Genomic DNA, 113,006 nt, shown 5'->3' on the forward strand with positions numbered 1-113,006 from the left:
GATCGGGGCGGGTGGGGGAGTGCGGGGGGGTTCGTGGCTGGGCGCGCTCGCGCGGGGGGGGCGCCTGTGTTACAACCCCCCGCCCCCGGGCCCCCGGAGGGGGAGGGGGGATCGGGGCGGGTGGGGGAGTGCGGGTGGGTTCGTGGCTGGTCGCGCTCGCGCGGCGGAGCCGCATGTGTCACAGCCCCGCGCCCCTGGTGGGGGGCTGGGGTGGGTGGTCGTGTGCGGGTCGTTGATGGAGGTTGGTTGCGCTTGCGCGGTGGAGGTGCCAAGGCCTGCGCGGCCGCGGCGCTCCCGCGAGAGCGCGGGGCCTCGCCGCGCCTACGGAGTCCGGACCGGCTTGGGGTTCGGGGGTTCCGTCGACGGGTGCGTGCGTAGGGCTGTCGTGCAGGTGTAGCGGTTCAGGGAGGTGGTGCCGGGGCCGCCCAGGAGGACCGTGCCGTCGTCCGCGGCCGTGGCCTCCGAGCCGGCGAACGTGCAGATGATCTGGGCCAGTTCGGCCGGGGACAGGCGCTGCGGACGGACGCTCAGGCGGAACGTGTTCTCCGGGTCGCGGCGGTCCGGGCCGCTGACCCGCAGTGCCTGCTGCACGTCCGTCGAGTAGCCCGCCTCCGTCTCCGCCGCCGACGGCTTCGCCCCGAGTTCGTCGAGGAGGCCCTGTGCCACCAGGACCCGCCGCTCCGCCTCCGCCGTGCCGTCGGGTATCCGCACCGAACGGTCCACCGCCACCAGCTGTGCCGAGCACAGGAGGAACACCTGCACGGGTATGCCGGGGCCGGCCGAGGCCGTGCTCTCCGCCGCCGGCAGCGAGCACGGCAGCCGCGAGGGCGCCGGGCCGAAGTCCGTCGGCACCTGGGTGGAGCGGATGCCGCAGCCGGCCAGCACCGCCGCGAACAGGGGGAGCAGGAGCGCCCCCGCGGCCCTCCGCTGCCGTCGGCGCCGCCGCTGCCGGGACGCGCCCGGTCCGTGCCGTCTCATCGGTCCTCTCCCTCGGTACCCGCGGGTCCCTCGGCGTCGTCCTCGCGCCCGCCGTCGTCGAGGATCGAGGAGGCGTCGCGCGGCAGGCGCAGCGTGAACACCGCACCGCCCTCGGGGGAGTTGGCCGCGGTGATCTCGCCGCGGTGGATGTGCGCGTTCTCCATGGCGATGGACAGCCCGAGCCCGCTGCCCTCGGAGCGCGGGCGGGAGGCGCTCGCCTTGTAGAAGCGGTCGAAGACGTGCGGCAGGACCTCCTCGGGGATGCCGGGCCCGTGGTCCCGCACCCGGATCAGCAGGTCGGCGCCTTCCACGCGGACCGCGACCCGCACCGGCGAACCGCCGTGCTTGAGCGCGTTGCCGATCAGGTTGGCGAGGATGACGTCCAGGCGGCGCGGGTCGAGGTTGGCCATGATGCCGCGCTCGGCGTCCAGTTCGACGGCGTCGAGCCAGGCGCGGGCGTCGATGCACGCGGTGATCTGGTCGGCGATGTCCACGTGGTCCAGGACCAGGCGGGCGGTGCCGGCGTCGAAGCGGGTGACCTCCATCAGGTTCTCGACCAGGTCGTTCAGCCGCCGGGTCTCGCTGACGACGAGCCGTACGGCCGGCTCGATCATCGGGTCGACGCTGCCGGTCTCGGCGTCGAGTTCCTCCTCCAGCACCTCCGTCACCGCCGTGATCGCGGTCAGCGGGGTGCGCAGTTCGTGCGACATGTCGGCGACGAACCGGCGGGAGGCCTCCTCGCGGGAGCTCATGTCCGCGACCTTCTTCTCCAGCGCCTCCGCCGTCCGGTTGAACGTCCGTGACAGCTCGGCCAGTTCGTCGGTGCCGGAGACCCGCAGCCGGGTGTCGAGCTTGCCCTCGCCGAGCCGGCGCGCGGCGATGCCGAGCCGGTGCACCGGCTTGAGCACGGTCGTCGCGGCCGCCTGCGCCAGCAGCGCGGCGCCGACCAGCGCCAGCGCGGTGGCGATGCCGAGCGACCAGGCCAGCGAGTTGAGGTCCTTGGCCTCCGGCTCCAGGGACTTGAGCAGGTATCCGGCCGGCCCGCCGTCGGCCACCCGGGCGCCGCCGACGAGATACGGCCGGCCGTCCTGGTCGATCCGCTGCCAGTACAGGTGGTAGGAGGCCTTCTTGCCCGAGGCGTCGGGCTGCTGACGGTTGACCGCCTTGCGCAGCGAGGCCGGCACGTCCTCCAGGGTGAAGGAGCCGAGGTCCGAGTTGCCGGTGACGGTACGGCCGCCGGAGTCCTCGGCGACGAGCAGCACGCTGAAGCGCTGGCTGCTGGCGGCCATCTGCCCGGCGGTGTGCTGCAACTGCTCCTGTGTGGGATGCGTGGGCAGGGCGCTCGCCCTGTTCTGCATCTCCTGCTGGAAGTCGCGCAGTACGGCGTCCTGGGCGCGGGTGAGCACGGCCTCGCGGTTGAGCCAGTACGCGATCCCGGACGCCGAGACGGCGGCGGTCAGCGCGACCAGGCCGAACACCACGACCAGACGCAGCCGGAGGCTGGTCAGCCGGATCCGCGACCACACGCTCCGCCGGCGCCCCGCTGACCACCCGCGGAGACCCCCCTGGGCCTCGTCGGTGCCTGGAGCACCCGAGGCCCCCTGGGCACCCGGAGCCCCTTCGACGCCCTCGGCCCCCTTGATGTCCTGGTCCCCTTGCCGCGCTGCGGACTTCCCTGTCACCTGAGCCACTTCTGTCACTGAGGCGCGTCCAGCCGGTAACCCACGCCACGCACCGTACGGATGAGCGTCGGGGACGACGGCACGTCCTCGACCTTGGCGCGCAGCCGCTGCACACACGCGTCCACGAGCCGGGAGTCGCCCAGGTAGTCGTGCTCCCACACGAGCCGCAGCAACTGCTGCCGGGACAGCGCCTGTCCGGGCCGCCGGCTCAGCTCGAGCAGCAACCGCAGTTCCGTGGGCGTCAGTTGCAGATCCTCGCCGTTCTTGGTGACCGTCATCGCCGAGCGGTCGATCACCAGCGAACCGAACGTCGCCGAGTCGCTGGACTCGCGTTCGCCGCGGCGCAGCACCGCGCGGATCCGGGCGTCGAGCACCCGGCCCTGCACGGGTTTGACGACGTAGTCGTCGGCGCCGGACTCCAGTCCGACCACCACGTCGATGTCGTCGTTGCGCGCGGTGAGCAGAATGATCGGCAACTGGTCGGTGCGCCGCACACGGCGGCACACCTCGAAGCCGTCGATGCCGGGCAGCATCACATCCAGCACGATCAGGTCAGGCCGCTGCTCGCGCAGCAGTTTCAGACCGTCCTCACCGGTGGCAGCAGTGGCCACCCGGTGACCCTGGCGCGTCAAAGAGAGCTCCAGGGCCGTACGGATGGCGTCGTCGTCCTCGATCAGCAACAGGGAAGGCACGATGGCCATTCTGACCCATGGCGCCGACAGGTCGCGACTGTTGGGGTGCTCCCACACATCTCCCCCCTATGGGGAACCGTCCGCCGGGCCGGCCGCGTGGCCGCCCGACTCTGCTCCGTGACGGATGTTCCGCCGCGCCGGTGACCCCTGTGACAGCTCTGTGACAGTCGGCGGACACGGCGATGAAGTGCCCCGGGCAAGCTTTTCGACATCGAACGAGCACGACGCAGGACCGGTTACTCCACGACGGGGGGCGCGAGATGAACACGCTGCACGGCACGATGACAAGCGCGGTTGTCACGCGGCTCCACGACATCAACCGGACCACGGTCCGCGGCCGTGGACGTCAGCACGCCGCCGCCTGGATGGCGGTGGTCGACGGCCGAACGGGGGACGGCGCCACCACGGGGGCGGAGGGAACCGCGTACGGGGAGGCCCAGGGGGAGCGCCGGTCCGCGGCGGAGGCGGAGTTCACCGCCTACGTCGAGGAGCGCCGCGCCTCCCTGTACGCGACCGCCTACCACCTCACCGGTGACCGCTTCGAGGCCGAGGACCTGCTCCAGAGCGCGCTGTTCTCGACGTTCCGGGCCTGGGACCGGATCACCGACAAGGCGGCGGTCGGAGGCTACCTCCGCCGCACCATGACCAATCTGCACATCAGCGCGTGGCGCCGCCGCAAGCTGAACGAGTACCCGACCGAGGAGCTGCCGGAGACCGCCGGCGACACGGACGCGATGCGCGGCACCGAGCTGCGCGCCGTCCTGTGGCAGGCGCTCGCCCGGCTGCCGGAACTCCAGCGCACCATGCTGGTCCTGCGCTACTACGAGGGGCGCACGGACCCGGAGATCGCGGACATCCTCGGCATCAGCGTCGGCACGGTGAAGTCCAGCATCTGGCGGTCGCTCCGCCGGCTGCGCGAGGACGAGGTCCTCAGCTTCGGCCGTGACGAGGAGGAGTCCTTCGGCGAGCTCGTCGCCTGACAGCGAGCACCGGCCGGAGGTCCACGGGGGATCACGGGGGCCACGGGGGAAAGTACGGGGGATCACGGGGGATCACGGGGGACGGTACCGGGGGGCTCCACGGGGGAAACGGGGAGCGGTGCCGGGGATCCCGGGGGAGGGGACAACGGGGAACGGGGGGAACGGGGACCACGGGGGAAACACAGGAGCGGGGCCGGGGCCGGGGGGTCTCCCGGCCCCGCTCCTGCATGTACGGCCCGCTCCCGCGTGTAAGGCCCCGCTCCCGCGCGTGCGGCCCTCGCGGCGGTGGCCCCTACGCCACCGTGGACCCCGCCACCCGCCCCACCGCCGCGGCGGCCATCCGGCTCAGCGCCTCGTCGCGGTCGCAGGGGTGGGCGCCGAGCCCCGTCTGGCGGGCGACGATCGAGCGCTCGGCGCGCATCAGCCGCCAGCCGCGCCGCAGCAGGAACGGCACCGACTTGCGGCCCTCGCGCAGATCGCGCAGGAACCGCCTGCGGAACGTCTTCACCGGCCCCCGGGTCAGGCACAGCGCCTCCGCGAGCAGCCCCAGCTCCCGGCAGCGGTCCACGATCTCGGCGGCGAAGACGCCCTCCGCGACGAACAGCGGGGTCCGCCCGATGTCCAGCTCGTCGGTGCCGGTACGGGCGCTGAGCGAGAGGTCGTACACCGGCACCGCCGTACGGCCGCTCGCGCACAGCTCGGCGACGGCGGCGACGGCGGCGTCCCGGTCCCAGGAGCCGGGGGCGTCCCAGTCGATGTCCGAACTTCCCGGTACCAGCGGCAGCGTGGGGTCGTCACCGTCCTTGTAGAAGTCGTCCAGACGGAGGACGGGAAGCCCGGAGCGGGCGGCGACGAGGGACTTGCCCGAGCCGGAGGGGCCGCAGAGCAGCACGACGCGGGCGGGTGACGGGGGATGCGGGCTCACGGGACACCAGTTTGACGCATCACCCGCCCCGTGCCGACCCCGCGGGTCGGCGTTGGAGCGCACATCACACCTCAACTACCCTGCGTGTCGAATGCATTACGAGCGGCAAGCGCACCAGCGACCGAAGGCGGCACCACCCATGGCACGACCGGCACGACACACTCCCCGCCCCTCCCGCACCCCGGCCACCACCCGGCGCGTCCTCGTCGCCCTCGCGACCGCGGGCGTCGCCGTGGGCGCGGGCGCGACGGCCGCGTCGGCGGAGACGCTCCCCGTCGTGGACGGGACGTACCACACCGGCTCCCTCGGCAAGGTGGACCCGCAGGCGGGCCTCCAGGCGCTCACCGGCACGGTCGGCTACGTCACCGGCCCGGTCGCCGGGCTCAAGCCGAACCCCCTCGCGGGCACGGGCGTCGACCCGCTGGACAACGGCGTCGGCACCCAGCTCGCCGACTTCCGCCCGTTGACCTCGCAGATGCTCACGGGCCCGGTCGCCCAGGCCCCGTCGGTCGGCTCGATCCCGGTCGTCGGCCAGGCGGTGGGCGCACTGCGCTGACGCGGGGCGTGCCCGTCGGGCCGCGCGCGCTCTCCGTGCGGAGGCGGCGGCCCACTGGCCATCGGCCGGCCCGGGAGCGGGCCCGCCGCACTCGTCCGCCGTACCGGCCTCCGCGCACCAATTCGTCGTACTTGTTCGTCTCGTGGACTCCGCAGGCCCGCCCGAGGGCCGTTTAATGTGGGGTGATCCACGTTCCGCACAAGAGGTGCAAGGGGGCCGCGTGCACAACGACGACGGAGTCAACGGGGTCGGCGGCGGCGCCGGCGGACGTCCCGAGGATCCGCACTCCGCCCCCCGCACCGTGATCGAAGGCCGCTACGAGCTGGTGGAGCCCATCGGCAGCGGGGGCATGGGCGAGGTCTGGAAGGCCTACGACAGGCGGCTGCGCCGGTTCGTCGCCGTCAAGGGGCTCCTCGACCGCAGAGCCATGCCCCCGGACGCGCAGGCGGCCGCGATACACCGGGCCCGCCGGGAGGCGGAGGCCCTCGCCAAGATCGAGCACCAGAACGTGGTGACGGTCCACGACCAGATCGAGACCGCCGACCAGGTCTGGATCGTCATGAAGCTCCTCGAAGGGCGTTCGCTGGCCGACCTGTTGAGCCGTGACGGGGAGCTCGGCGTGCCCAGGGCCGCGGCCATCGGGCTCCAGATGGCACAGGGGCTGCGGGCGGTGCACGAGGCGTCGGTCCTGCACCGCGACGTCAAGCCGGGCAACGTGCTGGTGCGGGACGGTGGCCAGGTGGTCCTGGTGGACTTCGGCATCGCCACCTTCCAGGGTGCGGACCGGGTCACCCGGTACGGCGGGATCATCGGCACACCCCCCTACCTGGCGCCCGAACTCTTCGCCCCCGACACCCCCGGACCCACGCCCGCCTCCGACCTGTGGGCGTTGGGCGTCACCCTGTACGAGATGGTCGAGGGACGTCTGCCCTTCGCCGGGAGCGAGGTCTGGGAGGTGCAGGCCAACATCCAGCAGCACCCCGACCCCGTGCTCCGGTACGCGGGCCCCCTCGGCCCCGTCATCCGGGGGCTGTTGGTCACGGACCCGCGCCGGCGCCCGGACGCGGCCGTGGCGGAGGAGATGCTCCGGGAGGTCCTCGCGGACCCGGGCACGCCGACCCCGGCCCGGGCCGCCACCCCCGCCCGGGCCGCCACCCCGGCCGTCACCCAGGCACCCCCGCCCACGGCCCCGCCCACGCCGCCCGCCGCACTGTCCACGCCGGCGGCGGCCGTGCCGGAACCCGCCGTCTCCTCCTCCGGGACCGTCCCTCCCGAGCCGTCGCCGGCGGCGCCGCGCGGGGGCCGCGGCCGGTTCCGGGCCTGGAAGGTGGCGGCGGCCGCGGCGTGTGTCGTCCTGCTGGCCGGGGGAGGCTGGCTGATCTCGCAGGGCGGCTTTGGGGGACAGCGGGACGACGCCGCCGGGCAACAGGGAGCGGGGTCCGCCGGGGGCGGCACGGAGAAGGCGTGGCAGCGGTGGAAGAACGCCACGAAGAGGCTGACGATCGGCGCCAAGGAGGACCAGCCCGGACTGAGCCTCCACGACAAGAAGACGGACGCCTGGAGCGGGTTCGACATCGACATCGCCTATTCCCTCGCCCGTGAACTGGGCTACGACAAGGAACAGGTGGACTTCTACGGGGTCACCACGGCCAACCGGGCGAGCAAGCTGAAGAACGGGGAGGTGGACCTGGTCATCGCCTCGTACAGCATGACGCCCGAGCGCGAGAAGCGGGACGGCATCCGATTCGTCGGCCCCTACTACAAGGCGGGCACCAGCCTCCTCGTACGCAAGCGATCCGCGAAGTACGACCTCGACGAGGCGGTCGACGTGAAGAGGAATCACGTCGACGTGTGCACGGCGCGGGACTCCACGTACGCGGACCGGCTGGAGAAGGAGGGCTACACCACGGGGAAGTGGCAGCCCGACACCTACAAGGAGTGCGTGAAAAGGCTGTTGGACAAGAGTTCGAGCGTGTACGCGGTCGCGTCGGACGACGTCCTTCTCGCCGGGTACGCCAAGAACGATCCCGCGGAGCTGAAACTGCTGCCCAGCGGCGTGGGCACGGAGCCCTACGGGGTGGCGATGCGCAAGGACGACCCCGTACTGCGGACCAAGGTGTGCTCGGCGCTCGAGAAGGTCCTGGCCGGCGACGAGTGGCCGGCGACGTACATGAAGGACCTGTCCCCGCTGACGGGACGGAAGACGGCACCGAGCAGACCGGAGCTGAGACCGTGCTCGGATGAGTGAGTGACGAAGAGTTCCCCCGCAGTACCTGTCCCGTTGACCGTGCCTGGCTAGCTTTTCCCTGCCCCGCCCGGCCGCAGGAGAGGTACGTCCATGAGCACCCCGGCCCACCGCTCCTCGGCACGGCGTTCCACGGCATCCCCGGCGCCGGTCCGGCAGCGTCAGGAAGGGCGCGGGGCCGCCGGTCCGTACCGGAACCCGGTGGGGCACACCCTCCTCCAGGTGCAGTCCAGCGCCGGCAACCGGGCCACGTCCGCGGTGGTGCAGCGGGCCAGGAGCGCGGACAAGGGGAAGGCGCCGGACAACGGAGACGCGTCCGCCGGGGGGAAGAAGAAAAGGGACTATCGCGACCGGATCGCCGGGTTCCTGGACAGGTTCAAGAAGAAACTCGACTCCATCGACACCTTCGTCAAGGGCGTCCAGACCCCGGGCAACGCGAAGTTCACCCAGGAGGCCGCCGCCACGGCCGACGAGGGCCTCAAGCACTCCGCCGCCGTCTCGGGGGCCTCCGCCGCGTCGGAGAACCTCCTCACGGAGGCCGTCGGCACCGTGGCCAGCGGCATGGACGCGTACAAGAACATGAAGGACGCCAGGACGCACGAGTCCGGGGCCAAGTACCACACGGCACACAAGAAGGCCCGGACCAAGGGGACCGACGCGGTCGTCGGCGCCGCCGGTTCGGCGAGCTACAGCGCCGCCATCGCCAAGGAGGCGACCAAGGTCCAGAAGGCGGCGGACGCCGCGATGGCGTCCGAGGTGAGCGGTGTCGCCAGCGCTTCCATCGGCGCGATCAAGGGCGTACGGGCGGCCTTCCGGATCGGGGGAGCGGCTCGCAAGTACAAGAGGGTGAAGGAGCTCAAGGACCCCCGCCTCGTCCAGCCGGCCGCGCTGACCCGGCTGAACGAGGCGTACGAGCAGGCCGGATGGGCCGCGGCGGAGGCGTACGTCGCGCTGGACGCCTACTGGGACGAGGGCCAGGGGCAGCTGGAGTTCGTCGCCGAGGCCGTCGACGCCGCCTGGGAGGCGATGCGTGTCGTCCGCGACACCGCCGAGACCATCCAGCGCACGGAGAAGCAGTGGGAGGGGGAGGCGGAAAAACCGGGTGGGGCCTCGCCGCGGGCGGCGCCTCCCTCGTCTTCGGCGTCACCCTGTACAAGGCGCTCCGCGCCGCCACCAAGCGCTACGAGGAGAAACGCCACCCCGAGCGCTGGGCGCCTGAGGGCGAGACCCCGGAGGCCGCATCCCGCGGCGACTCGCTGAAGCACGCCCTGACATTCTGGAAGAAGGTCTCGAAGGGCGAACGCCAGGCCATGGCGCGCGAGATCTACGCCCTGGCGGCGGGCCCCGGCGTCCCCGGCAGCGGCGACACGACGCCCGAGATGAGGGAGTCCGCGAGGGCCCTCCTCATCGCCCTCAAAGCGGGCCCCGGCGACCACAAGCTGGAGCCCGAGGACTGGGCGCGCACCCTCGACGACCCGGCGAAGACCGCGGGCTGGATCAGCGAGATAGCGGAACAGCTGGCCTCGGGTTGATGCCCGGGGGAACTACAGAGAAGCGTCCTTGACGCCGTCGACGAACGGCTGCCAGGCGGCGGCGTTCAACAACAGGACGGGGCCGGTCGTGTCCTTGCTGTCACGGACGGGGACGGTGTCGGGGAAGTCGTCACAGACCTCCACGCAGGCATCCCCCTGCTGGTTTCCGCTATAGGAGGACTTGCGCCAGCGGGCGGTGTTCAGGTCAGGGGTGACTCGCATGGCTGGTACGTCTCCATCGTCGCTTCGATCAATGCCGCTGACTCCCTCGGTGGGAGGGCACTAGCCTTCATCAAATCGTACTCTCGCACCCGCTGCCTGACGGTCTCCTGGTCGTCGAAGGTCTCGCCGTTCCGAGGGCCTTCCTGGTACACGGTGGTGGAGTTGTCCGGCAGGGTGAGCAAAATGAGTGTGCCGTTCATCAGGGTGCATGCTCCTGCCGTGAACGGGACGACCTGGAGCGTGGTGTGGCGCGCTTCCACCAACGGCAGCAGCGTCGCGAGTTGCTCCCGCATGACCTCCGAGCCACCAATGGCCTGTCGCAGGGTTGCCTCGCCGAGAATCCACCAGATGTCAGGCGGGTTGTCACCCCGCATGACTTCCTGACGGCCCAGGCGAGCCGCCACCAAGGCTTCGATCGCGCTCGGGCTCATCCCCGGGTCGCCCTTGACGAACAGCGCGCGCATATATGCCGACGTCTGAAGCAGCCCCGGAATGACACTCGCCCCGAACTCCTGAATCCGCACCGCGCTCGCCTCCAACTCCAGACAATGATCGAACCGCCTCGGCGTGTACTCCCGCTTCACCGCCCCCCACAGCCCCTGGAACAACTCCCCCGTCCCGAAAGCCACATCGAGCTTCTCCGAGAGGGGTGGCAGGGGGAGCCGTTCCCCCGTCTCCACTCCGTGCAGGTGGGTCTTGCTGTAGTTGACGATGTCCGACATCCGGTCCAACGACAGGCCGAGCAGGCGCCGTTGACGACGCAGCTCGACGCCGTACAGGTCGCGGGCGGAGTGGGCGGGTTCGAGGTCCCGGGAGGGCTGGGTCATGGTCGGTGCTCCCTTGCCGTGTGCCGTGTGCCGTGTGCCGTGTGCCGTGTCGGTGTGCCGTTCCGTGGTGCCGAGCGGAACGGGCGCTCCACCGACGGTAGTCGCGCTCGGTGACAGTCTGAGCGCGAATGGTGAGAAGCGGCAGGTGGCGGCTGTTCCGCAACCCGGTTCGGAACACCGTCACCCTGGTCGGCCGAAGGCGCCCGCCATGACGCTGGGGGCGTGAACAGTGACAAGCGGCAGGAGGCCCCCCTTGCCTCCCCGGAGATGGCCCGGCTCCCCGTCGGCCGGCTCGCGCACGACACGCGGCGGGAGAAGCGCGGGATCGTCATGGACCACCAGGACGGCTTCGTGTGGCTGCGCCCCGAAGGCGGCGGGACGGAATGGACGGCGTTGCCCCGCGACGTGCAGCCGCTGCTGAACGTCCGTGACCGGGCGGAGGCCCTGATGTGGGCACGGGTGGCACGCGCCAACGCCCGTAGCCGGGGGGAGGTTCTCTAGGTGGAAGACGCCGAACAGGCATGCGAGGAACTGCGCGACGCGCTCAGGGCGGCGGGGGTGACGCTGCCGTCCCTCGGACTCGACGCCGTTTCGTGCGCCGGGTCCGCCCCGCTCGCATTGATCGACCTGGGCCGCTGCAACGCGACCACGGCCCGCGCGCTCGCCGTTGCCCTCCAGACCGGTCGGAGAGCGGCGAGTGGGGCATAGGCGGCCTCTGCGGGTAGCCGGTGGCGCTCGCCTGCTCGACGGTACCTGCGCCCGGAACTGGCCGGTAGACACGGCGTGATGTCAGGCGCCAGCACGGATCTGACAGGGCGTCGGCACGCCGGCCCGCGTCTGCCGGCGGACGGCCGCCTGCCAGGGGTTGGCAGGGTCGGAGCCGAAGGTCTCGACTCGGCCAGGTGCCCGGGATCGGTCTCGCGGTCGCCCTGTACGAGGATCTCGCCGGTCGCGACGATCTCGTACAGGGCGGGGCCGTTGCCAACGGTGCGAGAGGGTCAGTACGACGACCCCGACGCGCCCAGCGCTCCCGTCGGGTGCCAGACCGTCTTGGTCTCCAGGAACGCCGTCATGCGGTCCGTGCCGGGCGTCGCGGACCAGTCGTCCACAGGCTGTGGACGCAGGACGCGCTTGAGGTTGTCGGCCGCGGCGATCTCCAGTTCCTTGGCCAGGGACTCGTCCGCGCCCGCGAGGTCGATCGCGTTGACGTCCTGGTGGGCGGCGAGCGGTGCCGCGATCTCCGCCGTGCGGCCGGAGAGGATGTTGACGACGCCGCCGGGCAGGTCGGACGTGGCCAGGACCTCGCCCAGGGAGAGGGCGGGGAGCGGGGCCTTCTCCGACGCCACCACGACCGCCGTGTTGCCCGTCGCGATCGCCGGGGCCAGTACCGAGACCAGGCCCAGGAAGGACGACTCCTGCGGGGCGAGGACCGCCACCACGCCCGTCGGCTCCGGGGAGGACAGGTTGAAGAACGGGCCCGCGACCGGGTTGCCGCCGCCGACCACCTGGGCGATCTTGTCGGTCCAGCCCGCGTACCAGACCCAGCGGTCGATGGCCGCGTCCACCCGCTCGGCCGCCTTCGACTTCGACAGGCCCTCCGCCTCGGCGACCTCACGGACGTACTGGTCGCGGCGGCCCTCCAGCATCTCCGCGATCCGGTACAGGATCTGGCCCCTGTTGTACGCCGTCGCGCCGGACCAGCCGCCGAACGCCTTGCGCGCGGCGACCACCGCGTCCCGGGCGTCCTTGCGGGAGGCCAGGGGGGTGTTCGCCAGCCACTTGCCCTTCGCGTCGCTCACCTCGTACACCCGGCCGCTCTCGGAACGCGGGAACTTGCCCCCGACGTACAGCTTGTAGGTCTTCAGCACGCTGAGTCGGTCAGACATCGAGGTACGCCTCCAGGCCGTGGCGGCCGCCCTCGCGGCCGAAGCCCGACTCCTTGTAGCCGCCGAACGGCGACGTCGGGTCGAACTTGTTGAACGTGTTGGACCAGACGACACCCGCACGCAGCTTGTTCGCGACCGCCAGGATGCGCGAGCCCTTCTCCGTCCAGATGCCCGCCGACAGGCCGTACGGCGTGTTGTTGGCCTTGGCGACGGCCTCGTCCGGCGTGCGGAAGGTGAGGACGGAGAGCACCGGGCCGAAGATCTCGTCGCGGGCGATGGTGTGCGCCTGGGTGACGCTCGTGAAGAGCGTCGGGGCGAACCAGTAGCCGGAGGAGGGCAGTTCGCAGGCCGGGGACCAGCGCTCGGCGCCCTCCGCCTCGCCCTGGTCGGCGAGCGCGGTGATGCGGGCCAGCTGCTCGGCGGAGTTGATGGCGCCGATGTCCGTGTTCTTGTCCAGCGGGTCGCCCAGGCGCAGCGTGGAGAGCCTGCGCTTGAGGGAGTCGAGCAGCTCGTCGTGGATCGACTCCTGGACCAGCAACCGGCTGCCCGCGCAGCACACCTGGCCCTGGTTGAAGAAGATCCCGGTGACGATCCCCTCCACCGCCTGGTCCACGGGTGCGTCGTCGAAGACGATGTTGGCGCCCTTGCCGCCCAGCTCCAGCGTGAGCTTCTTGGCGGTGCCCGCGACCGTGCGGGCGATCTCCTTGCCGACGGCCGTGGACCCGGTGAACGCCACCTTGTTCACGTCCGGGTGGGCGACCAGCGCCGCTCCGGCGCGGCCGTCACCGGTGAGGATGTTGACGACGCCCTTGGGGAGCCCGGCCTGACGGCAGATGTCCGCGAAGAACAGGGCGGAGAGGGGCGTCGTCTCGGCGGGTTTCAGCACCACCGTGTTGCCCGTCGCCAGCGCCGGGGCGATCTTCCACGCCAGCATCAGGAGGGGGAAGTTCCAGGGGATGACCTGGCCCGCCACGCCGAGGGGCCTCGGATCGGCACCGAACCCGGCGTGGCCGAGCTTGTCCGCCCAGCCCGCGTAGTAGAAGAAGTGCGCGGCGACGAGGGGGAGGTCGGCGTCGCGGGTCTCGCGGATCGGCTTGCCGTTGTCCAGGGTCTCCAGGACGGCCAGCTCGCGGCTGCGCTCCTGGATGATCCGGGCGATGCGGAAAAGGTACTTGGCGCGCTCGGAGCCGGGCAGCGCCGACCACTTCTCGAACGCCTTGCGGGCGGCGCCGACCGCGCGGTCGACGTCCCGTTCGGTGGCCTCCGCGACCTCGGAGAGGACCTCCTCGGTGGCGGGGGAGAGGGTCTTGAAGACCTTGCCGTCGGCCGCCTCGGTGAACTCCCCGTCGATGAACAGGCCGTAGGACGGGGCGATGTCGACGACCGCGCGGGACTCGGGCGCCGGGGCGTACTCGAAAACAGGAGCCTGCTTTTCCATGGTCATGGGGTGTCAGTCCACCGTCACGTAGTCGGGGCCGGAGTAGCGGCCGGTGGCCAGCTTCTGGCGCTGCATCAGCAGGTCGTTGAGCAGCGAGGAGGCGCCGAAGCGGAACCAGTGGTTGTCCAGCCAGTCCTCGCCCGCGGTCTCGTTGACCAGGACCAGGAACTTGATCGCGTCCTTGCTGGTGCGGATGCCGCCGGCCGGCTTCACGCCGACCTGGACACCCGTCTGCGCGCGGAAGTCGCGCACGGCCTCCAGCATCAGGAGGGTGTTCGCGGGGGTCGCGTTGACGGCGACCTTGCCCGTCGAGGTCTTGATGAAGTCCGCACCGGCCAGCATCCCGAGCCAGCTCGCGCGGCGGATGTTGTCGTACGTCGACAGCTCGCCGGTCTCGAAGATGACCTTCAGCCGGGCGGCCGTCCCGCAGACCTCCTTCACGGCGGTGATCTCCTCGAACACCTTCGCGTAGTTCCCGGCGAGGAACGCGCCCCGGTCGATGACCATGTCGATCTCGTCCGCCCCGGCGGCGACGGCCTCGCGGACGTCCGCCAGCTTGACGGCGAGGGGGGCGCGGCCGGCCGGGAAGGCGGTGGCGACGGAGGCGACCTTGACCCCGGAACCGGCGACGGCCGCCTTCGCGGTGGCCACCATGTCGGGGTAGACGCAGACCGCGGCCGTGGCGGGCGTGGTGCGGTCGGTCGGGTCGGGGCGGACCGCCTTCGCGCCGAGCGACCGGACCTTGCCGGGGGTGTCCGCGCCTTCCAGCGTCGTCAGGTCGACCATCGAGATGGCGAGGTCGATGGCGTACGCCTTCGCCGTCGTCTTGATGGACCGGGTGCCGAGCGACGCGGCGCGTGCCTCCAGGCCGACCGTGTCGACGCCGGGCAGCCCGTGCAGGAAGCGGCGCAGCGTCCCGTCGGACGCGGTGACGTCGCTGAGAGCGTGTGGTGCAGTGGTGGGCATGGTCACCGTCCGAGCATATCTACGCGCGTAGCGGGTTGTACAGCCCCGGGGGCGGCGCCTACGGCCGCCCGGAGGTGGTGGTGCAGGCTGTACCCGGGATTGTCATGCAGCCCTCATCGTGCCCAACACCCCCTGGTTCCTAGGTTGGTGGGCACTTCGGACCGAGCCGGGTCCTTCGACCCCGAGGAGCTGCCAGACCATGGCGACCGAGACCACCCCCCGCACCCCCCGCACCTCCCGCATCGCTGTCACCGCCCTCGCGGCCGCCCTGGCCGCCGGCGCCGGGCTCGTCACGCCCGCCGTGGCGGCGGCGCACACCCCCGCCCCGTCCCTCCAGCGCGGGGCGGACGCGGTGCACGACACCGGCACCGTCGGCGTCGTCGTCCGCTCGACCGGCCCGCGCGGCTCCCGCACCGCCACCGCCGGGGTCGCCGACGAGGAGACCGGCCGTCCCGCCCGGCCCGGCGACACCTTCCGCATCGCCAGCTCCACCAAGACCTTCGTCTCCACGGTCGTCCTGCAACTGGTCGGCGAGGGGCGCCTCTCGCTCGACGACACCGTCGAGGACCTGCTGCCGGGCGTGGTCGCGGGCAATGGCAACGACGGCAGCCGGATCACCGTCCGGCAGCTGCTCAACCACACCAGCGGCCTGTTCGACTTCACGGCGGACTTCCCCGTCCTCACCGACATCGACGCCTTCCAGAAGGGGCGCCTGCGCAGCTGGACGGACGACCAGCTCGTCACCATCGCGATGAAGCACGCCCCGAACTTCGCTCCGGGGAAGGGCTGGAGCTACTCCAACACCAACTACACCCTCGCCGGCATGATCATCGAGAAGGTGACCGGCCACAGCTGGCAGCACGAGGTGACCCGCCGCATCGTCCGGCCGCTGGGGCTGCACCGCACCTCGGCCCCGTACACCGACCCCTACATGAAGGGCCCGCACCTCAAGGGGTACTCCGCCTTCGCCGCGGAGGGCCGGACGCCGATCGACGTCAGCGTGATGAACCCGAGCGCCGCCGGTTCGGCCGGCGGCATGATCAGCGACACGGCCGACCTGACGACGTTCTACTCGGCGCTGATGAAGGGCCGCCTGCTGAAGCCGGCCCAGCTCGCCGAGATGGAGACGACCGTACGGGCCAGGGAACTGGACCCCGCCTGGCCCGGGGCGCGGTACGGCCTCGGCCTGATGAAGGTGCCGCTGAGCTGCGGCGGCAGCTACTACAGCCACGGCGGTGACCTCTTCGGCTACACGACCCGCAACGGGTTCAGCGCGGACGGCCGCCATGTGGTCGTCGTGGCGGCGACGGGGGACGGCGACGACGACACGACGCCGGCCGCGAACGCCGTGATCGACGAGCAGCTGTGCGCGGCGGAAGGGCGCGGGTAGCCGCGGGGCGGCACGCCCGGCGGACCACGGCCCCCGGCCGCTCCTCCCTCCGCGTACGGGTCCGACGGGGCCGTCGGGCAGAATCGACGGCATGACGTCCCCCGAGACCCAGCCGCCCGCCCCCGAGCCGTCTTCCCGCCCCGACCGGGTCCACCGCTCCTCGGCCGGCATCGCCGGCGGGGTGGTGCTGCTCGCCCTGGTGGCGTGGCTCGGCATCGACGCGCTGGTCGTCGGCAAGGGCCGTACGCCGTGGCTGGCGCTGGCGGCGATGATCGTGATCGTGCCGCTGGTGAGCGCGTTCACGCTGCGTCCGGCCGTCTTCGTGAACGACGACCGGCTGCGCGTGCGCAACCCGTTCCGGGTGATCGTGCTGCCGTGGGGCTCGGTGGCCTCGCTGCGCTCCGGCTACTCCAACGAGGTGGTCGCGACCAGCGGGACGAAGTACCAGCTGTGGGCGGTGCCGGTGTCGCTGCGCGGGCGGAAGCGGGCGGCGCGGCACGAGGCGCGGCAGACGGCGGAGGGGATCGGCGGGGCCGGCGTCGGCCGGGGCGGCCCCGGCCGGCGGGGCGGGATGCTCGGCGGCCTGGGAGGCGGCTTCGGCGGCCGGGGGGCCGGGGCCGGGGCCGGCACCGAGGGGCCCGTGCGGGCGCAGACGGACCAGATCATGGACGACCTGAAGGAGTTCGCCGAGCGGCGGGGCGGGGCCGAGGCGGCGCAGGGGGAGCCGAGTGTGCGGTGGGCGTACGAGGTGCTCGGTCCGGTGGCCGCGGGCCTGATCGTCTTCGCCGTCCTCCTGGCGACGGGCTGACCCCCGGGCGTCCTTCCGCGACACATAGGCTGTGCCCATGACCTCAGCGCAGGAGGAAGGCCCCCGCGCGCTGTTCGCAGGGGCTTCCCACAGGTGGGTGCGGCTGCTGCCGTGGGGTGTGGCGTTCGTGCTGTGCGTCGCGCTGCTGCCCACGACCATCGTGGTCCTCACCGCCGACTACGGTCTGAATGGGGGTGTCGCCGCCGCGCTGGCCGTCGCGCAGGCCGCGCCGCTGCTGCTCGCCGTCGTACGGCCGCTCCTCGCCTGGTACGTGGTGTTCGCCGCGGACGTGGCCGGGGCGCTCGCGCTGCTCGCCGTCGACTTCCCGGAGCGGCTGCTGTGGCCGTTCCCGCCCACGGGGATCGTCGGGTACGTCGGTCTCTGCCTCGCCCTGGGCCTGCGCGAGCGGCGCCGGACGCTGGTCCTCGTGTGGCTGGCCACGGCGGGCGCGAACGTGGGCCTGGGGTTCGCCGCACCCCACGGCTACGGCGCCAGGGAGCTGCTGCTCACCATCCTCGGGGGCGTCGCGCTCCTGCTGGGCGGGGTGCTCCGTGAGCGGTCCGAGGTGCAGCGCAGGCTGGCCGAGCAGGAGACGATCAGCGAGGCCGAGCGCGGCCGGCGGACGCTGCTGGAGGAACGCGCCCGGATCGCCCGCGAGCTGCACGACGTGGTGGCACACCACATGTCCGTCATCACGGTGCAGGCGAACACCGCGGAGTACCGCCTCGAGAGGCTGCCGCAGGACGTGCGCGAGGAGTTCACGTCCATCGCGGGAACCGCGCGCGAGTCGCTCGGCGAGATGCGCAGGCTCCTCGGTGTGCTGCGCAACGAGGAGTCGCAGGGCGAGCTCGTGCCCCAGCCCGGACTGGCGCAGGTCGGGCAGCTGGTGGAGGCGACGGCGAGGGCCCGCGGACCGGTGGAGTTCAGCCCCTGCGACGTCGAGGTCGACGTGCCCGAGGCCGTGGGCCTGTCCGCCTACCGGATCGTCCAGGAGTCCCTCGCGAACGTCGTGCGGCATGCGCCGGGCGCGCGCACGCGGGTGTCGCTGTCGGTGGCGGAGTCCGATCCGGGGGAGGGCGCGTGGCTCACCGTCCTCGTCGTCAACGGCCCGCCGCCGACACCGCCCGCCGCGCCGCTGGAGACGAGTGGCACCGGGCACGGTCTCGTCGGCATGCGCGAACGGGTGCGGCTCGTCGGCGGCACCCTCGACGTGGGGCCGCTGCCGGACGGCGGCTTCCGCGTCGCGGCACGACTTCCGCTCACCGAAAAGGACCCCACGTGACGACCCGCGTGATCATCGTCGACGACCAGGCCATGGTGCGGGCCGGGTTCGCCGCCCTGCTCGCCGCCCAGAGCGACATCGACGTGGTGGGCGAGGCCCCCGACGGCGCGCAGGGCGTCGAGCTGAGCCGGCGTACGCACCCCGACGTCGTCCTGATGGACGTGCGGATGCCCGAGATGGACGGCCTGGAGGCCACCCGCCGGCTGCTCACGCCGTCGCCGGGGGTGACCCACCGGCCGCGCGTCCTGATGCTCACCACCTTCGACGTCGACGACTACGTGTACGAGGCGCTGCGGGCCGGCGCGAGCGGCTTCCTGCTGAAGGACGCGCCGCCGGCCGACCTCATCGCGGCGGTCCGCGTCGTGGCCTCGGGCGACGCGCTGCTCGCCCCCTCCGTGACGCGCCGCCTCATCGCGGACTTCGCCCAGCAGCGCCCCGCCGCCCGGGGCAGGCCCGCGCAGCGGCTCAAGGGGCTGACCGAACGCGAGACCGAGGTCCTCACCCTGGTGGCCCGCGGCCAGTCGAACGGGGAGATCGCGCAGACCCTGGTGCTGGCCGAACAGACGGTGAAGACGCACGTCAGCCGCGTCCTCACCAAGCTCGACCTGCGCGACCGGGCCCAGGCGGTGGTCTTCGCCTACGAGTCGGGGCTGGTGGCCCCGGGCGGGTAGGAGAGCCCCCGCCCCTCCTCCACCCCCTACCGCGGTAGGGGGTCCGCATTGGCTCCCCGGTATGACGCCCGGGGCACAGCCGTCCCCGCACTCTTCACCCGTCACGGGAATCGCGGACGAGGGAGAGACGGGACATGAGGCTACGCAAGGGCAAGCGGCAGAAGGCGGACAGCGGGCCGGAGGTGGACAGCCGGCCGGCGGCGGACAACCCGCGCGAGGCCGGCAGCCGGACCGAAGCGCCGGCCGCCACGCCCGGCCTCGCCGTCGAACTGCGCGACGTCCGGCGGCAGTACGGGCGCGGGGCGGGCGCCGTGCACGCCCTCGCCGGCATCGACCTGGGACTGCCGCGCGGCACGTTCACCGCGGTCATGGGCCCCTCCGGATCGGGGAAGTCCACCTTCCTCCAGTGCGCCGCCGGGCTCGACCGGCCGACGTCGGGGTCCGTGCGCCTCGGCGGCACGGAGATCACCGGCATGAAGGAGAACGAGCTCACCGAACTGCGCCGCAGCCGCCTCGGCTTCGTCTTCCAGGCGTTCAACCTGCTGCCGTCGCTGACCGTGGAGCAGAACGTGCTGCTCCCCATGCGCCTGGCCGGACAGCGCCAGGACCGGCACCTGGCCGAGGAGGTGCTCGCCCGGGTCGGGCTCGCCGACAAGGCGCGGCGCCGGCCCGGAGAGCTCTCCGGCGGTCAGCAGCAGCGTGTGGCCGTCGCCCGCGCCCTGGTCACCGGACCCGACGTGATCTTCGCGGACGAACCCACCGGCGCCCTCGACACCGGCACCGCCGCCGAGGTCCTCGGCCTGCTGCGCAACGCCGTGGACTCCCTCGGCGCCACGGTCGTCATGGTCACCCACGACCCGATGGCGGCCTCCTGGGCCGACCGCGTGCTGTTCCTCGCCGACGGCGCCTTCGCCGACCGCATCGAACGCGGTTCGGCGGAGCAGATCGCGGCACGGATGGCTGTGCTCACCTCCCGTGCCTCGCGCACGGGCGCGCCGGTGGAGGTGACCGTATGAAGCGCCCCAACGGACTCGCCCGTGAGGCCGTCCGCTTCAAGCCCGCGTCCTTCGCGGGGACCTTCCTCGCGCTGCTGATGTCCGCACTGATCGTCTCGACCTGCGGAATCCTGCTCGAGACCAGCCTGCGCGCCTCGGTGCCGCCGGAGCGCTACGCGAACGCGCCGGTCGTCGCGGCCGCGGACCAGAACGAGTACGTCGTCACCGGCAGCGGCGAGGACGAGGAGAGGGAGGCGACACCGCTGCCGGACACGGCACGGATGGACGCCGCCCTGGCGGCGAAGGCCGCCAAGGCACCGGGCGTGGCCGCGGCCGTCGCCGACTTCACCTTCCCGGTGCGCACGGCGCACGACGGCGCGGGCTCCGGCGCGCGCGACCTGCGCGTACCGGGCGGGGTGCTCACCGCGCACGGATGGGGCTCGCACGCCTTCACCGGCACCGCGCTGAGCAGCGGTTCCGCGCCCGGCGCGGGCGAGGTCGTGCTCGACGCGGGCACCGCCCGCGCCGCGCACGCCGCCGTCGGCGACACCGTGGTCCTGGAGACCGCCGCCGGCCGGCAGGACTTCCGCGTCGCCGGCGTCGCCCAGGCCGGACCCGGGGACACCGCCCGCGACCCCGGCCCCCTGGCCTGGTTCGCCGACGACCGGGCCGGCACGCTCGCCGGGCACCCCGGCACCGTCGACGCCGTGGCCGTACTGGCCGAGCACGGCACGGACACCGACGCCCTCGCCGACGCCGTGCGGCATGCCCTGGCCGGCTCCGGTGTCCAGATCAACACCGGCGACGACCGCGGTGGCGTCGAGGACCCCGGCCTCGGGTACGCCAAGGTGACGCTCTTCGGGATCGGCGGCTCCTTCGGCGGCATCGCCGCGATCGTCGCGGTCTTCACCGCCGCCGGGACCGTCGCGCTCTCGGTCGGGCAGCGGGCCCGCGAGTTCGCCCTGCTGCGCGCCATCGGGGCCACCCCGCGGCAGATCCGCCGCGCCGTCGCCTCCGAGGCACTGCTCGTCGCGCCGCTCGCCGGGATCGTCGGCTGCCTGCCCGGCATCGGGCTCGCCCACTGGTGGTTCGGGCAGTTGCAGGACCGCGGCGCGGTCCCGCACAGCGTGGAGCTGCACGTCTCCGGGTTCCCGCTGCTCGCCGCCGTCGTCATGGGGCTGCTCACCGCGCTCGGCGCCGGCTGGGCGGCCGGGCGGCGGCCCGCGAGGATCAAGCCGGGGCAGGCCCTGTCCGAGGCGTCGGTGGAGCGGCTGCGGCCCGGCGTGGTCCGTACCGCCCTCGGCGTCGTCGCCCTCGTCGGTGGCGCGGTCCTCACCGGTGTGTCCGCCAGCTCCGCCGGGGACGACGCGGCCGGCGCCGCCCTCGGTGTCGTCATGTGCTTCATGCTCGCCGTCGGGTTGCTCGGCCCGCTGGTGGCGCGGCTGTGCGCGGGCCTGTTCGGCCTCCCGCTGCGCTCCGCCGGCCCGGCCGCCGGGCTCGCGGCCGCCAACTCCCGCGCCAACGCCCGCCGTCTCGCCTCCGCGATCACCCCGATCGCGCTCGCCGTGGCGTTCTCCTCGACCCTCGTGTTCATGAACACGAGCCAGAACCACGCCGCCGACAAGCAGCTGCGCGCGGGCATCACCGCGGACCACGTGGTGACGGACCCGGCCGGCCTCCCGGTCGACACGGTCGCCCGCGCCGACCGCGCACCGGGCGTCCGCACGGCCGTCGGACTGCTGAACACGCAGGTGCTGGTGCCGACCGGCTCCGGCGAGTTCAAGTCGCTCCTGGGCGCCGCGACCCAGGGCGTCACCGGCTCCGGCGCCGAACTCGCGGAGGTCGAGGACCTGGACGTGCGCGACGGCAGCCTCGACCGGCTCGGCGAGGGCCGCATCGCCATCGACCGGACCCTCGCGGACTCGGCGGACGCCGGCGTCGGCGACCGGCTCCCGCTCTACCTCCCCGACGGCACCGAGGTCAGCCCCGAGATCGTCGCCGTCTACGGCCGCGGTCTCGGCCTGGCCACGGTGACCATGGACCGGGCGTCCCTGGACGGGCACGTCACCTCGGCCTTCGACAGCACGCTGCTGGTACGGGGCGGCTCGGAGAAGTCGCTCGCCGCCCTGGGCGAGGTCACCGACGTCTCCGGCTTCGCCACCGAGCAGAGCCTGGACGCGAAGACGGGGGCCTGGCTGAACAACACCATGGCCGCGGTCCTCGGCGGCTTCGCGGCCGTCGCCGCCGTCAACACCCTGGTGATGACGGTCCTGGACCGCCGCCGCGAACTGGGCACCCTGCGCCTCGTCGGCTCCACCCGGCGCCAGGTGATGACGATGCTCCGCTGGGAGGGCCTGCTGGTGGCGGTGGTGGGCCTGGTCCTCGGCTCCGCGATCGCCACGGCCACGCTCGTTCCGATGATGAGCGGCGTCACCGGCGACGCCCCGTACGTGCCCCCGCTGCTGTTCGGCTCCTTCGCGGTCGCCGCCGGCGGCCTGGCCCTCCTCGCGGTCACCCTCCCGGCCCGTGCGGTACTCCGCCGCTGGTCATGACCGGACGGCGCGCCCCGGTCAGGGGCGCGCCGGGGCCGTACCGGATCCGCGGCTCGGCCGTGCGGGCACGAGCGACCGCGTCGTGCCCGCACGCGAGGAACGGACCGCCCCCTCGGGGCGCTCAGAGGCCCGCCGCCTCCGACACGTCCCTCTTCAGCGCCGCCAGCAGCGCCCCCGCCCGCTCCCGCGCCGGCCGCAGGCCGTCCCGGGAGGCGACCGGGACGACGACCTCCAGGTAGCACTTCAGCTTGGGTTCCGTCCCGCTCGGGCGGACGATGACCCGGGCGCCGTCCAGGGTGTAGCGCAGACCGTCCGTCGGGGGGAGCCGGTCGGTGCCGCGGGTCAGATCCTCCGCGGCGGTCACCGCGAGGCCCGCGAGCCGGGCCGGCGGGTGCTCGCGCAGACGGCGCATCGCGTCGGCGATGACGGACAGGTCGTCCACCCGTACCGACAACTGGTCCGTCGCGTGCAGGCCGTGCTCGACGGCGAGATCGTCGAGGAGGTCGAGCAGGGTGCGTCCCTCGGACTTCAGGCCGGACGCGAGTTCGGTCAGCAGCAGTGCCGCCGTGATGCCGTCCTTGTCGCGGACCCCGTCCGGGTCGACGCAGTAGCCGAGTGCCTCCTCGTAGCCGTACCGCAGGCCCTCGACGCGGGCGATCCACTTGAAGCCGGTGAGGGTCTCCTCGTAGCCCAGTCCCGCCGACTCGGCGATCCGGCCGAGGAGGGAGGAGGAGACGATCGACTCCGCGAACGTGCCGGCCGCCCCGCGCCGGACCAGATGCGCGGCGAGCAGCGCACCGACCTCGTCGCCGCGCAGCATCCGCCACGCGCCGCCGTCCCGCACGGCGGCGGCGCACCGGTCGGCGTCCGGGTCGTTGGCGATGATCAGGTCGGGGCCGGCCTCCCGTGCCGTCGCGAACGCCAGGTCCATCGCGCCCGGCTCCTCCGGGTTGGGGAAGGCGACGGTCGGGAAGTCCGGGTCCGGCTCCGCCTGTTCCGCGACGAGCACCGGCTCGGGGAAGCCGGCCCGCGCGAACGCGGCGAGCAGCGTGTCCTTGCCGACGCCGTGCATCGCCGTGTAGACGGTACGGGCGGTGCGCGGCGAGCCGGGGGCGAGGACGGCGTCCGTACGGGCGAGATAGGCGTCGAGGACGGAGTCGTCGAGGATCTCCCAGCCGGAGTCCGGGCGGGGGACGTCCGCCAGGGCGGCGATCGCGTCGATCTCGGCGGCGATCTCCGCGTCCGCGGGCGGCACGATCTGCGAACCGTCCCCCAGGTACACCTTGTAGCCGTTGTCCCGGGGCGGGTTGTGGCTCGCGGTGACCTCCACGCCGGCCACCGCGCCGAGGTGGCGGATGGCGAAGGCGAGGACGGGGGTGGGCAGCGGGCGGGGGAGCACCGCCGCGCGCAGGCCCGCGCCGGTCATCACTGCGGCGGTGTCGCGGGCGAAGTCGGCGGACTTGTGGCGGGCGTCGTAGCCGATGACGACAAGGCCGGCGTCCTGCCCGGCGCCGTGCGGAGTGCCGTTCTTCTTCAGGTACGCGGCGAGACCGGCGGCGGCGCGGATGACGACGGAGCGGTTCATGCGCTGGGGACCGGCGCCGAGTTCGCCCCGCAGGCCGGCGGTGCCGAACTGGAGGGTGCCGGAGAAGCGGGCGGTGAGTTCGGGGAGGTCGGGGGTTTCGAGGAGGGCGGCGAGTTCCTCGCGGGTGTCCGGGTCGGGGTCCTCCGCGAGCCAGGCCTTGGCCTTGGCGAGGAGATCGTCGTGCACGGGTCAGCCTCTCTCGTTGTGGTGGGGGGTGCCTGGGGGGTTTCGCCCCCGCCACCCCTACCCTTCCCGTCCCCCAGGGGCTCCGCCCCTTCGAACCCGACGCCTCGGAGTTCGGGTGGCCGGTGTCGTGGGGCGGGTGCGGGTGGGTGGGGACTTCTCGCGCGGTTCCCCGCGCCCCTGGCGGGACGCGGCCCCTGCGGGGCGCCTCAGATGCGGTCCAGGACCTTGGTCAGCAGTGCGCCCATGCGGGTCGCGCTGTCGCGGCCGGCCTGGAGGACCTCCTCGTGGTTGAGGGGTTCGCCGGTCATGCCGGCCGCCAGGTTGGTGACCAGGGAGATGCCCAGGACCTCCGCGCCCGCCTCACGCGCGGCGATCGCTTCGAGGACCGTCGACATGCCGACCAGGTCCGCGCCGAGCGTCCGCGCCATCCGGATCTCCGCCGGAGTCTCGTAGTGCGGCCCGGGGAACTGGGCGTAGACGCCCTCCTCCAGGCCGGGCTCGATCTCCTGGCACAGCGCCCGCAGTCGCGGCGAGTACAGGTCGGTGAGGTCGACGAAGTTCGCGCCCACGATCGGCGAGGTCGCGGTCAGGTTGATGTGGTCGCTGATCAGCACCGGCTGCCCGGGACGCATCGTCTCGCGCAGACCCCCGCAGCCGTTGGTCAGGACGACCGTCTTGGCGCCGGCGGCGACGGCCGTCCGCACGCCGTGGGCGACCGAGGCGACCCCGTGACCCTCGTAGTAGTGGGTGCGGCCGAGGAAGACCAGGGCGCGCTTGCCGCCGACGCGGTACGAGCGCAGTCGCCCGCCGTGGCCCTCGACGGCCGGCGGCGCGAAGCCGGGCAGGTCGGTGACCAGCAGATCGGCGTCGGGCTCGCCGAGGGCGTCGACGGCGGGGGCCCAGCCGGAGCCCATCACGAGGGCGACGTCGTGGGTCTCGGCGCCCGTCAGCTCGCGCAGTCGCGCGCCGGCGGTGTCGGCGGCGGCGTAGGGGTCGCCCTGGCGGTCGTCCGGAAGAAGAGAAGCGTTCACGCGCAAGAGAGTAGCCGCTTACCGCCTACGCGCGTAGATGACGGAGGTCGCGGGAGCGCGATCGTTGCCGTGTCGTTTCCGACGGGTTTCCGGCGGCTGCTGTCCCGTCAGGCCGACGGCCAGTTGAGCAGGGCCGTGTCGGCGACCTGCCGGAGATCGTCGCGGGTGGCACCGCTCGCCGCCTGGACGGCGATGCCGTTCGCGACGGTCATGACGTAGCGGGCGAGGACGACGGGGTCGGCGTCCGGGGGCAGGTCGCCCTCGTCGACCGCCCGCCGGAACCGGTCGCGCAGCCGCTCGGTGCCCTCGTTGCGCCAGTCGGCGAGGGCGTCCCGGGCCGGCCGCCCCCCGCTGCCGGCGGCCAGGGACGCCTGGACGCCGAGGCATCCGGCGGGGCAGCCGGGCTGGGTGGTGGCGCGGACGGCGCCGTCGAGGAACGCGGCGGCCACCTGCCGGGCGGTCGGTTCCGCCAGGGCCCGCACCCCGTACGAGGCGGGGCCCTCGCCGTAGCGCTCCAGGGCCTTGAGGAACAGGGCCTCCTTGTTGCCGAAGGCCGCGTACATGCTGGTGCGGGTGATGCCCATGGCGCGGGTCAGCTCGGTGAGGCCGGCGCCCTCGTAGCCCTGTTCCCAGAAGACCCGCATGGCGCGTTCGAGCGCCTCGTCGGCGTCGAAGCCCCGCGGCCGGCCGATCGGTGCCTTCTGCCGCGCCTCCGGCTGCTCCCTCTTCTCCATGGACGCAATCCTACCTCTTCTGTACCGATCGGTTCAGAGGTGCTACGGTCTCCCTCGGGATCGATCGGTATCGATCGGTACCGAAATTCTTCCTGGCTGGGAGGCCACTGACATGGGACAGCTTGAGGGCAGGACGGCCGTGGTCACGGGCGGCGGCACGGGGATCGGCCTCGCCAGCGCCGTACGGCTGGCGGCCGAGGGGGCGCACGTGTTCGTCACCGGGCGGCGCAAGACGGAACTGGACGCGGCCGTGGAGACCATCGGCCCCGACCGGGCCACCGCCGTGCCGGGGGACATCGCGAACCCGGCCGACCTGGACCGGCTCTACGACGCCGTCCGCGCGCGGGGCCGGGGACTGGACGTCGTGTTCGCCAACGCGGCGACCGCCCAGCTGGTGCCGCTGGGGGAGATCACCGAGGAGGACTACGACCACGTCTTCGGGGTGAACGTGCGTGGCACGCTGTTCACCGTCCAGAAGGCGGTGCCGCTGCTGAACGACGGCGCCTCGGTGATCCTGAACGCGTCCACCGCCGCGGACAACGGGCAGGAGACGTTCAGTCTGTACGCGGCGTCCAAGGCGGCGGTGCGGTCGTTCGCGCGGACGTGGGGGAACACGTTGAAGGACCGGGGGATCCGGGTCAACGCGATCTCGCCCGGGCCGATCGACACACCGGGGATCACGGCGCTGTTCGGCGAGGAGCGGGCGGCCGAGGTGCGGGCCCACCTCGCGACGACCGCGGCGGCCGGGCGCATGGGGCGGCCGGAGGAGGTCGCGTCGGTGGTGGCGTTCCTCGCGTCCGACGAGAGCAGCTTCATGCTCGGCGCGAACGTGTACGTGGACGGCGGCGAGAACCAGATCTGACCGCGGGGGCTTTCCTCGCCCCCGCCGCCCCTACCCTTCCCGTCCCCGGGGGCTCCGCCCCCGGACCCCCCAAAAGATTGCGCCCACGCGGCGGAGCCGCAGATCGACACAGCCCCGCGCCCCTTTCAGGGGCGCGGGGAACTGCGCGACACGCCACGAACCCACCCGCACCCGCCGAACAACAGCAGACCCCGAGCTATCAGGCGCCCCTCAGCACGGGCGCTTGCGCAGCTCCATCACGTAGTCGTGCGGCGCGCCCGCCGACTCCGCCGCGTCGGCGAGCTCACCGAGGTAGCGGGCGGACGGCAGTCCGCCTTCGTACGCGTCGAGGACGTACGCCCACGCGGACTCCTCCCCCTCCAGCGTGTGCACCCGCACCTTCAGGCGGCGGTATATGTCCATGCCGACGCCCTCCCACCCGTCCAGCGCCTCCTCGTCCATCGGGGCGATGTCGTACAGCGCGACGAACACCTGGGAGCCGGGCGCCTCCACGATCGTCGCGAGCGCGCCCTCCCAGCTCATCTGCTCGCCGCCGAACGTCAGCCGCCAGTCGTTCAGCCAGCCCGTGGCGCGCAGCGGCGAGTGCGGGGCGCGGCGGGTCATCAGCCGCGCGTCGAGGTTGCCGGCGTACGCGGCGTAGAGCGACATGAGCGCAGCGTACGGCAGTCCCGCGCGCCCCACCCGGGCGGCGCCCGGGGCGCCGTACCCGCGCGGACCCCGACCGGACGCGCCTGCCGTCGGCCCCGGCGGGAAGCATCTTGAAGCGTGCGGGACAATGGGGTACGTGACTCGGATCGTGATCATTGGCGGCGGACCCGGCGGATACGAAGCGGCGCTGGTGGCCGCGCAGCTCGGCGCGGAGGTGACCGTCGTCGACTGCGACGGCCTGGGCGGCGCGTCGGTGCTGACCGACTGCGTGCCCTCGAAGACCCTCATCGCGACCGCCGAGGTGATGACCACCTTCGACTCCTCCTACGAGGAGCTCGGCATCATCGTCGCCGACGACACCCCGCCGCTTGAGCAGGCCGCCCGGGTGGTCGGCGTCGACCTGGGCAAGGTCAACCGACGGGTCAAGCGGCTCGCGCTCGCCCAGTCGCACGACATCACCGCCTCCGTGACCCGGGCCGGCGCCCGGGTGGTGCGCGGGCGCGGCCGGCTGGAGGGCATGCAGGCCGTCGACGGCTCGCGCACGGTCGTCGTACGGGCCGCCGACGGCAGCGAGGAGCGGCTCACCGCCGACGCCGTGCTCATCGCCACCGGCGGTCACCCGCGCGAGCTGCCCGACGCGCAGCCCGACGGCGAGCGCATCCTGAACTGGACCCAGGTCTACGACCTCGACGAGCTGCCCGAGGAACTCATCGTGGTCGGCTCCGGCGTCACGGGCGCCGAGTTCGCCGGCGCCTACCAGGCGCTCGGCTCCAAGGTCACCCTCGTCTCCTCGCGCGACCGGGTGCTGCCCGGCGAGGACCCGGACGCCGCCGCCGTGCTGGAGGACGTCTTCCGGCGTCGTGGCATGAACGTCATGGCCCGCTCCCGCGCCGAGTCCGTCAAGCGGGTCGGCGACCGCGTCGAGGTCACGCTCGCCGACGGCCGGGTCATCACCGGCTCGCACTGTCTGATGGCGGTCGGCGCCATCCCGAACAGCGCGGGCATGGGCCTGGAGGAGGCGGGCGTCCAGCTGCGCGACTCCGGGCACATCCGTACCGACCGCGTCTCGCGCACGACGGCACCGGGTGTGTACGCGGCCGGCGACGTCACCGGCGTCTTCGCGCTCGCCTCGGTGGCGGCGATGCAGGGCCGCATCGCGATGTACCACTTCCTCGGCGACGCCGTGGCCCCGCTGAACCTCAAGACCGTCTCGGCCAACGTCTTCACCGACCCCGAGATCGCCACGGTCGGCTACTCGCAGGCCGACGTCGACGCGGGCAAGATCGACGCCCGCGTCGTCAAGCTGCCGCTGCTGCGCAACCCGCGCGCCAAGATGCAGGGCATCCGGGACGGCTTCGTCAAGATCTTCTGCCGCCCGGGCACCGAGATCGTGGTCGGCGGTGTGGTCGTCGCACCGCGCGCCTCGGAACTGATCCACCCCATCTCGATCGCGGTCGACAACAACCTGACGGTCGAACAGATCGCGAACGCGTTCACGGTGTACCCGTCCCTGTCGGGTTCGATCGCCGAGGTCGCCCGCCAGCTCCACACCCGCAAGGCGACGGGCGGGGCGTGAGGGCGGACCGTCGGGAACCGGGTCGTCGCGGGGCCCGGCGGCCGAAAGCGGAGGCCGTGGTGACGGGCTGTCGTCGGCCGTCCGACGGGGTGTGTGACGGCCGGGAGCCCGTATACCACTTGTGACCCCCCTGTGCGAACAACTTCTGTTATTCGGCGCAAACTGCTGAAAGCAGGCGGTCGTTGGGGTTACTGTCAGTTTCGTGTTCGCTGCAGAACGTCGCCAATTGATCCTCGAAATGGTGCGCGCGAACGGGGCCGTGTCGCTCCGTGAGCTCGCCCGCGTCGTCCAGACCTCCGAAGTGACCGTACGGCGGGACGTGCGCGCACTGGAGGCAGAAGGACTCCTCGACCGCCGGCACGGCGGTGCGGTACTGCCGGGCGGGTTCACGCGGGAGTCCGGCTTTCCGCAGAAATCCCATCTCGCGACCGCCGAGAAGACGGCCATCGCCGATCTCGCCGCGAGCCTCGTCGAAGAGGGCGAGGCGATCGTGGTCGGTGCGGGCACCACCACGCAGGAACTGGCCCGCCGGCTGGCCCGGGTGCCGGGGCTGACGGTCGTCACCAACTCCCTGCTGGTGGCGCAGGCCCTCGCCCACGCCAACCGGGTGGAGGTCGTGATGACCGGCGGCACCCTGCGCGGCTCCAACTACGCGCTGGTCGGGTCGGGGGCGGAGCAGTCCCTCCAGGGGCTGCGGGTCTCCCGGGCCTTCGTCTCCGGTGCCGGTCTCACCGCCGAGCGGGGGCTCTCGACGTCCAACATGCTCTCCGCGTCGGTCGACCGGGCGCTGGTGCAGGCGGCGGCGGAGGTGGTCGTTCTCGCGGACCACACGAAGCTGGGCACGGACACGATGTTCCAGACCGTGCCGACGGATCTCATCACCCGGCTCGTCACCGACGAGCCGCCCGCGCACGACGACCGTGCGGGCGGGGAGTTGCAGGCGCTGGCCGACCAGGGTGTGCAGATCGCGGTGGCCGGGGCGGGGGGAGGGGAGACGGGGCCGGGGCCGGCCGGGGGCCGGCAGGCGCGCCGTGACGTCGGCCTGCCGGGGCCGAGACGGCAGGGCCCGGGGGCGCCGCAGCTCCGCAGCGCCCCGGTCCTCGGCGACCCCCCGGGCGGCGACCGCCCGGCCCGAGTAGCCGACCTCCGCCGCCGCTGACCAGCCTGCGGCTCGCTTTGGGGGGGGTGGGGTGCGGGGGGTGAGTTCTCGGCTGCGGGTGCGCTGTGGTTGTTCGCGCAGTTCCCCGCGCCCCTTGTAGGCGGGGGCGGGCCGTGGGTTTTCGGCTGCGGGTGCGTTGTGGTTGGTTGCGCAGTTCCCCGCGCCCCTGAGAGACGGGGGGCGTGCCTGGGGTCTCGTGTGCGGGTGCGCTGTGGTTGTTCGCGCAGTTCCCCGCGCCCCTTGTAGGTGGGGGTGAGCCGTGGGTTTTCGGCTGCGGGTGCGTTGTGGTTGGTTGCGCCCGCGTGGCGGAGTCGCAGGTTGATGCAGCGCTGGGCGAATCACCTGGGGGTGCAGGGGGCGGAGCCCCCGCTGGGGTGGTGGGGCTGAGCCCCGCGTTTCATCCCACCCCACCCCACCCCTCAGGGGTCGAAGGGGCGGAGCCCCTGGGGGGTGGGACGGGTAGGGGCGGCGGGGGCGAGGGAAAACGCCCCGCCACCCCCGGAGGGAACCGTCAGTCCTTGATCTCGCAGATCGGGGCGCCGGAGGTCACCGAGGCGCCCACCTCCGCGCCGAGCCCCTTCACCGTGCCCGCCTTGTGGGCATTGATCGGCTGCTCCATCTTCATGGCCTCCAGGACGACGATCAGATCGCCCTCCTTGACCTCCTGGCCCTCTTCCACCGCGATCTTGACGATCGTCCCCTGCATGGGAGAGGCCAGCGTGTCGCCGGAGGCGACGGGACCCGACTTCTTCGCGGCCCGCCGCTTCGGCTTCGCGCCCGCCGCCAGCCCCGTCCGCGCCAGCGACATCCCCAGCGACGCCGGCAACGACACCTCCAGCCGCTTGCCGCCGACCTCGACGACCACCGTCTCGCGGCCCGACTCCTCGTCACCCTCCGCATCGGCGACCGCGGAGAACGGCTTGATCTCGTTGACGAACTCCGTCTCGATCCACCGGGTGTGCACGGTGAACGGCTCGGCGGACCCGGTCAGCTCCGGCCCGAAGGCGGGGTCGCGGACCACCGCGCGGTGGAAGGGGATGGCGGTGGCCATGCCCTCCACCTGGAACTCGTCCAGCGCCCGCGCCGCCCGCTGTAGCGCCTCCGCCCGCGTACGCCCCGTCACGATCAGCTTCGCCAGCAGCGAGTCCCACGCCGGACCGATGACCGATCCGGCCTCGACACCCGCGTCCAGCCGGACACCCGGCCCCGACGGCGGGTCGAACCGCGTCACGGTCCCCGGCGCGGGCAGGAAGCCCCGGCCCGGGTCCTCGCCGTTGATGCGGAACTCGAAGGAGTGCCCGCGCAGCGGCGGGTCGTCGTAGCCGAGCTTCTCGCCGTCGGCGATGCGGAACATCTCGCGCACGAGGTCGATCCCGGAGACCTCCTCGGTCACCGGGTGCTCGACCTGGAGCCGCGTGTTGACCTCCAGGAAGGAGATCGTGCCGTCCGCCCCGACGAGGAACTCCACGGTGCCGGCGCCGACGTACCCGGCCTCCTTCAGGATGGCCTTGGACGCCGAGTACAGCTGGTCCATCTGCTCCTTGGACAGGTACGGCGCCGGGGCCTCCTCCACCAGCTTCTGGTGCCGGCGCTGCAACGAGCAGTCACGCGTGGAGACGACGACCACGTTGCCGTGGGAGTCGGCCAGGCACTGCGTCTCCACGTGCCGCGGCTTGTCCAGGTAGCGCTCGACGAAGCACTCGCCGCGCCCGAACGCGGCCACGGCCTCGCGCACCGCCGAGTCGTACAGCTCGGGCACCTCGTCCAGCGTGCGGGCCACCTTCAGACCGCGCCCGCCGCCGCCGAACGCGGCCTTGATCGCGATGGGCAGGCCGTGCTCCTCGGCGAAGGCCACGACCTCCTCCGCGCCGGAGACCGGGTCGGGGGTGCCGGCCACCAGCGGGGCGCCGGCGCGCTGCGCGATGTGCCGGGCGGCGACCTTGTCGCCGAGGTCGCGGATGGCGTGCGGGGGCGGACCGATCCAGATCAGGCCCGCGTCCAGGACCGCCTGGGCGAACTCCGCGTTCTCGGAGAGGAAGCCGTACCCGGGGTGGACGGCGTCCGCGCCGGAGTCCGCGGCGGCCTGGAGCACCTTGGCGATGTCCAGGTAGCTGGTGGCCGGGGTGTCCCCGCCCAGGGCGAACGCCTCGTCGGCGACGCGCACGTGCACCGCGTCCCGGTCCGGTTCCGCGTAGACCGCCACGCTCGCGATGCCGGCGTCGCGGCAGGCCCGGGCGACACGGACAGCGATTTCGCCACGGTTGGCGATCAACACCTTGCGCACGATGGCTCCCTCTCCTTGAAACAAGCCGAGTTTAGGGACTGCCGACACGACGTTTCGACCCGTGCCCATTGGTGAGCTTGCCCACACGGAGCGTGAGTCGGGGCTCACTCGACCGGCGAAACCCCTTGTCGCACCGGAGTGCGCGGGGGCCCTCCCGGAAACCCTAGCCCTCCGGTGTGGTCGAGGTCTCTGTGCGGCCGTGCTGCGGCCGGTCGTGTTTCTTTGTGGAGTCCCTACTAATGGCCCAATGATTCTTTGCCCCTGCCGCACCCCTTGTCCCAGCGTTTACCCGTGAGTAGCGTGCCCGATGTCCGGCAGGTACTGGCGGTAACGCGTGGGAAGGCGGGGGTGGGGCGGAGTGCTGCGCAGACCGGTGGCGCTGGTGACGGCGGTCGTGCTCTTCTGCGAGGCGGTGGGCATCGCGCTGCTCAACTGGACCCTGGGCACGCTCGTGGACCACCAGCACATGTCCCTCGCCGGCCTCGACCCGGACAAGATGTCCGCCTCGTCGAAGATCGGCGGCCTGGTCTTCGGCCTCTACTTCGTGCTCTGCGGCATCGCCGCGCTGGCGGTCTGCGTGCGCAACCGCCCGTCCGCCGGGCTCGGCCGGATACTGCTGATCAGCGCGGCGGTGGTGCACGCGGTGCTGGGCGCGTTCGCGGTGGGACTGATCGGGTGGCGGGCGTTCGCCTCCATGATGGTCGTGTTCGCGCTGATCGTGCTCACGCTGATGACGTACGACCGGGCGCAGGAGGAGCCGCGTCCCGCGGCGACGGACGCCCCGGGACCCCCGGAGCCCCCGGCGGGACCGCCCGCCGACCCCGGGCCCGTCAGCGCTCCTGGGCCGGGGGCGCCCACAACTCCGTGATGCTCACGCCCAGTTCCGCCAGCAGCCGGCGGAGCAGCGGCAGGCTGAGCCCGATGACGTTGCCGTGGTCGCCCTCGATGCCGTCGATGAACGGCGCCGAGCGGCCGTCCAGCGTGAACGCGCCCGCCACGTGCAGCGGTTCCCCGGAGGCGACGTAGGCGGCGATCTCGTCGTCCGTCGGCTCCCCGAAACGGACCACGGTGGCCGCGGTCGCCGAGACGTGCCGTCCGGTCGCGGTGTCCCACACGCAGTGGCCCGTCTGAAGCGTGCCGGCCCGGCCGCGCATCGCCTTCCAGCGGGCCGTGGCCTCCTCGGCGTCGGCGGGCTTGCCGAGCGCCCGCCCGTCCAGGTCCAGCACCGAGTCGCAGCCGACCACCAGCGCGCCGTGCACGTCCGGGCGGGCCGCCACGACGGACGCCTTCGCCTCGGCGAGGGCGAGCGCCAGCTCGGCGGGGGTGGGGGCGGTGAAGGGGTCCTCGTCCACCCCGCTGACGACGACCTCCGGGGCGAGCCCCGCCTGGCGCAGCAGGCCGAGGCGGGCGGGGGACTGGGAGGCGAGCACGAGGCGGCGGGGCGGCGACTGATCGGTCATGCGGGCCAGGGTATTGCGCCCCGCCCGCCGCGTGCGCGGCCGGCCGTGCCTACAGGATGCCCAGCACCAGCATGGCCAGCACCATGGCCAGGGCCAGGACGACGCCGAGGCGGCGCAGCATGGCCTGCGCGCCGCGCAGTTCCTCGGGCGGCTCGTTCTCGGGGTCGGACCACAGCATGTCTTCGAGGGTGCGACCGGCCGGTCGGTCGGCGCCTGAGTACGGGTACTCAACTTCCCGGGCGGCAGCGCCGGCCGCCCGGGAAGCGGGGCGTCAGCCCGGCCAGTACGTACGGCTCCAGGCCGTCGGGCCCGGCTGCGGCAGGCGCTGCGCCGCGAGGCGGGACGGGTCGGACCAGGAGGCGCGCGGGGCGGGCGCGGCGGGCGGCTCGGCGCCGGCCGCGGCGGCGCGGGCGCGGACCACCGCGAGGGCGGCGGCGAGCTCCTCGGGGGTGGGGTTGCCCCGTACGACTTTGATCGTCACAACGGCTCCTTCCGGGCTCTGGCTTCCGACTTTCAGAGGGGGATGTTGCCGTGCTTCTTCGGGGGGAGGGATTCGCGTTTGGTGCGCAGCTGGCGCAGGCCGCGGACGAGGTGGGCGCGGGTGTCGGAGGGCATGATCACGGCATCGACGTAACCGCGCTCGGCGGCGACGTAGGGGTTGAGGAGGGTGTCCTCGTACTCCTGGATGAGCCGGGCGCGGGTCGCCTCGGCGTCGTCGGCGCCGGCGATCGTGCGGCGGTGCAGGATGTTGACGGCGCCCTGGGCGCCCATGACGGCGATCTGGGCGGTGGGCCAGGCCAGGTTGAGGTCGGCGCCCAGGTGCTTGGAGCCCATGACGTCGTAGGCGCCGCCGAAGGCCTTGCGGGTGATGATGGTGATGAGGGGGACGGTGGCCTCGGCGTAGGCGAAGATCAGCTTGGCGCCGCGGCGGATGATGCCGTCGTGTTCCTGGTCGACGCCGGGCAGGAAGCCGGGGACGTCGACGAAGGTGAGGACGGGGATGTTGAAGGCGTCGCAGGTGCGCACGAAGCGGGCGGCCTTCTCGGACGCCCTGATGTCCAGGCAGCCGGCGAACTGCATGGGCTGGTTGGCGACGATGCCGACGGGGCGGCCCTCGATACGGCCGTAGCCGGTGACGATGTTCGGCGCGTACAGCGGCTGCGTCTCGAAGAACTCCGCGTCGTCCAGGACGTGTTCGATCACCGTGTGGATGTCGTACGGCTGGTTCGCGGAGTCCGGGACGAGGGTGTCCAGCTCGCGGTCCTCGTCGGTGACGGCGAGGTCGGCCTCCTCGGGGAAGGCCGGGGGCTCGGAGAGGTTGTTCGAGGGCAGGTAGGACAGCAGCTGCTTGATGTACTCGATGGCGTCCTTCTCGTCGCCCGCCATGTGGTGGGCCACGCCGGAGGCCGTGTTGTGGGTGCGGGCGCCGCCGAGTTCCTCGAAGCCGACGTCCTCGCCGGTGACGGTCTTGATGACGTCGGGGCCGGTGATGAACATGTGCGAGGTCTGGTCGACCATGACCGTGAAGTCGGTGATCGCGGGGGAGTAGACCGCGCCGCCCGCGCACGGGCCGACGACCAGGCTGATCTGCGGGATGACACCGCTCGCGTGGGTGTTGCGGCGGAAGATCTCCCCGTACGCGCCGAGGGAGGCGACGCCCTCCTGGATGCGGGCGCCACCGGAGTCGTTGATGCCGATGACCGGGCAGCCGGTCTTCAGCGCGAAGTCCATCACCTTGGCGATCTTCTGCCCGTAGACCTCGCCCAGCGCGCCGCCGAAGACGGTGAAGTCCTGGGAGAAGACGGCGACGGGGCGGCCGTCGACGGTGCCGTAGCCGGTGACGACGCCGTCGCCGTAGGGGCGGTTGTCCGCCAGGCCGAAGTCGGTCGAGCGGTGCCGGGCGAACTCGTCCAGTTCGACGAACGAGTCTGCGTCCAGGAGGAGTTCGATCCGCTCGCGGGCCGTCAGCTTGCCCTTGGCGTGCTGCTTGTCGACGGCGCGTGCCGAACCGGCGTGCGTGGCTTCCTCGATACGGCGCTGCAAATCCGCGAGCTTGCCCGCGGTGGTGTGGATGTCGATCTCTTCGCGCGCCTGGCGCTCTTCCGGCTCGGACATCGGGGATGCGGCTCCCTGCCTGCTCAAGTGGGGACGTGAGGGTGCGATGTGCGGTTCTCGGGTGATCGTGGGCGATTGGGGGTGATCACGGATGATCGGGGGCGACCGGGGGACGACGCTGGTCGGTGACGCTCGTGCGAGGGGTGGGCTACTCATCCGTAGCGTAGTGGTGTGCCTACGGGTCGGCAGTGCGGCGTTGGCCACACCCGACGCGCTCTAGGGTGACTCGTATGACGCCGCGAGACGCTTCCGAGCCGCCCCCCAGCCGCTGGTCCGACCTGGAGCGGCCGCCGCTCGACGCCGGTGGGCTGCGCCGGGCGCTGGTGCGGCCGGGGAGCCTGTGGTCGGAGGTGGAGGTGGTGCAGCGCACCGGGTCCACCAACAGCGATCTGGTCGCCCGTGCGGCGAAGGGCACGGCGGCCGAGGGCGCGGTGCTGGTCGCGGAGGAGCAGAGCGCGGCGCGCGGCCGGCTCGACCGGCGGTGGACGGCTCCCGCCCGGTCCGGCCTCTTCTTCTCCGTCCTGCTCGACCCCGCCGAGGTACCCGTCGCCCGCTGGGGCTGGCTGCCGCTGCTCACCGGCGTCGCGGTGGCCACCGGGCTGTCCCGCGCGGCGGGCGTCGACACCGCCCTGAAGTGGCCCAACGACCTGCTCGTCACGGTGGACGGCGCCGAGCGCAAGACCGGCGGCATCCTCGCCGAGCGGGCCGGGGAGCGGGGCGTGGTCGTCGGCATCGGCATCAACGTCACCCTGCGCGCGGACGAGCTCCCCGTGCCCACCGCCGGGTCGCTGGCCCTCGCGGGCGCGGCCGGCACGGACCGCGACCCGCTGCTGCGGGCGGTGCTGCGCTCCCTGGAGCAGTGGTACGGCCGCTGGCGGGAGGCCGGCGGGGACGCCGCGGCGAGCGGACTCCAGGAGACGTACGCCGCCGGATGCGCCACCCTGGGCCGTACCGTGCGGGCCGACCTGCCGGGCGACCGGTCGGTCACCGGGGAGGCGGTGGCGGTCGACGGGGACGGACGGCTGGTGATCGCCACGGAGGAAGGGGTACAGGAGCCGGTGGGCGCGGGCGACGTGATCCATCTGCGGCCCGCGCGGGGGTGAGAGCGGGCAGCTCCGCCGGGGAGTGAGCTACCGCACACCTGCCGTAGAGTTGAGCGCGGTCGATACCTGACCGCGACAGATCGGAAGGGCAGCAGGCGTGACCGTCGACGATTCGGGCTCGGGCACGGGCGCACATCCCGCCCCCGACGGTGAACCGGCGCGGGACGACGAGACCGGCGCGGGTGAACCCGGCTCCGGGGAGCCGGGTTCCGACGAGGTGGGGGCGGGACGGGCGACCGGTGGCGACGTGGCCGATGGTGACGGCGACGTGGCCGACGGTGAGGACGACGACGGGGAGGACCCGCTCGCACTCCGCCTCGAAGGCCTGATCCTCGGCGCCGAGCGCCGCTACACCCCCTTCCAGGCGGCCCGCAGCGCGGGCGTCTCCATGGAACTGGCCTCCCGCTTCTGGCGGGCCATGGGCTTCGCCGACATCGGCCAGGCCAAGGCGCTCACCGAGGCCGACGTCCTGGCCCTGCGACGGCTCGCCGGTCTCGTCGAGGCGGGACTGCTCAGCGAGGCCATGGCGGTGCAGGTCGCCCGGTCCACCGGCCAGACCACCGCCCGGCTGGCCGAATGGCAGATCGACTCCTTCCTGGAGGACCTCACCGAGCCGCCCGAGCCCGGCATGACCCGCACCGAGGTGACGTACCCGCTGGTGGAACTGCTCCTGCCGGAGCTGGAGGAGTTCCTGGTCTATGTCTGGCGGCGCCAGCTCGCCGCCGCCACCGGACGGGTCATCCAGGCCACGGACGACGAGGAGATGGTCGACCGCCGCCTCGCCGTCGGCTTCGCCGACCTCGTCGGCTTCACACGGCTGACCCGGCGGATGGAGGAGGAGGAGCTCGGCGAGCTGGTCGAGGCGTTCGAGACGACCGCGGCGGACCTGGTCGCGGCCAACGGCGGCCGGCTCATCAAGACCCTCGGCGACGAGGTCCTCTACGCGGCCGACGACGCCGGTGTCGCCGCCGAGACGGCCCTGCGGCTGATCGAGACCATGGCGAACGACGAGACGATGCCGGAGCTGCGCGTCGGCATAGCGTTCGGCACGGTGACCACCCGGATGGGCGACGTCTTCGGTACGACGGTGAACCTCGCGAGCCGGCTGACGTCGATAGCCCCCAAGGACGCGGTCCTCGTCGACCAGGCGTTCGCCGAGGAACTCATCCGCTCCGGCGAGGCCCCCGCCTCGGAGGCGGAAGCGGCCGAAGCCGCCGCGACGGCGGAGAAGGAGGGCGAGGACGCCCCCGCCTACCGCTTCGCCCTCCAGCCCATGTGGCAACGCCCGGTCAGGGGCCTGGGCGTGGTCGAACCCTGGCTGCTGACGCGACGGACGCCCGAGGAGTAGGGGCGAGCGCCCCATAGGAGCGCGGGGCTGTGTCGATCTACGGCTCCGCCGCGCGGGCGCGAGCAACCGCAGCCCCGCTAGGGGCGCGAGGCTGTGTTGTCTGCGCGGGCCGCCGCGGGTGCGCGACCACCCACCGTGCCCCATAAGGGGCGCGGGGAACTGCGCGAGAAGTCCCCACCCGCCCGCACCCGCCCCCCAACCCCACCCACTCGAGCTCCCAAGCGCCCGGGGTCCAAGGGGCGAAGCCCCTTGAAGGGACGGGAAGGGTAGGGGCGGCGGGGGCGAAAACACCCCACGAGAACCCCACCCCACTTCCGCCACCCCCCACTCCCCTGCGATGATCGACCCGACCACAAGTTAACCCACGTTAACCGGGAGGGCGCCATGGACGACGACACGACGGAACACACGGAGGAGCGCCGCTACGGCGACCACGTCGTCGTAAAACGCCACACCCACGTCGCCGAACTCGTCCTCGACCGCCCCAAGGCGATGAACGCCGTCTCGACGGCCATGGCCCACTCCCTCACCGCCGCCTGCGCCGCCCTCGCCACGGACAGAACCGTACGAGCCGTCGTCCTCACCTCCACCCACCCCCGCGCCTTCTGCGTAGGCGCCGACCTCAAGGAACGCAACTCCCTCACCGACGCCGACCTCCTCGCCCAACGCCCCCTCGCCCGCGCCGCGTACACCGGCGTACTGGATCTCCCCATGCCGACGATCGCCGCGGTCCACGGCTACGCCCTCGGCGGCGGCTTCGAACTCGCGCTCGCCTGCGACGTGATCGTCGCGGACAGCACCGCGGTGGTGGGCCTGCCCGAGGTCTCGGTCGGCGTCATCCCGGGCGGCGGCGGCACGCAACTGCTGCCCCGCCGCGTCGGAGCGGCCCGCGCGGCGGAGCTGATCTTCTCGGCCCGCCGGGTCGAGGCACCCGAGGCGCGACGGCTCGGCCTGGTGGACGAACTGGTCGAGGCGGGCGAGGACCGCGAGGCGGCGCTCGCGATGGGCGCCCGGTTCGCCGCGAACTCACCGGTCGGCCTGCGGGCGGCGAAGCGCGCGCTGCGGGTCGGCTGGGGGCTGGAGTTCCGGGCGGGCCTGGAGGTGGAGGACGCGGCCTGGCGCACGGTCGCGTTCTCACCGGACCGCGCGGAGGGAGTGGCGGCGTTCAACGAACGCCGACCGCCACGCTGGGAGGACTGAGCGCCCCACACGCCGGGACGACCGGGCGCCCCGCGCGCACCCGTGCGCGCCCCGCACGCACCTGTGCCCCCTCACCCCCGTTCGCCGTCCCCAACCTCCCGTATCGCCCCAATCCTCCCTAACCTGGAGTGATGGGTGAGGACAGACGGTTGCGGGCCGTGGTCGCGCTGGCGCAGGGCATGGCCGCCGCGCCCACTCCCCGCGACGCCTGGCGCGCCGCCGCCCTCGGGGCCTGCGACGCGCTCGTCGGCAGCTTCGCCGCGCTCTCCGTCTGGGAGCGCGACCGCGGCTGCCTGCGCGTCCTGGCGAACGTCGGCGCCCGCGCCGAGGACGAGGAGGAGTTCCCCGAGGACGAGACGTACCCCGTGCACGAGTTCCCGGAGATCACCGAGTTCCTGCACGAGCGCTGGGCCGGCGGCGTCGGCCCGAGCGCCTGGGTGGAGACGGCCGGCGGCCCGGAGGGCGCGTCGGCCACCCGCGCCGGCTACTGCCACCAGCGCGTCGCCGCGCTCCGCCGCCGGGGCCGCGGCGCCTGCGTCGTCGCCCCGGTCGTACTGCACGGCCGCGCCTGGGGCGAGCTGTACGTGGCGCGACCGGTGGGCGCGCCCGTCTTCGACCGGGCGGACGCCGACTTCGCGACCGTGCTCGCCTCCGTCGTCGCGGCCGGGATCGCGCAGACCGAGCGGCTGGAGGAGGCCCGCCGGCTGGCCTTCACCGACGCGCTCACCGGTCTGGCCAACCGCCGCGCCGTCGACATGCGGCTGGACGAGGCGCTGGACCTGCACCGGACCGAGGGTGCCGTCGTCAGCCTCGTCGTCTGCGATCTGAACGGGCTGAAGCGGGTCAACGACACCCGCGGCCACGCGGTCGGCGACCGCCTGCTGGAACGTTTCGGTTCCGTGCTCTCGCTGTGCGGCGCGATGCTCCCGGGCACGCTCGCCGCGCGGCTCGGCGGCGACGAGTTCTGCCTGCTCGCGGTCGGACCGCCCGGCGACGCGGTGGTCCGCGCGGCCGACGAACTCTGCCGGCGCGCGGCCGAGCTGGAACTGGGGGACGGGGTGGCGTGCGGCGTCGCCTCCACGGACGACCCCATCGGACCGGTGCGCTCGGGCCGCCGCCTCTTCCGCCTCGCCGACGCCGCACAGTACCGGGCGAAGGCCCTCCGGGCGGGCAAGCCGGTGGTGGCGGGACGCGAGGGCGCGGACGACCCGGTCGTCCGCCTGGCGGACGCCCGCCCGGAAGGCGCGGAACGCCGCACCTTCCGAGGCCGCGTGCCGTGACCCTCCGGGTGGGGCGCGGGAGAGCTCGGGGGCCCCTGTGATTCGTCGGCTGCGGGTGCGTCGTGGCGTGTCGCGCAGTTCCCCGCGCCCCTTGAGTGCCGTCGGCCGACAACCCACCCCCACCCGTGACACCACGGAATTCACTGCGTACGCTCCTGAATATGGATATGCAAACCGTGGTGGTGGGCACCACCACAGTCACCGCGTCCGACGTCCTCGCCGTCGCCCGCGACGGCGCCCGCATCGAGCTCGACGACGACGCCCGCACGGCCCTCGCCGCCGCCCGCCGCACCGTCGACGCACTCGCCGCCAAGCCCGACCCCGTCTACGGGGTCAGCACCGGCTTCGGCGCCCTCGCCACCCGGCACATCGGCGCGGACCTGCGCGGCCGGCTCCAGCGCAACATCGTCCGCTCGCACGCCGCCGGCATGGGCCCCCGCGTCGAGCGCGAGGTCGTCCGCGCGCTGATGTTCCTGCGGCTGAAGACCGTGTGCTCCGGACACACCGGCGTGCGCCCCGAGGTCGCGCAGACCATGGCGGACATCCTGAACGCCGGCATCACCCCGGTCGTCCACGAGTACGGCTCCCTCGGCTGCTCCGGTGACCTCGCGCCGCTCTCGCACTGCGCGCTCACCCTCATGGGGGAGGGCGAGGCCGAGGGCCCCGACGGCGTCGTACGCCCCTCGGCCGAGCTCCTCGCCGCGCACGGCATCGCCCCCGTCGAACTGCGCGAGAAGGAGGGGCTCGCCCTCCTCAACGGCACCGACGGCATGCTCGGCATGCTGCTCATGGCCCTCGCCGACCTCGACACCCTCTACAAGACCGCCGACATCACCGCCGCCCTCAGCCTGGAGGCCCTGCTCGGCACCGAGAAGGTGCTCGCCCCCGAGCTGCACGCCATCCGCCCGCACCCCGGGCAGGCCGCCAGTGCCGCCAACATGCTCGCCGTGCTGCAGGGCTCCGAACTCACCGGGCACCACCAGGACGACGCGCCCCGTGTGCAGGACGCGTACTCCGTGCGCTGCGCGCCCCAGGTCGCGGGCGCCGGCCGGGACACCCTCGCGCACGCCCGCCTGGTCGCCGAGCGCGAACTGGCCGCCGCCGTCGACAACCCGGTGGTCCTGCCCGACGGCAGGGTGGAGTCCAACGGGAACTTCCACGGCGCCCCGGTGGCGTACGTCCTCGACTTCCTCGCCATCGCCGCCGCCGACCTCGCCTCCATCGCCGAGCGCCGCACCGACCGGCTGCTCGACAAGAACCGCAGCCACGGGCTCCCGCCGTTCCTCGCGGACGACCCCGGCGTCGACTCCGGGCTGATGATCGCCCAGTACACGCAGGCCGCCCTGGTCAGCGAGTTGAAACGGCTCGCGGTGCCGGCCTCCGTCGACTCGATCCCGTCCTCCGCGATGCAGGAGGACCACGTCTCGATGGGCTGGTCGGCGGCGCGCAAGCTGCGTACGGCGGTCGGCAACCTCGCCCGCGTCCTGGCGGTCGAGCTCTACGCGGCCACGCGCGCGATCGAGCTGCGCGAGGGGCTGACCCCCGCCCCGGCGAGCCGCGCGGCGATCGACGCGGCCCGCGCGGCCGGCATCGGCGGCCCGGGTCCCGACCGCCACCTCGCCCCCGACCTGGCGGCGGCGGACGCCTTCGTCCGCGAGGGCGGCCTGGTCGCGGCCGTCGAGACCGTCACCGGACCGCTGGCCTAGGGCCTGTCGCTCCCTTCCTGTCGTCCGCCCGGAGGATGCGCACGGAAGCGTGATAAGGGGCGCGGGAGCGTACGGGGGCGAGCGGGAGCGTGCGGGGCGTCAGTACGCCGCCGTGCGCTCCCGTCGTACCGAGTACGCCACGAAGCCCGCGCCCAGGCCGAGCAGGAGCGTGCCGCCGACGACGTACGGGGTGGTGTCGATGCTGCCCGTGTCGGCGAGCCGGGTGCCGGCCGGGCCCTCCAGGGTCTGCGTGGCCGTCCCCGTCCCCGCGCCCGTCCCCCTGGTCGTCTCCGAGGCGGTGTCCGCGGCCTGCGCGGCCGTGTGCTCCGTGGTCGTCGTCGTGTCCGTGGAGGTTCTCGCGACCGCCGAGGAGTCCGTCATCGTCGACGTCGACTCCTGGGACGCGTCCTGCGAGGCGTTCGCGCTCGGGACGAACCAGAGGGCCGCGAGCATGGTTCCCGCGGCGGTGGCGGTCAGCAACGATCGGCGTGCGGTGGACGACGATCGGCGTGCGGCGGACACGAAATATCGATCCCCTTGTGGCGCTTGCGAATTGGCCGTGTGGGCAGATGTTAGTGACAGGCGTGGGCCGTGGGAAAGTCACGGCCCCCCGGCGACCGGCACAAGGCGGTTTCACGCCACCCCGGTGCGCCGGTCCGGCGGCCGGGCGGGGATGATTGATCCCCGGGATCGGGAACCGGAACCGGGCTCCACGCGTCTGAGTGATTGCTCCCTGGCGTCCCTCGGCACGCGGTGACCTCCGTGCGCCGGCCGCCCGGCGTGGTGTGCCTAACACGTCCGGGGCCTGTGGATGGGGACGGACCGGTCGTAGCGTTGAAGGTTCTGACGGGGATCTCGGGGTTTTTTGGGGATTCGGCAACGATGGAGAAGCGTGTGATGACGGACGGTAAGCGGCGCAAGGGTCTCGTGGCCGCGTCCGCACTGCTCGGTGGTGTGCTGGTGCTCACCGGGTGCAGCGGTGGCGACTCCGACGCCGGGGGAGGCGACGGCGACTCCACCTCGCAGGCGAAGGCCGACAAGGCGGCCGCGCAGAAGGCGTCCGAGGCGGATATCGCGATCACTCCGAAGGACGGTTCCGACAACGCGTCCATCAACAACGCCGCCAAGGTGACGGTCGCCAAGGGCACGCTGACCGACGTGACCATGACCACGGCCTCCGGCACCGCTGTCTCCGGCCGGATATCGGCCGACAAGACGAGCTGGGCGCCCACCGGCCAGCTGGAGCGGGCCACCACCTACAAGGTCGCCGTGACCGCCAAGGACTCCAAGGGCCGCGCCGCCCACGAGAACGCCTCGTTCACCACCGTCTCGCAGGCGCACTCCTTCATCGGCAACTTCACGCCGGACAACGGCACCACGGTCGGCGTCGGCATGCCCGTGTCGATCAACTTCGACAAGGCCATCACCAACAAGTCGGCCGTCCAGAAGGGCATCACCGTCTCCTCCAGCACCGGGCAGGAGGTCGTCGGCCACTGGTTCAACGCCAACCGCATCGACTTCCGCCCCGAGAAGTACTGGACGGAGAACTCCACGGTCACCCTCAAGCTCGCGCTCGACGGCGTCGAGGGGGCGAGCGGCGTCTACGGCGTCCAGCAGAAGACGGTGACCTTCAAGGTCGGCCGCAACCAGGTCTCCTACGTCGACGCGCAGACCAAGCAGATGAAGGTCACGCAGGACGGCAAGACCATCAAGACCATCCCGATCTCCGCCGGTTCGCCCGAGAACAAGACGTACGAGGGCCAGATGGTGATCTCCGAGAAGTTCAAGGAGACCCGGATGAACGGCGCCACGGTCGGCTTCACGGACGACGACGGCAAGGGCGAGTACGACATCAAGGACGTGCCGCACGCCATGCGGCTGAGCAGCTCCGGCACGTTCATCCACGGCAACTACTGGGGCGCCAAGTCCATCTTCGGTTCCGTGAACACCAGCCACGGCTGCGTCGGCCTGTCCGACACCAAGGGCGCCAACGACTCCAGCACGCCGGCCGCCTGGTTCTACAACAACTCCCTCATCGGTGACGTGGTCGTCGTCCAGAACACCGGCGACAAGACCGTCGCCCCGGACAACGGCCTCAACGGCTGGAACATGAGCTGGGCCGACTGGAAGGCCGGCTCGGCCGTCTGACCCGTCCCCGGCGAACCCCACGGCGCCGCCGCCCCCCGTACCGCACGGGGAGCGGCGGCGCCGTCGTCGTACGGTACGGCGACGGCGCCGTCGTCGTCGTGGTGCGGCGGGCCGCGCGGCGTTCATCCGGCCGCGAGGGAGCGATCGGACTCCGTTCACCCCCGCTCCACGTCACCTGCGGATACGCGCCAGACACGGGGCATTTTCAGCCCATGATCGTCCGAGGCGATCACCGGCGGCCGAGCTCTCCCTAGCATCGCCTGCGCAGTCGCTCTTCCTGTCCCACCAGTTCATCCGTGACGCGCGTACAGGAGTGTTCTCGATGCTCAAGAAGTTCTTCGTGTCCGCGGCGCTCGCAGCCACCGTCGCCGCGGGAGGCATCGGCCTCAGCGCCGGTACGGCCTCCGCCGCCACCTTCGTCCCCGGCGGCGTCTACCCGTCGATCGGCGCCTGCGGCGACGCGGGCAACGCCGGCTTCCCGCAGGGGCGTTGGGTCGGCTGGCGCTGCGAGTCGCTGGGCGACGGCCAGTACCTGCTCTGGGTCCAGCCGACGTACTGACAGATGTCACCGGCGGTGGAATGCGAACGCCGCATTCCACCACCGAGCCCTTTCCCGGTGCGGAACCGTGCGCCGGGCGGGCGCCGGGCGGGCGCCGGGCGGGTGCCGCCACCGCGCCCCGGCGGGTCCTGCCACCGTGCCCCGTAGGCCCCGCCACCGTGCCCCGGACGGCGCCCGCACAGCTCAACTTCCCTTCGCGCACAGGCTTCTCATCGTTCTCTTATGCCCGGCTTATGGCTTCATCACGGGGCGTCCCTACCTTGCGGCCATGTTCTTCACCTACCTGAGGCGCGAGTTGCGCCGCCGCAGAAAGGCGGCCCTGGTCGTCGCCTCCGGGCTCGCACTGGGCATAGCCCTGGTCATCATCGTCAGCTCCGTCTCCTCCGGGATGGGCAAGGCCCAGGACAAGGTCCTGCAATCGCTGTACGGCCTGGGCACCGACATGACCGTCACCAAGGCCGCGGCCGCGCAGAGTTCGGACGGCGCGCAGCGGCCCCGCTTCAACTTCGACGCCAAGGGCAGCGACTCCGACGAGGAGCAGAGCAATGACCGCGTGGTGGTGCAGGGCTTCCAGACCCTGGCGAGCTCCACGGTGGGCAAGGTGGACGCCCAGAGCGGCGTCTCCGACGCGGTCGGGGGCCTGAGCCTCCAGGTCATCAAGGTCAGCGGCCAGTTCCGGCAGGGCCAGTTCAAGCAGGACCAGAGCGGCGGCAACCAGCAGGGCGGCGGCTTGGCGGGCGGCGGCAACGGCGGGAACAGCGGCCGGCCGCAGGGCCGCGTCGAGGGCGGCGGCGCCGACTTCGACGTCGACAACTACTCGGTCTACGGCACGGACGTCGCCGAGCCGGCGCTCGGCCCGCTCACCTCCTCCAAGATCACCAAGGGGCGTACGTTCAAGACGTCGGAGACGAACGCCAAGGTCGTCGTCGCCGACACGTCGTACGCCAAGAAGAAGAAGCTCACCCTCGGTGACACCGTCACCATCAAGAGCGTCAAGTTCAAGGTCATCGGCATCGCCACCCCCGACAGCGGGGATGCGGGCGCCAACCTCTACATCCCGCTGAAGCAGGCCCAGGCGCTCAGCGACTCGAAGAACAAGGTCACCACGATCTACGTCAAGGCGACCGACTCGCAGAAGATCGACTCGGTCAAGTCGGCGATCCAGAAGAACATCTCGGGGACCACGGTCACCACCTCCGCCGACCTCGCCGACACCGTCTCCGGCTCCCTGTCCACCGCCTCCGACCTGGCCACCAGCGTCGGCAAGTGGCTGTCCATCGCGGTGCTCGTGGCCGCGTTCCTCGTCGCCGGACTGCTCACCTCCTCCGCCGTCTCCCGGCGCGTGCGCGAGTTCGGCACGCTCAAGGCGCTGGGCTGGAGGTCCGGCCGTGTCACCCGCCAGGTGGTCGGCGAGGCCATGGTCAACGGACTGGTCGGCGGCGCCCTCGGCATCGCGCTCGGCCTCCTCGGCGCGTACGTCGTCACCGCGATCAGCCCCACCCTCCAGGCACAGCTCGGCGGCGGCTCGGGCGGGGGCGGCGGCTTCGGCGGCGGTCCCGGCGGGGGTGGCGGCGGTGGCTTCGGCGGTCCGGGGCGGCAGCAGGCCGCGAAGTCCCTGGAGGTCGGGCTCACCGCACCGGTCAGCCTCACCACCATCGCGGTCGCGGTCGGCCTCGCCGTGGCCGGCGGGCTGATCGCCGGCGCGTTCGGCGGCTGGCGGGCGTCCCGCCTGCGCCCGGCGGACGCGCTGCGCCGCGTCGAGTAGTGCCACCCCGTAAGGACCCGGACCCCAGGAGCTGACCACCATGTACGTACTCAGCGGCGTCACCAAGCGCTACACACGCGGCAAGGACATCGTCAACGCCCTCGACGGCGTCGACCTCACCATCGGCGACGGCGACCGGCTCGTCATCCAGGGCCCCACCGGCGGCGGCAAGTCGACGCTGTTGCAGATGCTCGGCGGCCTCGACAAGCCGACGTCCGGCAGCATCGAACTCGACGGCACGGACCTCGCCCGGCTCTCCGAGGCCAAGCTCACGAAGGTGCGCAGCGAGAACATCGGCTTCGTCTTCCAGAGCTTCAACCTCATCCCCACGCTCACGGCCCAGGAGAACGTCGAGACGGCGCTCGTCCCGCTCGGCGTGAAGGTGAAGGAACGCCGCGAGCGGGCCGCCGAGGCGCTCGCCTCGGTCGGCCTCGGCGAACGCCTCGGCCACCTGCCCGGCGAGATGTCCGGCGGCCAGCAGCAGCGCGTGGCCATCGCCCGCGCGCTGGTCAAGAAGCCGAAGGTACTGCTCGCCGACGAGCCGACGGGCAACCTCGACGAGTCCACCCGCGACGAGATCATGGAGGTCCTGGAAACCCTCTGGAAGGAACACGGCCTGACGTTCGTGATGGTCACCCACGACTCGACGCTGGCGAAGAAGGCGCCGCGCCTCGTGACGATCCGCAAGGGCAAGATCACGGTGAAGGAGAACGCGAAGGCGTGACCGTGACGGGGAGGCCGGGCACGCCCCGGGCACCGCACCGGGCCTGCCGGGCCTCCCCCTCCACCTCGCACCACACGGTCTTGTGATCCGCCCCCGGCTCCACGCCCCACCTCAGGGCGAGCGAGTCGAGCACGGCGAGCCCCCGCCCGGACTCGTCCGCGAGGGAGGCCCGCAGCAGGACGGGCAGCGCCCGCGGGTCGGGATCGGTGACCTCGACGCGGACGGAGCCGTACGGCGTCCCGACAACCCGGACGGTCACGGGCGTGCCCTCCCCGACGTGGTCGACGACGTTCGTCAGCAACTCGGTGACACACAGCTGGACGTCGAAGCCGTGGTGCCGGAGCAGCCGGCGCACCCCGGGCACGGCCTCCGACGTGGCGAGCAGCCGCAGTTCGAGACTCACCGCTCCACCGCCTTCCGCAGTACGGCGGTCAGCGCGCGGGCCGTGGCGGTGTTGCAGTTCCCGAGCGCGACGAGCCCGGCGGGCGGCGCGTACGTGCCCGCGTAGACCAGGAGGTCGACGCCGAGCGAGGGAAGCGTGAGCCCGTGCAGGGCGAGGGCGGCGCGGAGTTCCTCCGCGCAGCGGGGCACGTCGTAGGGGGCGGCGGGCCGGGGGCTTGGAGGAACGGGACGGTCGGCGGGGGAACGGCCGGGCATGAGCGGACACCTCTCTGTGATGAATCGCTCACACTGTGACGCCGGGCGCTCTACCGTAAAAGGGGTATCGGGTACGCGGCCCGACCTGTGGAACAGATGGTGGTGAACCATGCCCCGAAGCAAGGACATCGACGGCTCGATGGGCGTCCCGACGTTCTACGGCAAGGAGTTGAGGTGGAAACGCGAGTCCGCAGGGCTGTCTTTGGAAGAGACGGTGGCGGGCAGCTTCTACGGCAAGTCCTACCTCAGCGACATCGAACGCGGCGAACGCCGCATGCCGCTGGATCTGGCCCGCCACGTCGACCAACTCCTCGCGACGGACGGCTTCTTCGAGCGCCGGTGCGAGGATGTGCGGAGGGCGCGGCGGGGGCCGCACGCGGCCTACTTCGAGAAGGTACTGGAGGCGGAGCGGCACGCGGAATCCATCGAGGAGTGGTGCCCCGGCGCCTTCCCCGGGTTGCTCCAGACCGCGCCGTACGCGCGGGTACTGGTGCGGTCGGCTCACCCGACGGCCTCCGACGAGAAGGTCGAGGAAAAGGTGCAGGCGCGTCTCGCCCGCGCCGGCCTCTTCGAGGACGACCACTCCACGCCGGAGTACTGGGTGATCCTGCACGAGTCGCTGCTCACCGACGCGACCCTGCCGCCGGAGGAGATGGCCGAGCAACTGGACCGGATCGTGAAGCTGACCGAGCGGTACCGGATCGTTCCGCAGATCGTCCCGCGGAGGTGCGGCGCGTATCCCCTGATGGCCGCCTCGGCCAAGGTCATGACGTTCCCTGACGCACCGCCGTTGGTCTACACGGAGGCGTCCTACAGCGGTGACACGATCGATGATCCGGCCCTCGTGAAGCAGTACCGCAAGGCATACGATCGGCTCAGGGCCGTCGCACTGTCACCGGAGACGTCCCTGGTCATGATCAAGGCGACCGCAGAGGGATACCGAGATGGCAAACAACTGGATCGATTTGAGTGAGGCGCTCTGGTTCAAGAGCAGCCACAGCAACGGTGACGGCGGGGATTGCGTCGAGATCGCGAGAGCCTTCCCCGGCGCCGCCCTCTGGCGCAAGTCCAGCTACAGCAACGGCGACGGAGGCAACTGCGTCGAGGTCGCCGACAACATCCCCGGCCTCGTCCCCGTACGCGACTCCAAGGTTCCCGACGGCGGCCCCGTCCTCCTCCTCACCGCCCACGCCTGGGCCCCGTTCGTCGCGTCGCTGAAGACGGCGTAACCGGCCGTCCGAGCCGCACAGCGAACAGGTGCGCGCAGGTGCCGACCCCGTGCTACGACTCGACGCCCCCGTGCAGGCCCCACTCGTCGAGACCCGAGTAGACGAAGGCCGTGCGGCCTTTGGGGAACGAGAGGCACTCGGCCTCACCCCTATAGACCGCCACCAGCGAGTCGGCCCCGCGCCACCAGGTGTCCGCGAGCCCCTGTACCTCCGGGACCGGCTCGTACGCGTCGAGCGAGAAGCGGTCGACGTCGTCGCCGACGACCCTGGTGATCCGCTTGGCCCAGCCGGACGCGTGGTGGGCGAGGGCGAGCGATTCCACCCAGCCCTCAACGGTCGCGTGCAGCGGAGTCCACCGCTCCGCACGAATGCCGAACTCGCCGTGTGGCCCGACGAGGAACGAATAGGGGACGGCGGTCCGCTGCTTACCCGCCTCGAAGCGCCACCCTTCGGACGCGGAGCCTTCGGGCGAGCCGGCGCCGAAGTACCTGGGCCCTCCGTCGTACTGCGGAGCGGGCGGCAGCAGTAGCCCGCCCCACCGCTGCTGGAAGCCGGCCATCCGGTCGACCACCGCGGCCGGAAGGCCCCGGTCGAGCCACCGCTGCCGGTGCTCCGCAACGGACCGGACGTCGACCTTGATGCCGTGCGCACTGACGAAGTACCGAGCCCTGCGCGTAAGCCCGTCGGGCACGTCGTCGACGAGATTGAGGTTCACCGGGAGACAGTAGCGAGTACGGCGGTACCCCCGGCGGCTGCTCCGTTCCTCCGCGCACCCAGAAACCAGTGGCCGCCCGCGCCGACCGGCTCCACGCTGTACGCCATGGAACAGCCGCAACGAGGAATCCGCGCGACCTACACGGACTCGACGATCACCGTCCGACCGGCTCGTACCCGTCGAGTGGGAGCTGTTCGACGTCGTGGCCGACGGCCTTGGTGATCTGCTTCGCGCAGTTGGACGCGTGGTGGGCGAGGGCGAGCGACTCCACCCAGCCCTCGATGGTCGCGGGCAGCGGAGTCCATCGCTCCCCGTGAATCCGTTGCCGGAAAGCCCCCGTCGAGCCACCACTGCCGGTGCTCCGCGATCGGCCGGGCATCGATCTTGATGCCGTGCACACCGACGAAGTACCGAGCCCTGCGCGTCAGCCCGAGGTCGGCTGTCGGCCGGCCGGCCGGCCGCGTCGGCGGCCCAGACCCCTGCGGGGACGTCGCCGTCCGTGTCGATGGCCGGGGGCCGGGCCGGCTCGGTGATCTTCGGCACGTGCCGGTCGCTGCCGGGTGTCTCCTCCTGGCATGGTGGCGGGTGTGGCCGATCGGCTCGAACGCTTTCGAACGGTGATCAGTTACGCTGACTACCGCCGCACAAACCGGTGTTGACGATTCCGGATCAAGCCCCCGGGCAGCGGGAGACGGGACCAAGGCCGGCTTCGTTTTCCCGGGATGCCGACGCACAACGCCAGAAAAGGGTAATCATGAGCCTGACACTCAAGACCTCGGTGGTAGGAGCAGTCCTCGCCGCGACCGCCGTACTGGCGTCTCCGGTAACCGCATCGGCCGATGAACCCGTGACCCGCTGTGACGAAGGCCAGATCTGTCTCTACGATGGCCACAACCTCACCGGTAGCAACTTGCAGCTCCAGTACGGGGTGGACGTCCCCAACCTTGGCTGGACGTGGAACGACCGAGCCAGCTCGGTGTGGAACCGTAGCTACTGGCCCGTCTGCATCTACACCGATGCCGACTACCATGGCCGCTGGTACAGCATCAACCCGGGCCAGCAGGAACTTCTGTACCTCTACGACAACGCGGTGAGTTCCATTCAGTACGGTGGCTGCGGGGGCTGAGCCGACCGACTGACCGGGCCACCCCCGCCGACAGCCCTGGCGAACCGGAGTCGCGTCCGGCCGCCGGACGCCGCGTACTTGGGCCGGCTCTGCCCCCTTGGCGTGTGGTCGATCAACGGCACACTGTTGAGTACGCCGTCGGACGCGCCCACCGCCCCGAGCATGTCCTCGACGCCGTCCCAGGAGACGGCGAGGAGCACCGCGTCGCGCCCGGTCACCGACTCGCGCGGTGCGGCAGCGAGCGCTCCGCGGCCCAGCCGCCGAGCCAGCTTGATCGCCTTGGGGAAACTCCTCGTAGCTCGCCAGACTGTCCCGGAGTGGCAGGCGGTCCTGGACGCGATCCAGGAAGTCGAGTACATCGGTGCCGGTCCGGTGGGCTATTGGGGAGTGTCGTTGGGGTGCGGACTCGGCGTGCCGTTCGTTGCCGACGAGCCACGGGTCCGCGCCGCGGTGCTGGGCCTGGGAGGCGCGTCGGCATCGGCCGAGGCGGCCGCACGGATCACCGTCCCGGTCGAATTCCTGGTGCAGTGGGACGACGAGCGGGTGCCGCGGGCTCAGAGCCTGGCTCTGTTCGACGCCCTGGCCTCGGCCCAGAAGACGCTGCACGCCAACCCCGGTAAGCACGGGGAAGTTCCGAGAGCGGCGCGTCGGCTCCGGGCGCCAACCAGGTCCAGCCGCCGACCGGATCCAGCCGCCGACCGGGCCTGGCGGCCGATGCGCCCACGCGGCCCCCGGTCTGGTCAGCGGGGGATGCCCACGGCATCCGCGTGCTGGTGCACGACATCCGCGGGAAGCCTCGGGCTTCGGCAGGCGTCTCGGGATCGAGCCGCACCAGCCGTCGCAGAGCCGGCCGTCGGAGCGTCACGGGGCGGTGTTGAAGCCGTCCAGTACGTAACGTTGAAGGATCACCTGCCTGCGGACGCCCGAAAGGATGCCGTATGACCCACCACCTGCGGTTCTTCTTCGAGGCGGGCGTGGACACACCCCTGTGGCCGGAAGACATGGCCAGCCCGTACGGCTATCCCTGCGACCTGGACAAGCTGCCGATCAGCCCGGCCACCCGGGAGGAATTGGCGAAGTTGTCCGAGCGGTACCAGTCGTCGATCGACTGGAAGTATCCGCCGAATCCCTCACCGTGGTCCGACGCGGAGTGGCAAACCTTCAGGGAGCGGGCGCACGCAGCCCTGGGCACCTTGCGCCGCGAGTTGGGAACGGACTGGACGGTTCGGGACGAGAGCCTGCTCTGAAGGCAGCGGCACGTCTGCCGACCTGACGACGGCTATCCGCTGGCCCGCGGCGTGGGAGCGGGGCAGGATGACGTGGGTCACCCAGTCGCGTTCACGGACTGCTTGGGGCGCATGGCCGCCCGCTGGTATCCCTCGCGCGCCGCCGACTGCTCGGCCTCGTCCACTTGTTCCGTCTGCTTCGGCATGCCCGCCATGATCCGCGACCGAGCGGCCTCGACCAACGGAGTTGTCGTCGCTCGGTATGAGCACGTTCTCAGACGCTGAGGAGGCCGGTGTTGTCGGTGGGCCGGAAACAAGGAGGCGCCGACAACGCTGGGCGGCTACAAAGGCGTGTATGACGGTCTTCCACTGCGCGAAGTGCGGAACCGAGTTCACCCCGGACTTGGTGAAGCTGCCCTCCGTGCCGGACGCCCCGGACCACGCCGAAGACCGGGACACGGGCACGGGGCCGGCCGCCTCCACTGTGCCGCGACGGCACTTCGCCGTTGATCCGGAGCCGTGGGGCGCGCCGTTCGTCCCGCCGACCGATGAACCCCGGCCGCCCCATCCACGCAGTCTGCTCATGCCGCCGGCGCTCACCGGTCGGACCCCGGCCGGTCAGAGGAACAGCTACGTCGTGCATCCCGAGGACGTGCCCGCCTTGAGGCTGGAGGAGCAGGGGGGCCCGCACTGGGGTTGCTGTGGGCCGCTCGGCACCGGTGGTCCGAACATGATCTGCGGATGCGGCGCTCCCGTCGCCACCCTCACCGCCGACTGCATGGGGCCGCACGAACTCCACCTCGATCCCGTACGGGTGTGGGCGTTCGACACGGAGGGTGCGGAGGGATGAGCAACCGTCCCGTGCCGGCGCACGCCGCTGAACTGGAACCGCTCAGGCGTCACCTCCGTGACCCCTCGTCCATGTTCGATGTGGGGCCCGGATGGCGTGCCCTTGTGCTGCGATGCCACGAGGCGGTCGTCGCGGTGTTTCCCCAGTACGAACTTCTAGCGGTGAAGCAGAAGTGGGCGGTCCTGTCCTTCCAGGCATTTCCTCGGCCGTGGAAACGGGGTGGGCGGTGGACATCCGACGAGGTGGCGAGGCTCCACGCGCTGGTGGCCGGGTTCACGGCCGCAAGCGAGCACCTTTGCGAGCGCTGCGGCAACGCGGGGTCGCTGCGTGAGACCCGGCGGATCGAGTTGACCCTCTGCACTGCGTGCGAGTCCCGCGTGGGACCGGACGGCCGCCTGTAGGCAGGCCCTGCTCCAAGCCCGTTGCCCGCCGAAACGCTTCTGCCTCACTCCTTCGAGCGGTGGACCGGCACTCGAGCCCGTTAGGCTGGTGCGCGGGATCAGAATCGCGCCCATGGGAGCAGCCATGACCACCTCCGACGCCGGGCAGCCGCTCATCCCCCAGCCGCCCTCCACCGTTGCCGCGCTGCGGCAGGCCGTCAGCCAGATCGCGCCTGCGGCGCTGCCGGCCTTCACCCGTGAGCTGGACCAGGCGGCCGACCAGTCCCGGCAGGGTTCCGACCTCGCACCGCTTCAGCGGTTCATCGCGCAATGGGCCGTTTACGTCCACATTCAGCGCCAGCCCGGCGTGGCAGCCGATTTCCGCCGCTGGGAGGACAGTGCCAGGACGGGCGACGCAGCCCAAGTGCGCCGGGCCGCGTCCGAACTCGGACGGATCTTGGACGAAGCCCACGCGGCTCTCGGTATTCCGACCCGGTGAGCGCGGACTGGCGCTGGGAGTACGACCCGGACCTGGCTCATGTCACGGGTGGCGTGCCCGCGTATGTGGTGGCCGAGGTAGAACGTCTCACCGGCCAGCTCGTCGAACTGGCTGCCACAGGCGTCGACGTCAGCGATCTCGGTAGTGGTCCGAGGCCGGCTGGCCTGCGCCGTATGGATGCGGCCGGAGGTTGGTTCTACTTCCTGGTGGCACCGCGGGACCCGTTGATCGTTGTTGTGCGCATCGTGCCCCCGTTCGATGCGCTGTAGTGATCGCCCGACGCGTGCGAAGGGCCACGGACAAGTGTCCGTGGCCCCCTTCACGCCTGGTGCCCGGCGGCTGCCGGGACCGCGTCAGATCGTCGACGCGTCGATGACGAACCGGTAGCGGACGTCGCTCGCCAGGACTCGCTCGTACGCCTCGTTGATCTCGGGCGCGGAGATGAGTTCGATCTCCGCGCCCAGGCCGTGCTCCGCGCAGAAGTCCAGCATCTCCTGGGTCTCGCGGATGCCGCCGATGCTGGAGCCGGCCAGGGTCTTGCGGCCGCCGATGACCGAGAAGAGGTTGAGGGAGATCGGCTCCTCGGGGGCGCCGACGTTGACCAGGGCGCCGTCCGTGCGCAGCAGGGACAGGAACGCGCCGAAGTCGAGCGGCGCCGACACCGTCGACACGATCAGGTCGAAGGTGCCGCGCAGCTCCTCGAAGGTCTTCGGGTCGCTGGTGGCGCGGTAGTGGTCGGCGCCCAGCTTGAGGCCGTCGTCCTTCTTGCGCAGGGACTGCGACAGCACGGTCACCTCCGCGCCCATCGCGTGCGCGAGCTTGACGGCCATGTGGCCGAGCCCGCCCATGCCGAGGACGGCGACCTTCTTGCCGGGCCCGGCGTTCCAGTGCCGCAGCGGGGAGTACGTGGTGATGCCGGCGCACAGCAGCGGCGCGGCGACGTCCAGGGAGAGGGCGTCGGGGATGCGGACGACGAAGTTCTCGTCGACGACGACCTTCTGGGAGTAGCCCCCGTAGGTGACCTCCCCGTCCCTGCCGACGCCGTTGTACGTCATCACGTTGCCGTTCGTGCAGTACTGCTCCAGGCCGGCCTTGCAGTTGTCGCACTCGCGGCAGGAGTCGACCATGCAGCCGACGCCCACGCGGTCGCCGACCGCGTACTTGGTCACGCCGGAGCCGACCTCGGAGACGACGCCCGCGATCTCGTGGCCGGGGACCATCGGGAAGATGGCCTCGCCCCAGCCCTCCCTGACCTGGTGGATGTCGGAGTGGCAGATGCCGGCGAAATGGATGTCGATGAGGACGTCGTGCTCGCGGACCGCGCGTCGCTCGATCGTGGTGCGCTCGAGCGGAGCCTTGGCGGCGGGCGCGGCGTATGCGGCGACAGTGGTCATGATCTCGGGTTCTCCGCAGTCTCGTGACGTGGTGCTGGTGGTGCTTCCACGGTGCCTCGCTCGCGGATGTTCGCCCAGGCCACGGCTTTGCGTACGTCCGCTGTGCCTACTACTGGCGGGGTCAGGTTCATGGGCGTACGACCGTGAATACTGGAGGGTATGGATGGACAGCTGGACCGGCGTGCCGAACTGAGCGAGTTCCTGCGTACCCGGCGGGCACGGCTCAAGCCGGAGGAGGTGGGGCTGGCCTCGTTCGGCCGGCACCGCCGGGTTCCGGGGCTGCGGCGGGAGGAGCTGGCGCAGCTCGCGGGGATGTCCGTGGCGTACTACACCCGGCTCGAACAGGGGAACGGGCGGAACGTTTCCGCGGAGGTTCTGGACGCGATCGCCTGCGCGCTGCGGCTCTCCGACGCCGAGCACGCGCATCTGCTCGACCTCGCCAAGCCCAAGCGGCAGAAGAAGAAGGCCGTCGCGCGCCCCCAGCAGGTGCGGGTGGGGCTGCTGCAACTGCTGGAATCCGTCGACACCGTGCCCGCGTACGTCTCCGGGCGGCGCTCGGACATCCTCGCCTGGAACCGCATGGCCTCCGCGCTGTTCGGCGACTGGGGGCAGCTGCCGGCGGCGGAGCGGAACTGGGCGCGGCTGGTCTTCCTCAACCCCGACTACCGCGATCTGTTCGTCGACTGGGACCGGAAGGCGTCGGACATGGTCAGCTTCCTGCGCATGGACGCGGGCCGGCACCCGGACGATCCCCGGCTGTCGGCGCTGGTCGGCGAGTTGTCCGTGAAGAGCGAGGAGTTCCGGCGGCTGTGGGCGACGCACGACGTCAAGGAGAAGAGCCACGGCGTCAAGCGGTTGCGGCACCCGCTCGTCGGCGAGCTGACCCTGTCCTTCGAGACGTTCCGCCTGGTGGACGATGTGGAGCAGAGCTTCGTGACGTACCACGCGGAGCCGAACTCCCCGTCGGCCGAGGCCCTGCGGCTGCTGGCCAGCTGGGGGGCCGACGCGGTGACGTCGCCGCTGCGGGGATGACCGCGGCGGAGGGCGGTCCGCCGGGACGACGAGCGCCGCTTCCGGCGAGCCGTCCGGGGGCGCGCGCGGAATGGCCCGGAACCGTCGGCGGTTGAGGGGGATGGGCCGCGGACGCCGGTGGTGTACGAGCCGGGCGGGCCCCGGGCGGCCGGGCCGCAGACCTTCGGCCTCTGGCCGAGCACACTTCGATGACTTACACGGACTGGAGGAGCCGCGATGGCTGCGCAGACGCAGAGGGCCGTGCTGGCGGGCGGATGTTTCTGGGGGATGGAGGAGCTGATCCGCCGGCAGCCGGGCGTCACCTCGACCCGGGTCGGCTACACCGGGGGCGACGTGCCGAACGCGACGTACCGCAACCACGGCACGCACGCGGAGGCCATCGAGATCCTCTACGACCCGGAGCGGACGGACTACCGCGCGATCCTGGAGTTCTTCTTCCAGATCCACGACCCGAGCACCAGGAACCGCCAGGGCAACGACATCGGCATGAGCTACCGCTCGGCGATCTACTACGTGGACGACGAGCAGAAGCGGATCGCCGAGGACACGATCGCGGACGTGGACGCGTCCGGGCTGTGGCCGGGCAAGGTCGTCACCGAGGTGGAGCCGGTCGGCCCCTTCTGGGAGGCCGAACCCGAACACCAGGACTACCTCCAGCGCTACCCGAACGGCTACACCTGCCACTTCCCCCGCCCGGGCTGGCGCCTGCCGGCGCGCACGGAGGGCTGACCAGGGCGCACCACCCTGCCCCCGGGCCGGCCTCGCCGCCCCCGGCCCGCCTCGCCGCCCCGGTTCGTCCCGTCGCCCGCCGACCCGGATGCGGCCGCCGGCCGGGGCGGCTCCGTTCGTCCCGGTGTCGGGTCGCGTTGGGCAACGGCCGCCCGCGCGGCTCGCTCGGCGGGCGCGTCGGACGAGGCCGGTCCTGCGGTCCGGGTCCCGCAGGACCGGCCCTGCCCTGCCTCGGCGGGCGGGCCCTTGCCCTGCCTGGGGCGGGCGGGCGCCTGCCCTGGGGGGCGTGTCGTGTCGGCGGGCGCGGCTGAGTCAGGCCCTGCGCGCGGTCCGCGCTGCGAGCGATCCGTCTCGCGGGTCCGGGCTCGGGTGGATGGCCTTGCCCTGGGGCGGGGGTGCCTTGTGGGCGGATGCGTGGCTGGCCCATCGGCGCGCGGGCCGCGCCGCGAGTGATCCGTCTCGCGGGTCCGGGCTGGACTGGATGGCCTTGCCCTGGGGCGGGGGTGCCTTGTGGGCGGACGCGTGGCTGACCCGCCCGGCGCGCGGGCCGCGCCGCGAGTGATCCGCCTCGCGGGTCCGGGCTGGACTGGATGGCCTTGCCCTGGGGCGGGGGTGCCTTGTGGGTGGACGCGTGGCTGGCCTGTCGGCGCGCCCCGCGCCGCGAGCGTCCCGTCTCGCGGGCTCGGGCTCGATTGGACGGCCTCGCCTTGCGGCGGGCATGCCCTGTGGGTGGACGCGTGGCTGGCCTGTCGGCGCGCCCCGCGCCGCAAGCGACCCGTCTCGCGGGGCCGGGCTCGATTGGACGGCCTTGCCCTGGGGCGGGCGTGTCCTGTGGGTGGACGTGTGGCTGGCCCGTCGGCGCGCGGGCCGCGCCGCGAGCGATCCGCCTCGCGGGTCCGGGCTGGACTGGACGGCCCCGCCCTGCGGCGGGCGTGCCCTGTGGGCGTACGCTCGGCTGACTCGCCCGGCGCGCGCCCCGCGCCGCCAGCGATCCGCCTCGCGAGCCCCGGCTCGACTGGACGGCCTCACCCTGCGGCGGGCATGCCCTGTCGGCGGACGCGCGGCTGACCCGCCCCGCGAGCCCCCGGCCGGCAAGCGACTGCCTCGCCGGGCGAGCGCGGCCAGCCGGCAAGCGACCGCCTCGCCGGCCGGCCCGGCTCCGAGGCGGCCCGCCCCCTCGCGGGCGGTTCGTCCCGTCGGCCGGCGGCGGAGCCGGCGGCTAGCGCGGCACCGTCATCGGGTTGCCGCCGTTCGCTTCGAAGCCGCCGACCGCGAGGGCGCGGCAGACCGTGTAGCCGGCGGCCGGGTTGTCGGAGAGGGTCCAGGGGAGGGCGCCCACGTGGCCGTCCACGTGGACGAGCTGGCTCATTGCCTCCGCCCAGCGCTCGCCGGCGACCAGGAAGTACACCAGCATGTGGCGCACGTGCGGCAGCATCGGGTCGTCCGGGCGGGCCGAGTGCACCGCGTACAGCGCGCCGTGCACCGCCTTGGTGACCACCTCGCCCTCGTACAGACCCCGCACCAGGTTGACCTCGGGCAGGTGCTCGAACACCGCGAACAGCGGCAGCGCCGACAGCAGCGAACCCTGCGGGGCCCGCGCGGCCGCCGCCTCCGCGAAGGCGGACGCCAGCTGCCGCGAGCCGTGCCACTTCTCGCACCAGTAGCGCAGGGCCACCATGTGCGCCCCCATGTGCGCGGGCGCGCGGTCCAGGATCTTCAGCCACAGCTGCTCGAACTCCGCCTGCGGATACCCCAGTCCGCGTGCCACGGAGAGTTCGACGATGTACGGCACCGGGTCACCGGGAGCCAGCAGCGCCGCCTCGCCGCACGCCGCCTTCGCCTCCTCCATGATGATCCGGAACTCGTCCGTCCCCGGCGTCGCCGTACGCCACGCCTGCTGCACCAGGAACTCGGCGTGCACCGCGGCCCCGCCCGCGTCCTTCGGCTGCTCCGCGCGCCACACCCGCAGCCACTGGCCGCCCGGTATCTCACCGACCCCGCCCGGCCGCCGGCTCAGCTCCAGGGACGCCGCACCGGCGAAGGCCTGCACGCGCTGCCAGCGCAGCTCGCCCTCCTTCTCCGTGCCCGCCAGCAACTGCATGGCGGCGCGGTAGTCCTGCGTGTGCTGGACGACCTCCAGGACGTCCAGCAGGTCCTGGTCGGGGCCCGGCAGCCGGACGTCGAGCTCCTCCTCCGGCACGAAGCCGTAGTTCGCCGGGTCGGCGGCGTCCGGATGACCGGGCGGGACCAGCTCAAGACCCCCGCTCCTGCGCCGCAGGAAGGGCAGCGCGACCATGCTGAGCATGGCCACCGCCATCAGGACCCAGAGAATCTCCATGCCTCAAGAGTTCCAGAAGGGTCTGACAATTGGCCAACCCGTTCGCCCGCCTGTTCGAGACCCGCGCGGCACGCCGTCGGCACGCCGCGGGCCGCCTCGCGCGGCGAGCCGCCCGGCGCCCGCGGTGACGGCGTGTGCCCCGTCGGCGCACTACCCTCGGAACCCATGAGCGACAGGCACATCAGTCAGCACTTCGAGACCCTCGCGATCCATGCGGGCAACACCGCGGATCCCCTCACCGGCGCGGTCGTCCCGCCGATCTACCAGGTCTCGACCTACAAGCAGGACGGCGTCGGCGGGCTGCGCGGCGGCTACGAGTACAGCCGCAGCGCCAACCCGACCCGTACCGCGCTGGAGGAGAACCTCGCCGCCCTGGAGGGCGGCCGCCGCGGACTCGCGTTCGCGTCCGGACTGGCGGCCGAGGACTGCCTGTTGCGCACGCTGCTCCAGCCCGGCGACCACGTCGTGATCCCCAACGACGCCTACGGCGGCACGTTCCGCCTGTTCGCCAAGGTCGTCTCCCGCTGGGGCGTGCAGTGGTCCGTGGCCGACACCAGCGACCCGGCGGCCGTCCGCGCCGCCGTCACCGAGAACACCAAGGTGATCTGGGTGGAGACCCCCTCCAACCCGCTCCTCGGCATCACCGACGTCGCCGCCGTCGCCCAGGTCGCGCGGGACGCCGGCGCCCGGCTCGTCGTCGACAACACGTTCGCCACGCCCTACCTCCAGCAGCCGCTGGCCATGGGCGCGGACGTCGTCGTCCACTCCCTGACGAAGTACATGGGCGGCCACTCCGACGTGGTCGGCGGCGCGCTGATCACCGGCGACGACGCGCTCGGCGAGGAGCTCGCCTACCACCAGAACGCGATGGGCGCGGTCGCCGGGCCGTTCGACTCCTGGCTGGTGCTGCGCGGCACCAAGACGCTGTCCGTGCGCATGGACCGGCACAGCGAGAACGCCGGCCGCGTCGCCGAGATGCTCACCCGGCACGCGCGCGTGAGCCACGTGCTGTACCCGGGGCTGCCCGACCACCCCGGTCACGAGGTCGCCGCCAAGCAGATGCGGGCGTTCGGCGGCATGGTCTCCTTCCGCGTCGAGGGGGGCGAGGAGGCGGCCGTCGAGGTCTGCAACCGCGCCAAGGTGTTCACGCTCGGCGAGTCCCTCGGGGGCGTGGAGTCCCTGATCGAGCACCCGGGGCGGATGACGCACGCGTCGGCGGCCGGTTCGGCGCTGGAGGTCCCGGCCGACCTCGTACGTCTGTCCGTCGGCATCGAGAACGTCGACGACCTCCTCCAGGACCTGCGGCAGGCCCTCGGCTGAGCCACGCGCGCCTGCTGAGCCACGCGTGCGTGATGAGCCACGCGCGCGTGACGATCCCGCCGCTCACCACCCGGTGAGCGGCGGAGTCGTCTCCGAGGGCGGCTCCACCCAGGGGTGCACGGTGGCCGCCCACACCGTGAAGGCGACCGCCGCCGCGCACAGCAGGAGCCACAGCAGCCGCAGCAGGGCCCTGCGGCGGCGCAGCATCCGGCCGCCGCGCCGCACCGCCTGCGCGTACAGGTCCGGCGGAACCACCGGTGTCGCGCGCTCCAGCAGCCGCCGTACGGCCGCCTCCCGCTCGGACCCGTTCACGGCGCCGCCACCTCCCGCACCGCCGGGGCCGGGCCGCGCGGGGGGTGCAGCAGCGTGGTGATCGCCCGCGCGCAGATCGTCCGTACGCGCTCGACGGGGAACCCGAGGAGCGCGGCGGTCTGTTCCTCGGCGATGCCCTCGTAGAGCCGCAGGACGACGACCAGCCGCTCCTGCGGGGTGAGCCGGGCCAGCGTCCCGGCCGCCCGCGGGCGGTGCCGGCCGAGCGCCCCGTACGTGTGCCACGCCGTGCGCGCGAAGCGGACGGCGAGCTGCTGCCGGGCGCGGTCGTAGGGGTCCTCGCCGCGCAGCCGGTCCCAGGCGGCGTACGTGTGCGCCAGGGCGTGCGTGAGCAGCTCTCGGGCACGCGGGTTGGCGTCGGGGCTCTCGGCGGTGAGCAGGGTGGCGGTGTGCAGCAGCCGGCCGGCCGCGCCGGCGACGAACACCTCGAACTCCCGGGCCCGGCGGGCACCGGGCGACGCCTCCCGTCCGCGCACCGCGCCTCCCGTCCGACCGCCCCAGAGCGCTCCCGGATGACGGGCCCCGGCCGCGCGTGCGACCGGCTCCCGTCCTCATATGAGGCCAGAGGGCCCCTCGCGGTCAAGAGTGCGTCGGGCACCGGCACGCACGGCCGGGCCCGCGGGGGACGAAACGGTGGGGCGGCGTCCTCGGGAGGGCGCCGGCCGAAACGGCGGGGCCGTGCCCTCAGGACGCCGGCGGCTGTTCCGTCGCGCCGCCCTGCGATGCCTGCCGCGCCGACAGGGCGCCGTTGAAGCGGGTGAGGAGCGCGGTGAACGTGTCCCGCTCCTCGGGGGCCCAGTCGTGCGTCAGTTCGGCCATCAACTGGCGCCGCGACGCGCGGACCTCGCCGAGCCTGGCCTGCCCGCGCGGGGACAGCTGGAGCACCACCGCGCGGCCGTCCTCCGGGTGCGAGGTCCGCTTGACCAGCCCCGTGTCCACCAGCGGGGCCACCTGACGGGTGACGGTGGAGGAGTCGATCCCCATGCTCGCGGCAAGCGCCTTGACGCCCATGGGGCCCTCGCTGTCGAGCCGGTTGAGTAGCAGGTACGCGGCCCGGTCCATGGAGTTGCGCACCTGCCCCACCCCGCCGAGCCGGGTCTGTTCGGCACGGCGCGCGAACACCGCGACCTCGTGTTGCAGCGTGTCCAGGAGACCGGTGTCACCGACGGTCGTCATGTCCATCGACATTTCTGGTGTGGGCATGGCGGGGGCTCACTTCATACAGGGGCGGCTGTGTTGGTCGACAAGGGTACGCGGCCGGGGCGCGAGCCGTACCGGCGCTGCGCGATCCGGTCTCGGCCCGTGGTCGCGCCCGGTGCGGCGGGCCCCGGACTGCGAGACTTGGGGCATGAGGTACAGCACGGCCCGAGCCCTGCCCACGGTGACGCTGGACGACGTGCGCGGCGCGCAGAAGATGCTCTCCGGCATCGCGCGCGTGACCGCGCTGGAGGGCAGCCGGTACCTGTCCCGGCTGGTCGGCGCGCCGGTGCGGCTGAAATGCGAGAACCTGCAACGCACGGGCTCGTTCAAGCTGCGCGGCGCCTATGTGCGCATCGCCGGGCTGCTGCCCGAGGAGCGGGCCGCCGGGGTCGTCGCGGCGAGCGCCGGGAACCACGCGCAGGGGGTGGCGCTGGCCTCCTCGCTGCTCGGCGTGCACTCGACGGTGTTCATGCCGAAGGGCGCCCCGCTGCCGAAGATCAGCGCGACCCGGGAGTACGGCGCCGAGGTCCGCCTGGAGGGCCAGGTGGTGGACGAGACGCTGGCCGCCGCCCAGGAGTACGCCGAGCGGACCGGCGCGGTGCTCATCCACCCGTTCGACCACCCCGACGTCTGCGCGGGTCAGGGCACGCTCGGCCTGGAGATCCTGGAGCAGTGCCCCGAGGTGCGGACGATCGTCGTCGGGGTCGGCGGGGGCGGCCTCGCGGCCGGGATCGCGGTCGCGGTGAAGGCACTGCGGCCGGACGTGCGGGTGGTGGGCGTGCAGGCGGAGGGCGCGGCGGCGTACCCGGTGTCGCTGGCGGCGGGGCGCCCGGTGCCGGTGGCCAACCCGGTGACGATGGCCGACGGGATCAAGGTGGGGCGGCCCGGTGAGGTGCCGTTCCGGATCATTGAGGATCTGGTCGACGAGGTCCGCACGGTCTCCGAGGACGATCTGGCCAAGGCGCTGCTGCTCTGTCTGGAGCGGGCGAAGCTGGTCGTGGAGCCGGCCGGGGCCAGCCCGGTCGCGGCGCTGCTCGCGGAGCCGGGCTCCTTCGAGGGGCCGGTGGTGGCCGTGCTGTCGGGCGGGAACGTCGACCCGCTGCTGATGCAGCGCGTGCTGCGGCACGGCATGGTCGCGGGCGGCCGCTATCTCCAGGTGCGGGTACGGCTGACCGACCGGCCGGGCGCGCTGGCCACGCTTTTGGGGGTGTTGTCAGTGGCGGATGCCAATGTTCTCGATGTGAGCCATGTGCGGACCGATCCCCGGCTCGGGCTCACGGAGGCGGAGGTGGAGCTGCACCTTGAGACCAAGGGACCGGAGCACTGCGCGGAGGTGCAGTCCGCGCTGCGCGAGGCGGGGTACACGGTCGTGGACTGAGGGGCCTGGGCCGAGCGCGGCCGAGTCCGCCGACGGCCGGCCGGACGGCATCGGCGCAGGCGGGAGGGGCGTCCAAGCGGAATACCGGATACCCGTTGTGAGACGCGATACATCGCGTTACTGTGTGTGTCGTGGAGGTGACCGCCGCCCCGCTCCGCCCCCACCCTCGCCCCCGCGCGAAAAGCATTACCGCTCGCGGCCGCCGTCCGGCAAAGTGAGCGCAAAGCGCCCTCAATGGCCGGGCAATACGGCAATGCCAAGTGAAATCCCCGACGACGTGGAGAACTCATATGCCAGGCGCCATCTATGCCGAGGGGCTGGTCAAGACCTTCGGTGACGTAAGAGCTCTGGACGGCGTCGACCTCGATGTCCCGGAAGGCACCGTCCTGGGTCTGCTCGGGCCGAACGGCGCGGGCAAGACCACCGCGGTCCGCTGTCTGACGACCCTGCTGCGCCCCGACAGCGGCAAGGCGGTCGTCGCGGGCATCGACGTGGTCAGGAACCCCGACGCGGTCCGCCGCTCGGTCGGCCTGTCCGGTCAGTTCGCCGCGGTCGACGAGTATCTGACCGGCCGGGAGAACCTCCAGATGGTCGGCCAGCTCTACCAGATGAAGGCCAAGGCGGCCAAGGCGCGGGCCGGGGAGCTGCTGGAGCAGTTCCATCTCGCCGAGGCCGGCGACCGCCCCGCGAAGACGTACTCGGGCGGCATGCGCCGCCGGCTCGACCTCGCCGCCGCGCTGGTCGTCTCGCCGCCCGTGATGTTCATGGACGAGCCCACCACGGGGCTCGACCCGCGCAACCGCCAGCAGCTGTGGGAGGTCATCAAACAGCTCGTCTCCGGCGGGACGACGCTGCTGCTGACCACCCAGTATCTGGAGGAGGCCGACCACCTCGCCCACGACATCGCGGTCGTCGACCACGGCCGGGTCATCGCCCGCGGCACCTCCGACCAGCTCAAGGCCCGCACCGGCGGCGAACGCGTCGAGGTCGTCGTGCACGAACGCGACCACCTGACCACCGCCTCCCAGGTGCTGCACGGCTTCGGCAAGGGCGAGGTCACCACCGACGAGCACATCCGCAGACTCACCGTCCCGGTCACGGGCGGCGCCAAGCTGCTCGCCGAGGTCATCCGCGAGCTGGACGCCCGCGGCATCGAGATCGACGACATCGGACTGCGCCGGCCCACCCTGGACGACGTCTTCCTCTCCCTGACCGGCCACGTGGCCGAGGAGGAGGCGGGCGAGGAGGCCGGCGACGCCGGCGGCCAGGGCGGCGCCGACAGCGCCCGTTCCCGCAGCACCCGCAGGAAGGAAGCCGCCAAGTGAGCGCCGCCACCGAGACCGCGGGGACCGGAGCCCCCCTGAGAACCGGCAGCGCGATCGGCCAGTCCGTCCGGGACTCGCTGGTCGTCGCCCGGAGAAACCTGATCCGCATGGCCCGGATCCCCGAGATGCTGATCTTCGGGCTGATCCAGCCGATCATGTTCGTGGTGCTGTTCACCTATGTGTTCGGCGGCTCGATCCAGGTCGGCTCGTCCACCTCCACCCAGTCCTACCGCGAGTTCCTGATGGCGGGGATCTTCGCCCAGACGGTGACGTTCGCGACCGCGGGCGCCGGCGCGGGCATCGCCGACGACATGCACAAGGGACTCATCGACCGCTTCCGCTCACTGCCCATGGCGCGCGGCGCGGTGCTGACCGGCCGCACCCTCGCCGATCTGGTGCAGTCGGCGCTCACCCTGATAGTGCTCGCGATCGTCGCCGTCCTGGTCGGCTGGCGCACGCACGAGAACCTCGGCAAGGTGCTCGCCGGGTTCGCCCTGCTGCTCCTGCTGGGCTACGCGTTCTCCTGGATCGGCGCGCTCATCGGCCTGTCCGTGCGCACCCCCGAGGCGGCGACGTCCGGCGGGCTCATCTGGCTCTTCCCGCTGACGTTCATCTCGAACGCCTTCGTGGACGCCAACCAGATGCCGGCCTTCCTGCGGCACATCGCGGAGTGGAACCCGTTCAGCGCCAATGTGCAGGCCTGCCGCGAGCTGTTCGGCAATCTGCCGCCGGGCTTCCAGGCGTCCGACGCCTGGCCGATGCAGCACCCGGTGTGGGCGTCGCTGATCTGGTCCGTCGTCATCATCGTCGTCTTCCGCACCCTGGCGGTCCGCAAGTACCGCTCGGCGACGGCCTGAGACGTCCGGACGCACACAGGACCGCCCCCGGCGCCGCGTGGGCGCCGGGGGCGGGTCCGGAAGGGAGATGCGGGCCGGGCCCCGGCAAGGGCCGGCCGCAGGGGGCTCAGCCCTGGTACGGCTCGGCCTTGAGGATCTTCACGGAGGCCTTCTTGCCGTTCGGCAGTTCGTACTCCGCGTCCTCGCCGACCTTGTGGCCGATCACACCGGAGCCCAGCGGGGACTGGGGGGAGTAGGTCTCGATGTCGGCACTGGCGTACTCGCGGGAGGCGAGCAGGAAGGACAGGGTGTCGTCCTCGTCGCCGTCGAAGGCGATGGTCACGACCATGCCGGGGCCGACGGCGCCGTCCGCGGAGGCCTGGGCCTCGCCGACCTGGGCATGCTCCAGGAGCTGGGTCAGCTGGCGCACCCGGAGCTCCTGCTTGCCCTGCTCCTCCTTGGCCGCGTGGTACCCGCCGTTCTCCCGCAGGTCCCCCTCCTCGCGCGCGGCCGCGATCTTCGCGGCGATCTCGGTGCGCGCAGGACCAGTAAGGTACTCAAGCTCGTCCTTGAGCTTGTTGTACGCCTCCTGGGTCAGCCAGGTGACGTTCTCGCTGGTCTCGGTCACAGGTGCTCCTCGTCGGTACTGGGAATACAAAGCATCGCCCTCCCCAGAAGAATGTTCCCTCTCTGGAGGGCGAAACCACGAGCCTAACAATTCCCCGGCCGAAGGGGGAGGACATAAGGCGCGAGAATGTCGTCGCGCCAGGTCAGCGCCCGGGAAAGGGGAGCGGGTCGGCCGCTTCGGGGCGGCGCGGGCGGACGGGGAGCGGTCAGCCGGCGTGGCAGCCGAGGAGTTCCGCGGTGGATCCCTTGGCCGTCGTCCGGAGTGTGACGACGCGGTCGATCCGGGTCTCGTTCCCGTCGAAGCGGAAGTCGGCGCGGCCGACCTCCGTGCCGTCGGCGGACTGGGAGCGCAGCGTGCAGTAGCCGTTCGCGTCCGCGTCCTTGCGCACCTCCAGATGCGCCTGCACCTTCTCGTCCGAGACGGCCTGGAAGGTGATCACCTGGCCGCTGATCTCGTTCTGCCCGACGTAGTGGTAGCCGAGCCAGCCGACCAGGGCGAGCAGGGCCACGCCCAGCACGATTCCGGTGATCTTGAGCTTGTGGTCGGCGCGTTCGTCCGCGGGGCGGCCGTAACGGCCCTCGGGGAGTCGCGTGCTCGCCGTACTCATGATCGTCCTCTCGGCCGTGCCGGGGGCCAAGGTCACGGAACACGCTTCCCGCCGGGCCCGGAATTATTCGCCCCCCGATTCGGTCACTATAGAAGCCTTCGCCCGCAAGCCTGCCGCCGCCCCGGGGGGACGGCCTCCGGGGACGAGAGAACGGACTGCGCTCGCGCACACCGGGCGCCGACTTACGAGGATTGAGTCTTGACTGACCAGCTGCGACTGATGGCCGTGCACGCCCACCCCGACGACGAGTCGAGCAAGGGTGCGGCGACCATGGCGAAGTACGTGTCCGAGGGGGTGGACGTGCTGGTCGTGACCTGCACGGGCGGCGAGCGCGGCTCCATCCTCAACCCCAAGCTCCAGGGGGACGCGTACATCGAGGAGCACATCCACGAGGTGCGCAAGAAGGAGATGGACGAGGCCCGCGAGATCCTCGGCATCAAGCAGGAGTGGCTCGGCTTCGTCGACTCCGGGCTGCCCGAGGGCGACCCGCTGCCGCCGCTGCCCGAGGGCTGCTTCGCCCTGGAGGACGTCGACAAGGCGGCCGGCGAGCTGGTGCGGCAGATCCGGTCGTTCCGCCCGCAGGTCATCACGACGTACGACGAGAACGGGGGCTATCCGCACCCCGACCACATCATGACCCACAAGATCACGATGGTGGCGTTCGAGGGCGCGGCGGACACCGAGAAGTACCCCGAGGCCGAGTACGGCCCGGCGTACCAGCCGGTGAAGCTCTACTACAACCAGGGCTTCAACCGGCAGCGCACCGAGGCGCTGCACCAGGCCATGCTCGACCGCGGCATGGAGTCGCCGTACGGGGACTGGCTGAAGCGGTGGGCGGAGAACGCGCGCCCGGAGCGGACGCTGACCACGCATGTGCCGTGCGCGGACTTCTTCGAGATCCGGGACAAGGCGCTGATCGCGCACGCGACGCAGATCGATCCGGACGGCGGGTGGTTCCGGGTGCCGATGGACCTCCAGAAGGAGGTCTGGCCGACGGAGGAGTACGAGCTGGCGAAGTCGCTCGTGGACACGTCGTTGCCGGAGGACGACCTGTTCGCGGGCGTGCGGTAGCCCTCCGGGGGTTCCGTGGGGCGGGGGCGGCCGCCCCTCCCCGGCGGCCGTGCGGGACGGGGGCGGTGGCCCTGCGGGACGGGTGCGGGGGCGGTTGGGGGACAATGGGGGCATGAGCGCAAGCGTGAGCCTGGCAGTGACGCATCTCGTGCCCCTCGCGGAGGTGGACGAGAACAAGGTCACCCCCGGTGTCCTCGGCTTCATCGTCTTCGCGGTGATGGCTCTGGCGGTGTGGGGGCTGATGAAGTCCATGAGCAAGCAGATGCGGAAGGTGGACTTCGAGGAGTCCCCGGCCGACGGCAAGTCCTCGGCGGAGGGGACGTCCGGAGGGGCCTCGCCGGCGAAAGGGTGACGTCCGGGGGCGCGGCCGGGCGGGTGGCTGCTCGCGCCCGTGCGGCGGTAGCCGCAGAGTGATACAGCCCCGCCACTGGGCGGGTGGCTGCTCGCGCCGGCGCGGCGGTAGCCGCAGCGTGATGCAGCCGCGCGCCCCTCAGCGGGGCGCCGGGACCGGCACGCCCATGACCTCCCGTGCGTGGCGGTCCGGGACCATGCCCAGGGGCCAGGCCTGCCAGGCGGTCTCCAGGCTGACGCCGCGTTCCAGCAGGAGCTGGTACGCGGAGACGTAGTCGTCCAGCTTCGGGTCCCGTAGCGGGTGAGTGGCCCGGGCGAGCTGGGAGAGTTCCTCCTGGGCCACCGCCGTGCCGACCTCCACCCCGCCCGGCGCGGCGTACGGCAGCAGCGTGCAGCGCAGGAAGCGGGCCCAGTCCTCGCCCCGCCGGTCCCCGTACGACGTGAACAGGCCGAGCGCCTCGTCGCACAGCCCGAGCGCGGCCTGGGTCCGCGCGTTGCCCGCGTCGACCACCGCAAGCTCCAAGCACGTCCACGCCTCGCCGTGCGCCACCCCGATGCGCTGGAAGTCGGCCCGCGCGTCGACGAGCAGCTGCCGGGCGAAGCCGGAGTTGCGCAGCGAACCGGTCTGCGCGGCCCGCTGGTCGCGGGTGACCCGCGCCGAGTGGTGCCGCGCGCACGCCAGCCCGTACACGTCCCGCATCCGGGAGAACATCGTGCGCGAGCGCTCCAGCTCGCGCACCGCCCGGTCCAGGTCGCCGGTCTCCTCCAGCGCCTGGCCCAGGTAGTACACGGTCCACGCCTCGCCCCGCGCGTCCTCGTTCTCCCGGTGCCGTACGGCCGCCCGGCGCAGCGCGTCCACCGCCTGCGCGGCCTCGCCGCCGACCAGCAGCGTCCGCGCCAGCTGGGTCAGCGCCCAGGCCTCGCCGCGGCCGTCGCGCGTGCGGCCGTACAGATCGAGGGCGGCCCGCAGCTCCGCCTCCGCGCGGTGCGGGTCGCCCATCCGCAGGGCGAGCTGGCCGAGCTGGTAGTGGGTCCAGGCCTCGCCGTGCACGGAGTCGTTGCGCCGGTGCAGCGTGAGCGCCTCGTCGAGGAGTTCCAGCGCCTCGGCCAGCCGGGAGCGGTCGCGCTCCACCGCCGCCAGCGCGTGCATCGTCCATGCCCGGTCCGCCGCCAGCTCCGGCGCCGCCTGGAGGTCCATCGCCTCGCGCAGCTTCGCCGCCGCCTGCGCCAGCTGCCCCTGGTGGTGCAGCGTGATGCCGAGCGAGCACAGCGCCCGCGCCGCACCGGCGTCGTGGTGCGCCTCCAGGTAGAGGTCCACGACCGACGTCAGGGTGGTCCGGGCCCGGTCCAGCTCGCCGAGCTGACGTGCGGCGATACCGGTGCGCCACTGCACGGACCGCACCAGCAGCCCCTGGCCCACCGACTGCGCCAGCTCGCTGATCTCGCCCAGCCGGTACAGGTCGCCGCGCAGCAGGCAGTAGTCGCACAGCGCGCCGAGGAGGTTCAGCACCGCCGCCTGGTCGACGCCCTCCGCGTGCCGCAGGGCCGCGGTGATGAAGCTCGACTCGTCGTCCAGCCAGTGCAGGGCCGCGTCCAGCGAGACGAAGCCGTGCGAGCCGAAGCGGTCGGAGCGGGTCGACATGTTGCCGTCGACCAGCCGCAGCACCGAGTCGGCGAGCTCCGCGTAGTTCGCGATCAGCCGCTCCTGCGCCGCCGCCCGCTCGGCGGGCTCCTCCTCGTCGGCCAGCCGGGCCGCCGCGAACGCCCGTACGAGGTCGTGCAGCCGGTAGCGGTCGCCGCGGACGTGGTCGAGCAGGCCCGCCCGGGCCAGCGCGGTGAGGTGCCGGGCCGCCTCCTGCTCGTCCGTCGCCAGCAGGGACGCGGCCGCCGCGGCGCCCAGCGAGGCCCGGCCCGCCAGCGCCAGCCGGCGCAGCAGCCGACGGGCGCCGTCGGGCTGGTCGGTGTAGCGCAGCCACAGGGCCCGCTCCACCGGCTCGACGGGCCCGTACGCGCCCAGGTCCGCGGCCAGCCGCTGCGGGGTGCGCGGCCCCAGCGAGGAGCCGGCCAGCCGCAGCGCCAGCGGCAGCCCGCCGCACAGCTCCCGGATCCGCTCCGCCGACTCGGCGTCGTACGGCCCCGAGGGATCCTGCGCGGACGTCTTCAACAGCTCCTCCGCACCGGCCGCGTCCAGCGGTCGCACGGGCAGCTCGTGCACCCACGCGGACAGGTCCGGCGGCAGCGCCAGCGGTTCCCGGGCGGTGACGAGGATCAGGCTCTCGGAGTGCTCCGGGACCAGCGCGCGGACCTGCGCCACGTCGTGCGCGTCGTCCAGGACGATCGTCACCGGCAGGCCCGCCAGATGGCGGTCGTACAGCTCGCCCAGCCGTTTGACCTGCTGGTCCGGTGCCGAGCGCTCCCGGAACAGCAACTGTTCGCGGGGCGCGCCGAGTCGGTTGAGCATGTGCAGCAGCGCCTCGCGGGTGGACAGCGGCGGCTCCTCGGGGCTGTCGCCGCGCAGATCGACGACGCACGCGCCGCGGAACTGGTCGCGCAGGTCGTGCGCGGCGCGCAGCGCCAGCGAGGTGCGGCCCGCGCCGGGGGCGCCGTGCAGGACGACCACGGTGGGCCGGGTCTCGGTGCTCGCGCGGGCCGCGTGCACCCACTGCGCGATCCGCGCGAGTTCCGTGCGCCGGCCCGCGAACCGGTCGACGGGTTCGGGCAGCTGTCCGAAGGACTGGGCGAGCACGTTGCGGCTGCGGGCGGCGGCGCTCTTGTCGCTGCCGCGCAGCCGGGGCGCGGTCCTGTTGGCCGGCCCGGTGGAGGCGGCGAGGACGCGCTGCTGGTCGAGGAACGGGCGGATGCCGCGCACCTCCAGCGCGGTCAGCCACTGGAGCCGGAGCTGTTCCGGGCCGCCGGGCTGGCCGAGCGCGCCCGCCTGGTGGTGGGCGGCGGGCACGTGCGCGGCGCCCACCTTCACGACGGTGGCGGCGGCCCCGACGACCCCGACGGCGACGCCCGCGCCGATCGCGGTGCCGGTGCCCGTGCCGAGGGCGACGTCGGAGACGACGGCGGCGAGGGCGGCGACGCCCGCGACCATCAGGGCGGTGCCGGCACCCGCCTTCGCGTACCGCTGGGCGAACGTCTGCCGGCCGGCCTCCGCGTCGTCCAGGGCGCGGGTGTAGGCCTCGTACTCCTCGGCCGCCGCCCCCGCCATCGCGTCCAGGGCGGTGCGGGCGCGGGACAGCAGGACGCCGCCGTCCGTGCGGCCGCCGGAGCGGCGCACCTCCTCCTCCACGGCCCGGGCCAACAACCGCTCCGCCTCCGCGCGATGCGCGTCCCGCATGCCACGCTCCCCCTGTCGCACCGGCCATCCGCCACCAGTGTCCTTGGCGGACGGCCGGTGCGACAGGGGGCGTGGGGGGTGGGGGCCTCATAGCGCGGGGGTGCGTGCTGTCGAGCGCCTGCGGGCGGGTGGGGGCTTATCGCGCAGTTCGCCGCGCCCCATTCGCCCGGCGGCTTCGTAAGGTGAGGTACGCGGCCCGGTGCCGCGGACGCTCGGTCAGCTCAGCGGAAGGCGCACCTTGTCCAACCGACTCGCCCACGAGACCTCCCCCTACCTCCTCCAGCACGCCGAGAACCCCGTCGACTGGTGGCCCTGGTCCCCGGAGGCCTTCGAGGACGCGCGCCGCCGCGATGTGCCCGTACTTCTCAGCGTCGGCTACAGCAGCTGCCACTGGTGCCACGTCATGGCGCACGAGTCCTTCGAGGACGAGGCGACCGCCGCGTACATGAACGAGCACTTCGTGTCCGTCAAGGTCGACCGCGAGGAGCGTCCGGACGTCGACGCCGTGTACATGGAGGCCGTCCAGGCCGCCACCGGGCACGGCGGATGGCCGATGACCGTCTTCCTCACCCCGGACGCCGAGCCGTTCTACTTCGGGACCTACTTCCCGCCCGCCCCCCGCCACGGCTCGCCCTCCTTCCGGCAGATCCTCCAAGGCGTGCACCAGGCGTGGACGGAGCGCCGGGAGGAGGTCGCCGACGTCGCCGGGAAGATCACCCGGGACCTCGCCGGCCGCGAACTGGCGTACGGCACCGCGCAGGTCCCCGGCGAGCAGGAACTGGCGCAGGCACTGCTCGGGCTCACCCGCGAGTACGACGCGCAGCGCGGCGGCTTCGGCGGGGCGCCGAAGTTCCCGCCGTCGATGGTGCTGGAGTTCCTGCTGCGCCACCACGCCCGCACCGGCTCCGAGGGCGCGCTGCACATGGTGGCGGACACCTGCGAGCGGATGGCCCGCGGCGGCCTCTACGACCAGCTCGGCGGCGGCTTCGCCCGCTACTCCGTCGACCGCGACTGGGTGGTGCCGCACTTCGAGAAGATGCTCTACGACAACGCCCTGCTGTGCCGTGTCTACGCACACCTGTGGCGGTCCACCGGCTCCGGCCTCGCCCGGCGGGTCGCGCTGGAGACCGCCGACTTCATGGTCCGTGAACTGGGCACCGCCGAGGGCGGGTTCGCCTCCGCGCTCGACGCCGACAGCGACGACGGCACGGGCAGGCACGTCGAGGGCGCCTACTACGTGTGGACGCCCGCTCAGCTCGCCGAGGTTCTCGGCGAGGAGGACGCCGAGCTCGCCGCCCGGCACTTCGGCGTCACGGACGAGGGCACCTTCGAGCACGGGCAGTCCGTGCTGCAACTCCCGCAGTCCGACGGCGTGTTCGACGCGGAGCGGATCGCCTCCGTGCGCACCCGGCTGCTCGCCGCGCGGTCCGCGCGCCCCGCCCCCGGCCGCGACGACAAGGTGGTCGCCGCCTGGAACGGGCTCGCGATCGCCGCGCTCGCCGAGACCGGCGCCTACTTCGACCGCCCCGACCTGGTCGACGCCGCGCTCCGCGCCGCCGACCTCCTCGTCCGGCTGCACCTGGACGAGCACGGCCGGCTGGTCCGTACGTCCAAGGACGGACGCGCCGGCGCGCACGCGGGCGTACTGGAGGACTACGCGGACGTCGCCGAGGGCTTCCTCGCGCTGGCGCACGTCACCGGCGAGGGCGTCTGGCTGGAATTCGCCGGGCTGCTCCTCGGCCATGTGCGCACCCGGTTCACCGGCGAGGAGGGCACGCTGTACGACACGGCGGCCGACGCCGAGCGGCTGATCCGCCGGCCGCAGGACCCCACGGACAACGCCACCCCCTCCGGCTGGACCGCCGCCGCGGGCGCCCTGCTGTCGTACGCCGCGCACACCGGGTCCGACGCCCACCGCACCGCCGCGGAGCAGGCGCTCGGCGTGGTGCGCACGCTCGCCCCGCGCGCCCCCCGCTTCATCGGCTGGGGCCTCGCGGTCGCCGAGGCGCTGCTCGACGGCCCGCGCGAGGTGGCGGTCGTCGGCCCGTCCCTGGAGGACGAGGCCACGAGGGCCCTGCACCGCACGGCGCTCCTCGCCACGGCCCCGGGCGCGGTCGTCGCCGCCGGCCCCGAACACGGCGAGGAGTTCCCCCTCCTCGCCGACCGCCCCCTGAAGCAGGGCGCCCCGACCGCCTACGTCTGCCGGGGCTTCGTCTGCGACGCTCCCACCACCGACGTCGACCGCCTGCGCACGGCGCTGGGCGGCTGACCACGGGAGCGGGAGCGAGGGCGGGGAGCCGGGAGCCGGGGGCCAGGGCCCTAACGGGCCCGGTCCGCCGGGCGGTCGTGGGTCAGGGCGCGTTCCACGATGGCCTCCAACTGGTCGTGGTGAGCGCCCTTCCAGTAGGCCCGCCCGCACTCCCGGCACTGCGCGAACACGTCGTACGTGCGCCGCGTGCCGCCTTCGAGCTGTGCGGCGACCTCTTCCTTGGTGGCCGCGCGGAGCAGCCCGTTGCAGGCGGTGCACCGGGTCCACGGGTGCGGCTCGGGCGCGAAGCGGTCGAGGACCTCGCGCAGCTGTTCGTCGGGGCGGGTGCTGTACACGAACGCGCCCGCCCACAGCTCCCTGCGGCGCAGCAGCCCCCGGTCGCGGCTGAGCAGCACACGCCGTTCGGCGGCGGAACGGGCGGCGAGCGCGGGATCGCCGATGTCGAGGGACTCGTACGCCGTGTCGACGCCGAGCAGCCGCAGCCGGCGCGCGAGGGTGCCCAGGTGGACGTCGAGCAGGAAGCGCAAGGGGGCGCCCGGAACACGCTGGGGGCGCGCGACGGGCCGTACGGCGACGGACTCGCCGGCGGCGGGGACGTGCGAGGCCGGGACCTCGCGGCCGTTCACCACCAGCGCGCCGACCTCGGTGAGGGGCACGCCGAGCGACTCGACGACATGGCCGAGCGTGGAGACGCCGTCGGTGACGGCCGTACTCGCGCCGCCGCGCCGTGCGGCGGGGACGAACAGGTGCAGCTCGGGGGCGAACTCGATGTGGATCTCCGGTCCGTTCACCCGGCCAGGATGGCACGGGGGCGGGGGAACGGCCCCGGGATTTTCCGGCGGGCGGCGGCCTCGGAGCACCGGGGCCGGGACGGGGCCGGGGGCGGGGGCGCTCGGCGGGTGCCCGGGCGGAACACCCGGGGAGAGCGCCCGGGTGGAGCGCCCGGGCAGAGCGCCCGGCCGGTGCCGGCCCGCTCGCCCGCATGCGCGAAGGGCCACGGCGTGACGCCGTGGCCCTGTCGTGCGCGGTCGTGCGTGGGTGGGGACGGTCTACGCGTGCTGGTACGCCACCAGGGAGATCCCCACGTAGTGCACGGCGAACGCCGCGAGCGTGAAGGAGTGGAAGACCTCGTGGAAGCCGAACCAGCGCGGTGACGGGTTGGGACGCTTGATGCCGTAGACCACGCCGCCCGCGCTGTAGAGCAGGCCGCCCACGACGACCAGGACCAGGACGGCGATGCCGCCGGTGTGCAGGAAGTCGGGCAGGTAGAAGACGGCCGCCCAGCCCATGGCGAGGTAGCACGGGGTGTACAGCCAGCGTGGGGCGCCGACCCAGAACACCCGGAAGACGATGCCGGCCGCGGCCGCCGCCCAGATGCCCCACAGCAGCCACTGCCCCTTCGCCTCCGGCAGGAGCAGCATGGTCAGCGGCGTGTAGGTGCCCGCGATGATCAGGAAGATGTTGGCGTGGTCCAGGCGGCGCAGTACGCCGTCCATGCGTGGGCTCCAGTTGCCCCGGTGGTACAGCGCGCTCACGCCGAACAGCAGGCAGGCGGTCAGTATGTAGATCCCGCAGGCGATCCGGCCCCGTGGGGAGTCGGCGAGCGCGGTGAGGACCAGGCCGGCGACGAGGACGGTCGGGAACATGCCGAGATGCAGCCAGCCGCGGAGCCTCGGCTTGGCCGGATGGGGAAGGGAGAGCGCCACGGGACCACGGCCGGCGGCGGCCGGCGTATCCGTGGGCGCGTCGGGGACGGGCGCAGTCATGCGGGGCATCGTACCTACGGAACCGTAAGTTACGCGTGAGTCCGGTTCTCGTGCGGACGAAATCCGGACGGCCACCGGTGCCGCACGCGGCCCCCCATGCGGCACGCGGCCACTCCTGCGGGGGCGGCCACCCCCGCAGTATGCGGTCACTCGCACACATGCTCCCACAGGTGTGCACCGCCGGATTCGCGGAACCCATTCCGGACGAGAAGAAACCCGCTCTCAAGTGGCATTGCTCACGCCGCTCAGTTGTGCGGCCCTCTGGACATATGGGCGGCAGAGTCGGATGATCAAATGAGTGCGGTCGGCACCGGATGAGCGCCGAGGGATCGACGCCGTGACGCATCCGGGTCGCAGCCCCCACGGGGCCTCCAATACAAAACCCCTCATCTAGGAGCAATCGTGGCGCGCGACATCGCGGCTCCCACCACCGTTCCCCCCACCGTCCCCACCCGCCATCAGGAACTGATCTCGTGGGTCGACGAGATCGCCGAACTGACGCAGCCGGACAACGTGGTCTGGTGCGACGGCTCCGAGGCCGAGTACGAGCGCCTGTGCGGGGAGCTCGTCGCCAAGGGCACGTTCACCAGGCTCGACCCGATCAAGCGGCCGAATTCCTACTACGCCGCCTCCGACCCCTCGGACGTGGCGCGCGTCGAGGACCGTACGTTCATCTGCTCCGCGAAGGAGGAGGACGCGGGCCCGACCAACCACTGGAAGGACCCCGCCGAGATGCGGGAGATCTTCCGGGGGCGCGACGGCGAGGGGGGCGTGTTCCGCGGCTCCATGCGCGGGCGCACGATGTACGTCGTCCCGTTCTGCATGGGCCCGCTGGGCTCCCCGCTCTCCGCGCTCGGCGTGGAGATCACGGACTCGGCGTACGTCGCCGTCTCCATGCGCACCATGACCCGCATGGGTCAGCCGGTCCTGGAGGAACTCGGCGAGGACGGCTTCTTCGTCAAGGCCGTGCACACCGTCGGCGCCCCGCTGGCCGAGGGCGAGCAGGACGTCCCCTGGCCCTGCAACAGCACCAAGTACATCTCGCACTTCCCCGAGGACCGCGAGATCTGGTCCTACGGCTCCGGATACGGCGGCAACGCGCTGCTCGGCAAGAAGTGCTACGCCCTGCGCATCGCCTCCGTCATGGCCCGCGACGAGGGCTGGCTCGCCGAGCACATGCTGGTGCTGAAGCTGACCCCGCCCACCGGGCAGCCCAAGTACGTCGCCGCCGCCTTCCCCTCGGCCTGCGGCAAGACCAACCTCGCCATGCTGGAGCCGACGATCTCCGGCTGGACGGTGGAGACCATCGGCGACGACATCGCCTGGATGCGGTTCGGCGAGGACGGCCGGCTGTACGCCATCAACCCGGAGGCCGGCTTCTTCGGCGTCGCCCCCGGCACCGGCGAGCACACCAACGCCAACGCGATGAAGACGCTGTGGGGCAACTCCGTCTTCACCAACGTGGCGCTCACCGACGACGGCGACGTGTGGTGGGAGGGGATGACGGAGGAGACGCCGGCCCACCTTACGGACTGGAAGGGCCGGGACTGGACCCCGGACTCCGACGAGCCCGCCGCCCACCCCAACGCCCGCTTCACCACCCCCGCCGCCCAGTGCCCGATCATCGCGCCCGAATGGGAGGACCCCCGGGGCGTACCGATCTCGGCGATCCTCTTCGGCGGCCGGCGTGCCACCGCCGTACCGCTGGTGACGGAGTCCTTCGACTGGAACCACGGCGTCTTCCTCGGCGCGAACGTCGCCTCCGAGAAGACCGCCGCCGCCGAGGGCAAGGTCGGCGAACTGCGCCGCGACCCGTTCGCCATGCTGCCGTTCTGCGGCTACAACATGGGCGACTACATGGGCCACTGGATCGAGGTCGGCGCCGACAAGGACCAGGCGAAGCTCCCGAAGATCTACTACGTCAACTGGTTCCGCAAGAACGACGAGGGCAAGTTCGTCTGGCCCGGGTTCGGCGAGAACGGGCGCGTGCTGAAGTGGATCGTCGAGCGGCTGGAGGGGAAGGCCGACGGCGTCGAGACGCCCATCGGCATCCTGCCGACGAAGGAGTCGCTGGACACCGCCGGGCTCGACCTGTCCGAGGCCGACCTGGAGTTCCTGCTCACGGTCGACAAGGAGGCGTGGCGCGAGGAGGCGGCGCTGGTGCCGGAGCACCTGAACACGTTCGGTGAGCACACCCCGCGGGAGCTGTGGGACCAGTACCGGGCGCTGGTGCGGCGCCTGGGCTGAGCCGCCCGGCCCGACGGACACCAGGCACCGTACGGCGGCCGGGGCGAGCCCGGCCGCCGGGGATACGTCCGCGGCGGGCCGGCCGCGCTCCTCGTCGGCCGGCGCCCGCCACGGCGAAACGGCCCCGCACAATGGCGTGCGGGGCCGCGGGCTTGGGGGGCGGATGCCGGGGGCCGTGAGGCACCCGGCCCGCGCGCCGCTGCGGGGGCGCGCGGACCGGGGCCGCTTTTTTCGGGAGGCGGACCCGCGTCAGTGGGACGCGAGCTGCCGGGGTTCGGTGACGGCCGGTGCCGTCCTGGCCGCGTGCGCGTGGACGTCCATCTGCTCGGCGGAGAGGATCGCGGCGGCCGTGTCCGCGCGGGAGGCGGCGACGACCAGGGCGCGGCCGGCGAGTGCGTGCGCGCGGCGGTGCAGGGCGGTGGCGCGGGCGTGGGTGTCCTGCGCGGCACCGGGCGCCGGTGCGGGCACCGCGGCACGGGCCGGCGGGCCGCCGCCGCGCAGCCGTCCCACCTGCGTGGCGACCCGCTCGGCGGACTCGTCCAGCGCGGGGGAGGGGACGAGGGCGCGGAGCTCGTCGGTCACCGCGAGCAGTGCGGCGAGGTGACCGGCGAGCTGGATGTCCAACTCCTCCTCCCGCGAACGGTGCGGGAAGTCGGAGGGGGCGCCGGCCATCGTGTGGACCGACTTGGTGCGGATCGGTTCGTACATGGGGGATGGCCTCCTGTGCCTGCGAGATGCCATCCTAGCTTAGATCGGGTCTAAGGTTGAGCGAATCCAGGAAGTAACTGGTGAGGGGTGCACGGGGACTGGGACGGCGCTACGTTTCGACCTCACGAGTGATGAGCGACAACAGGGGGATCGGATGTTGCCCGAGGCGTTGACGGCGCTGGCCGCGGCAGGGGGTTCCGCAGTGGTGCAGGCGGCCGGGAGCGATATGTGGGAAGGGCTGCGCAGCCGGCTGGCGCGGTGGTTCGGGCGCGGTGACGCCGAGCGGGAGCGCGGAGAACTGGAGCGGCTGGACCAGAGCGCGGTTGATCTCGCCGGGGCCGGGGCCGGGGCCGGGGCCGGGGCCGGGGCCGGGGCCGGCGCGGCCGAACGGATCCGCATGCGCCAGGAGGCTGCGTGGCAGACCCGTATCGAGACGTTGTTCGAGAACTTGGCGGACGACGATCAGCGTTCCCGGGCCGCTGTCGAACTGCGGCAACTGTTGGAAGAAGCCGCTCCCGCGACGACCGGCGACGCAGGGTTGGTGTCCGGTAACACATTCAACGGTCCCACCGCCTTCCAGGCCGGTGAGCACAATCGGCAGGATGTCCGCTTCGACTTCCGGCCATGACCACGCCCAGCGACGGCACCGTGGGCAGAGGCGGTGTACAGGGCAGTACCTTCCACGGCCCCGCGGCGTTACTCGTCGGCCAGGGCACCCAACACGTCCAGTTCGTCCATCAGTGGAAGCCCGCCTACCGGATCGAGGACTTCCCCGCCGAGCCGCGGGACCTGTCCACCCGCATGCTGGCCGAGCAGCCTTCCAGGCTGCTGCGCGCAGCGCACCAGGTGGTGCCCTTCACCGGTCGCCGCCACGATCTCGACCGGCTGACGGACTGGCGTGAGGATCCGGCCACCAGACTGGGCGTCAGGCTGTTGCACGGGCCCGGTGGACAGGGGAAGACCCGGCTGGCCGCTCACTTCGCCGAGCTGAGCCGCAGGGCGGGATGGACGGTGTGGCAGGCGGTCCTCAACGAGGCCGAGGCCGAGCCCGTGGACACCGGCCCACTTCCCCGAGCCGCGGTCGGCATCCTGCTGGTGGTCGACTACGCCGAACGCTGGCCCATGTCCGACCTGCACCGGCTGCTGCGGGAGCCGCTGCCGCACCGCACCCGCCTTCCGGTGCGAGTCCTGTTGCTCGCCCGGCCGGCAGGCATCTGGTGGGAGAGCCTGGAGACGTGGATCGGCGACACGCTCGACGTACCGGCCGACACGCATCCCCTGTCGCCCCTGGCGCAGGACGCCTCCGAGCGCGTCGCCCGGTTCAACGAGGCCCGCGACCACTTCGCCGAGCATCTGGGCCTCCCCTCCGAGGAGGCCGGCCAGATCAGGCCGCCCGTGGATCTCGGGACGGACGAGGACTACGCCCAGGTACTGACGGTTCACATCGCCGCTCTGGCCGCCGTCGACGCCCACCTGCACCACGACATCGCCCCCGTCGACCCGGCCCGTGCCTCCGCCTACCTCCTCAAGCGTGAACGCGCCCACTGGGGCGCTCTGCACCGGCGCTCGTCCTCACCCTTGACCACCACGCCGGAAGCCATGGGACGCACCGTGCTGACCGCCACCCTCACCCGCTCCCTGGCCCGTTCCCACGGTCAGAACGCCCTTCACCGGGTCGGTCTCGCCGACTCCGTCGCCGACGCCAACACCCTCCTGGACGACCACCGTTTCTGTTACCCCTCGCCGCACGGCAGCGCCGCCCGCACCGCCATCGTGCTGGAACCGCTCCATCCCGACCGTCTCGGCGAGGATTTCCTCGGCCTGAGCACCCCCGCCGATCCGCACGACTCCGCCGGCACCCACCCGGTGTCCGGGGCGGTCACCGACGACTGGGCGCACGGAGTCGCCGCACGCCTCCTCGCGCCCACGGGTACCGTCGAGCCGTGGACGCGCGACGCGCTGACCGTGCTGATCGAGACTGCTCGCCGTTGGCCCCACATCGCCACCGGCCAGCTCCGCCCCCTGCTGCTCGACCACCCGGAACTGGCGTTGCGGGCGGGCGGTACGGCGCTGGTCGCGCTGGCCGACCTCGACGCCCTCGACATCACCGTTCTGGAGGCCATCGAGCCGCATCTCCCCAGCGGCCGGCACGCGGACCTCGACGTCGGCATCGCCGCCGTCGTCGCGCGTGTGGCCCGTCACCGCCTGGCCACCGACAACGACCCCGTCGCCCGCGCTCACACCCAGGACACCCTCGCGGTACGGCGGCATCACGCCGGGCTGCGCGACGAAGCGCTCGTCTCGGGCCGGCACGCCGTGCGGGCCTGGCGCGACCTCACCCGCGCCGACGCCGCGCACCGGCCGAGCCTCGCCGGCTCGTTGTGCGACCTCGGTGCCTATCTGTCGGCGGTGGGGCGGCGCGCGGAGGCCCTGTCCGCCGTCGAGGAGGCGGTGGAGATCTGGCGCCGGCTGGTGGCCGACGACCCGGTCGCCCACGAGCCCGGCCTCGCCCTCTCCCTGTCCGCCCTGGCCCATCGGTTGTTCGACAGGGGGCGGCGGTCGGAGGCTCTGTCCGCCATCGAGAAGGCGGTGGAGATCCGGCGCCGGCTGGTGCGGGAGAACCCGGTGGCCCACGAGCCGGCGCTCGCGGCCTCGCTGTCCAGCCTCGGGGCTTCGCTGTCGGACGTGGGGCGGCGACACGAAGCCCTGGCCGTGACCGAGGAGGCGGTGGAGATCCTGCGTCGACTGAAGGCGAATGATCCGGCCGTCTACGGGCCCGACCTCGCCGATGCGTTGTCCAATCTCGGCAACCGGTTGTCGGCTGTGGGGCGGGAAGCGGAGGCCGTGTCCGCGATCGAGGAAGCGGTCACGGCTTACCGCCGGCTGGTGGCGGCCAATCCGGCGGCCTACGAGGCCGACCTCGCCCTGGCGTTGTCGAACCTCGGTCCCCTGCTGCTGAAGGCGGGTCGGCAGCGGGAGGCCATGTCCGTCACCGAGGAGGCGGTGGGTGTCCGGCGCCGGCTGGCGGAGCAGAACCCGGCGGCGTACGAGTCCGATCTCGCCGCCTCGTTGTCCAACCTCGGCAGCCTGCTGTCCGAGACGGAGCGATGGCAGGAGGCGCTGGCACCGGAGCAGGAAGCGGTGGGCATCCGGCGCCGGCTGGCGGAGGAGGACCCGGCGGCCCACGAACCCGGCCTCGCTGTCTCGCTGTCCAACCTCGGCGTCCAGTTGCTGAGGGTGGGGCGGGGGCAGGAGGCCCTGTCCGTCAGTGGGGAGGCGGTGGAGATCCGACGCCGGCTGGCGGAGGACGGCCCGGCTGCCTACGACCCCGATCTCGCTGCCTCGTTGACCAACCTCGGCACCGTGTTGTCCGAGACCGGGCGGCGGCAGGAGGCCCTGTCCGCGAGGGAGGAAGCGGTCGGGGTCCACCGGCGACTGGCGCTGGGCGATCCGGCGACCCATGAACCCGTCCTCACCGTGTCGTTGACCGCCCTCGGTGTCCTGTTGGGCCAGTTGGGACGATGGGAAGAGGCGATTGCCGCGGAGTGCGAGGCGGTGGACATCCGGCGTCGGCTGGCGGTGGGCGAACCGGCGATGTACGAGCCCGATCTCGCCGTCTCGTTGTTCAACCTCGGTGTATCCCTGCGCGAAGCGGGGCGGCAGCCGGAGGCCCTGTCCGCCACTGAGGAGGCGGTGGACATCCGGCGTCGGCTGGTGCGGGAGAGCCCGGCAGCCCATGAGTCCGATCTCGCAGGCTCGTTGCGCAACCTCGGAGCCTTGTCGGCGGCGGTGGGGCGGCGAGGGGAAGCCCTGTCCGCCACCGAGGAAGCCGTTGCGATGCACCGTCGGCCGGCGGCGGCCGACCCGGCGGCCCACGAGTCCGATCTCGTCGATTCGTTGTCCAACCTGGGCAGCCTGCTGTACGAGGCGGGACGGCGTCGCGAAGCATTGTCCGTGCTGGCGGAAGCCGTCGCGGTCAGCCGACGGCTGGCGCTGGGGAACCCGGCTGCCTACGAACCCGTTCTGGCGCGCTCACTCTTTGCCTGGGCCCAGGTGAGTCATGCGGCGCGGCAGGGTGCATCCGCAGCCTTGCGGGCGACGGCGGAGGCGGTGGAGATCTACCGCAGGCATGCCGCGGCAGGGCTTGGACGTTTCCCTGTGCCGCTCGGCTCAGTGCTGGATCTACAGGCGCGCCTGCTCCTGGGGCTGGGACGTCCGAGGGAGGCCGAGGCCATCCGGCGCTGGATCGAAGCGAACGGCGAGACCACCGGAGCACGGCCTGCGTAGAGCCTGTCCAGGCGCCGCTCGGAGGCCGGCCTCGCGCGCGCTGCCGTTCCGGGCGGGCGACCCCGCCTCACACCTGTCCGTAGCCGTCCAGGAAGTGGCCGATGCGGGTGATCGCCGATGTCAGGTCGGCGACCGTGGGGAGGGTCACCACGCGGAAGTGGTCCGGGTCGGGCCAGTTGAAGCCCGTGCCGTGCACCACCATGATCTTCTCCCGGCGCAGCAGCTCGAGGACCATCCGCCGGTCGTCCTTGATCTTGAAGACCTTGGGGTCGAGGCGCGGGAACAGATACAGCGCCCCCTTCGGCTTGACGCACGTCACGCCGGGGATCCGCGTCAGCAGTTCATGGGCGACGTCCCGCTGCTCTTTGAGCCGCCCGCCCGGCAGCACCAGGTCCTGGATCGTCTGCCGTCCGCTCAGCGCGGCGACCACCCCGTGCTGCCCCGGCATGTTCGCGCACAACCGCATGTTCGCCAGGATCGTCAGCCCCTCGATGTACGAGTCGGCGTGGGCGCGCGGGCCGGAGATCGCCATCCAGCCCACCCGGTACCCCGCCACCCGGTACGCCTTCGACATCCCGTTGAACGTCAGCGTCAGCAGATCCGGCGCGACCGACGCGGTCGGCGTGTGCGTGGCCCCGTCGTAGAGGATCTTGTCGTAGATCTCGTCCGAGCAGACCAGCAGGTTGTGCCGGCGCGCGATGTCGGTGAGCCCCTTGAGCACCGACGGGTCGTACACCGCGCCGGTCGGGTTGTTGGGGTTGATGATGACGATCGCCTTGGTGCGGTCGCTGACCTTGCGCTCGATGTCGGCGAGGTCCGGCATCCAGTCGGACTGCTCGTCGCACCGGTAGTGCACCGCGGTGCCGCCGGACAGCGACACCGCCGCCGTCCACAGCGGGTAGTCGGGGGCCGGGACGAGGACCTCGTCGCCGTCGTCCAGCAGCGCCTGCATCGCCATGACGATCAGCTCGGAGACGCCGTTGCCGATGAAGACGTGCTCGACGTCCGTCTCGATGCCGAGGGTCTGGTTGTGCATGACGACCGCCCGGCGCGCGGCCAGCAGACCCTTGGCGTCGCCGTAGCCGTGCGCCGTGGAGACGTTGCGCAGGACGTCCTCGAGGATCTCCTGCGGGCACTCGAAGCCGAAGGCGGCCGGGTTGCCGGTGTTCAGCTTGAGGATGCGGTGACCCGCCGCTTCCAGCCGCATCGCCTCCTCGAGAACCGGGCCCCGGATCTCGTAGCCGACGTTGGCGAGCTTCGTGGACTGGATCACCTGCATGTCCGTGAGCTTACGGCCGCGTCCGCGGGTGCGCGTCGTGTTTCCCACCACATGGGTCCCGTACGGCGCTGACCCGCTTTGCTCCCTATGTCACCCACCCCTGCCCCAACCGCCCCACGCGCCCCTACAATGCGCCCTCGTGTCATGGCAGCAACAGCCCGAGGGCGGGGCGCACGGCGAGAACACCGGGTACACCGGGGTGTACGGAGACGGCGCGGCGGACGCCGGCACCGTCGGCGACGCACGGCAGCACGGCGACGCACCCGCGGTTCACCCGAACGTGTATCACCCGTCCGCCGAGGCGACGACGCCCGAGTACGACCGGTACGCGGACCCGGCCGCCGCCCACGGCTGGCAGAACTCCTACGACGAGACCCGCGAACTGACCCCGATCGCCGTGCCCGCGGACCCCGCCGCCGACCCGGGCGCCGAAGAACCCGGGCTCTCCCCGCGCCGCCCGCGTACCGCCCGGCGCGCGGCCCTCGCCGTCGGGGCGCTCGGCGTGGCCGGCGTCGCCGTCCTGCTCGCCGGAGGCTTCGGCTCCGGGTCCTCCGGGACGCCGGGCGGCGGAGAGGAGCCGGCGCGGCCGAGGCCGGCGGCCACGGACGCGGCCGACTCCGCCGCCCCCGCCTCCAGCGCTTCCGCCTCCGGTACCCCCACCGGCACGGCCGGCCCGTCCGAGGACGCGCGGCCGTCGGCCACCGCCGGGACCTCCCGGGGCGCCGCCTCCCCCACGGCGCGCGGGGCGGACGCGGACGACGGTTCCGCGCCCGGCGGCTCCGCCACCCACTCCGCCGCGCCCGCGCCCACCACCCGCTCCGCCTCCCCCTCGCCCTCCGCCACCCCCAGCCCCACCCGGTCGAACCCCTACGGCGGCGGACACGGCAACGGTGGCGGCTGGGGCGGAGGAGGCTGGGGCGGCGGAAGCGGCGGCTGGGGAGGCCACTGAGCCCGCGTCCCGGGAGGGCGCGGCCGAAAACCGCCCCTTGCCCCCGCACGCCACCCCTCTGACAATGCGCATGACAACTCAACGTGCGGCGGCCGGAAGACCTTCGGCCGCCGTGTCATGTCTCAGAGGGGACCCCACATGAGAAAGCCTCTCGTCACCGCGCTCCTCGCCCTGGTCATCGCCGGGGCCGGCGCGGCCCCCACGGCGGCGGCCACCCCCACGACAACTCCCGCCCCCACCAAAGCCACCACCCCCGCCCTCCGGGCCGTCGACTACGCCGGCACCGTCGCCCTCAGCAACTGCTCAGGGTCCGTCGTCCGGCTCCCCGCCTCCGCCGACACCGACCCGGCGCTCGTGCTGACCAACGGCCACTGCCTGGAGACCGGCTTCCCCGAGCCCGGCGAGGTGATCGTCGACCAGTCCTCCAGCCGCTCGTTCGGCCTGCTCGACTCCGCCGGGACCCGCGTCGCCACCCTCCGCGCGAGCAAGGTCGCGTACTCGACGATGACCGACACCGACGTCACGCTCTACCAGCTCACCCGCACCTACGCGCAGATCAGGAGCTCCTACGGCATCGGCGCGCTCACCCTCGACGGCACCCACCCCGTGGCCGGCACCGCGATCAAGGTCGTCTCCGGGTACTGGAAGCGCATCTACAGCTGCGCGATCGACGGCTTCGCCTACCGGCTGAAGGAGGGCGACTGGACCTGGAAGGACTCCGTCCGCTACACCTCCGCCTGCGACACCATCGGCGGCACCTCCGGCTCGCCCGTCGTCGACACCGCCACCGGCAAGGTCGTCGCCGTCAACAACACGGGCAACGAGGACGGGGAGCGCTGCACCGAGAACAACCCCTGCGAGGTCGACGAGAACGGCGCCGTCACCGTCCGCGAGGGCATCAACTACGCCGAGGAGACGTACGGCATCCCGGCCTGCTTCGGCGCCGGCAACAAGCTGAACCTGAACGCGAGCGGGTGCACCCTGCCCAAGCCCTGAGCCACTGCCGAAAAAAGCGCCTCGGGGCGGGCGGTTCACGCCGGGGTGCGCCGCACCGCCCGCCCCGCCAGGACGTCCGTGCGCCGCCCGTCCTCGATGACGAAGCGGCCGTCGATCAGCACATACGGAATCCCCGTCGGCAGCCGGCGCGGCTCCGCGAACGTGGCGCCGGGCGCGACCGTCGCCGGGTCGAAGAGGACCAGGTCGGCCCGGTAGCCCTCGCGCACGAGCCCCCGGTCCGGCAGCCGCAGCCGGGCCGCCGCGCGCCCGGTGAGGTGGGCGACGCACTCCTCCAGCGAGAGCACCCCCAACTCCCGCACGTAGGTGCCGAGATACTGCGGGAAGGTGCCGTACGCGCGCGGGTGCGGCTTGCTGCCCTGGAGGATGCCGTCGGAGCCGCCGGTGTGCGCCGGGTGGCGCATGATCGTACGGACGTTCTCCTCGTTGCCGACGTGCTGGAGGATCGTCGTGCCGAGCCGGTCCTCGGTCAGCAGCCGGCGCGCGGTCGTCCAGGGCGTCTCGCCGCGTGCCCGGGCGGACTGGAGGACCGTGCGGCCGACGTACTCGTCGAGCGCGGGGTTGGACACGCCGGAGATCTCGATGGTCTCCCACTCCATCGGCACCCCGTGGCAGCCGTCGGAGCCGATGACCTCCAGATGGTGGCGGATCCGCTCGGCGCTGTCGTCGTCCGCGAGCCGATCGAGCAGCGCCTCGGGGCCGCCCTCGCCCGCCCAGCTGGGCAGTTGGGCGGCGAGTGTGGTGCAGCCGGGGGTGTAGGGATAGGTGTCCAGGGTGATGTCGGCGCCGGCGGCCAGCGCCTCGTCGAGCAGGGCGAGCAGCTCGGGCGCCCGGTCCCGGTTGACGCCGAAGTTCATGGTGGCGTGGGTCAGGTGCAGCGGACAGCCGGCCTCGCGGGTGAGGGCGACCATCTCCTCGTACGCCTCCAGCGCCCCCGCCCCGTAGGACCGGTGGTGCGGGCAGTAGTAGCCGCCGTAGGACGCCACCACCCGGCACAGCTCGGCCAGTTCGGCACCGTTCGCGTACATGCCGGGCGTGTAGGTCAGCCCGGAGGAGAGGCCGACGGCGCCCGCCTCCATGCCCTCCGCGACCAGCCGCCGCATCCGGTCCAGCTCGGCGGGTGTGGCCGGGCGGTCCTCCCAGCCGACGGCGAGGGCGCGGACCGTGCCCTGCGGGACGAGGTACGCGGCGTTGACGGCGATGCCCTGTCCGTCGAAGCCGTGGTCGAGGCGGTCGAGGAACCCGCCGACCGAGCGCCAGGAGAAGTCGATGTCGTCGCCGATCCCGTTCCAGCCGGAGATCGCCCGGCGGACCTCGGCGAGCGTACGGTCGTCGACCGGCGCGTACGACAGCCCGTCCTGCCCGATGACCTCGAGGGTCACGCCCTGCGCGGCCTTGGCGCTGTGGTCGGGGTCGCGCAGCAGGGCGAGGTCGCTGTGCGCGTGCATGTCGATGAAGCCGGGGGCGAGGACGAGGCCCTCGGCGTCCAGCTCCCGCCGGGCGCGCGGGCGCTGGCAGCCCGCGGCCCACGCCTCCTTGACGATCGAGACGATCCTGCCGTCCTCGATCGCCACGTCGGCGCGGTAGGACGGCGCACCGGTGCCGTCCACGACCTCCGCGTCACGCAGGACGAGGTCGGCACGGTCGGTGGGGTCGACGGGATCCATGGCGAGTACCGGCCTTCCTGACGAAGAACGTGACGAGGGGTGTGTCCGGGCGGGTCTAGAAGAACGTGCGGATGTAGTCGGTGACCGTGCCGTCCGCCTCCACCAGCGGGATGAGCTGCCACTTGTCGAAGGAGGTGCAGGGGTGGGAGAGGCCGACGCCGATCCAGTCGCCCACCTCCAGGTCCGCCCCGTCCGCCGTGCGCAGCCACATGTGCTGGTCGGAGAGCGCGGTCACGCTCACGCCGGTGGCCGGGCGCTCGTCGCCGTCCCGTCGTACCACCTGGGGGAAGGGCAGGTCCAGGTCGTGGGCGGCGTCCCGCTTGCCCGCGTTGGCGAACGCCTGCCCGGGGGAGGGGCGGGAGACGACCTGCGTCCACAGCCGGAACGCGGGCTCCAGACCGCCCTCCTCCGGGACCCGGTTGAAGGGGGTGACGTGCCGGTAGTGGCCGTCGTCGTGCGAGACGTAGGCGCCCGAGCGCAGCAGCTTGAGCGCGGGCAGGGAGAGGGCGGGCAGCGTGGCGAACACGTCGGCGACCGCGTCGAACCAGGCGCTGCCGCCCGCGCTGACGACGATCTCGTCCAGGCCCGTCCCCGTGAAGCGGCCCGCCGCGTCGAACTCGGCGGCCAGCGCGGTCAGCCGGCGCAGCCAGGCCCGTACGCGGTCGGGGTCGGCGTCCGGGACCTCGCCCTCGTAGCCCGCCACACCGGCCAGCCGCAGGGTGGTGGTGGAGGCGACCGCGTCGGCGACCGCCGCGCACTCCGCCTCCGTACGCGCCCCCGTGCGCGCCCCCTCCCCGGCGCCGAGTTCGACGACCACGTCGAGCGGGCGCCCGCCCTCGGGCAGCGGGGAGAGCGCGGCGTCCATCAGTTCGACCCCGCGCACGGAGTCGACGTAGCAGAGGAACCGGAACTCCGGGTCGGCGGCGAGCTCGGCGGCGATCCAGCGCAGGGCGGCCGCGTCGACGATCTCGTTGGCCACGAAGATCCGCCCGATGCCGAACTCCCGCGCCACGCGCACCTGGTGGGGGAGGGCGAGCGTGATGCCCCAGGCGCCGCGTGCGAGCTGCCGCCGGAAGAGCTGCGGGGCCATGGAGGTCTTGCCGTGCGGGGCGAAGACGAGGCCGTGCCGCTCGGTGTACTCCTCCATCAGCGCGAGGTTGTGCTCCAGCCGCTCGGCGGAGAGGGCCAGGACGGGGGTGGTGAAGCCGCCGGTGAACAGATTGCGCCGCTCGGCCGCGAGCGCGCCGACGGTGAGGTGGGCGGCGTCCGGCGGGAGGCCCTTGAAGCGGTGGCCGACGGGCTCGGCGGCGAGGCGGGCGACGGGGTCCTCGGTCGCCCCGTCGAGGGCGGAGCCGGTGGTGTCGACGGCCATGCAGCCTCCCTGATCAGGTCCGTTGCATTCTCTGCAACGTTCATTGCGTATGTCGCTCACTGCTGTCTAACATCTCGGCCGACGCGGGTCAACGGAGCCCGCGCCCCACCGGATCCCCGAGGAGCCCCCGCCGCCGTGACCGCCACCGGCCCGCACCGCACCGACCCGCCCGCCGTCGACGTCGTCGCGCTGGGGGAGTCCATGGTGACGTTCCTGCCCACGCGGCCGGGACGGCTCGCCGACGTGCCGGCCTTCGAGCGCGGGATCGGCGGCGCCGAGTCCAACGTGGCGTGCGCGCTGGCCGCCGCCGGGCACACCGTGCGCTGGGTGAGCCGGGTCGGCGCGGACGGCTTCGGCGACCACCTCGTGGAGGCGATCGGCGCGTACGGCGTCGACGTGGGCGCGGTGCGCCGGGACCCGGCGCGCCCCACCGGCATCTACTTCCGCACCGCCGGGGACCGCTCCGGCGACGCCCACGAGGTGGCGTACTACCGGGCCGGCTCGGCGGCCTCCGCGATGAGCGTCGAGACCCTCGACCTGGACGCCGTACGGGACTGCCGGATCCTGCATCTCTCCGGGATCACCCCCGCGCTGTCCGCCGACTGCCTGGAACTGGTACGGGAGCTGACGGCCCGCCGGACCGGCCGCCGCCCGCTCGTCTCCTTCGACGTCAACCACCGCCCGGAGCTGTGGGCCGACGCCGACGGCCCGCGGGTGCTCCTCGAACTGGCACGCGGCGCCGACCTCGTCTTCGTCGGCGACGACGAGGCGCGTGCCGCGTGGGGCCTGGACGGCGACCGGGCGATCCGCGCGGCGCTCCCGGAACCGGAGACGGTCGTGATCAAGCGGGGCGCGGCCGGGGCGACGGCGTTCGGCGCCGGCGCCGCGCAGGTCACCGTCGGCGCCCCGGCCGTGGACGTCGTCGCCCACGTCGGCGCCGGGGACGCCTTCGCCGCCGGGTTCCTCTCCGCCACCCTGCGCGGGCTGCCCGTCCGCGACCGGCTCCGCCACGGCCACCTCACGGCCGCTGCCGCCCTCACCGTCCACGGCGACCTCGCCGCGCCCCCGGCCCGCGACCACGCCGACCGGCTGGTCGCCCTGGACGACGGGGCGTGGGGGAGACTGCGACTCGGCCCCGGCTGGACCGAGCGCACCGACCGGACGCGGGACGGCGACGGCCGGGCCGAGGAGGAGGTACGCAGACCATGAGCCAGACCGTCGACCGGGCGCTGTCCATCCTGCCGCTGCTCGCCGAGGGCCCCGCCGACCTCGCGGGCGTCGCCGAGCGGCTCGACGTGCACAAGTCCACCGCGCTGCGGCTGCTGCGCACGCTGCACGAACACGGCCTGGTCTACCGCCAGTCCGACCAGCGCTACCGGCTCGGCGCCCGGCTCTTCGCCCTCGCCCAGGAGGCGATGGAGAACCTCGACATCCGCGAGATCGCGCACCCCCACCTCGTCGCCCTCAACGAGGAGTGCGGGCACACCGTGCACCTCGCGGTGCACGAGGAGAACGAGGTCCTCTACATAGACAAGGTCGACAGCCGCTACCCGGTGCGCATGTACTCGCGGATCGGCAAGCCGGTCGCCATCACCGTCGCCGCGGTGGCCAAGCTGCTCCTCGCCGATCTGCCCGAGGCCGAGCGGCGGGCGGTCGCCGAAGGGCTCGAGTACCCGCCGTACACCTCGCGCTCGACGCCGCACGCGGCCGCGTTCCTGCGCGAGCTGGAGAAGGTGCGCGAGCAGGGCTGGGCCACCGACCTCGGCGGCCACGAGGAGTCCATCAACTGCGTCGCCGCCCCCGTGCGCGGCGCCGACGGCCGGGTCGTCGCCGCGATGTCGGTCTCGGCGCCCAACGTCGTCGTCACCGCCGAGGAACTCCTCGCCCTCCTCCCGCGCGTGCGCCGCACGGCGGACGCGATCAGCGGCGAGTACTCGGGCCGGACGCCGGGCAGCGGCGAGTATCCGGGCCGGACGCCCGGCAGCCCCCCGGGCACGTCTTCAAGCACCACCGGAAAGGACACCCCATGACCGACAAGACCGCCCTCACCCCCAGGACGCACACCACCCCGCCCGCGAAGTTCTCGCACGGCGTGCGCAAGGGGAACATCCTCCAGGTCGCCGGCCAGGTCGGCTTCCTGCCCGCCGAGGAGGGCAAGGCGCCCACGCCCGCCGGGCCGACCCTGCGCGAGCAGACGCTCCAGACCCTCGCCAACGTCAAGGCGATCCTGGAGGAGGGCGGCGCGGGCTGGGACGACGTGATGATGCTCCGCGTCTACCTCACGGACGTGGACCACTTCGCCGAGATGAACGACCTCTACAACACCTACTTCGAGGAGCAGGGGCTCACCGCGCCCCCGGCCGCCCGCACCACGGTGTACGTCGGCCTGCCGCCCGGCCTGCTCATCGAGATCGACGCGCTCGCCGTACTGGACTGACCTCCGGGACCCGTCCCCGTACACACGTACGCGAGTACGCACGACGCGGATGCCCCGCCCCGCCGGGGCACCGCGCCGTCCCCCCATCCCCTGCCCGAAAGCCTCATGGCACCCCCTTTCACACGAGAAGCACGAGGACCCCCGCAATGCTCGCTGTCATGCCCATGCTCATATCGAGAGACCCGGTCGCCCTCGCGGCGGCCTCCGCACCCGAGACCCCGCCCCACACCGGCGGCCTCATCGCCCTCATCCACGGCACCGCCGGACTGCTCACGGTCGCCGCGCTCGGCATCGCGCTGCTGCTCTTCCTGATCATCAAGATCCGGTTGCAGCCCTTCCTGGCGCTGCTCACGGTCTCCATCGCCGTCGGCCTGGCCGCCGGACTGTCGGTCACCGAACTCTTCGGCACGGTGCAGCGCTCCGACGCCGTCTCGCTCATCGAGTCCGGCATGGGCGGCACGCTCGGCCACGTCGCCATCATCATCGGCCTGGGCACCATGCTCGGCGCGGTCCTGGAGGTCTCCGGCGGCGCGGAGGTGCTGGCCTCGCGGCTGCTGCACCTGTTCGGCGAGAAGCGCGCCCCGCTCGCGATGGGCCTGACCGGCCTGGTCTTCGGCATCCCGGTCTTCTTCGACGTCGGCATCTTCGTCCTCGCGCCGATCGTCTACGCGGCCGCCAAGCGCGGTGGCAAGTCCATCGTCCTGTACGCCATGCCGCTGCTCGCGGGCCTGTCGATGACCCACGCCTTCCTGCCGCCGCACCCCGGCCCGGTGGCCGCGGCCGGACTGCTCCACGTCGACCTCGGCTGGGTCATCCTGATGGGCATCGTCTGCGGCATCCCGGCCGTGCTGGCCGCGTGGGCGTGGGCGGCCTGGATCGGCCGGCGGATCTTCGTCCCCGTGCCGCAGGACATGGTCGAGGCGGCCGAGGAGTCCAAGGCGGCCCTCGCGGCCGAGCAGCGGGCGGAGGGCGTGACGCCGTCGGAGAAGCCGGTGCCGCTGTCCGTCGTCTTCACGATCATCGGCACACCGCTGGTCCTGATCCTGCTCGCCACCTTCTCCTCCATCGCCTTCGACCCCTCCACGGGCCGCTCGGTGGTGGAGTTCTTCGGCCACCCGTTCGTCGCCCTGACGATCGCGCTGCTGCTCGCCTACTACCTGCTCGGCATCCGGCGCGGCTGGTCCCGCAAGTCCCTGGAGACGGTCTCGACGGCCTCGCTGAAGCCGATCGGCAACATCCTGCTGGTGGTCGGCGCGGGCGGCATCTTCGGCGCGGTCCTCAAGGGCAGCGGCGTCGCCCAGGCCCTCTCCGACACCTTCCACGACGTCGGGCTGCCGGTGATCGTGCTGTCGTACCTGATCTCGCTGGTGCTGCGGGTGGCGCAGGGCTCGGCGACGGTCGCGATCGTCACGACGGCGGGCATCGTGGCGCCGCTGCTGTCCGAGGGCCACCACTCGCAGGCGTTCACCGCGCTGGTCATCATGGCCATCTCGGCGGGCTCGATCTTCGCCTCGCACGTCAACGACGGCGGCTTCTGGATGGTCGCGAAGTACTTCGGCATCAGCGAGCGGGACACGCTGAAGACGTGGACGGTCCTGGAATCGGTGCTGTCGGTGGCCGGGTTCGCGGTGGCGGCGGTGGTGAGCCTGTTCCTGTGACCGGGCGCCGGCGGGCGGCGGCCGGATTCGTATAACGATGCGGGGGCGGCTTGCACCGGACACAGGATGGTGCACCATACTGCCCGCTGTGGAGCAGCGCATAGGTTCGAGCAAGCAGCCCCTGGACGCCGGAGTGGACCCGGCGTACGTCCCCGGCCTGACGGTGCCCGGGTCCCGCGAGCCGGAGGAGACGACGGAGGCGGCGGAACCGGCCGCGTCGGCCCCGGAGCCGGCCGAGGCCGGGACGGACGCCGAGACGGAAGCGAAGGCAGAGGTGGAGGCGGAGGCCGGGACCGGCCCCGACGACGCCCCGGCCGACGACGAAGTCCCCGCCGACGGCCCGGTGTTCGACGCCTCCGACCGCCGGGCCTCGATCCTGGCGAACGCGGCGGGCGTCCGGCTCCACCTGGACGACCAGGAGTGCGAGTTCCGCTGGGACGAGATCGCGGCGGTCGAGACGGCGACCCCGCGCTTCGGCAAGCGATTCACGGTGACCGTGCACACGCCGCAGTCGCGCTGGTACTTCATCGAGATCGAGGCGCCCTCCCGCTCCCGTTTCGCGGAGTGGGAACGGCAGTTGGACGAGGTCCTGGACGCGTACTTCGAGGACGGCGCGGAGGAGGCCGGGGCCCAGGAGGCCCCGGAGGACGCGAAGCCGGACGACGAGGGCGACAAGGACGGCAAGGGCGGCAAGGGAGACAAGCGCGACAAGGGCGAGGACGCGTAACGCGCCCCAGCGCCCTCTCGCTTCCTGACGGAGCGCCGTGCGGCGGCCATGCCGGTCCGTACGGCGCTCCGTCACGCATAAATCCCGTGCCCCACCCACCGCACTGACGTACGATCGCCGTCGCTTTCGTCCACACCATCTGGGAGACCCATGACCAGCAGGCTCATCGAAGTGGTCGTCGACTGCCACGACCCCGAGCGGCTCGCGACCTTCTGGAGCGCGGTCCTGGGCTGGGAGGTGATCGACCGGGACGGCGACACGGTGGAGATCGGCTCCTGGGACCCGACGCGCGAGGAGTTCCGCGCCCGCCAGATGCCGCCGACGCTGATCTTCATCCCGGTCCCCGAGGGCAAGACGGGCAAGAACCGCCTCCACCTCGACGTCAGCCCCGTCGAGGGCACGACGGAGGACGAGGTCACCCGTCTGCTCGCCCTCGGCGCGAAGCGCGCCGAGGACCAGACCGAGGGCGCGGGCTGGGTCGTCATGACGGACCCCGAGGACAACGAGTTCTGCGTCCTGCGCACGCTGGACCGTTAGGACCGTCAGGACCGAGGGGCCAGGGGGCGGTGGTGCGCCACCGTTCCTCGGGCTCCTCTGGAGGGGATCTTGATGTCTCACCGACCGTTCGCCGGGTGCCCGCACGCCGCCCGCCGGCCCGCCGGGTCCGGCCGATGAGGGGCGTGCTGGTCACCGGTGGCTCGCGCGGCATCGGCCGTGCGGTGGCGAGGGCCTTCGCGGCCGGTGGCGACCGGGTCGCGGTGCAGTACGCCGGCCGCCGCGCGGACGCCGAGCGCACCCTGCGGGAGCTGCCCGGCACCGGGCACGCCCTGCTCCGGGCCGACCTGGGCGAGCCCGGCGCGGCCGAGCGGCTGGCGGCCGAGGCGGTGGCCGCGCTCGGCACGGTGGACGTACTGGTGAACAACGCGGCCGTGGCGCCCACCGCCGAGACCCGGCATCCGGTCGCGGAGACCCCGCTGGCGCACTGGCAGCAGGTCTGGCGGCGGATGGTCGACGTCAACCTGCTGGGCGCGGCCGACCTGAGCTGGGCCGTGGCCCGTCATCTCGTCGACCGCGGCGCGAACGGCGCGATCGTGAACGTCGGCTCCCGGGGCGCCTTCCGCGGCGAGCCGGACTTCCCCGCCTACGGGGCGACCAAGGCGGCACTGCACGCCCTCGGCCAGTCGCTGGCCGTGGCACTGGCGCCGCACGGCATCACCGTCACCTCCGTCGCGCCCGGGTTCGTCGCCACCGAACGGCAGACGGCGAAACTGTCCGGGCCGGAGGGCGAACGGCTGCGCGCGGAGAGCCCGTTCGGGCGGGTCGGGACGCCGGAGGAGATCGCCGCCACGGTGCACTTCCTCGCCTCCCCGGCCGCGGTCTGGGCCTCGGGAACCGTCGTCGACCTCAACGGCGCCTCCCACCTGCGTACCTGACGCCGCCCTCCGCCACCGGGGGCGGGCCGCCCGGTCAGGCGTCCTGGCGCTCCTGCCTCGCCACCGCCTCGGCCGTGACCGGCGTGAAGAGGTTGACCAGGCTGCCGTCCGGGTCGCGGAGGAGGACGGAGCGGTTGCCCCAGGGCATCGTCGTCGGCGGCTGGACGAACTCGTGGCCGAGGGCGGCCAGCCGCTCGTGCTCCGCGTCGACGTCGGAGACGCGGAACTCGATGATCACCGAGCGGTTGGCGGCCGGGGCCGCGAGGTCCGTGCCGCCGCCGAAGAGCGCCAGGGTGCGGTCGCTCGCGAGGGCCAGCGTGCCCGACGGGGTCGCCAGCTCGGCGAAGTCGGGGGTCCACCAGGTCGCCGGGACGCCGGTGACCTCCTCGTAGAAGGTGACGAGGCGGGTGACGTCGTCGCTGATGACGCGGAGGGAGACGAGGTTCATGAGAGGTCCAGTCGTACGTAAGGGTGTGCCGGTCGGGGACGCGTGCCACGCTAGAACGGATACCGGACAGGTTCCGCCCGGTATCGGAGGCAGAATTCTCCGGTGACCACCTCCACCACCCGCGTCCTCGCCCTGCTGGAGATCCTCCAGAGCGGCGGCACCCGTACCGTCGCCGACCTCGCCGACCGCCTCGGCGTCGACGAGCGCACCGTCCGCCGGTACGCCGGTCACCTGCTGGAGCTGGGGGTGCCCGTCGAGTCGGTGCGCGGGCGCTACGGGGGCTACCGGCTCGCGCCCGGCTACCGGATGCCGCCACTGATGCTCACGGACGAGGAGGCGCTCGCCGTACTGCTCGGGCTGCTGGTGGCGCGGCGGGCCGGGCCGGTCAGCGCGTCGGGCGCGGCGAGCGAGAGCGCGGCGGCCAAGCTGCGCCGGGTCCTGCCGAAGGCGCTGGGGCGGCGGCTGGAGGCGCTGCTGGAGACGGCGGACTTCACCGCACGCCCCCGCCCCGCCGGGGCCCACGAGGCGGAACTCCTCCTCGCCCTCGCCGAGGCCGCGCGCGACCGGCGCCCCGTGGCGCTCGCGTACACCGACCGCACGGGCCGCCGCAGCGACCGCACGGTGTGGCCGTACGGTCTGGTCGCGCACGGCGGCCGCTGGTACCTGACCGCCGCCGACCCGGCCGCCGGGGAGGCGGAGGTGCGCACCTTCCGCCTGGACCGCGTCGACGGCGTGACCGCGCTCGGCGGTTCCTTCGAGACCCCGGCGGACTTCGACCCGGTGGCGGCGGTCCTGGACGGCCTGGCCCGGACGCCGTGGGCCCACGAGGTGCGCGTGCGCGTGCGGGCCGACGAGCACCACATCCGCCGCCACCTCCCGGCGACCGTCGCCACGCTCTCCCCGCTCCCGTCCGACGACGGCACGGACTGGACCGACGTACGGCTCCGGGCGGAGCGGCTGGACTGGATCCCCGCCGTACTCGCCGCCCTGGACCGCCCGTTCGTCGTCGAACGCCCCGCGGAACTGCGCGCCCTCGTACGGTCGCTGGCGCGCCGTCTGGACGAGTACGCCGCCGAGCCCGCGCCGGACGGTCCCTGACCCGGGCCCCGAAATCGCTGGAGCCCCGCCCCGGCCCCGCCTACGCTGCCCCGATGAGCACCCGCACCTTCCGCGTCACCGTCCGCGGCGTCTTCGACGGCCTCAGCGACGCCCAGCGCGCCGAACTGCTGTCCCACGCCGCCGAGCACGACGTGCTGCGCGCGTCCTTCACCCGCGAGGGACACCTCAGCTACGACATCGCCGCCCGGCCCGCCTTCACCTTCCGCTTCCTGGACGAGGGGGAGGCCGAGGAGGACATCCTGGAGGCGACGGAACGCGCCGAGACCGCGGCGGCGGCATGGCTCACCGCACGCGGCTACGGCCACAAGAACCTGCGCTCCACCGCCGAGGACCTCTCCCAGGCCCCGCTGGGCAAACGCCGGCGCCGCGCGGCCGCCGGGAAGTGAGCGGGACGCCGGTCCGCCTCGCGGCGTCTCCGTCACGCACCGAGGCTCCGGCGCCGACGCCGCTCACGCCGTCGCTCGGTCCTGCGCGCCCGGGCGCGCTCCCGCCGCTCCTCGCGCAGACGGCGCTCGCGCTCCCGGTGCCTCGCCTCGCGCGCCTGCTCGGTGTGGAACCGGGCGGCCCACGGGACCAGGGCACCGACCGAGAGGAGGACGAGGGCCACGATCCAGTGGCCGACGGAGGTGCCCATGCTCAACGCGGCCGCCGCCCCGGCGACCGCTCCGGCGGGGTGACCCAGAGCCGGTCGCCAGTCCCTGCGGTAGATCCCGGTCTTGTACAGGAGGACAAGCGGCACCGGCGCGATCATGACGGCGGCGAAGTACTTCCCACCGCCGTCCGGTACACCGCATCCCCCCTTGGGCGTCGCCTCGCACCCCGTGCTCACGGATCCCGCCAGCCCCCACCCGAACCAGAGCACCATCCCCGCCGCCACGGCGGCCCCCACCCACTTGGCCCACATGCGCGGATCATAGGAGCGGTGGGCCGCCGGCCGCAGCTTCGCCGTCGGCAGCCGGGACGCGCCGCGCACGAGGGCCCGGGCAGCAAGGCCGGCAAGACCGGCATGGCCGGTCACCTGCTCTCAAGTAGCCTTCCGACGTGTCCATACCTCCGCCGCCGAACCCCTACGCGTCCGAACCGCCGCCCCCGCAGGGGCCCTACGGCGGACAGCAGGGGTCGCCACCGGGGCCGCCGCCGGGGCCGTACGGTCCGTATCCTCCGCGGCCGGCCCCGCATCAGGCGCCCTACGGGCCGGGGCCCTACGCCCCCTCGTACCCCCCGCCGCCGTACGGCTGGGCCGGGCCGCCGCCGAAGAAGCGGCGGGTCGGGCTCGTGCTCGGCATCGTGGGCGGGGCCCTCGGCGCGGTCGTCGCGCTCGTGGTCGTGCTCGTGCTCATCGGGCGGGCGGCCGTGGGCGGGTTCCCGGAGGCCGAGTACCGGCTCACCCTGCCGAAGACCCTGGCCGACGGCCGGTACGCGCTCGCCCAGGACCTCTCCGACACCCAGGGCCGGCAGATCGAGGACGAGGCCGACGGCGCCTGGGACGCCAAGGACCTGCGGGCCGTCGTCGGCCAGTACAACGTCGGCGGCGACAACACCAAGGGCCTGCTGCTGTTCAGCGGCATGTACGGGCGGTTCAAGAACACCCACCAGATGCGCGACCACATGCTGCACGGCGCCACACAGGCCGACGGCGTGACCCTGCTCAGGGGGCCGAAGGACTTCCCGAAGGACGGCGGGCCCACCATCGGGTGCGAGGTGCTCAGGCAGGAGAAGAGGGGGGCCGCCATCGTCTACCCCGTGTGCGCGTGGGGCGACGGCAACACGGGGGCCGCCATCGGCGTCACGGACGAGAACTCCATGACACAGGACGCCTCCGACATCGACCTCGCGTCCTACGCCGAGTTCACCCGTCAGGTGCGCGCCGACGCGGTCGAGCCGATCGGCTGACCGCCCCCGTCGGGACGACGGGGGCGGCCGGCCCGGGCGCCCCTACGGCAGCCCGTGCACGTGCGGGCCCACCGCGTTGATCCACGCGTTGCCCGCCGTCGCGTCCCAGTTCGTCGACCACGTCATCGCGCCCCGCAGGGCCGGATACGTCTTCGACGGCTTGAACGAGCCGCAGTTCGTGCCCTTCGCCAGGCAGTCCAGGGCGTTGTTCACCACCGACGGGGCCACGTAGCCGCTGCCCGCCGCGCGGGTCGACGCGGGGACGCCGAGGCCGACCTGGTTGGGGGAGAGGCCGTTCTCCAGCTGGATGCAGGCCAGGGCGGTGAGGAAGTCCACCGAGCCCTGCGCGTACACCTTGCCGTCGCAGCCCAGCATCGTGCCGCTGTTGTAGAACTGGGTGTTGACGACCGTCAGGATGTCCTTGATGTTCAGCGCCGTCTGGAAGTAACCGGCCGACGTGGACTGCATGTCGATCGTCTGCGGCGCCATCGTGATGACCAGCGACGACCCCGCCTGTTGCGACAGCGACCGCAGCGCCTGCGTCATGTACGTGGCGTTGATGCCGTTCTCCAGGTCGATGTCGACGCCGTCGAAGCCGTACGTCCGCATGAGCGAGTACACCGAGTCGGCGAAGTTCGTCGCCGACGTCGCGTCGCTCACCGAGACCGTGCCGTTCTGGCCGCCGACGGAGATGACGACCTTCTTGCCGGCCGCCTTCTTGGCCGCGATGTCGGCCTTGAACTGGTCGGTGGTGTAGCCGTTCAGGCCCGCCGAGTCCAGCGTGAAGGAGACCGCGCCCGGCGTGGTCGTCGCGTCCGCGAAGGCGACCGCGATGATGTCGTACTGCGCGGGCACGTCGGACAGCCTCTGCACCTGTGCGCCGTTGTTGAAGTTCTGCCAGTAGCCGGTCACCGCGTGCCCCGGCAGGGCACCGCCGCCGCCGTTGTCACCGCCGCCCGTCGCGGACGTCGTCCCCGTGACCGTCGCGGACTTCGCCGACTCGCCCGCCGCGTTGGTCGCCGTCACCTGGAAGCCGTACGACGTGGAGGCCGCGAGGCCGGTCACGGTCGCCGAGGTGCCCGAGGCCGACTGCACCTTCGTGCCGCCCCGGTAGACGTTGTAGCCGGTGGCGCCGGAGACCGGGTTCCAGGCGAGGGAGACAGACGAGGACGTCGTGCCCGACACCTTCAGGCCGCCGGGGGCCGAGGGGACCGTCGGGGTGTCCGTGCCGCCGCCCCCGTCCGGGCCGAACACCGACACGTCGTCCGCGTAGTACGCCTGCTGCCCGTACCAGCCGTGCAGGTACACCGTCACGGAGTGGGTGGCGGAGCCGGTGGTGAAGCGGGTGCTGAGCTGCTTCCAGGACGAGGAGTCCGGGGTCCAGGTGGAGACGTCGGTCGTGCCGGTGCCGGTCGCGCCGAGGTAGGCGTAGCCGCCCTGCACCCACGCGCTGAGCGTGTAGGTGGAGTCGGGCTTCACGGCGACCGTCTGGGTGCACTGGGCGTTGTCCTGGCCGGCCGGGGTCGCCTTCAGCGCGGAGGCGCCGCCGTGCACGGGGGAGGACACCGTCGTCCCGCTGCCCGCCGAACAGGTCCAGTCGCCCAGTCCCGCCTCGAAGCCGGCGTTCCTGGTGTTGTTGACGTCCGCCGCCGAGGCCTGGCCCGCGCCCGCCAGGGCGAGGGCGAGCGCGGCGGCGACGGCGCCGGCGAGGCGGCGGACGTGGCGGGCGCGGGGTCTGTTCCCGGGCGGGGCTGAGAGGCGGTGCACTGGGGCCTCCGGTGTGGGGAGTCGGGGGGAGTCAAGGGGAGAAGACGGTGGCCACCGTTGTGTGTTCAACATGGTCCAGACCAATGCGGCTGTCAAGAGCCTGACAACCCGACGGGTCGGCGGCGACGAAGCCTGCCGGTACGTCAACCTCCGTCCGGCAACGCCCAGTTGGCGCCGCAGCCGCCCCTCCCCGCTTCACTCTGTGTTGATCATGCACCGACCTTCGGTGAGATGATCTTCAAGATTCTGTGTTGAGCGGCGCACGCCGTGGATATGGTGCTGATGCAAGAGGACGTGCGAAAGGACGTCACAGGGGTGATCCGAGGCGGGGGCGACCGTCCCGCCGCGGGGAACGGGGTGGTGTGCAGCGTGCCGACCGCGATAGCCGTCACCAGTCCCGGTCTGGCGCTTCCGCCGCTCGACCGGGGGACCCCGCCCGCGGTCGTCCAGCCGGGCCCCACCCTCGAACAGTCCGTCGTCGCCCTGCACACGCTCGTCGAGCAGCACGGCTACGTCATCGCCCTGCACCCCGCCGCCTCCGGCTCCACCACCCCCGACCCGGCCGTCCAGCGGCTGCGCACCGCGCGCTCGATGCTGGAGACCGACCGGGTCGCCCTGCTCGGCGTCGACCTGCCGCCGCTCGGACTCGCCCTGCTCGCCCAGCAGTTACGGCAGCTGTCGGTGTGCGACTTCAGCCCCGGCGTGCTCGCCTGCGCCGCCCGGCTGCTCGCCCACTACGTCTACGCCGGCGCCCTGCTCGGCTCCGTCGCCCGGCTCGACCGGCTGCCCGTGACGCTCACCGCACACGCCAAGTCCTGGGTGCCCGGCGCGCAGTTCGCCGTCCTGGCCGCCCCGCGCCCCCGGCTCGTCCGGGTGGGCCAGGAGGACTTACCCGGCCCGGAGTTCGGCACCCGGCTGCTCGTGGCCGCCGGTCAGCCGCCCTCCGACTGGGTCACCGCCACGCTCGCCCCCGCCTGGCGCGTACAGGGCGTGGCCACCGTGCCGCTGCCCGAGCCGTCGGGGACCTGGTGGGGCACCACCCGGCTCGTCGAGTTCGCCGCGGGCCTGCACGACGTCTCCGTGCTCTACCAGCTCGTCTCCTCCGTACGCCGTGAGCTGTGCCGCTGGTGCGGCCTCGAACTCATCGGCGACCGCTGCGGTTTCTGCGCGGCCCCGCTCACCGCGCCGCCCCCGCAGCCACCACCGCCCCAGCTCGCCCCGGCCAGGGCCCACGCCGGCGCCGTACGGGCCCTGCCACCGGGCATGACCTAGCCACCGCGGCCCCCGGCCCCAGGCACCACCCCGCACGGCTCCGCTGTCCCCGCCCCGATCGAGGTTGCCCGAGTCATGAACTCCCGCCAGCGCCGCGGCGTCATCCTGCTGGTCCTCTCGGCCCTGTGCGCCCTCGGTGCCTTCGCCGGGGTCCTGTCGGTGATCCGCGACGTGAACTCCAAGGTCGGCCCCGAGGTGACCGCGTACCGGCTCAAGAGCGACATCGCCCCCTACAAGGAACTCGACGCCGACCAGTTCCAGCGCGTCTCCATGCCGGAGCGCTGGCTGCCGAGGACCGCCGTCACCGACCTCGCCCGGATCCGCGGCAAGATAGCCGTCACCCGGCTGGCCAAGGGCTCGCTGTTGCAGAGCGACATGATCGTCGCCCGGCCCGCGCTCGAAGCGGGGCAGCAGGAGATCGCCATCATGATCGACGCGGCCACCGGCGTCGCCGGGAAGATCGACCCCGGCTCCCGGGTCAACATCTACGCCACCTTCAAGGCCGAGAACGACAAGGGCAAGGACCAGTCCAAGGTCATCGTCGAGAACGCCCGCGTCCTGGACGTCGGGAAGATCACCGCCCTCGACCCCGACCAGAGCAGCGACGAACGGCGGCGCAGCGCGAGCCAGGCCGTCCCCATCACCTTCGCGCTCGACACCGCCGACGCCCAACGGGTCGCGTACGCCGAGTCGTTCGCGGAACACGTACGGCTCGCCCTGGTCGCGGGCGGCTCCCGGCAGTCGATCCCGCCCGGCGACCGCACGTACACCCTCGACGAGGACAAGTAGGAGGCCGCGCATGACCATCCGCATCCTCCCGGCCGTCGGCGACGCCGACGCGGCGCGCGGTCTGACCACCCTGCTCAGCCGGCTCGCCGACGCCGAACCCGCCCCGCCCGTCCCCGACTCCACCGCGCTCCTCGACACCCTCGCGCGGCTCGCCGCCGACTCGCTCGACGAACTGCCCGAGGTCGTCCTCGTCCACGAGCGGATCGGGCCGGTCCCCGCGCTCGAACTCATCCGCGACCTGGTGCTGCGCTTCCCGGCCGTCGGCGTCGTCCTCATCACCTCCGACGCCGGGGCCGCCGTCCTCACCGCCGCGATGGACTCCGGCGCCCGCGGCATCATCGGCCTGCCGCTCACCTACGACGCCCTCGCCGAACGCGTCCGGGCCGCCGCCACCTGGTCCGCCGGGATGCGCCGCCACCTCGGCAGCGCCACCCCCGAGCTGTACACGGGGCCGGGCGGCACGCTGATCACCGTCACCGGGGCCAAGGGCGGCGTCGGCGCCACCGTCACCGCCGTCCAGCTCGCCCTCGCCGCCCGCGCCTCGGGCCGTACGGTGGCGCTGGCCGACCTCGACCTCCAGTCCGGGGACGTCGCCTCCTATCTCGACGTGCAGTTCCGCCGCTCGGTCGCCGACCTCGCCGCCATCACCGACATCAACCCCCGGGTGCTCCAGGACGCCGTCTACGCCCACGACAGCGGCGTCTCCCTGCTGCTCGCGCCCGCCGAGGGGGAGCGCGGCGAGGAGGTCACCGACCGGGTCGCCCGCCAGGTGCTCGCCGCACTGCGCTCCCGGCACGACGTGGTCATCGTCGACTGCGGCTCCCAGCTGACCGCCGCCACCGCCGCCGCCGTCGAACTCGCCGACCAGGCCCTGCTGCTGGTCACCCCGGACGTCGTCGCCGTGCGCGCCGCCAAGCGCATGGTGCGGATGTGGGACCGGCTCCAGATCCGCAAGGCCGAGGAGACCCTCACCGTCGTCAACCGGCACTCGCGCGGCACCGAGATCCAGCCCGGCATCGTCGAACGCGTCACCGGCACCCGCACCGCCCGCACCACCGTGCCCGCCGCCTTCAAGGAACTCCAGTCCGTCGTGGACGCCGGCCGCCTCCAGGACCTCGACACCCGCTCCTCCGTGAAACAGGCGCTGTGGGGCCTGGCGGGCGAACTCGGCCTGGTCGCCGTCACCGAGGGCGGCGGCGGACGACGGCGCCGGACCGGCTCCGACCGGGGCGCCCTCTCGCTGCGCCGCCGCACCTCCTCGGACCGGGGCGCGGTCACCCTCGAATTCGCGGGCATGTTCCCCATCGTCCTCGTCGTCATGGCGATCCTCTGGGAGTGCGTGCTCTACGGCTACACGTACTCCCTGGCCGGCAACGCGGCCGACGAGGCGGCCCGCGCGGCCACGGCCGCCTACGCGGTGCGCGGCGACGCCCAGGGCGCCTGCGAGGCGGCGGGCGCCAAGCACCTGCCGGACGCCTGGCAGGGCGCCGACATCGAGTGCTCCCCGTCCGGCTCCCTGATGCGGGCGACCGTACGGGCCGACGTGCCGCTGTTCTTCCCCGGTGTCGACCTCGGCTGGAGCGTCGACGGCACGGCGGGGGCGGCGCTGGAACGGCCGGAGGGGAGCGACGGATGACGACGCGTACCCTCCGGACGCGCCTCTTACGGGACGCGAAGCGCCACCGACGCCCCTGGAACCGGGACGACCGGGGCGTCTCCATGATCGAGTTCGCCGGCTACCTCCCCGTCCTCCTCGTCATCGGCCTGGCCGCCATCCAGCTCGGCCTCATCGGCTACGGCGTCAACCAGGCGGGCACGGCCGCCCGCGCCGCCGCCCGCGTCGCCTCCCAGCAGGGCGGCGACGGCACGGGCGCCGGCATCGCCGCCGTCAGCGGCTGGCTCGACCCCGACCCCTCCGTACAGCGCGGCACCGACACGACCACCGCCTCGGTCACCGTCCACGTCCCCGCCGTCATCCCGCTCTTCGACGACTTCGACCTCACCCGCACCGCCACCATGCCCACCGACGACTGAGCCCAGCAGAGAGGAGCTGACCCATATGAGCCTCCGCTCCCGCCTCGCCGCCCCCGACGACGGCAAGGCAGCCCGCGAGGACGGCCACCTCGTCGCCGTCTACCGCGCCAAGCTCCTCGAGGAGATCGACCTCGCGGAGATGTCCGGCCTGGCCGCCACCGAGCGCCGCGCCCGCCTGGAGCGCGTCCTCGGCCACATCATCAGCCGCGAGGGCCCGGTCCTCTCCTCCGCCGAACGCTCCCAGCTCATCCGCCGCGTCGTCGACGAGGCGCTCGGCCTCGGCGTCCTCGAACCGCTGCTCGCCGACGCGTCGATCACCGAGATCATGGTCAACGGCCCCGACTCGATCTTCGTCGAGCGGGCCGGCCGCGTCGAACAGCTCCCGCTCCGCTTCGCCTCCGCCGAGCAGCTGATGCAGACGATCGAACGCATCGTCTCCACCGTCAACCGCCGCGTCGACGAGTCCACGCCCATGGTCGACGCCCGGCTGCCCACCGGCGAGCGCGTCAACGTGATCATCCCGCCGCTCTCCCTGACCGGCCCCACCCTCACCATCCGCCGCTTCCCGCGCGCCTACACGCTCCCCGAACTGATCGGCCTCGGCTCGCTCGACGAGCAGATGCTGCTGCTGCTCGCCGCGTTCGTCCGCGCCCGCTTCAACATCATCGTCAGCGGCGGCACGGGCACCGGGAAGACGACGCTGCTCAACGCCCTCTCCGAGCTGATCCCCGACCGCGAGCGCATCATCACCATCGAGGACTCCGCCGAGCTCCAGCTCCAGCAGCAGCACGTGATCCGGCTGGAGTCCCGCCCGCCCAACGTCGAGGGCAAGGGCCGCATCACCATCCGCGACCTGGTCCGCAACTCGCTGCGCATGCGCCCCGACCGGATCATCGTCGGCGAGGTCCGCGGCGGCGAGACCCTCGACATGCTCCAGGCGATGTCCACCGGCCACGACGGCTCGCTCGCCACCGTCCACGCCAACTCCGCGGAGGACGCGCTGATGCGGTTGCAGACCCTCGGCTCCATGTCCGAGGTGATGATCCCCTTCGAGGCGCTCAAAGACCAGATCAACTCCGCCGTCGACGTCGTCGTCCAGCTCGCCCGGCACGCCGACGGCTCCCGCAAGATCGTCGAGATCGCCCTCGTCGTCAGCCACGGCCGCGAACAGTTCCGCATCGCCACGGTCTCCCGCTTCGCCGCCGACCCCCTCACCGCCGACCGGGTCGTCCGGGGCCGCTACGAACACCTGCCGCTGCCCCGCGAGGTCGCGGAGAAGCTGTACGTCGCGGGCGAGCCGCTCCCCCCGGCGTACGGGGTCGCGGACGCGCTCGACGTACGCAACATCAGGCAGGCACTCGGATGACACTCGCCCTTTCGGCTCCCCGGAGGTGCCGGCCATGAACAACCAGGCGCTCCTCGCCCTCGGCGCCACCGTCCTCGGCGGCACGCTCGCCGTCGCCGGCGTCCACGCGTACGCCTCCGGGCGCGCCCAGCGCCGCGCCCTGGAGGACCGGCTCGCCGGACCCGGCAGCGGCCCGCCGCGCACGGCCTCGGGCCGCGTTCGCCACTTCACCGGCGTCGACCGGCGGGTCCGCCGCACCCGCCTCGGGCGCGCGGTCCACCTCCGGCTGACGACCACGGGGCTCGACCTGACGGCCGGCGAGTTCGTCACCTACGTGACATTCGTCGTCGTCGCCCTCTGGCTGATCGCGGCCGCCGCCCTCGCCCCGTTCTTCGGCCCGATCGCCGCCCTGATCGGCGTGTGGAGCGCGGTCGTCTTCCTCAACTGGCAGCGCCAGAAACGCATCGAGGCGTTCATCAACCAGCTCCCCGACGTCGCCCGCCTCCTCGCCAACGCCACCGCCGCCGGACTCGCCCTGCGCACCGCGCTCGCCATGGCCGCCGAGGAACTGGAGGCCCCCGCGGGCGAGGAACTGGCCCGGGTCGCCGACCAGCTCAGCCTGGGCCGCACCATCGACGACGCCCTCGGCGAGCTCGCCGAGCGGCTGCCCTCGCGCGAGCTGATCGTCCTCGTCACCACCCTCGTCCTGTCCAACCGGGCCGGCGGCTCCGTCGTCAGCTCGCTGCGCAACCTCACCCAGACCCTGGAGGACCGCAAGGAGACCCGCCGCGAGGTGCGCACCATGCTCTCCGAGGTCAACGCCACCGCCTTCACCGTGCCGATGCTGGGCCTCGGCTCCCTCGTCCTGGTGAACTCCTCGAACGAGGGCGCCCTCGCCCGCGTCACCGGCTCCCCGATCGGCCAGGCGCTGGTGCTGATCTCCCTCGGCCTCTACACCGTCGGCTTCTTCGTCATCCGCCGCCTCGGCCGGATCGAAGTCTGAGGAAAGGGACCGAACAGGCCATGCTGCCCCTGCTCCTCGCGCTCCTGACGGCCGCGTCCGTCGCCGGTGTCCTGCTCGGCATCCGCATGATCCGCGCGGAGGCCAAGCTCCCCACCGACCTCGCGCTCGCCCTGGAGATCGGCGCCACCCGCGTCTCCGCGGCGGGCTCCGCCGTCGACCGCCTCGGCATGCGGTTCGCCCCCCTCGTCCTGCGCCTGATGGGCCCCCGCCGCACCGACGCCAAACGCCGCCGCATCGACATGGCGGGCAACCCCGGCGGCCTCACCCTCAACCGCTACGCCGCCCGCCGCGCCGTCTACGGCTTCTTCGGCGCGTTCATGGGCCTGGTCTTCCTCACCACCGGCCACCCGCTGATCGCGCTCGCCACCCTCGCCTTCGGCCTGCTCGCCGCCGACGCCCTCATCTGGCAGGCCATCCGCGACCGCAAGGACGTCATCGACCGCACCCTGCCCGACTTCCTCGACGTCCTCGCCGTCGTCGTCTCCGCGGGCCTCGGCTTCCGCCAGGCGCTGGACCGCGTCGCCGACAAGTACGAGGGCCCCTGGGCCGACGAACTCCGCATCACCCTGCGCCAGATGGACATGGGCGTCAGCCGCCGCCAGGCCTTCGACGAACTGCGCCGCCGCAACAGCTCCGAACAGGTCGCCCAGTTCGTCTCGGCGCTCCAGCAGGGCGAGGAACTCGGCTCCCCGATCGCCGAGACGCTCATCCAGCTCGCCACGGACATGCGCCGCACCGACGCCCAGAACGCCCGCCGCCGCGCCGCCAAGACCATCCCCAAGGCCACGATGGTCACCCTGGTCTTTATGCTCCCGGCCACGATGATCCTCATCGCCACCGGCATGTTCCTGGGCTCCGGCACGAACTTCGGCTCGATCCTGGGGCGCTGAGATGACCACGCCGCACACCAGGGGCTACCTGGAGGACGACGCCCCCGCCCCGCCCACCCTCCGCCTCCAACTGGGCGCCCTGCAAACCCTGTGCCGCCAGACCTTCGCCGTCCGCCTGGCCGCCCTGCTCGTCGGCACGCCCTTCGCTCTCGCCCACACCACCACCGGCGCCCCCCGCTACGCGGCCCTCGCCGCCGGGGTCCTCGGCAGCACCGCCTCGTACGCCATGCTCCGCGACTGGCACCGCTTCGGCCCCCGGGTCCTCGCCCACCCGAGCCTCATGGCCCTGGACCTCCTCTTCGTGGCCACCCTCCTCCTCACCGCCTCCCCGGCCTCCCCCCTGGCCTACGCCACCGTGTGCACCCCCCTGCTCTCCGGCCTCCTCTACGGCCGGCGCGGCACCGGCGTCTTCACCGGGCTGCAACTGATCGTCCTCGTCACCGTCTTCCGCGCCTGGTCCCACCACCCCGGCGCCGGCGCCAACACCGCGCTCCTCGCCGGCTTCTGCGTCGCCGCCGGCATCATCGGCGTGACCCTGCGCAACCTGGTGTTCCGCTTCGGCGCGGCCGGCCAGGCCCTGGCCGAGGTCAACGCCCGCCTCGCCGTCGCGGAGGCGGTCGCCTCCGAACGCGTCCGCCTGGCCCGCGAGATGCACGACTCGGTGGCGAAGACCCTGCACGGCCTGGCCTTCACGGCAGAGGCCCTGGCGACGTCGGCGGACCGGGCCGACCCGGGAACCCTGAAACACCAGGCAGCCCTGGTGGCCGCCGCCGCCCGCCGGGCCGCCACGGAATCCCGCCACGTCCTGACGGACCTGCGCGCCCGCACGGACACGCACGCACCGACGGACCTGGCAGCGGAACTGAGGTCGTACGCGACGGACTTCACGACCCGCACCTCCCTCCGCACCACCCTGGACCTCACCGCACACCCGCCTCTCCCCCCGTCCGCGATCCACCACCTCCTGGCCCTCACCTCCGAGGCCCTGGAGAACGTCCGCCGCCACGCCCACGCCACCCACGTACACCTGACCCTGGGGACATCCGCACCCGGCGGCCTCCTCCTCCGCATCGAGGACGACGGCACCGGCATCCCGCACCCGGAGCGCTCCCTGTCCGACCTGACGCATTCCGGCCACTTCGGCCTGCTGGGCATGGCGGAACGCGCCCAGGCGCTGGGCGGCGAACTCGACCTCACCCGCCTGCCCCAGGGCGGCACGAGAGTCGAGCTCCGCGCCCCCGCGCCCTTCGCCCCACAGAAGGAGGCCGCACATGCCTGACCAGGCACGACCCCTACGGGTACTGGTGGCCGACGACAACCCGGTCGTCCGGGCGGGCCTGACCGCACTGCTCGACGCACACCCCGGCATCGAGGTCGTCGCGGCGGCCCCCGACGGCGCCCAAGCCCTGACCCTCGCCGCCCGTCACCGCCCGGACGTCGTCCTCCTGGACGCCCGCATGCCGGGCACCGACGGCCTCACGGCCCTGCCGGAGCTGGCCCGGCTGGCCCCGGTCCTGATGGTCACGTACAGCACGGAACCCGAGGTCATGCGGGAGGCCGCCCGTCGGGGCGCGAGCGGCTACCTGGTCCACGGCGGGTTCACGACCCCGGAACTGATCGACGCGGTGAGGACGGCGGGGGCGACGGGCCGGGGTTCCGGCCCCCCTGTCCGGTCTTCACCCCCGCCCCCTCCCGAACCGAGCGATTTCCCTTCGCAGCTGCAACCGCCCGTGGCACAGTCGTCGAAGGCACGCTTCGCCCGGGCGACCGCTTCCGGCCGCCGCCCGCCCGACCACCGGGACTTCGGGCTGAGCTCACGGGAGGTGGAGGTCATGGATCTCATCGCGTCCGGCATGAACAACCGCCAGATCGCCGCCGCCTGCTTCATCAGCGAGAAGACGGTGAAGAACCACATCAACCGCATCTTCGCGAAACTGCACAGCGCCTCCCGCAGCGAAGCGATCGCCCACTGGCTCGGCACGGCCCACCAGGGATGGCCGGCATGACCCCACGCCCCTACGGAAGTTGGGCCCCCGGACCCACTCAAAGTAGACGCCTTCTCACGTACGGTGTCGACGTCGGCTGTGCCACGGTACGGGAGGGCAGGGGTGATGAGCCGCTTCACCAGCTGGAGGAAGACGGTTGTCTCCCGCATGCGGGGGGCAGGGCGGGACGCGGGGGCGGGGTTCGTGGAGTATGCGGGCCTGATGATCATCATTGCGGGGATTTTCACGCTGATCGACAGCCTGGGCCTGGATGGTCTCATCTCGACCGCGATCTTGAACGCCGTCCAGGACGTCATCGGCGGCTGACGGCTGCGGCGCGGAGCGACCGAGGGCAGATCCTTCCGCTCTACATCTGGTTGACGGCGATTTTGCTCCTCGCAGCTCTCGTCTTCTTCGTCTTCGCCCAGGCGGCGTCCGCACGTAACGGAGCCCAGTCCGCCGCGGACGCCGCCGCGCTGGCAGCCGCGCAGGACGCCCGTGACGAGCTGATGCACCGGCTGGGAGCCGACATAGGCACGGACGAGGGCTGGCTCGACTGGCTGGACGGCGATCTGCCGAACGACGCGGGGGCCGGCGCCGCCGCACAGGAACTGGCGGCCCAGAACGACTCGACCGTCCAGGGCGGAGCCCAGCCGGTCATGCGCGACGGCTACCCCGGCTTCGAGGTGGCCGTACAGACGAACTACACCGTGGGCGACTCGATCATCCCCGGCACCGAGGGACAGCACGCCCGCGCCCACGCCGTGGCGGTCATCCAGCCGCGGTGCGACTTCGCTCTCGACGCCGACCCCAAGAAACCCGTGGAACTGGACTGCGACGGCCAGACGGTGAACATCGATCCCACCGATTTCGAACCGGACGACCTCCCGGACGCGTCCGTGCTGTTCTCCGTACATCTGGCCGAGTGAAAGGAACGCGTACCGATGACGTACCGGCACACCAGGAAGGGCCGCAGGGCGCTGAGCGCGGTGGCGATCACGGCTGGGCTGCTCCTCACGGTGGCCGGCTGCGGTGGGGGAGGGGACAGCGACTCCGACAAGGGAGCGACATCGTCGTCGGTTCCGGCCAAGAGCAAGGAAAGCGGAGGCGGTGGTGAGGAGACGCAGGAGTCCTCGGACTCGGTCCTCGCCGAAGTGAAGGGCGAAAACGGGATCACCCTTGCGGTCACGTCCGCGAAACGTGACGACGGCGGGTTCGTGACCGTCGAGGGTACGGTCACCAACAACACGGACAACACATGGATCGCGGCAAGTTGGCGAGGAGACGAGCGAGAGCTGGCCAAGAACGGGGCATCCATCGCAGGCGCCACCTTGATCGATCCACAGGGCAAGAAGAAGTACCTCATCCTGCGGGACACCTCGGGGCGTTGCTTGTGCACGCAGTTCACCGGCGGCGTACGGCAGGGAGAGACCTCGACCTGGTTTGCCCAATTCCCCGCCCCACCCGAGGACACCACGAAGGTCGACTTCCAGGTGGGCTCCATGCCCCCCGCCTCCATCGAGATCTCCGAGGGGTGACCCGTGGCCACCGTCCTGAGCGGTACGACAGTCGCCCTCCTCACCGCACTGGCCCTCTCCGCACCGACGCCCGCCCTCGCGGACGGCGGTGATCCGAGCCGGCCGCCCGGTACCGTCACCACCTCCCCGCCCCCCACGGTCGACCCGAACAGCCCGGGCCTCAAGCTCGCCGACGGAGCCACGCTGGCCGCCGCCAAGGTGCTGGACATCAAGTCCGTCGTGGAGGACCTCGGCGGCGAGGAGCGACGCGAGGACACCAACGAGAACGTCACCTTCGCGCTCCAGGCGGAGGTGCTGTTCCCCAAGGACAGCCCGAAGCTGAACCCCGAGGCCCGCTCCCGGATCGACGCGATCGCCACCGAGATCAAGAAGCAGAACGCGCAGGCCGTCCGCGTCTTCGGTTTCACCGACAACCTCGGCTCGTA

Annotated in this window: 109 protein-coding genes and 1 pseudogene (1 of these 110 running past the window's edge); 71 read left to right on the forward strand and 39 right to left on the reverse strand. The window is 72.7% G+C overall.

Features of this window, described 5'->3' with window-relative positions:
* Positions 1–321: 321 nt before the first annotated feature.
* The 3 genes from IO29_RS03360 to afsQ1 all read right to left on the reverse strand — a co-directional run bounded on the left by IO29_RS03360 (position 322) and on the right by afsQ1 (position 3,352).
* Positions 322–978: a hypothetical protein gene (locus tag IO29_RS03360; protein WP_234307650.1), complete on the reverse strand. Its 657-nt coding sequence runs from the start codon at positions 976–978 to the stop codon at positions 322–324.
* Positions 975–2,504, reverse strand: a complete 1,530-nt coding sequence (locus tag IO29_RS03365) for a sensor histidine kinase (RefSeq protein WP_051707580.1) — start codon at positions 2,502–2,504, stop codon at positions 975–977. The genes IO29_RS03360 and IO29_RS03365 overlap by 4 nt, the downstream gene beginning before the upstream one ends.
* Before the next feature lie 170 nt (positions 2,505–2,674).
* Complete coding sequence (afsQ1, locus tag IO29_RS03370) at positions 2,675–3,352, reverse strand: two-component system response regulator AfsQ1 (protein WP_033225464.1); 678 nt, start codon at positions 3,350–3,352, stop codon at positions 2,675–2,677.
* Positions 3,353–3,612: 260 nt separating this feature from the next.
* On the opposite strand from afsQ1, the gene IO29_RS03375 reads away from it, so the two are divergent.
* Positions 3,613–4,332: a SigE family RNA polymerase sigma factor gene (locus IO29_RS03375; RefSeq protein WP_030382246.1), complete on the forward strand. Its 720-nt coding sequence runs from the start codon at positions 3,613–3,615 to the stop codon at positions 4,330–4,332.
* A gap of 292 nt (positions 4,333–4,624) precedes the next feature.
* Here the strand turns inward: IO29_RS03375 and IO29_RS03380 are convergent, their stop codons facing one another.
* The gene (locus IO29_RS03380; RefSeq protein WP_234307649.1) at positions 4,625–5,257 is read right to left on the reverse strand and encodes a nucleoside/nucleotide kinase family protein; all 633 of its coding nucleotides are present in this window, start codon (positions 5,255–5,257) and stop codon (positions 4,625–4,627) included.
* 139 nt (positions 5,258–5,396) lie between these two features.
* Between IO29_RS03380 and IO29_RS03385 the strand changes: the two genes are divergently transcribed.
* The 4 genes from IO29_RS03385 (at position 5,397) to IO29_RS39235 (ending at position 9,590) form a co-directional block, all read left to right on the forward strand.
* Positions 5,397–5,813 carry a hypothetical protein gene (locus IO29_RS03385; protein WP_030382244.1) on the forward strand — a complete coding sequence of 139 codons (417 nt, stop codon included), beginning with the start codon at positions 5,397–5,399 and terminating at the stop codon, positions 5,811–5,813.
* Between the two features lie 220 nt (positions 5,814–6,033).
* Entirely contained in the window at positions 6,034–8,061 is a 2,028-nt protein-coding gene (locus IO29_RS03390; RefSeq protein ID WP_030382243.1) for a bifunctional serine/threonine-protein kinase/glutamate ABC transporter substrate-binding protein, read from the forward strand.
* A 90-nt stretch (positions 8,062–8,151) separates the two neighbouring features.
* A complete protein-coding gene (locus IO29_RS03395) occupies positions 8,152–9,318 on the forward strand; it encodes a hypothetical protein (protein ID WP_234307648.1) in 1,167 nt (388 codons plus the stop codon).
* Between the two features lie 50 nt (positions 9,319–9,368).
* Complete coding sequence (locus IO29_RS39235; protein WP_234307647.1) at positions 9,369–9,590, forward strand: hypothetical protein; 222 nt, start codon at positions 9,369–9,371, stop codon at positions 9,588–9,590.
* Positions 9,591–9,602: 12 nt separating this feature from the next.
* Here the strand turns inward: IO29_RS39235 and IO29_RS03400 are convergent, their stop codons facing one another.
* The gene (locus IO29_RS03400) at positions 9,603–9,812 is read right to left on the reverse strand and encodes a DUF397 domain-containing protein (RefSeq protein ID WP_030382242.1); all 210 of its coding nucleotides are present in this window, start codon (positions 9,810–9,812) and stop codon (positions 9,603–9,605) included.
* Positions 9,791–10,639: a DUF5753 domain-containing protein gene (locus tag IO29_RS03405; RefSeq protein WP_030382241.1), complete on the reverse strand. Its 849-nt coding sequence runs from the start codon at positions 10,637–10,639 to the stop codon at positions 9,791–9,793. The genes IO29_RS03400 and IO29_RS03405 overlap by 22 nt, the downstream gene beginning before the upstream one ends.
* A gap of 222 nt (positions 10,640–10,861) precedes the next feature.
* Here IO29_RS03405 and IO29_RS03410 point away from each other — a divergent pair, with 222 nt between their 5' ends.
* Together IO29_RS03410 and IO29_RS03415 are read left to right on the forward strand one after the other, a co-directional pair.
* Positions 10,862–11,140, forward strand: a complete 279-nt coding sequence (locus tag IO29_RS03410) for a hypothetical protein (protein WP_234307646.1) — start codon at positions 10,862–10,864, stop codon at positions 11,138–11,140.
* Positions 11,141–11,347: a hypothetical protein gene (locus tag IO29_RS03415; RefSeq protein ID WP_030382239.1), complete on the forward strand. Its 207-nt coding sequence runs from the start codon at positions 11,141–11,143 to the stop codon at positions 11,345–11,347.
* A gap of 290 nt (positions 11,348–11,637) precedes the next feature.
* Here IO29_RS03415 and IO29_RS03420 read toward each other — a convergent pair whose 3' ends face one another.
* Genes IO29_RS03420 through deoC form a run of 3 tightly spaced genes read right to left on the reverse strand, consistent with a single transcriptional unit; the run spans position 11,638 to position 14,929 of the window.
* The gene (locus tag IO29_RS03420) at positions 11,638–12,525 is read right to left on the reverse strand and encodes an aldehyde dehydrogenase family protein (RefSeq protein ID WP_030382238.1); all 888 of its coding nucleotides are present in this window, start codon (positions 12,523–12,525) and stop codon (positions 11,638–11,640) included.
* Positions 12,518–13,963, reverse strand: a complete 1,446-nt coding sequence (locus IO29_RS03425) for an aldehyde dehydrogenase family protein (RefSeq protein ID WP_030382237.1) — start codon at positions 13,961–13,963, stop codon at positions 12,518–12,520. Before IO29_RS03425 ends, IO29_RS03420 begins: the two co-directional genes overlap by 8 nt.
* A 12-nt stretch (positions 13,964–13,975) precedes the next feature.
* Entirely contained in the window at positions 13,976–14,929 is a 954-nt protein-coding gene (deoC, locus tag IO29_RS03430) for a deoxyribose-phosphate aldolase (RefSeq protein ID WP_030382236.1), read from the reverse strand.
* A gap of 199 nt (positions 14,930–15,128) precedes the next feature.
* On the opposite strand from deoC, the gene IO29_RS03435 reads away from it, so the two are divergent.
* From IO29_RS03435 to IO29_RS03460, 6 genes are all read left to right on the forward strand, one after another.
* Positions 15,129–16,319 carry a serine hydrolase domain-containing protein gene (locus IO29_RS03435; RefSeq protein ID WP_030382235.1) on the forward strand — a complete coding sequence of 397 codons (1,191 nt, stop codon included), beginning with the start codon at positions 15,129–15,131 and terminating at the stop codon, positions 16,317–16,319.
* Positions 16,320–16,410: 91 nt separating this feature from the next.
* The gene (locus tag IO29_RS03440) at positions 16,411–17,127 is read left to right on the forward strand and encodes a PH domain-containing protein (RefSeq protein ID WP_030382234.1); all 717 of its coding nucleotides are present in this window, start codon (positions 16,411–16,413) and stop codon (positions 17,125–17,127) included.
* A gap of 37 nt (positions 17,128–17,164) precedes the next feature.
* Entirely contained in the window at positions 17,165–18,409 is a 1,245-nt protein-coding gene (locus IO29_RS03445; protein WP_030382233.1) for a sensor histidine kinase, read from the forward strand.
* Positions 18,406–19,080 (forward strand): response regulator, encoded by a 675-nt coding sequence (locus tag IO29_RS03450; RefSeq protein ID WP_030382232.1) that lies wholly within the window; start codon positions 18,406–18,408, stop codon positions 19,078–19,080. The genes IO29_RS03445 and IO29_RS03450 overlap by 4 nt, the downstream gene beginning before the upstream one ends.
* A 134-nt stretch (positions 19,081–19,214) precedes the next feature.
* Positions 19,215–20,096, forward strand: coding sequence for an ABC transporter ATP-binding protein (locus IO29_RS03455; protein ID WP_030382231.1), 882 nt, complete (start codon positions 19,215–19,217; stop codon positions 20,094–20,096).
* The gene (locus IO29_RS03460; RefSeq protein ID WP_030382230.1) at positions 20,093–22,627 is read left to right on the forward strand and encodes an ABC transporter permease; all 2,535 of its coding nucleotides are present in this window, start codon (positions 20,093–20,095) and stop codon (positions 22,625–22,627) included. Before IO29_RS03455 ends, IO29_RS03460 begins: the two co-directional genes overlap by 4 nt.
* Before the next feature lie 121 nt (positions 22,628–22,748).
* Here IO29_RS03460 and IO29_RS03465 read toward each other — a convergent pair whose 3' ends face one another.
* From IO29_RS03465 to IO29_RS03475, 3 genes are all read right to left on the reverse strand, one after another.
* Positions 22,749–24,398: a phospho-sugar mutase gene (locus IO29_RS03465; protein ID WP_030382229.1), complete on the reverse strand. Its 1,650-nt coding sequence runs from the start codon at positions 24,396–24,398 to the stop codon at positions 22,749–22,751.
* A 206-nt stretch (positions 24,399–24,604) separates the two neighbouring features.
* Positions 24,605–25,429 (reverse strand): purine-nucleoside phosphorylase, encoded by an 825-nt coding sequence (locus tag IO29_RS03470; protein WP_030382228.1) that lies wholly within the window; start codon positions 25,427–25,429, stop codon positions 24,605–24,607.
* 107 nt (positions 25,430–25,536) lie between these two features.
* Positions 25,537–26,163, reverse strand: coding sequence for a TetR/AcrR family transcriptional regulator (locus IO29_RS03475; RefSeq protein WP_030382227.1), 627 nt, complete (start codon positions 26,161–26,163; stop codon positions 25,537–25,539).
* Between the two features lie 112 nt (positions 26,164–26,275).
* Between IO29_RS03475 and IO29_RS03480 the strand changes: the two genes are divergently transcribed.
* Positions 26,276–27,025, forward strand: a complete 750-nt coding sequence (locus IO29_RS03480; protein WP_030382226.1) for an SDR family NAD(P)-dependent oxidoreductase — start codon at positions 26,276–26,278, stop codon at positions 27,023–27,025.
* 210 nt (positions 27,026–27,235) lie between these two features.
* Here the strand turns inward: IO29_RS03480 and IO29_RS03485 are convergent, their stop codons facing one another.
* Positions 27,236–27,673 carry a gamma-glutamylcyclotransferase family protein gene (locus IO29_RS03485; RefSeq protein WP_030382225.1) on the reverse strand — a complete coding sequence of 146 codons (438 nt, stop codon included), beginning with the start codon at positions 27,671–27,673 and terminating at the stop codon, positions 27,236–27,238.
* Between the two features lie 127 nt (positions 27,674–27,800).
* Between IO29_RS03485 and IO29_RS03490 the strand changes: the two genes are divergently transcribed.
* A complete protein-coding gene (locus IO29_RS03490; protein WP_030382224.1) occupies positions 27,801–29,249 on the forward strand; it encodes an NAD(P)H-quinone dehydrogenase in 1,449 nt (482 codons plus the stop codon).
* A 202-nt stretch (positions 29,250–29,451) separates the two neighbouring features.
* Entirely contained in the window at positions 29,452–30,408 is a 957-nt protein-coding gene (locus tag IO29_RS03495; protein ID WP_078618477.1) for a DeoR/GlpR family DNA-binding transcription regulator, read from the forward strand.
* A 511-nt stretch (positions 30,409–30,919) separates the two neighbouring features.
* Here the strand turns inward: IO29_RS03495 and IO29_RS03500 are convergent.
* The gene (locus IO29_RS03500; RefSeq protein ID WP_030382222.1) at positions 30,920–32,692 is read right to left on the reverse strand and encodes an acetyl/propionyl/methylcrotonyl-CoA carboxylase subunit alpha; all 1,773 of its coding nucleotides are present in this window, start codon (positions 32,690–32,692) and stop codon (positions 30,920–30,922) included.
* Between the two features lie 358 nt (positions 32,693–33,050).
* Here IO29_RS03500 and IO29_RS03505 point away from each other — a divergent pair, with 358 nt between their 5' ends.
* Positions 33,051–33,560 (forward strand): hypothetical protein, encoded by a 510-nt coding sequence (locus IO29_RS03505; RefSeq protein ID WP_030993898.1) that lies wholly within the window; start codon positions 33,051–33,053, stop codon positions 33,558–33,560.
* Here the strand turns inward: IO29_RS03505 and IO29_RS03510 are convergent.
* The 4 genes from IO29_RS03510 to IO29_RS03520 all read right to left on the reverse strand — a co-directional run bounded on the left by IO29_RS03510 (position 33,523) and on the right by IO29_RS03520 (position 36,267).
* Positions 33,523–34,152, reverse strand: coding sequence for a nucleoside triphosphate pyrophosphatase (locus tag IO29_RS03510; RefSeq protein WP_030382220.1), 630 nt, complete (start codon positions 34,150–34,152; stop codon positions 33,523–33,525). The two genes, IO29_RS03505 and IO29_RS03510, sit on opposite strands and share 38 nt — an antisense overlap.
* 49 nt (positions 34,153–34,201) lie before the next feature.
* On the reverse strand, positions 34,202–34,330 hold the full coding sequence (mmpB, locus tag IO29_RS39970; protein WP_267881984.1) for a morphogenic membrane protein MmpB: 129 nt from the start codon (positions 34,328–34,330) through the stop codon (positions 34,202–34,204).
* Between the two features lie 93 nt (positions 34,331–34,423).
* Positions 34,424–34,633, reverse strand: a complete 210-nt coding sequence (locus tag IO29_RS03515) for an acyl-CoA carboxylase epsilon subunit (protein WP_030382219.1) — start codon at positions 34,631–34,633, stop codon at positions 34,424–34,426.
* 32 nt (positions 34,634–34,665) lie between these two features.
* Positions 34,666–36,267 (reverse strand): acyl-CoA carboxylase subunit beta, encoded by a 1,602-nt coding sequence (locus tag IO29_RS03520; protein WP_030382218.1) that lies wholly within the window; start codon positions 36,265–36,267, stop codon positions 34,666–34,668.
* A gap of 230 nt (positions 36,268–36,497) precedes the next feature.
* Here IO29_RS03520 and IO29_RS03525 point away from each other — a divergent pair, with 230 nt between their 5' ends.
* The 5 genes from IO29_RS03525 to hutH all read left to right on the forward strand — a co-directional run bounded on the left by IO29_RS03525 (position 36,498) and on the right by hutH (position 42,904).
* Positions 36,498–37,370 (forward strand): biotin--[acetyl-CoA-carboxylase] ligase, encoded by an 873-nt coding sequence (locus IO29_RS03525; protein ID WP_030382217.1) that lies wholly within the window; start codon positions 36,498–36,500, stop codon positions 37,368–37,370.
* A gap of 97 nt (positions 37,371–37,467) precedes the next feature.
* Positions 37,468–38,718, forward strand: coding sequence for an adenylate/guanylate cyclase domain-containing protein (locus IO29_RS03530; protein WP_030382216.1), 1,251 nt, complete (start codon positions 37,468–37,470; stop codon positions 38,716–38,718).
* Between the two features lie 384 nt (positions 38,719–39,102).
* Positions 39,103–39,918 (forward strand): enoyl-CoA hydratase/isomerase family protein, encoded by an 816-nt coding sequence (locus tag IO29_RS03535; protein WP_030378916.1) that lies wholly within the window; start codon positions 39,103–39,105, stop codon positions 39,916–39,918.
* 131 nt (positions 39,919–40,049) lie between these two features.
* Positions 40,050–41,198 carry a GGDEF domain-containing protein gene (locus IO29_RS03540; protein ID WP_030378915.1) on the forward strand — a complete coding sequence of 383 codons (1,149 nt, stop codon included), beginning with the start codon at positions 40,050–40,052 and terminating at the stop codon, positions 41,196–41,198.
* A 167-nt stretch (positions 41,199–41,365) separates the two neighbouring features.
* Complete coding sequence (hutH, locus tag IO29_RS03545; protein WP_030378914.1) at positions 41,366–42,904, forward strand: histidine ammonia-lyase; 1,539 nt, start codon at positions 41,366–41,368, stop codon at positions 42,902–42,904.
* Between the two features lie 99 nt (positions 42,905–43,003).
* Here hutH and IO29_RS03550 read toward each other — a convergent pair whose 3' ends face one another.
* Positions 43,004–43,426, reverse strand: coding sequence for an LPXTG cell wall anchor domain-containing protein (locus IO29_RS03550; RefSeq protein WP_030378913.1), 423 nt, complete (start codon positions 43,424–43,426; stop codon positions 43,004–43,006).
* Positions 43,427–43,801: 375 nt separating this feature from the next.
* On the opposite strand from IO29_RS03550, the gene IO29_RS03555 reads away from it, so the two are divergent.
* The 4 genes from IO29_RS03555 (at position 43,802) to IO29_RS03570 (ending at position 48,100) form a co-directional block, all read left to right on the forward strand.
* Complete coding sequence (locus tag IO29_RS03555) at positions 43,802–45,052, forward strand: L,D-transpeptidase (protein WP_030993899.1); 1,251 nt, start codon at positions 43,802–43,804, stop codon at positions 45,050–45,052.
* Between the two features lie 322 nt (positions 45,053–45,374).
* A complete protein-coding gene (locus IO29_RS03560) occupies positions 45,375–45,611 on the forward strand; it encodes a hypothetical protein (protein ID WP_030378911.1) in 237 nt (78 codons plus the stop codon).
* Positions 45,612–45,879: 268 nt separating this feature from the next.
* The gene (locus IO29_RS03565) at positions 45,880–47,376 is read left to right on the forward strand and encodes an ABC transporter permease (RefSeq protein WP_030378910.1); all 1,497 of its coding nucleotides are present in this window, start codon (positions 45,880–45,882) and stop codon (positions 47,374–47,376) included.
* Between the two features lie 40 nt (positions 47,377–47,416).
* Positions 47,417–48,100, forward strand: coding sequence for an ABC transporter ATP-binding protein (locus IO29_RS03570; RefSeq protein WP_030378909.1), 684 nt, complete (start codon positions 47,417–47,419; stop codon positions 48,098–48,100).
* On the opposite strand, the gene IO29_RS03575 is transcribed toward IO29_RS03570, so the two are convergent.
* Both IO29_RS03575 and IO29_RS03580 read right to left on the reverse strand, forming a co-directional pair.
* Complete coding sequence (locus IO29_RS03575; RefSeq protein WP_030993900.1) at positions 48,072–48,503, reverse strand: ATP-binding protein; 432 nt, start codon at positions 48,501–48,503, stop codon at positions 48,072–48,074. The two genes, IO29_RS03570 and IO29_RS03575, sit on opposite strands and share 29 nt — an antisense overlap.
* Complete coding sequence (locus tag IO29_RS03580; RefSeq protein ID WP_051707582.1) at positions 48,500–48,757, reverse strand: hypothetical protein; 258 nt, start codon at positions 48,755–48,757, stop codon at positions 48,500–48,502. Before IO29_RS03580 ends, IO29_RS03575 begins: the two co-directional genes overlap by 4 nt.
* 109 nt (positions 48,758–48,866) lie before the next feature.
* Here IO29_RS03580 and IO29_RS03585 point away from each other — a divergent pair, with 109 nt between their 5' ends.
* Together IO29_RS03585 and IO29_RS03590 are read left to right on the forward strand one after the other, a co-directional pair.
* On the forward strand, positions 48,867–49,730 hold the full coding sequence (locus IO29_RS03585) for a helix-turn-helix domain-containing protein (RefSeq protein ID WP_030378906.1): 864 nt from the start codon (positions 48,867–48,869) through the stop codon (positions 49,728–49,730).
* On the forward strand, positions 49,702–49,986 hold the full coding sequence (locus IO29_RS03590) for a DUF397 domain-containing protein (protein ID WP_030378905.1): 285 nt from the start codon (positions 49,702–49,704) through the stop codon (positions 49,984–49,986). Before IO29_RS03585 ends, IO29_RS03590 begins: the two co-directional genes overlap by 29 nt.
* Before the next feature lie 52 nt (positions 49,987–50,038).
* Here IO29_RS03590 and IO29_RS03595 read toward each other — a convergent pair whose 3' ends face one another.
* Positions 50,039–50,701, reverse strand: a complete 663-nt coding sequence (locus tag IO29_RS03595; RefSeq protein WP_030378904.1) for a hypothetical protein — start codon at positions 50,699–50,701, stop codon at positions 50,039–50,041.
* A gap of 754 nt (positions 50,702–51,455) precedes the next feature.
* On the opposite strand from IO29_RS03595, the gene IO29_RS03600 reads away from it, so the two are divergent.
* The 6 genes and pseudogenes from IO29_RS03600 to IO29_RS03630 all read left to right on the forward strand — a co-directional run bounded on the left by IO29_RS03600 (position 51,456) and on the right by IO29_RS03630 (position 55,051).
* Positions 51,456–51,827: a peptidase inhibitor family I36 protein gene (locus IO29_RS03600; protein ID WP_078618186.1), complete on the forward strand. Its 372-nt coding sequence runs from the start codon at positions 51,456–51,458 to the stop codon at positions 51,825–51,827.
* Positions 51,828–52,003: 176 nt separating this feature from the next.
* Positions 52,004–52,463: pseudogene (locus IO29_RS39240) on the forward strand (alpha/beta hydrolase); the annotation flags it as partial.
* 302 nt (positions 52,464–52,765) lie between these two features.
* On the forward strand, positions 52,766–53,074 hold the full coding sequence (locus IO29_RS03610) for a hypothetical protein (RefSeq protein WP_030378901.1): 309 nt from the start codon (positions 52,766–52,768) through the stop codon (positions 53,072–53,074).
* Between the two features lie 334 nt (positions 53,075–53,408).
* Complete coding sequence (locus tag IO29_RS03615; RefSeq protein ID WP_030993901.1) at positions 53,409–53,903, forward strand: hypothetical protein; 495 nt, start codon at positions 53,409–53,411, stop codon at positions 53,901–53,903.
* 525 nt (positions 53,904–54,428) lie between these two features.
* Positions 54,429–54,782: a DUF6247 family protein gene (locus IO29_RS03625; RefSeq protein ID WP_030378898.1), complete on the forward strand. Its 354-nt coding sequence runs from the start codon at positions 54,429–54,431 to the stop codon at positions 54,780–54,782.
* Positions 54,779–55,051 carry a hypothetical protein gene (locus IO29_RS03630; protein ID WP_030378897.1) on the forward strand — a complete coding sequence of 91 codons (273 nt, stop codon included), beginning with the start codon at positions 54,779–54,781 and terminating at the stop codon, positions 55,049–55,051. The genes IO29_RS03625 and IO29_RS03630 overlap by 4 nt, the downstream gene beginning before the upstream one ends.
* An 84-nt stretch (positions 55,052–55,135) precedes the next feature.
* Here the strand turns inward: IO29_RS03630 and IO29_RS03635 are convergent, their stop codons facing one another.
* Entirely contained in the window at positions 55,136–56,176 is a 1,041-nt protein-coding gene (locus IO29_RS03635) for an NAD(P)-dependent alcohol dehydrogenase (RefSeq protein WP_030378896.1), read from the reverse strand.
* A 159-nt stretch (positions 56,177–56,335) separates the two neighbouring features.
* On the opposite strand from IO29_RS03635, the gene IO29_RS03640 reads away from it, so the two are divergent.
* Positions 56,336–57,208: a helix-turn-helix domain-containing protein gene (locus IO29_RS03640; RefSeq protein WP_030378895.1), complete on the forward strand. Its 873-nt coding sequence runs from the start codon at positions 56,336–56,338 to the stop codon at positions 57,206–57,208.
* Between the two features lie 216 nt (positions 57,209–57,424).
* Positions 57,425–57,937 carry a peptide-methionine (S)-S-oxide reductase MsrA gene (gene msrA / locus IO29_RS03645; RefSeq protein WP_030378894.1) on the forward strand — a complete coding sequence of 171 codons (513 nt, stop codon included), beginning with the start codon at positions 57,425–57,427 and terminating at the stop codon, positions 57,935–57,937.
* Positions 57,938–59,156: 1,219 nt separating this feature from the next.
* On the opposite strand, the gene IO29_RS03650 is transcribed toward msrA, so the two are convergent.
* A complete protein-coding gene (locus tag IO29_RS03650; protein ID WP_030378893.1) occupies positions 59,157–60,275 on the reverse strand; it encodes a hypothetical protein in 1,119 nt (372 codons plus the stop codon).
* A gap of 165 nt (positions 60,276–60,440) precedes the next feature.
* Between IO29_RS03650 and IO29_RS03655 the strand changes: the two genes are divergently transcribed.
* Positions 60,441–61,595, forward strand: a complete 1,155-nt coding sequence (locus tag IO29_RS03655) for a cystathionine gamma-synthase (protein ID WP_030378892.1) — start codon at positions 60,441–60,443, stop codon at positions 61,593–61,595.
* 63 nt (positions 61,596–61,658) lie between these two features.
* On the opposite strand, the gene IO29_RS03660 is transcribed toward IO29_RS03655, so the two are convergent.
* The 3 genes from IO29_RS03660 to IO29_RS03670 form a co-directional block, all read right to left on the reverse strand.
* Positions 61,659–61,907, reverse strand: coding sequence for a hypothetical protein (locus IO29_RS03660; RefSeq protein WP_030378891.1), 249 nt, complete (start codon positions 61,905–61,907; stop codon positions 61,659–61,661).
* Positions 61,904–62,401 carry a sigma factor-like helix-turn-helix DNA-binding protein gene (locus IO29_RS03665; protein ID WP_030378890.1) on the reverse strand — a complete coding sequence of 166 codons (498 nt, stop codon included), beginning with the start codon at positions 62,399–62,401 and terminating at the stop codon, positions 61,904–61,906. The genes IO29_RS03660 and IO29_RS03665 overlap by 4 nt, the downstream gene beginning before the upstream one ends.
* 208 nt (positions 62,402–62,609) lie before the next feature.
* Complete coding sequence (locus IO29_RS03670; RefSeq protein WP_030378889.1) at positions 62,610–63,113, reverse strand: MarR family winged helix-turn-helix transcriptional regulator; 504 nt, start codon at positions 63,111–63,113, stop codon at positions 62,610–62,612.
* A 160-nt stretch (positions 63,114–63,273) separates the two neighbouring features.
* Between IO29_RS03670 and ilvA the strand changes: the two genes are divergently transcribed.
* The 3 genes from ilvA (at position 63,274) to IO29_RS03685 (ending at position 66,685) form a co-directional block, all read left to right on the forward strand.
* A complete protein-coding gene (ilvA, locus tag IO29_RS03675) occupies positions 63,274–64,503 on the forward strand; it encodes a threonine ammonia-lyase (protein WP_030378888.1) in 1,230 nt (409 codons plus the stop codon).
* Between the two features lie 290 nt (positions 64,504–64,793).
* Positions 64,794–65,828, forward strand: coding sequence for a daunorubicin resistance protein DrrA family ABC transporter ATP-binding protein (locus IO29_RS03680; RefSeq protein ID WP_030378887.1), 1,035 nt, complete (start codon positions 64,794–64,796; stop codon positions 65,826–65,828).
* On the forward strand, positions 65,825–66,685 hold the full coding sequence (locus tag IO29_RS03685; RefSeq protein ID WP_030378886.1) for an ABC transporter permease: 861 nt from the start codon (positions 65,825–65,827) through the stop codon (positions 66,683–66,685). Before IO29_RS03680 ends, IO29_RS03685 begins: the two co-directional genes overlap by 4 nt.
* Before the next feature lie 106 nt (positions 66,686–66,791).
* Here the strand turns inward: IO29_RS03685 and greA are convergent, their stop codons facing one another.
* Together greA and IO29_RS03695 are read right to left on the reverse strand one after the other, a co-directional pair.
* Positions 66,792–67,292: a transcription elongation factor GreA gene (greA, locus tag IO29_RS03690; RefSeq protein WP_030378885.1), complete on the reverse strand. Its 501-nt coding sequence runs from the start codon at positions 67,290–67,292 to the stop codon at positions 66,792–66,794.
* 205 nt (positions 67,293–67,497) lie between these two features.
* Complete coding sequence (locus tag IO29_RS03695) at positions 67,498–67,899, reverse strand: DUF4307 domain-containing protein (RefSeq protein WP_030378884.1); 402 nt, start codon at positions 67,897–67,899, stop codon at positions 67,498–67,500.
* 198 nt (positions 67,900–68,097) lie between these two features.
* On the opposite strand from IO29_RS03695, the gene mca reads away from it, so the two are divergent.
* Positions 68,098–68,970, forward strand: coding sequence for a mycothiol conjugate amidase Mca (gene mca, locus IO29_RS03700; protein WP_078618185.1), 873 nt, complete (start codon positions 68,098–68,100; stop codon positions 68,968–68,970).
* 112 nt (positions 68,971–69,082) lie between these two features.
* Complete coding sequence (locus IO29_RS03705; protein WP_030378882.1) at positions 69,083–69,322, forward strand: hypothetical protein; 240 nt, start codon at positions 69,083–69,085, stop codon at positions 69,320–69,322.
* Between the two features lie 138 nt (positions 69,323–69,460).
* Here IO29_RS03705 and IO29_RS03710 read toward each other — a convergent pair whose 3' ends face one another.
* The gene (locus IO29_RS03710) at positions 69,461–72,664 is read right to left on the reverse strand and encodes a tetratricopeptide repeat protein (protein ID WP_030378881.1); all 3,204 of its coding nucleotides are present in this window, start codon (positions 72,662–72,664) and stop codon (positions 69,461–69,463) included.
* Between the two features lie 238 nt (positions 72,665–72,902).
* Between IO29_RS03710 and IO29_RS03715 the strand changes: the two genes are divergently transcribed.
* Positions 72,903–74,933, forward strand: a complete 2,031-nt coding sequence (locus tag IO29_RS03715) for a thioredoxin domain-containing protein (RefSeq protein WP_030378880.1) — start codon at positions 72,903–72,905, stop codon at positions 74,931–74,933.
* Positions 74,934–74,983: 50 nt separating this feature from the next.
* Here the strand turns inward: IO29_RS03715 and IO29_RS03720 are convergent, their stop codons facing one another.
* The gene (locus IO29_RS03720) at positions 74,984–75,724 is read right to left on the reverse strand and encodes a Mut7-C RNAse domain-containing protein (RefSeq protein WP_030378879.1); all 741 of its coding nucleotides are present in this window, start codon (positions 75,722–75,724) and stop codon (positions 74,984–74,986) included.
* 258 nt (positions 75,725–75,982) lie between these two features.
* The gene (gene trhA / locus IO29_RS03725) at positions 75,983–76,699 is read right to left on the reverse strand and encodes a PAQR family membrane homeostasis protein TrhA (protein ID WP_030378878.1); all 717 of its coding nucleotides are present in this window, start codon (positions 76,697–76,699) and stop codon (positions 75,983–75,985) included.
* A gap of 402 nt (positions 76,700–77,101) precedes the next feature.
* On the opposite strand from trhA, the gene IO29_RS03730 reads away from it, so the two are divergent.
* On the forward strand, positions 77,102–78,946 hold the full coding sequence (locus IO29_RS03730; RefSeq protein WP_030378877.1) for a phosphoenolpyruvate carboxykinase (GTP): 1,845 nt from the start codon (positions 77,102–77,104) through the stop codon (positions 78,944–78,946).
* Positions 78,947–79,195: 249 nt separating this feature from the next.
* Here IO29_RS03730 and IO29_RS03735 read toward each other — a convergent pair whose 3' ends face one another.
* Positions 79,196–79,654 carry an SCO4983 family protein gene (locus IO29_RS03735; protein ID WP_030378876.1) on the reverse strand — a complete coding sequence of 153 codons (459 nt, stop codon included), beginning with the start codon at positions 79,652–79,654 and terminating at the stop codon, positions 79,196–79,198.
* A gap of 154 nt (positions 79,655–79,808) precedes the next feature.
* Between IO29_RS03735 and IO29_RS38375 the strand changes: the two genes are divergently transcribed.
* Together IO29_RS38375 and IO29_RS03745 are read left to right on the forward strand one after the other, a co-directional pair.
* Entirely contained in the window at positions 79,809–80,282 is a 474-nt protein-coding gene (locus tag IO29_RS38375) for a hypothetical protein (RefSeq protein WP_051707584.1), read from the forward strand.
* Positions 80,279–83,941, forward strand: a complete 3,663-nt coding sequence (locus tag IO29_RS03745) for a tetratricopeptide repeat protein (RefSeq protein ID WP_051707585.1) — start codon at positions 80,279–80,281, stop codon at positions 83,939–83,941. Before IO29_RS38375 ends, IO29_RS03745 begins: the two co-directional genes overlap by 4 nt.
* A gap of 67 nt (positions 83,942–84,008) precedes the next feature.
* Here the strand turns inward: IO29_RS03745 and IO29_RS03750 are convergent, their stop codons facing one another.
* Positions 84,009–85,220: a pyridoxal phosphate-dependent aminotransferase gene (locus tag IO29_RS03750; protein ID WP_030378874.1), complete on the reverse strand. Its 1,212-nt coding sequence runs from the start codon at positions 85,218–85,220 to the stop codon at positions 84,009–84,011.
* A gap of 139 nt (positions 85,221–85,359) precedes the next feature.
* Between IO29_RS03750 and IO29_RS35465 the strand changes: the two genes are divergently transcribed.
* Together IO29_RS35465 and IO29_RS03760 are read left to right on the forward strand one after the other, a co-directional pair.
* Positions 85,360–86,169 (forward strand): hypothetical protein, encoded by an 810-nt coding sequence (locus IO29_RS35465; RefSeq protein ID WP_051707586.1) that lies wholly within the window; start codon positions 85,360–85,362, stop codon positions 86,167–86,169.
* A 138-nt stretch (positions 86,170–86,307) separates the two neighbouring features.
* Positions 86,308–87,165, forward strand: coding sequence for a S1 family peptidase (locus IO29_RS03760; RefSeq protein WP_030378872.1), 858 nt, complete (start codon positions 86,308–86,310; stop codon positions 87,163–87,165).
* Positions 87,166–87,200: 35 nt separating this feature from the next.
* On the opposite strand, the gene IO29_RS03765 is transcribed toward IO29_RS03760, so the two are convergent.
* Both IO29_RS03765 and IO29_RS03770 read right to left on the reverse strand, forming a co-directional pair.
* Positions 87,201–88,850, reverse strand: coding sequence for an N-acyl-D-amino-acid deacylase family protein (locus IO29_RS03765; RefSeq protein ID WP_030378871.1), 1,650 nt, complete (start codon positions 88,848–88,850; stop codon positions 87,201–87,203).
* Positions 88,851–88,905: 55 nt separating this feature from the next.
* On the reverse strand, positions 88,906–90,222 hold the full coding sequence (locus IO29_RS03770) for an amino acid deaminase (RefSeq protein WP_030378870.1): 1,317 nt from the start codon (positions 90,220–90,222) through the stop codon (positions 88,906–88,908).
* 135 nt (positions 90,223–90,357) lie between these two features.
* Between IO29_RS03770 and IO29_RS03775 the strand changes: the two genes are divergently transcribed.
* The 7 genes from IO29_RS03775 to IO29_RS03805 all read left to right on the forward strand — a co-directional run bounded on the left by IO29_RS03775 (position 90,358) and on the right by IO29_RS03805 (position 96,477).
* Positions 90,358–91,431: a sugar kinase gene (locus tag IO29_RS03775; RefSeq protein WP_030378869.1), complete on the forward strand. Its 1,074-nt coding sequence runs from the start codon at positions 90,358–90,360 to the stop codon at positions 91,429–91,431.
* The gene (locus IO29_RS03780) at positions 91,428–92,252 is read left to right on the forward strand and encodes an IclR family transcriptional regulator (protein ID WP_030378868.1); all 825 of its coding nucleotides are present in this window, start codon (positions 91,428–91,430) and stop codon (positions 92,250–92,252) included. Before IO29_RS03775 ends, IO29_RS03780 begins: the two co-directional genes overlap by 4 nt.
* Positions 92,249–92,659: a RidA family protein gene (locus IO29_RS03785; protein WP_030378867.1), complete on the forward strand. Its 411-nt coding sequence runs from the start codon at positions 92,249–92,251 to the stop codon at positions 92,657–92,659. Before IO29_RS03780 ends, IO29_RS03785 begins: the two co-directional genes overlap by 4 nt.
* A 164-nt stretch (positions 92,660–92,823) precedes the next feature.
* Positions 92,824–94,317, forward strand: coding sequence for a GntP family permease (locus tag IO29_RS03790; RefSeq protein ID WP_030378866.1), 1,494 nt, complete (start codon positions 92,824–92,826; stop codon positions 94,315–94,317).
* A gap of 88 nt (positions 94,318–94,405) precedes the next feature.
* Positions 94,406–95,044 (forward strand): hypothetical protein, encoded by a 639-nt coding sequence (locus IO29_RS03795; protein ID WP_030378865.1) that lies wholly within the window; start codon positions 94,406–94,408, stop codon positions 95,042–95,044.
* Between the two features lie 150 nt (positions 95,045–95,194).
* Entirely contained in the window at positions 95,195–95,581 is a 387-nt protein-coding gene (locus IO29_RS03800) for a VOC family protein (RefSeq protein WP_030378864.1), read from the forward strand.
* Between the two features lie 134 nt (positions 95,582–95,715).
* Positions 95,716–96,477: an SDR family NAD(P)-dependent oxidoreductase gene (locus IO29_RS03805; protein WP_030378863.1), complete on the forward strand. Its 762-nt coding sequence runs from the start codon at positions 95,716–95,718 to the stop codon at positions 96,475–96,477.
* 34 nt (positions 96,478–96,511) lie between these two features.
* Here IO29_RS03805 and IO29_RS03810 read toward each other — a convergent pair whose 3' ends face one another.
* Positions 96,512–96,925: a VOC family protein gene (locus IO29_RS03810; protein WP_030378862.1), complete on the reverse strand. Its 414-nt coding sequence runs from the start codon at positions 96,923–96,925 to the stop codon at positions 96,512–96,514.
* A 102-nt stretch (positions 96,926–97,027) separates the two neighbouring features.
* Between IO29_RS03810 and IO29_RS03815 the strand changes: the two genes are divergently transcribed.
* A complete protein-coding gene (locus IO29_RS03815; RefSeq protein WP_030378861.1) occupies positions 97,028–98,023 on the forward strand; it encodes a helix-turn-helix transcriptional regulator in 996 nt (331 codons plus the stop codon).
* A 53-nt stretch (positions 98,024–98,076) separates the two neighbouring features.
* On the forward strand, positions 98,077–98,430 hold the full coding sequence (locus IO29_RS03820; protein WP_030378860.1) for a DUF6204 family protein: 354 nt from the start codon (positions 98,077–98,079) through the stop codon (positions 98,428–98,430).
* Positions 98,431–98,462: 32 nt separating this feature from the next.
* Here the strand turns inward: IO29_RS03820 and IO29_RS03825 are convergent, their stop codons facing one another.
* On the reverse strand, positions 98,463–99,062 hold the full coding sequence (locus tag IO29_RS03825; protein WP_234307458.1) for a hypothetical protein: 600 nt from the start codon (positions 99,060–99,062) through the stop codon (positions 98,463–98,465).
* Positions 99,063–99,085: 23 nt separating this feature from the next.
* Here IO29_RS03825 and IO29_RS03830 point away from each other — a divergent pair, with 23 nt between their 5' ends.
* Positions 99,086–99,937, forward strand: a complete 852-nt coding sequence (locus IO29_RS03830; protein WP_030378858.1) for a hypothetical protein — start codon at positions 99,086–99,088, stop codon at positions 99,935–99,937.
* A gap of 42 nt (positions 99,938–99,979) precedes the next feature.
* Here IO29_RS03830 and IO29_RS03835 read toward each other — a convergent pair whose 3' ends face one another.
* Positions 99,980–101,704, reverse strand: a complete 1,725-nt coding sequence (locus tag IO29_RS03835) for a chitinase (protein ID WP_030378857.1) — start codon at positions 101,702–101,704, stop codon at positions 99,980–99,982.
* A 357-nt stretch (positions 101,705–102,061) separates the two neighbouring features.
* On the opposite strand from IO29_RS03835, the gene IO29_RS03840 reads away from it, so the two are divergent.
* The 13 genes from IO29_RS03840 to IO29_RS03900 all read left to right on the forward strand — a co-directional run.
* Complete coding sequence (locus IO29_RS03840) at positions 102,062–102,976, forward strand: hypothetical protein (RefSeq protein ID WP_030378856.1); 915 nt, start codon at positions 102,062–102,064, stop codon at positions 102,974–102,976.
* A 75-nt stretch (positions 102,977–103,051) separates the two neighbouring features.
* A complete protein-coding gene (gene cpaB, locus IO29_RS03845; protein WP_030378855.1) occupies positions 103,052–103,765 on the forward strand; it encodes a Flp pilus assembly protein CpaB in 714 nt (237 codons plus the stop codon).
* A 10-nt stretch (positions 103,766–103,775) separates the two neighbouring features.
* Positions 103,776–105,401 carry a CpaE/TadZ family protein gene (locus IO29_RS03850; RefSeq protein ID WP_030378854.1) on the forward strand — a complete coding sequence of 542 codons (1,626 nt, stop codon included), beginning with the start codon at positions 103,776–103,778 and terminating at the stop codon, positions 105,399–105,401.
* Positions 105,398–105,799, forward strand: a complete 402-nt coding sequence (locus tag IO29_RS03855) for a TadE/TadG family type IV pilus assembly protein (protein WP_030378853.1) — start codon at positions 105,398–105,400, stop codon at positions 105,797–105,799. Before IO29_RS03850 ends, IO29_RS03855 begins: the two co-directional genes overlap by 4 nt.
* 25 nt (positions 105,800–105,824) lie before the next feature.
* A complete protein-coding gene (locus IO29_RS03860) occupies positions 105,825–107,165 on the forward strand; it encodes a TadA family conjugal transfer-associated ATPase (RefSeq protein WP_030378852.1) in 1,341 nt (446 codons plus the stop codon).
* Positions 107,166–107,199: 34 nt separating this feature from the next.
* Entirely contained in the window at positions 107,200–108,147 is a 948-nt protein-coding gene (locus IO29_RS03865; RefSeq protein ID WP_030378851.1) for a type II secretion system F family protein, read from the forward strand.
* Between the two features lie 20 nt (positions 108,148–108,167).
* Positions 108,168–109,058 carry a DUF5936 domain-containing protein gene (locus IO29_RS03870; protein ID WP_030378850.1) on the forward strand — a complete coding sequence of 297 codons (891 nt, stop codon included), beginning with the start codon at positions 108,168–108,170 and terminating at the stop codon, positions 109,056–109,058.
* A 1-nt stretch (position 109,059) separates the two neighbouring features.
* Positions 109,060–110,337, forward strand: coding sequence for a sensor histidine kinase (locus IO29_RS03875; protein WP_030993903.1), 1,278 nt, complete (start codon positions 109,060–109,062; stop codon positions 110,335–110,337).
* Complete coding sequence (locus IO29_RS03880; protein ID WP_030378848.1) at positions 110,330–111,064, forward strand: response regulator transcription factor; 735 nt, start codon at positions 110,330–110,332, stop codon at positions 111,062–111,064. The genes IO29_RS03875 and IO29_RS03880 overlap by 8 nt, the downstream gene beginning before the upstream one ends.
* A gap of 105 nt (positions 111,065–111,169) precedes the next feature.
* Positions 111,170–111,370, forward strand: coding sequence for a hypothetical protein (locus IO29_RS03885; protein WP_030378847.1), 201 nt, complete (start codon positions 111,170–111,172; stop codon positions 111,368–111,370).
* 29 nt (positions 111,371–111,399) lie between these two features.
* A complete protein-coding gene (locus tag IO29_RS03890; RefSeq protein WP_078618189.1) occupies positions 111,400–111,972 on the forward strand; it encodes a pilus assembly protein TadG-related protein in 573 nt (190 codons plus the stop codon).
* Between the two features lie 15 nt (positions 111,973–111,987).
* Complete coding sequence (locus IO29_RS03895; protein ID WP_030378845.1) at positions 111,988–112,581, forward strand: hypothetical protein; 594 nt, start codon at positions 111,988–111,990, stop codon at positions 112,579–112,581.
* 48 nt (positions 112,582–112,629) lie between these two features.
* Positions 112,630–113,006, forward strand: the 5' portion of a protein-coding gene (locus IO29_RS03900; RefSeq protein ID WP_420705369.1) for an OmpA family protein. Its footprint extends 220 nt past the window's final position; only the first 377 of its 597 coding nucleotides appear in the window; the start codon lies at positions 112,630–112,632; its stop codon lies off the right edge, out of view.

The organism is Streptomyces sp. NRRL F-6676 (assembly GCF_000725625.1).
Lineage (GTDB): Bacteria > Actinomycetota > Actinomycetes > Streptomycetales > Streptomycetaceae > Streptomyces.

Coding starts and splice junctions, on each gene's coding strand:
- IO29_RS03485 (WP_030382225.1), bottom strand. CDS start 27,673: ATGTCGCTCTACGCCGCGTACGCCGGCAACCTCGACGCGCGGCTGATG.
- IO29_RS03810 (WP_030378862.1), bottom strand. CDS start 96,925: ATGAACCTCGTCTCCCTCCGCGTCATCAGCGACGACGTCACCCGCCTC.
- IO29_RS03560 (WP_030378911.1), top strand. CDS start 45,375: ATGCTCAAGAAGTTCTTCGTGTCCGCGGCGCTCGCAGCCACCGTCGCC.
- trhA (WP_030378878.1), bottom strand. CDS start 76,699: ATGACTGCGCCCGTCCCCGACGCGCCCACGGATACGCCGGCCGCCGCC.
- IO29_RS03885 (WP_030378847.1), top strand. CDS start 111,170: ATGAGCCGCTTCACCAGCTGGAGGAAGACGGTTGTCTCCCGCATGCGG.
- IO29_RS03745 (WP_051707585.1), top strand. CDS start 80,279: ATGACCACGCCCAGCGACGGCACCGTGGGCAGAGGCGGTGTACAGGGC.
- IO29_RS03400 (WP_030382242.1), bottom strand. CDS start 9,812: ATGCGAGTCACCCCTGACCTGAACACCGCCCGCTGGCGCAAGTCCTCC.
- IO29_RS03405 (WP_030382241.1), bottom strand. CDS start 10,639: ATGACCCAGCCCTCCCGGGACCTCGAACCCGCCCACTCCGCCCGCGAC.
- IO29_RS03790 (WP_030378866.1), top strand. CDS start 92,824: ATGCTCATATCGAGAGACCCGGTCGCCCTCGCGGCGGCCTCCGCACCC.
- IO29_RS03480 (WP_030382226.1), top strand. CDS start 26,276: ATGGGACAGCTTGAGGGCAGGACGGCCGTGGTCACGGGCGGCGGCACG.
- IO29_RS03435 (WP_030382235.1), top strand. CDS start 15,129: ATGGCGACCGAGACCACCCCCCGCACCCCCCGCACCTCCCGCATCGCT.
- IO29_RS03455 (WP_030382231.1), top strand. CDS start 19,215: ATGAGGCTACGCAAGGGCAAGCGGCAGAAGGCGGACAGCGGGCCGGAG.
- IO29_RS03490 (WP_030382224.1), top strand. CDS start 27,801: ATGGGGTACGTGACTCGGATCGTGATCATTGGCGGCGGACCCGGCGGA.
- IO29_RS03860 (WP_030378852.1), top strand. CDS start 105,825: ATGAGCCTCCGCTCCCGCCTCGCCGCCCCCGACGACGGCAAGGCAGCC.
- IO29_RS03875 (WP_030993903.1), top strand. CDS start 109,060: ATGACCACGCCGCACACCAGGGGCTACCTGGAGGACGACGCCCCCGCC.
- IO29_RS03780 (WP_030378868.1), top strand. CDS start 91,428: ATGAGCCAGACCGTCGACCGGGCGCTGTCCATCCTGCCGCTGCTCGCC.
- IO29_RS03865 (WP_030378851.1), top strand. CDS start 107,200: ATGAACAACCAGGCGCTCCTCGCCCTCGGCGCCACCGTCCTCGGCGGC.
- IO29_RS03615 (WP_030993901.1), top strand. CDS start 53,409: ATGACGGTCTTCCACTGCGCGAAGTGCGGAACCGAGTTCACCCCGGAC.
- deoC (WP_030382236.1), bottom strand. CDS start 14,929: ATGCCCACCACTGCACCACACGCTCTCAGCGACGTCACCGCGTCCGAC.
- IO29_RS03600 (WP_078618186.1), top strand. CDS start 51,456: ATGAGCCTGACACTCAAGACCTCGGTGGTAGGAGCAGTCCTCGCCGCG.
- IO29_RS03680 (WP_030378887.1), top strand. CDS start 64,794: ATGCCAGGCGCCATCTATGCCGAGGGGCTGGTCAAGACCTTCGGTGAC.
- IO29_RS03585 (WP_030378906.1), top strand. CDS start 48,867: ATGCCCCGAAGCAAGGACATCGACGGCTCGATGGGCGTCCCGACGTTC.
- IO29_RS03735 (WP_030378876.1), bottom strand. CDS start 79,654: ATGTACGAACCGATCCGCACCAAGTCGGTCCACACGATGGCCGGCGCC.
- IO29_RS03760 (WP_030378872.1), top strand. CDS start 86,308: ATGAGAAAGCCTCTCGTCACCGCGCTCCTCGCCCTGGTCATCGCCGGG.
- IO29_RS03520 (WP_030382218.1), bottom strand. CDS start 36,267: ATGTCCGAGCCGGAAGAGCGCCAGGCGCGCGAAGAGATCGACATCCAC.
- IO29_RS03375 (WP_030382246.1), top strand. CDS start 3,613: ATGAACACGCTGCACGGCACGATGACAAGCGCGGTTGTCACGCGGCTC.
- IO29_RS03880 (WP_030378848.1), top strand. CDS start 110,330: ATGCCTGACCAGGCACGACCCCTACGGGTACTGGTGGCCGACGACAAC.
- IO29_RS03670 (WP_030378889.1), bottom strand. CDS start 63,113: ATGTCGATGGACATGACGACCGTCGGTGACACCGGTCTCCTGGACACG.
- IO29_RS03695 (WP_030378884.1), bottom strand. CDS start 67,899: ATGAGTACGGCGAGCACGCGACTCCCCGAGGGCCGTTACGGCCGCCCC.
- IO29_RS03895 (WP_030378845.1), top strand. CDS start 111,988: ATGACGTACCGGCACACCAGGAAGGGCCGCAGGGCGCTGAGCGCGGTG.
- cpaB (WP_030378855.1), top strand. CDS start 103,052: ATGAACTCCCGCCAGCGCCGCGGCGTCATCCTGCTGGTCCTCTCGGCC.
- IO29_RS03705 (WP_030378882.1), top strand. CDS start 69,083: ATGAGCGCAAGCGTGAGCCTGGCAGTGACGCATCTCGTGCCCCTCGCG.
- IO29_RS03805 (WP_030378863.1), top strand. CDS start 95,716: ATGAGGGGCGTGCTGGTCACCGGTGGCTCGCGCGGCATCGGCCGTGCG.
- mmpB (WP_267881984.1), bottom strand. CDS start 34,330: ATGCTGTGGTCCGACCCCGAGAACGAGCCGCCCGAGGAACTGCGCGGC.
- IO29_RS03395 (WP_234307648.1), top strand. CDS start 8,152: ATGAGCACCCCGGCCCACCGCTCCTCGGCACGGCGTTCCACGGCATCC.
- IO29_RS03765 (WP_030378871.1), bottom strand. CDS start 88,850: ATGGATCCCGTCGACCCCACCGACCGTGCCGACCTCGTCCTGCGTGAC.
- IO29_RS03555 (WP_030993899.1), top strand. CDS start 43,802: ATGACGGACGGTAAGCGGCGCAAGGGTCTCGTGGCCGCGTCCGCACTG.
- IO29_RS03855 (WP_030378853.1), top strand. CDS start 105,398: ATGACGACGCGTACCCTCCGGACGCGCCTCTTACGGGACGCGAAGCGC.
- IO29_RS03800 (WP_030378864.1), top strand. CDS start 95,195: ATGACCAGCAGGCTCATCGAAGTGGTCGTCGACTGCCACGACCCCGAG.
- IO29_RS03510 (WP_030382220.1), bottom strand. CDS start 34,152: ATGACCGATCAGTCGCCGCCCCGCCGCCTCGTGCTCGCCTCCCAGTCC.
- IO29_RS03425 (WP_030382237.1), bottom strand. CDS start 13,963: ATGGAAAAGCAGGCTCCTGTTTTCGAGTACGCCCCGGCGCCCGAGTCC.
- IO29_RS03440 (WP_030382234.1), top strand. CDS start 16,411: ATGACGTCCCCCGAGACCCAGCCGCCCGCCCCCGAGCCGTCTTCCCGC.
- msrA (WP_030378894.1), top strand. CDS start 57,425: ATGGCTGCGCAGACGCAGAGGGCCGTGCTGGCGGGCGGATGTTTCTGG.
- IO29_RS03650 (WP_030378893.1), bottom strand. CDS start 60,275: ATGGAGATTCTCTGGGTCCTGATGGCGGTGGCCATGCTCAGCATGGTC.
- IO29_RS03610 (WP_030378901.1), top strand. CDS start 52,766: ATGACCCACCACCTGCGGTTCTTCTTCGAGGCGGGCGTGGACACACCC.
- IO29_RS03640 (WP_030378895.1), top strand. CDS start 56,336: ATGGATGGACAGCTGGACCGGCGTGCCGAACTGAGCGAGTTCCTGCGT.
- IO29_RS03590 (WP_030378905.1), top strand. CDS start 49,702: ATGGCAAACAACTGGATCGATTTGAGTGAGGCGCTCTGGTTCAAGAGC.
- IO29_RS03525 (WP_030382217.1), top strand. CDS start 36,498: ATGACGCCGCGAGACGCTTCCGAGCCGCCCCCCAGCCGCTGGTCCGAC.
- IO29_RS03565 (WP_030378910.1), top strand. CDS start 45,880: ATGTTCTTCACCTACCTGAGGCGCGAGTTGCGCCGCCGCAGAAAGGCG.
- IO29_RS03655 (WP_030378892.1), top strand. CDS start 60,441: ATGAGCGACAGGCACATCAGTCAGCACTTCGAGACCCTCGCGATCCAT.
- IO29_RS03635 (WP_030378896.1), bottom strand. CDS start 56,176: ATGACCACTGTCGCCGCATACGCCGCGCCCGCCGCCAAGGCTCCGCTC.
- IO29_RS03785 (WP_030378867.1), top strand. CDS start 92,249: ATGACCGACAAGACCGCCCTCACCCCCAGGACGCACACCACCCCGCCC.
- IO29_RS03750 (WP_030378874.1), bottom strand. CDS start 85,220: ATGCAGGTGATCCAGTCCACGAAGCTCGCCAACGTCGGCTACGAGATC.
- IO29_RS03850 (WP_030378854.1), top strand. CDS start 103,776: ATGACCATCCGCATCCTCCCGGCCGTCGGCGACGCCGACGCGGCGCGC.
- ilvA (WP_030378888.1), top strand. CDS start 63,274: ATGAGGTACAGCACGGCCCGAGCCCTGCCCACGGTGACGCTGGACGAC.
- IO29_RS03385 (WP_030382244.1), top strand. CDS start 5,397: ATGGCACGACCGGCACGACACACTCCCCGCCCCTCCCGCACCCCGGCC.
- IO29_RS38375 (WP_051707584.1), top strand. CDS start 79,809: ATGTTGCCCGAGGCGTTGACGGCGCTGGCCGCGGCAGGGGGTTCCGCA.
- IO29_RS03535 (WP_030378916.1), top strand. CDS start 39,103: ATGGACGACGACACGACGGAACACACGGAGGAGCGCCGCTACGGCGAC.
- IO29_RS03580 (WP_051707582.1), bottom strand. CDS start 48,757: ATGCCCGGCCGTTCCCCCGCCGACCGTCCCGTTCCTCCAAGCCCCCGG.
- IO29_RS03870 (WP_030378850.1), top strand. CDS start 108,168: ATGCTGCCCCTGCTCCTCGCGCTCCTGACGGCCGCGTCCGTCGCCGGT.
- IO29_RS03420 (WP_030382238.1), bottom strand. CDS start 12,525: ATGTCTGACCGACTCAGCGTGCTGAAGACCTACAAGCTGTACGTCGGG.
- IO29_RS03820 (WP_030378860.1), top strand. CDS start 98,077: ATGAGCACCCGCACCTTCCGCGTCACCGTCCGCGGCGTCTTCGACGGC.
- IO29_RS03625 (WP_030378898.1), top strand. CDS start 54,429: ATGACCACCTCCGACGCCGGGCAGCCGCTCATCCCCCAGCCGCCCTCC.
- IO29_RS03540 (WP_030378915.1), top strand. CDS start 40,050: ATGGGTGAGGACAGACGGTTGCGGGCCGTGGTCGCGCTGGCGCAGGGC.
- IO29_RS03460 (WP_030382230.1), top strand. CDS start 20,093: ATGAAGCGCCCCAACGGACTCGCCCGTGAGGCCGTCCGCTTCAAGCCC.
- IO29_RS39235 (WP_234307647.1), top strand. CDS start 9,369: ATGGCGCGCGAGATCTACGCCCTGGCGGCGGGCCCCGGCGTCCCCGGC.
- IO29_RS03475 (WP_030382227.1), bottom strand. CDS start 26,163: ATGGAGAAGAGGGAGCAGCCGGAGGCGCGGCAGAAGGCACCGATCGGC.
- IO29_RS03770 (WP_030378870.1), bottom strand. CDS start 90,222: ATGGCCGTCGACACCACCGGCTCCGCCCTCGACGGGGCGACCGAGGAC.
- IO29_RS03445 (WP_030382233.1), top strand. CDS start 17,165: ATGACCTCAGCGCAGGAGGAAGGCCCCCGCGCGCTGTTCGCAGGGGCT.
- IO29_RS03360 (WP_234307650.1), bottom strand. CDS start 978: ATGAGACGGCACGGACCGGGCGCGTCCCGGCAGCGGCGGCGCCGACGG.
- IO29_RS03710 (WP_030378881.1), bottom strand. CDS start 72,664: ATGCGGGACGCGCATCGCGCGGAGGCGGAGCGGTTGTTGGCCCGGGCC.
- hutH (WP_030378914.1), top strand. CDS start 41,366: ATGCAAACCGTGGTGGTGGGCACCACCACAGTCACCGCGTCCGACGTC.
- IO29_RS03570 (WP_030378909.1), top strand. CDS start 47,417: ATGTACGTACTCAGCGGCGTCACCAAGCGCTACACACGCGGCAAGGAC.